The following is a 115343-nucleotide window of genomic DNA, read 5'->3' on the forward strand; positions in this document are numbered from 1 at the left end:
AAGTGCTATATCCGCCATGGGTACCTGTGTAAATAATGGCTAAGAAGAACAGGATGACCTGCGGAAGAAGAAAACCAAATACAGAAAGATTAGACGACCATCGCTCCTGATTATTGATGTAGTTAACAAAGCTTTCAGGCAAATTAACGCCATAGGTAACCGAACCACCTTGCCAAACAGGGAAGGAGGAAGCGGTCATGCTAAATCCTTCTGGAACGGAAATCTTGAGCCAGAGCTGCGATTGTCCAATATCCCCTTTTGTCGAGAGAAAGCTGACTTTTCCATTCTCCTCCGAACGACCATCCCACTTCCACTCCTCTGGATGAATTCCCCAGAAGCTTGCGTAGTTCATCGCATGAGTAGCGAGCTTAGTAGGTGCATTTTCAGCTTTATTTTCGCTGAAAGATCCGACCGCGTTACTGTGTTGCCATGAAACCAACTCACCAGTTTCCATGTTTAAGGAAAGCAACAGGATACCGGCATTCTCTCGTAAATGTAGTTGCACTGCGTAAACATCTGTCGGTGAGGATTTGGACCATTGCTTCTCATAAGCAGCTCCAAGGTCATATTTAGAAAAGTAGCCGGTAGTTTTACTATCCGACAAATGGGTAACTGTTGTTTTGACAACCTGCTCAGACTGGATTCCAAAGCGATCTGTTGCCCATTCAAGTGCCTTATGCTCAGCTTCCGAGCGAGTTAGCACATTCTGTGCGTTTGTTGTAAACAATTGTCCCGTTACGGGGAATACTTGAATGAACAGGAAAATAAATAAACCGATCGTAGCTGTCCAGATCCAGCGTTTATCCAACGAGGGGGTGGCTAATGAATTCAAAATGCAGCTCTCCTTATTCAATGGAAGCTTTTGTAAACGCATCCAGTGGGTTTTTATTTTGAAAGGACCTATTTTTTTCATCCAGTATCGCTCATATTTGATGAAAATGAAAGCAAAAGGAACGATAATGACTGAGCGAGGGCATAACAAGGCATTAGTTATGCAATAACCCGTTCAAATGAGTTGGTTTGACTCCTTTCTGGTGTTGTCCGCATTTGACGGAAGGAATATAATTCGGTGATACGTCTTTTCAACATTAGAAATGATTAGCCGAATTTCTTAACGAAGAAAACGGGGGAACCAACCTATCTCGTGTACAAGTTATATTGTATTCGGAGATACCGGGGTGAATTCCAACTACGCATATCGCGCGTTGGATAGGGCAGCCTGTTCGAGCCCGAACCCGACAGCTAACCCCGTAGGCTATTTGCGAACAGGAATCATGTGCGAATTTCGAGCACTGGGGTTCCAGTGCTTTTTTGTTGCGTGAATGAACGTATGTACGTGAATTTTCATAAGAGGTGAACTTCTTGTTTAAGCAAGTCATTCGGTGGTTCAGTGCATCACCACCAAGAACGCTACTGTTGGGATTTTCGCTCATTATCTTTATCGGGGCACAACTGCTGAGATTGCCCATCGCTTCCGTGAGCGGTGAGTCTATGTCCTTCGTCGATGCTTTGTTCACCTCGACCTCTGCTACATGTGTAACAGGGCTCGTATTATTCGATACCGGTACGTATTTTTCGACTTTCGGACATTGGGTAATTCTTCTGCTTATTCAAATCGGTGGGATCGGCTTCATGACGATGGCAACGCTATTTGCGTTAATTCTGAGAAGAAGAATTTCGCTCAAGGAAAGGCTTATTCTACAAGAAGCCCTTAATCAAGGTAGCATTGAAGGACTAGTCAGACTCGTCAAAAAGGTCATTTATTATGCTTTGGCGCTGGAAACGGTAGGAGCGATATTGTACGCTATTCGTTTTGCAGTCGATATGCCAGTAGGTCGAGCAATCTACAATGGAGTGTTCCACTCCATCTCTATTTTTAATAATGCCGGATTTGATTTAACTGGGGATTTCCGCAGCTTCTCAAGCTACTCCTCGGATTTGTACATGAACGTCGTCTCTATGGTGTTAATTATTCTGGGTGGCTTTGGTTTTATCGTACTTGCGGATCTGTTCGATATGCGCAAGAAAAAGCACAAGTTTTCCCTACATTCTAAGGTTGTGCTCTCAGTAAGTGCTATTCTGATTGTCGTTGGAGCGATAATCATTCTTATATTTGAATATACGAATTCTCGTTCGATTGGCGGTAGCGGATTTGGGGAGAAGATGCTTACCTCCTTGTTTCAATCGGTTACGACGCGTTCAGGTGGGGTTTCAACGGTCGATGTCTCTGAGTTCAGACAGGCGACACAGTTTTTCATCATCATCTTGATGTTTATCGGTGCATCTCCCGGTTCTACTGGGGGAGGGATCAAGACGACGACCTTTGCAGTACTGGTCGGTGCGGTTCTGGCGATGATTCGCGGGAAAGAGGATGTTGTGTTGTTCCGTCTTCGGTTGGCGCAAGAGCGTGTGTATAAGGCGGTTACGGTTACTCTTTTCTGTATAGGGATCGTCATGCTTGGCACGATGGTTCTGGCGACGACTGAGAGTGCCCCATTTCTGAAGATTCTATTTGAAGCGACTTCAGCTTTTGGTACGGTTGGTTTGTCTATGGGCCTTACGGGATCTTTAACCGTTGCAGGGAAGCTGACGATCATTTTCCTAATGTTCGTTGGCCGGTTAGGACCTCTGACACTTACCTATGCGCTCGGTCCTAAGGCGGGACGGATACTCTACCGCCATGCGGAAGGTAAGATCATTATCGGATGATGGAGTGGTCTCAGATGTTCCGAAATTGGTTTCGATCGATTGCAGCATCACCACCTAGAATTCTTGTGTTAGGGTTCGCTGCTATTGTTTTCCTAGGTGCGGGGTTGCTCATGCTGCCTTTTGCCCATACACAGGAAGTCACACCGCGTTTCATTGATACTTTATTTACAGCAACTTCAGCCACTTGCGTGACAGGGCTTGTTGTTGTCGATACAGGAACCTATTGGACGACTGCTGGTCAATGGATCATATTAGCGATGATTCAAATTGGCGGACTCGGCTTTATGACAATGGCAACCTTGTTCGCGATTATGCTTAAACGTCGAGTTACACTTAAGGAACGACTCGTTCTACAAGAGGCGTTTAACCAAACGAGTATCGAAGGCATTATCCGATTGGTGCGAAAAGTGATTGCCTATGCGTTAACGATTGAGCTGGCAGGAGCGGTTTTATTTACGAGCCGTTTTATGTTCGATATGCCTGTCGGAGAAGCGATTTACAAAGGCATCTTTCACGCAGTTTCATTTTTCAACAATGCGGGTTTTGATATTATGGGAGACTATCGTAGCCTGGTTGATTATGTGGGAGATCCGCTCATCAATATCGTGACGATGCTTCTTATCATACTCGGTGGTCTTGGCTTTGTCGTATTAGCTGACTTAGTTGAAATTCGGAATCCCAAACGTAAATTATCGCTTCATTCAAAAGTTGTACTGAGTATGTCTGGTTTGTTAATTGTAATTGGGGCGGCAATCATTTTATTATTCGAATACACGAATGCTCGAACAATGGGTTCACTGGGCTTCGGAGAGAAGATTCTCGCAGCATTCATGCAATCAGTGTCCCCTCGGACGGCAGGGGTCAACACTGTTGATCTGGCGGGTCTGAGAGAGGCAACTCAATTTTTGATCATCATCCTTATGTTTATCGGAGCATCTCCAGGCTCAACGGGCGGTGGGATCAAGACAACGACGTTTACGGCACTAGTTGGAGCTGTAATAGCCATGGTCAGGGGCAAAGAGGATGTTGTGCTATTTAAGTTCAGACTTGCTCAGGAGCGGGTTTATAAGGCGTTGACCGTTACATTGTTTGCTTTCGGTTTGGTCGTTGTCGCCACGATGATCTTATCAACGACGGAGGATCATCACTTTCTAATGATCTTGTTTGAAGTAACATCTGCATTCGGTACTGTTGGTTTAACGATGGGTTTAACGACGCAATTAACCGTTGCAGGGAAAATCATTATTATTCTGATGATGTTCATCGGTCGTCTAGGGCCATTAACCTTGACCTATGCACTTGGTCCGAAGCAAGGTCGTGCATTGTATCGTAACGCAGAAGGTAAAATCATAATCGGGTAGAGGACGGAACCACCATGAAATTGAATCAATTTGTCATTATTGGGTTGGGCAGATTCGGGTCTAACTTAGGTCGCGAACTTATTAAATTAGGATACGAGGTACTTGGTGTCGATCGTGATGAAGAGAAAGTTCAGGAGCTTTCCAATGTGCTAACGCACACTGTTGTCGCAGATGCTACTGAAGAAGAGGTGTTGCGCTCTATCGGGGCACGAAACTTTGATTGTGGTGTTGTGGCTATTGGTGATGATATTCAAGCTAGCATTTTAGCTACAATTTTGCTGAAGGATCTTGGTGTTAAGAAAGTCGTGGCTAAAGCGGTGTCAGATTTACATGGTCGTGTTCTCGAAAGAGTTGGTGTAGATCGAATTATTTACCCTGAGCGAGACATGGGAATTCGTGTAGCACATCAGCTAGTATCCCCGAACCTACTTGATTTTATTGAATTATCCAAACAATATACGATCGCAGAGCTATCGGTACCCCAGTGCCTTTCCGGTAAATCACTGGACGATGTTAATCCGAGAGGTCGATTTGGATGCAGCATTGTTGCTATTAATAAACCAGATGGAATCATTATTGCCCCTGTAGCGAAAGATGTTTTACTTGTTAACGACGTTATGGTCGTTATTGGAACCAATCAGCAAATTGAACAGTTTCAGGAATCTATAGAGCATTAGTTTTATTTCAATGTCAGGATTGAATGTTTGAATGAAAACCTCCCGATTCGCTCAGGATATAGGTTAGATGAGTGGCTGTGGGGAGGATGATTATGATGACGAAATCACGCTTCCGTAGAGTGGTGATGGTGCTGCTTAGCGCCATCACCCTTTTGTCTATGTGGGGAAGTTGTTTACCCGTTAGGGCCGTCATAGCCAAACCTTCAAAAAAAATAAGCTGGACCGAGCTGGAACGCAGATTTGAAGGTGCTTTCGTTTTATCTGCTTCCTCTCAGGGTACCCGTAAAGTTGCTTTGACCTTCGATGACGTTCCAGATCCACGATTTACACCCCAAGTCCTCAATGTCCTAAAGAAGAAGGGAGTTGCAGCTACCTTCTTCGTCGTAGGGACTCGTAGTATGAAGCATCCTGATTTAGTGAGACGTATTAAGAAGGAAGGTCATAATTTAGGTAACCATTCTTATAGTCATCCCGATTTTTCTAAGATGTCCCTTTCACAGGTACAGGATCAGATCGGACGAGCGGAGAAAATAATTGAAGGAATTGTAGGATTTAAGCCACGACTTGTCCGCCCGCCTTATGGAGAGATCATGCCTAAGCAGCTGGAGTGGGCTAAGAAGCAAGGCTATACGGTTGTTAACTGGAATGTGGATTCTTCGGATTGGCGACAGCTGAGTGCGGACCAGGTTTTTCGCAACGTGACTCGCTCAGTACGCCCAGGATCGGTCGTCCTTATGCATGCAGGTGGAGGAGTAGGGCAAAGTCTTTCAGGCACCGTAAAGGCGCTTCCGCGAATCATTGATTGGTTGCGCGCGCATGATTATGAGCCGGTTACTTTAACGGAATTGCTTGATATACCTGAGAAACGGAAGGTACGATGAAAGGCTGAGTGAGTGCTGCTAAGGGGTTGTCAGGAATGTCGGAATTGGTATTTTAGAAAGCCACTTAACATGGAAAAAAACCATTGGTTCGCTTTCGAACCAATGGTTTTTGAAAATCTAATAGGTGCGTAATACCATTAACGCTATTTTAAGAAATACACTTTGATGTTTTGATAGCCGAAATCGGAAACGAAATCACGCGAGCCTGGAACGAAAATATCAATGCGATTCCCTTTGATTGCGCCACCAGCATCTGTTGCGGTTGCAACCATGCCGCCGGTCGGTAAACCTGTGAAATCGTAGCCGGTAATGTAGACCTTTGTTCCGAATGGAATAACTGCGGGATCTACAGCAATAGTTCCTAGCTTAAGTGGATTACCGAAATAGTCAACGGCGCCCCATTGGCCATTTTCCTCTGTAGAGGCAGAATATGCAGTCGCTTTAATGTTCAAAACCTTGGAGAAAGCAAGGGATTGGCCATTTGCCGTCGTGAGTGCTTGGACAGGCTTAGCGGCCTGGACATTTTCTTTGGCAGGCGCTTTTGCGGGTTCCTTAGCGCTTGATTTTTTGACGGGCTTTTTAGTGACAGATTCCTTGACGGGTTCTTTAGTGCTCGAAGTGTCGTCGGGGATGGCTAGCTTTAGTCCTGCATAAATGTTTAGTGGATCGACGTTGGGGTTCGCATTCATAAGCAGCTGCATGGGTATTCCTAATTGACTAGACAGCTTCCAGAATGTGTCGGAATCTTTAGCGGTGTAAGTGGTTGCCGCGTGTGCGGTTAATCCAGGGAGCATTAAGCTCGCTCCTAATACAAGGGCTGCTGATCGCGTGCTCAACATTTTCCAACTGTGCTTCATTAAGTAAGTCCTCCTAGAATGTTGGCCGGCGAGGTTAGCTGTCGGGTTCGGGTTGGGAGATCAACCTTATGCTTGAAAACGCAATTCACCCCAAGTACGTTACGGAAATCCGATATGTACTGTATTTCGTTCCCCCGCACCTAGTGGTTTAGGCCAGAATTTGTTGCGATAAAAGAACAATCGCGATGCTTCAAACGATTCCAAATTATAGGTGATATTACCGTTTGAATACATGTAAAACGTTACCACAGTAAGGGGGCGGTTTACACTGGTAAGTGGAGGGAATAAGCAACAAACCCTTGGTACGACTAGCCTTTTTGTTGGTTTTCGCGACGGGCAAAATAGGCTGTTGTTTCTTCAATGAGATAACGAGTAGAGGGTGCTAACCAAGCTGGATCACCGTGTATAAGAGAGGTTGTTCGATTGGTTTCTTCGAGTTCACGAATGCGCACGAGCTGAAGATCATTGTCTTCCAGGACCTGCTGGCGCAAATAGGATTTAGGCAATAAGGTGCCCGCTCTACATGCAGATAGAAGACGGATGATGGCTTCGAAGGAATCAATCTCCATTCTGACATCTGGCTTCAAGTTATAAAATCGGAACAGCTCGTCTGTAAGGTTACGATACCACGTGCCAGGAGCGAACAAAATCATAGGTAAACCGTGTAAATCGGCCATCTCTAATTGAGTTCTTTCTAATATAATATGTGTTTTCGGGAGGACGAGGATAAGATGATCATCAAATAAGGGTAAACTAGTAATAGCAGGATCATCTATAACGGAAGAAGCAACGATTCCGAAATCGACCTTGCGTTCTTTAACGAGAGTCGCTATTTCATGGGATTTACCTGTGATCGCTTTAATTTCCAAGTTAGGGTGCTTCTCTGTAATCGCAGTAATGAGATCGGGCAATGTTGTCTGAAGAGTCGTTAGACTTGCTCCAATGGTGGCAAGAGGAGCCTCTGAAGATTTGAATGTGTTTAGCTTTTGCAAAAAACTGCCGTGAAATTTGCGGAGCTCAAGCGCGAATTCGTAGGTGACTTGTCCAGCTGCGGTTAATTCAAGCCTCTTGCCGATTCGTCGGAACAGATCGACTTCAAGCTCCGATTCAAGACGAGCAAGACGACGAGATAAGGCAGGTTGCGATAGATTTAATCTTTCAGCAGCTTTGTTCAAACTTGTTTGTTCAACAATAGTTGCGAATAACCTCATATCCTCAAGCATATGGGCAGCCTCCTCTTATGCACAATTGTTATAAGTATTAATATTAAATAAGCAGTTCCATTATAAGCGGAAATAGAGTAATCTTAAAAGCGGTGACAAAGTGGTGACGAATAGAAAGATGCCGTCATCTATGTCGAAGCCCGGACACGAAAGGAGAGCAACCACACACATGAAAGGTAATTCTTATTTGCCGCGAAAGATCCACTCGCTGCTAGGCGTAATTCCGCTCGGATTGTTCATTGTCGAGCATGCGCTAACAAACTACTCCGCTTATGAGGGAGGAAAGGAAGGCTTTTCAGATAGTATCGACCTTCTGAATAGTTTGCCCCTCGTCTTATGGATGGAAATTTTCTTAATTTGGTTGCCTATTTTGTTTCACGGAGTATACGGTCTGTATATTGCCTATCAATCGAATATCAACACGGGTAGATTCAGTTACGGTCGTAACTGGGCATTTACTGCGCAACGGATAACAGGGGTAATAACCTTCATCTTCATTGCATGGCATTTCTACGAAACTAGGCTCCAAGTGGCACTGGGTAATGTATCGCACGAGGAACTGGGACAGCACATGAATAGTATTGTCAGCGATCCGCTCGCCTTTACAGCCTACATTATCGGGGTTCTAGCAGCAACGTTCCACTTCGCGAATGGTCTATGGGCATTCCTCGTAAGCTGGGGAATCACAGTTGGACCACGTGCACAGAAGGTTTCCTCTAATATTTGCATGGTTATCTTCGTAATCATCGCGGCTCTGTTCTTGTTGTCCCTGTTTGCGTTCCGCGGTGATGAGTTCGCTTCGGCTGCAGCAACGGCGCTAAGTTCAGTATCGGTAGGTTAGAGGGAGGAGAAACATACACATGGCTACAAAAAAAGTAATCGTCGTCGGTGGCGGTCTTGCCGGCTTGATGGCGACAATTAAAGCAGCAGAAGCAGGAGTACGCGTTGATCTATTCTCGGTCGTTCCTGTTAAAAGGTCTCACTCCGTATGTGCCCAAGGTGGCATCAACGGAGCTGTAAATACAAAAGGTGAAGGCGACTCCCCATGGGAGCACTTTGACGATACGGTATATGGCGGAGATTTCTTAGCCAACCAACCGCAAGTTAAGGCGATGTGCGAAGCAGCGCCTGGTATTATCCATTTGATGGACCGGATGGGCGTTATGTTCAGCCGTACGTCGGAAGGATTGCTTGATTTCCGTCGTTTCGGCGGAACCCAATATCACCGTACCGCTTTTGCCGGTGCAACGACTGGACAACAGTTGTTGTATGCATTGGACGAGCAAGTTCGTCGCTGGGAAGCTGCTGGTCTCGTACAGAAGTATGAGCACTGGGAGTTTACTTCGGTTGTGCTGGACGATGACGGCGTATGTCGTGGGATTGCTGCACAAGATCTTCGTTCGATGGAATCCGTTACTTTCCGTGGAGATGCAGTTATTATGGCATCTGGTGGTCCTGGGATCATTTTCGGTAAAACAACGAACTCCGTTATTAATACGGGAACTGCCGCAAGTGCTGTTTATCAGCAAGGCGTTTATTATGCGAACGGTGAGTTCATCCAAATTCACCCGACTGCGATTCCAGGCGACGATAAACTACGCCTCATGAGCGAATCCGCACGGGGCGAAGGCGGCCGGATCTGGACTTACAAGGACGGCAAGCCATGGTATTTCCTTGAAGAGAAATATCCTGCTTACGGAAACCTTGTTCCTCGGGATATCGCTACTCGCGAAATTTTCGACGTGTGCGTAGAGCAGAAGCTCGGAATTAATGGCGAGAACATGGTTTACCTTGATCTATCTCATAAGGATCCTAAAGAGCTGGACGTTAAGCTTGGGGGAATTATTGAGATTTACGAGAAGTTCATGGGCGATGATCCACGCAAAATTCCGATGAAGATTTTCCCGGCGGTTCACTATTCCATGGGCGGAATTTGGGTAGATCACAATCAAATGACGAATATTCCTGGCTTGTTTGCTTGCGGGGAATGTGAATATCAATATCATGGTGCGAACCGTCTGGGAGCGAACTCGCTCTTGTCCGCTATTTATGGCGGGATGGTTACTGGACCGAAGGCGATCGAATACATTAACGGCTTGAAGAAATCGGCTGAGGATGTTGCAGCGAGCGTGTTTGAGCAAGAACGGAACAAACAAGCGAATAAATTCGAGTCGATCTTGAAAATGGACGGCACGGAAAACGCTTATGTTCTGCACAAGGAGCTTGGCGAGTGGATGACGAACAACATGACCGTTGTTCGCCACAACAAGAAGCTGCAAGAGACAATCAACAAGATCAAAGAGCTGAAGCAGCGCTATAAGAACATCAACATCAACGATGCAGCTCGGTGGAGCAACTCTGGAGTTGCGTTTACTAGACAGCTGTGGAACATGATGGAGTTGGCTGAGGCGATGACTCTTGGGGCTCTTCTCCGTGATGAAAGCCGCGGTGCTCACTATAAGCCGGATTTCAAAGAGCGCGATGATGAGAACTTCCTGAAAACAACCAAAGCTAAGTGGACTGCTGAAGGTCCGCAAATTTCATATGAAGAAGTCGATGTATCCCTAATTACGCCTCGGAAACGCGACTACTCCACTGACAAGAAGAAGGAGGGCTAAGCCATGGCAGAAACAGCAACAGCAACTGGTCGTAAGGTAAAGTTTATTATTACGCGTCGGGAGCGTCCGGAAGCCGCCCCATTCACGGAGGAGTTTGAAGTTCCTTACCGGCCGAATATGAATGTCATTAGCGCGTTGATGGAAATTCAACGTAATCCTGTTAAAGCTGATGGCGCGAAAACATCCCCAGTATGTTGGGAATCCAACTGCCTAGAGGAAGTTTGCGGTGCATGTTCGATGGTAATTAACGGTAAACCACGTCAAGCTTGTAGTACTTTGATTGACAAGCTAGAGCAGCCGGTTCGGTTAGAGCCAATGTCCACGTTCCCAGTCGTGCGTGACTTGGTCATCAACCGTGAACGGATGTTCAACGCGCTTAAGAAGGTTAAAGCGTGGATTCCAATCGATGGAACTTATGATCTTGGTCCTGGTCCTCGGATGGCGGAGTCGAAGCGTCAGTGGGCATACGAGCTATCCAAGTGTATGACCTGTGGTGTCTGCCTTGAAGCATGTCCGAACGTTAACGATCGGAACAGCTTTATCGGTCCTGCTTCTATCTCGCAAGTGCGTCTCTTCAATGCGCATCCAACGGGTGAAATGAACGCTGCTGAGCGTCTGGAAGCACTGATGGAGGAAGGCGGTATCGAAGGTTGCGGTAACTCGCAAAACTGCGTCCGCTCATGTCCGAAGGGCATTCCACTCACCACTTCAATCGCAGCAATGAATAAAGACACAACTAAGCACATGTTCAAACAATGGCTTGGTCTGTAATAGAACTATCGCCGCCAGTGGGGAATGATCCCGCTTGGCGGCTTTTTTTATTTTAATGTTAACATCGTCGCTGAATGTGAGCAGGCACCCTCGCCATAGCGGAAAAAACCAACAATGAGCGCCACTTAGATAAAAAAGACGTCCTCATCCGTGATAACGGAATAAGGACGGTCTCGATTCAGCCAACCTTACCCTAACTCACCCGAACAAGGTAGGTCATAAACCGGTTGCGGCTTTGCTGTTCGTCTGGCTGAGTGGCAGATACCATTAGACGGTTGCCCGTAGGACTCCAATTAAGAGGGTCAGCGATGAATTTAATGTCAACGGATAATGCGGAAGGTATCCCTGTCGATGCATCGGCAACATAAATTCCACGGACGGTGCCATTTGGAGTTATTGCAGCGTAGGCGAGTTTGTTTCCATCAGGTGACCAAGAGGTACCATAGATTTGCGAATCTTGAGCAATGGCTTGAAGGATTGTCCCTTGGAGATCCGTAATAAGAAGCTCCATTGCGCCACTCTTAACTTTACGAACAATCGCTAAACGTTGCTCATCCGGAGAAGGTACCATCCAAACAACATTGCTGATGGGCAATATGTCGGGCTCCCCTTCAAGGGTGCTTGTCATCAATGCGCCTTTAAGCGATGTGAAGAACAAGTGGTCATTCATATAAGCAATGTTACTCGTAAAAGGATTTGCAGAGTCCAGTAGCTTACGAGGAGAGGAGTTTCCCGCATCGGCCGTATAAATCGTACCGTCGATGGTAGCATAGACAATAGAATCGTTATCAACCCAACGTCCATTCTGAATATCCATGGCGTCAGTGTCTGTGAAAGCTGTTGCCTTACCCGTAGTAATATCGTAAGTTAAGCCTTTGCCCGTATTACTTTGTAAAGAGTAGGTTTTATAAAAAACCTTCGTTCGGTCAGGGCTGACTTGAGCATACCCTTGATTTTCATTGGCGGGATGAAGAGGGGTTTGCACGTTCGTCAGAAGAGAGTACGTGTAAAGATTGTGGGGGTACCACTCCGATCCTTCCGCTTTTTCAGGCAAATAATTGTGATTTTCCCTGTCGATAATGATCTTCTCTTCACTTAACCAATCCATTCCCCGAACGTCGTCTAATCGGACAATGGAATCGACCACCGATTTTTCATAAGTTGTTTTTTCTGGATTATCCATAACGGTTATATATTTGTCTGAAGCTCGATTCTCTTCTCTATTCGTAACCTCTTGCTGCTGACAACCGACAAGGAAGAGCAGGAATACAAGCCCAATCCAACTAGTGAATTTATTCAAACTCATAAGAGATCCTCCTTGTTAGAAGAGTGATGGTGTAATGGGAAGGACAATCGAAAGGTTGCTCCCTGACGAACTCTGTTGCCAAGGTCATCATCTATTAACTCAATTGTTCCGTTATGCTTCTCAATCAGTTGCTTGACAAGAGCAAGCCCTAGACCGGTTCCACCGCTCTGTCTTGATCGGTCCTTGTTCACCGTGTAGAAGGGTTCGAAGATTTTGTCGCGTGCTTCTAAGGGGATACCAATACCGGTATCTGAGATTTCGATGATCGCTCTGTTAGGGGCAACCCTGTTGGATATCGTAATGCTTCCACCCGGTACATTGTATTTGATAGCATTATCGAGCAGATTCATGAGGATATGTACAACACTTTCCCGATCGGCCCATAGGGTTACGTCTTCTAGTCGGTGAGTGATGTTGACTCCAAATCTTTCTGCATTTGCCCTCATCCTGCCTATTACATCGAGTAACAATTCTTGAATGTTCACGCTCTCCGCTTGAAATTCAAAATCATACTTTTCCAAAATCGCAAGTCGCAGGATCATCTCAACCATATCCGTAAGTCGATCCGTTTCAAGCTGGATATGGTGTATGGCATCATCATGCATATCCCTATCATCGCTATACAACTCCATTAGCTCGGAATAAGCCTTGATAGAAGTTAGTGGAGTTTTAAATTCGTGACTAATATTGCCGATGAATTGCTTCTGCTGCTGTTCGAGCTTCTGAAGCTTGTCTACGGCTTTACGCAGCTTTGTTTCCTCCGATTTCATGGCGGTAATATTATTCTGAATTTCCGAACTCATGTAGTAAATTCCTTGGCTGAGCTGGCCCAATTCATCTTTGCGTTTAAGTGGGGGTGATTCAATAAACTGCCCCCTTCGGATTCTTTCAGCGGCATGGTTAAGGACAATGATTGCAGAGGTCGCACGCTGGAAATAGAGGTAACCAAGAATAAAGTTAGCAGCGAGAACGACCGTGCCAGTGAAGAGGAAGAGGCCCGCAATCGTATCGTAAAACCGGATGTCGTTCGTCAAGGAGTATTGAAACTGAATGACCCCCATCTGACTCTCAGGTCCTTGTAAGGGGGTCAAGTAAAGCAACGATTGTCCTTCCTGCTGATAGGCGATCTTCCCCTGTAGCGCATACGATAAGGCATTTTCCACTTCGTATGGTGAGCTTAGGGGGACGGAATCGCCAACTTTTTTTCCGATGTTATCGTATAGAACGACATGTAACCCAGAATACACCGCTAAGTCCATGGAAAATTGCTGTCCCCGTGTTCGTAGAAAAGGCTGAGCTGCGATAGGAGGAGAGGTAAGGTAAGCTTGCTTAATGGATAGATTAGCTATTCTTGTTTGCTGTAATAGCTCCTTCTCCATTCTTAGCTGCTGCTCGTCCTTGATTCCTCTGAGAACGACAATGCTTAAGACAAGAATCGTGACTAATAGTAATGCAGCGAGGAATAGACTGAACTTGATTTTGATACTTACGGCGGTCATTGTTCGATCCCAACGGCTTTGTAACCGACTCCGAAAACCGTTTGTAATAATAGCTGTCCCGTTTCCCCTAGCTTTTTACGTAAACGTTGCATATGAATATCGACAGTTCTCGTGCCTGCCGCATATTCGACCCCCCATACGAGATCGAGAAGTTCATCACGGGTATATACTCGTTCGGGATGTGATAATAGTAATACAAGCAGATCGAATTCTTTGGGTGTTAACTCAATCGGATTATCGCTGATTAGCGCTGTACGAAGCTGTAAATGCACGGCTAACGGACCTGCCATTAAGACTTGGGCATCTGGTTCCTTTTTCTCCAGACGGCGGATGAGCGCCTTTACACGAGCGATGAGCTCACGCATATCAAAGGGCTTGGTCATGTAATCGTCCGCACCCATTTCTAAACCAACGATTTTGTCTACGATATCGTTTTTGACGGTAAGCAGAATAATGCCCATACCGGAACGGTCATCAAGCTTGCGGCACACCTCATAACCTGTCAGCTTAGGCATCATGACATCGAGAATCATGACATGTGGTTGAAAGCTGTTAGCTTTGTCTAACGCAGCTTGGCCATCGTACACCGTTTCGACTTCATAGCCTTCCCTGCGGAAGGCATAGGAGATCGGATTCGCGATTCCGGGTTCATCGTCAGCAATGAGTATTCGTTTATTCATTCATTCACCTAGGTTATGATTTATTGTCGATATTAGCGGCAACTTCGATCGCTTCGTAATACTCCTCGAAGGTCACTCCTTTATTAGTAATGTCCTTCGCAAGCTCTTTTCCAACATAACGAACATGCCAAGGTTCATAAGAGTATCCTGTTATCGATTCTTTGCCCTTCAGGAAGCGAATAATAAACCCATGATCAACCGCATGCTTAGCCAACCATTTCCCTTCTTTTGTTTCACCAAAGCTTTCCTCTAGTCCGTATCCAACGCTTGCGCTTGAGATATCCATCGCTAGTCCGGTTTGGTGTTCACTCTGTCCTGGGCGGGCACTTGTACGGTTAGCAACTTCTTCGCCCTTACGTTTAACATTGCTCGCGAAGATGGACTTCTGAGTGGCGTAGGAACGATAACCGGATACGGCTTTTAGTTCAATGCCATCCTCGTCTGCTGCTTCAAACAACGATTCCAAGGCTTTGGCTGCTTCCTTACGCATCTGCTTCTTAGGGTTATCACCCGAGAAAGAGAAAGGAATGTCAGGGATGACGAGATCTTTAGGTACATAGCTAGAAGATAGGTTCCGTTTTTTATTAACTAAAATGAACAGACTTGAAGTATTGGTGACGGTGGGAAGCCCATCTTTATTATTTTTGATCGTTAGAATAGGCAAATCACGCGCTAATAATGTGCTGAGTGACGGATCCCCTTTTTCGACTGGCGCGGTTGAAGGATGAGGTTGAGATGGCTTTTCTCCATTTGATGGAGATTCAACAGGTTCTTCTGAATGACCTTTTGAAGGCTCTTCGGATTGACCTTTTGAAGGTTCAGTTGTAGGTTCAGTTGTAGGATTATTTGAAGGTTGTAAGATTGCTGGAGTGTTATTATCTTTCGTTTGATTGTTGGCTTTGACTTGTGACCATAAACCACCGACCACTATAACTCCGATTATGGCTGTGTAAACGACTTTCTTATTCATTTATCTCTCTCCTTCAGGAATGCGGACTGAAGGTAAGATTAATAGAGCGATGTATCCACGATATATCGAGATGTTTCAAACTTGTAAACTTTCAATAAAGCTGTGCGCAAACTAGACTTTAGTCTAGTGTCGGACGGTTCGTAAGCCGAGGGTATATTTTCCACTAAAGCCTTATGCTTAATAAATATAGAAACCATTTGAAGGAGAACGGGTGGGAGTATGAAGACAAAGAAGATTTTAAAAACATGGATCATAATGCTTGGAGCTCTTCCACGTGGAATAGCAGCATTTGTGATCACGATTACCGGACTTTGTGTGGGACTTCCACTTGCCATATTTATTGTTGGGTTACCCATACTGGCAGGAACGCTCATTGCATGTGAAGGAATACTGAAGGCAGACCGCCGTCTGATTGCAGATTGGGAGAGTCAGGATAGTGAGAGTAACATTCCATATCTGGAATCTATGAAAAAGGACCTACTCGACATAAAAAACGATAAGAGGCTTAAAGATTGGCGTGGATGGAAGGAAGTACTCGGGGATATTCAAAGCTATCGGAGCTTGATTTACGGGATCATCCAATTTCCAATTTCTATTTATGTATTTGTTCAAGCACTCATAATCCCCATTGTAACTGGAGCATTGATCTTATCACCACTAGCAGAATTTATAAGCCTGAAAGTATTTTCCTTTGATCTCTTTGCAGATGATTGGTTCATGAACTGGTTGTTTTCTGAATGGTCAACAATGCAGCGAGCATGGTTCAATACGGGCTTAGGCATTCTTCTATTATTTGCAATACCGTTCCTTGTTCGTAAGCTGGGCGGTTATTATGCCACATGGATCCATTGGGCGTCTGGCACAACAAAATAAATAAGCATCCAAGTGAACAACAACAAAAAGCGGGCCTGCTGGCCCGCTTTTTGTTGTTTGGTGTGGTTACATCCAAGTTTCGCCCCAGTTTTGGATGGAATGAATGACTTCCTCCATACCATGGCCTTTCTCAGTTAATTCATATTCGATACGCACCGGCATTTCCGGATACACGGTTCTAGTAAGGATTCCAGAAGCCTCAAGCTCTTTCATGCGATCTGTCAGCATTTTATCGCTCATGTCAGGAATTTGCTCTTTAATGTCCTTAAACCGTTTGGGACCGCCCAGCAGTACTCGGATGATGAGACCCGTCCATTTTTTGCCGAGTATCTCAGCAGCCGATTCGTATTTGGGGCACATTTTGGAATAGTCCATATCGATTCCCCCTTTTGTATCTATTTTAACATACTCACTTCAGAAAAGTAAGTTATATCTAAAAATAAATTAGTTACTTGACAAAAGTAAGTAAAGGCATTTAGGATGTGTGGAGCAGAATTAACATCTTGCTAAACAAAAATGAAGGGTGTCGGTTATGATGGAATGGGGATTACTGGTACTGAGAGTTGTGATTGGGTTATTATTCGCAGGACATGCGATGCAAAAATTAGCGGGCTGGTTTGGAGGCCACGGCCTTAAAGGAACGGGTGGATTTTTCGAATCCATCGGAATAAAGCCAGGTCGCACGATGGCATTGCTTGCTGGTCTTGCGGAGTTGGGGGGAGGATTATTGTTCGCATTCGGATTATTTACTCCGTTAGCTGCTGTGTTAATCGTAGCTACCATGCTTATGGCAATTATTAAAGTGCACGGAAAAAATGGCCTGTGGGTTACACAAAATGGGTATGAATATAATCTCGTGCTCATTGTGATTGCTGTTGCTGTTGCACTGATTGGTCCTGGCGACTATTCTCTTGATGCTTTATGGTTAAACTAAGAGTGTTGGAGTAAATCGTTACAACGTGTTAGCGAAGGATTTGCGCAGGGGGATATAAGAAATTTTGTTACACAATTGAAACATTTCTGTTATGTGCCTGTCGCACTGGTCGGATAATATAATAAACAAGACCCCCTTTTTCATATTATTGAAGCCTGCCACCGTTGGCAGGCTTCCTTTTTTTTGTGAAAGTCTTTTTAGCATGCAATAGCTGAAGAAGAAAATGAATAAAGGCGACTTTTCATTCAGAATTGAATGCGAAGTCGCCTTTATTCATTTAACCCGCACTCTCATGGTTACCTGGTGCCACACCTGCCTATGAAGCCAAATGATCAGCAGTAGGGAAATCGAGGTAAGAGCCAAGTCGCCTCGTAGCTGACAGGCAACTTGGCTGGAGTATAAAGAGTAGATTTATTGCGATTAGGTTGGCCGCTAACTCGGAACAATCGCTCAATGTTACAGTTCTACGACAACCTTCTGCTTTTGCCGGAAAAATACCCAACGCTTAAAGCCGATCTCACGAAGTCGTTTCTGGACAAGCTCCCAATCGTCGCCTACACGTCCAGGTATATGTGCGTCTGATCCAAAGGTGACATCAACGCCGAAGTGTAGAGCGCGCTCTAGGATCGTATCGGAAGGATACCAGCCACCGCAATACTTCGTTGAACCACTCGTGTTAATCTCGATGGAAATATCGTTAGCAGCAACTGCCTTAAGCGTTTCATCAATCTCGGCTTCGGCACCAGTAATATTTGCGAATTCAGGATAATATCCTTTCATCGCATCAATATGACCAAGTACCTGAAATAGACCGCTATTGGCGGAGTGGCGGATGAGCTCGTAATAGTGTTTCTTCTCATCGAGCTGATCTGCAGCTTCTATGCCTTTCCAGCGATTACGATTAAATATGCTAACTCCTCTAGTCTGATGAACGGAGCCAATGATGTAATCGAACGGATAAGGCTCATATGATGTCCGATACAAATCGATCTGGTCGATATAAAAATCGGATTCTACACCGAGCAATACTTCGATTTTATCTTTATATTGCTCCTTCAGACGCAATACCTCAGCGATATAGTTCGGAAAGTCACTTCGCGCCATTGCAATCCCGGGCTGGGGTTGATCGTGTTCATGTGCGAAATAAGGGGAATGATCGGAAATGCCAATGACCTGGAAGTTAGCGTTAATTGCTGCTTCAATATAGTCCGATATTTTGTCCGATGCGTGGCCGCATCTATCGTGATGAGTATGTAAGTCGAATTTCATGGTATCTCTCCTCATTCTCGTTTATTCGCTGCCGATAAACTGATCCTCTGGCATGCCTTTCAAATCATTCAAAAATTGCCGCATAGCGCTATTCACATATCGACCGGATTTGGTCATGACCCCAACGGGGTGACTCACTTCAAGCTCCGTTACACGAATCATCTTAAGTGTTCCCCTACGTAGTTCTTCTGCAATGGATAACTTGGATACGACAGCTGCGCCCATGTTGAGTTCGACCATTCGCTTAACCTCTTCACTGCTTCCGAGCTCCATGACGATATTCGGTTCAAGCCCATGTTCTCGGAATATGCGGTCTGTGAAACGCCGACCCAGTGTATCAGGTGAAAGTAGAATAAGAGGGACATCTTTGAGCATATTGATTGTAATCCGACTGGCGGAGGCTAGAGGATGTGCAGGGGCAACAACAAACTCAAAAGTATCGTAATAGAGCACCGACGTCTCAACCTGAGGACTTCTGTCTGTTAAGTAGCCTATACCGACGTCGACCGTTCCATTTTCAACGCTGGAAAGCACTTGGGTGGATGACATAGAAGATATGCTTGTCTTAATAAGTGGAAATTGGTTCTGAAAATAGGATAACACCCTCGGCAATATTTGAATGGCAATAGATGTTGTCGTTCCTAAAATAATATGACCTTGAGGGATCTGATTTAAGTCCGATAGCTTCTGCTTTAACTGCTCTACGATCGCTAATATTTGCTCAGCATTTTTAAGAAATACTTGTCCGCGATCTGTTAAGGTCACGGGATGATTGCGATCGACGAGTATGGTCTTGAATTCGTCTTCAAGGCTCTTGATCTGCGCTGAAACAGCGGGCTGCGTCAAGTTAAGCACTTCACCTGCTTTACGGAAGCTAAGCGTCTTGGATATCGTGACTAACGTCTCCAATTGGTTGATGTTCAATTGATCGCCTCCTTAGATTGAATAAATTTATCACATTAATTAAATGGATAAAAAGCTTTTGTCATTTTCCTATTATAGAAGATTTTATTGATCGTCGCAAAGGTTGAATATTAATCAAATTTAAGTATAATATGGAAGTGGTTTTAATCAAATTTGAGTACTTGTCTAATCGAGTAATAGGAAGGAGTTTGTTGATTATGGATGCGAAGAAGAGTCATTCAAAACTTGTCGTTGCAGGCTTGCTGCTGGGTTTGTTTATGGCTGCACTTGACCAAACGATAGTATCAACAGCGATGACTACAATTATTAAGAAGCTCGGGGGCTTTGAAAGCTTTATATGGGTCTACTCCGCTTACATGATCGCTATGGTCGTATCGACACCCATATTCGGTAAACTATCTGATATGTACGGCCGAAAAAGGTTTTTCCTAATGGGTCTTACTTTGTTTTTGGGAGGATCCATACTTTGCGGAACAGCACAGAACATGGACCAGCTGATCATCTATCGCGCGATACAAGGAATCGGTGGCGGTGCATTGATGCCGATCGTGTTCACGATCATATTCGATCTGTTCCCTGTAGACAAACGCGGTAAAATGATGGGGCTATTTGGAGCTGTATTCGGGGTTTCGAGCGTATTTGGACCCATTTTAGGTGGAACGATTACCGATTATCTGAGCTGGCGTTGGATTTTCTACATCAATGTGCCGATTGGGATATTAGCGATCATTTTTATTTCCAAGGCGTATCACGAATCAAGGGTCGTCCGAAAGCAAGTCATCGATTGGGCTGGCGCTATTCTATTGACGGGAACGATCCTCTGCCTCATGTTTGGTCTGGAGCTTGGAGGATCGGATGGTTGGGCATGGGATTCTGCGAAAATAATTTCGTTGTTCGTAGGCTCGGCTGTGTTACTTATCCTGTTCCTTCTAGCTGAGAAGGCTGCGAAAGATCCAATTATTAAGCTTAGCTTATTCCAAAAGCGATTATTCACGAGTAGTATGGTCATCAGTCTTTTATATGGTGGTGTAATGATCGCAGGAGCGTCGTACATTCCGATTTTCATCCAAGGGGTATTTCACAAGACCGCAACCGAGACGAGTTCAGTTCTCACTCCCATGATGCTTGGTGTTGTGGTAAGCAGTCAGCTTGGGGGTAGGATTGTATCCAAATTTAGATATCGAGATATCATGCTCGTATCAGTACTTACCTTATTGGCCGGTTCATTGTTGCTCGGATTCGCAATGGATACGTCGACAAGCCGATGGGTTATCACTTTGTATATGGTCATTATCGGTCTTGGAATGGGAGTTTCCTTTTCCCTACTTAACATCTCGACCCTTAATTCGGTTCCGCCGCAGTACAAAGGATCAGCCTCCTCTTTGATCACCTTTTTCCGGACGATCGGTTCTGCATTAGGCGTGACGGTATTTGGCACATTGCAGAAGCATAACTTTCAGCAAAGTGTTCAGGAAATTCCTAATATGAGTCCAGAGATGGCGTCACAAATCAAAGGGGGACAGGCGCTACTTGATCCGACCATTCAGGTTAAGATGGGGTTATCTGCAGATGCCGTAAATGGACTATTGGCAAAGCTTGCAGATTCCATCATCTACATTTTCCAATGGTCTGTTTTGTTGCCAGTGCTTGCGGTTGTGTTCGTGCTACTTATGGGCCGCGCTCGGATGGAAATGAAGAAGCCTGGGGCGCATGAATCATCGGGTCAGCAAAGCAACCAGAGCTCGAAAACGGACGGAGCAGGAAAGCCAGAGCCGAATTTCCACGGGGGTTAATTTTACATGTCGATGAAGCTGATCATCTTAGGGCTGCTAATGGAAAAAAACCGACATCCTTACGAGATTCGGCAAACAATAAAAGGGCGAAACTGGCATCTTGCATTCAAGCTTCAGGATGGATCACTCTATTACGCTGTTGATCAGCTTAGGGATGAGGGCCTCATTGAAGTTTCTGAAGTGATTGCCATTGCAGGAGATAAGCGTCCCGACAAAACCATATATCGCATTACTGATCAAGGGAAAGCTGCCCTCTTGGAGCAGTTATATAAACAGATGGAAAAGCAATATTTTCCACAGCATCCTCTGTTCAAGGCATTACCGTTTGCTTGGCACGCGGACAATGCTCAGATGGAGGAGCTAATCGAGAGACAGCTTGCCAATTGTGAGCTAAGACAACATCAAATGAAGCTCGTTCTGGACAACAAGGGAGATAGACTACCTCGCGGTGCGGTTCGATTAATTCAAGGGATATTGAAGTTTATTGAGACTGAACGCGAGTGGCTATTGGACTTGTTGAAGGATGCACGATCAGGACTGCTCTCTGATCCTGGCAATAAGTCGTTACCCGAGTCGAGATAGTGTAAGTGATTATGTACTGATGAAGTAAAGCCAACATTAAATAATGTTAAATCCCTAAATGCAACAAGGAAACGGCACACCGCTCGTCGAATGATTCCCTCAACAGCGTGAATAGCGAGAGGGGCATTAGCCGGATGGACGATAAGAAGAAGATTAACTCTTGGGTGATGTATGATTGGGCGAATTCAGCCTTTGCTACAACGATTATGGCAGCGGTTATGCCGATCTACTTCATCAGCGTGGCGGGTGGGACGGATGGTAGCTGGAGCTTTACTCAGACAGTTGCAGCGCTCATCGTAGCCTTATTGTCACCATTACTCGGAGCCATAGCAGATCATACAGGCAGGAAGATTGCTTTTCTAAGGGTATTTAGCATTATCGGAGCGGTTGCAAGTGGATTTCTTGCATTTGTTGGACCAGGAGATATGTGGCTTGCTTCCATCCTCGTTGTGATCGGTATGGTCGGGTTTGGGGCAGGGAATACGTTCTATGATGCTATGCTGAACGATCTAGTATCTCCTGCTCAACGTGAAAAAGTGAGCGCGCGTGGTTATGCTATGGGCTATTTGGGCGGTGGGGTGCTACTCGCCATAAACCTAGGTTTAATTCTAGGTTGGGAATCCATAGGTTTGCCGAATGAAACAGTCGCTTCGCAAATCTCATTCGTTACTGTGGGGATATGGTGGTTAGTATTCTCGTGGCCACTATTCCGCAATGTTAAAGATACCCCATCCATTAAAGAGAGTGGAGTGTGGATCAATTTGAAGGCCGGGGCTCACCGGCTTGGGGATACGTTCACACGAATTAAGCGGTATCCTGAGTTGATGAAATTCATGGTCGCTTATTGGTTTTTCTTCGATGGGATCAATACGATTATCATCATGGCAGCAAGCTACGGTACAACGATTAATATTGAAAGTAAGGATCTCATCACCGCGCTATTAATCACTCAATTTATCGGATTTCCGGCGACGCTGTTGTTTGGAAAACTAGCGGACCGACTAGGTAGTAAAAAGATGCTATACGGCTCGTTAGTTACTTATTTAATCATCGTTGTCTTAGGGTATTTCATGACTAATGCGTTACACTTCTATCTTCTAGCTTGTTTGGTTGGTCTTGTTCAAGGCGGTTCTCAGGCGACATCAAGAACCATTTTCAGCAAAATGATTCCGCAAGGGCGGGCAACTGAGTTTTTCGGATTCCTTAGCTTCACTAGTAGGTTTTTCGCCTTCGGAGGGCCGCTCGTATTCGGAATCGTTAAGCTGATTAGCGATTCAAGCCGAACGGCTCTGCTAGCGGTCGCCTTTTTCTTCCTCGTTGGAATAATCATGCTAACCTTTGTGAATTTGGCTAAAGGGGAAAAGGAAGCATTGCAAGAATAAAGGGGGATTAAACAGGTACAACCGAGTCCGCGAAAATAATACTGCCACGATCACAAGGAAGACCCGTTTCATATGAAATATCCTGAAGCAGCTCACTGAAGCGTTCCATCAGTGGGGCTGCTTCTTCGTTTGTCTGAGCTTCAAGCCAGGCCATTGCTGCCGATACTGTTGCATATGCATCTTGTAAAGCAATTTCCCATAAATCCATAGCACTTTCATGATGAAGGACAGTGCGATCAACCGGATCTATCCAAGCTTGACGGGTTTCGTTAAGTACATCCCAGTCAGGTATTGTACGGGGAGGAGAGAACGGTGCTAGCTGACCAAAGGTAAATTTCCCTTTCCAACCCTTCGGATCGAAGAATAGTCGCTGTGCTTGTATAAACTGAGCAACGGCTTGATCGAGTTGCTCCACTGAAATTTGATTTGCAAGAATAGGATAGTGAATAGACACAATCTGTAGGAATTCTGGAGCGAAACCATCGGGTAACTGACCTGCTGTATCTATCTCTGGTGCAACTGGCGTCTTCCCGGTATGAATGTTTGCACGCTGCATAAGGACAACGGAGTCCATTGCGGTTTCAAATCGCTGATGGTGCCACTTTTTAAATCCGGAACGGCTGAAGATGAAGGGGTGAAGATTTCGGTCTAACACATGATGAAGTAGAAAACCGAGCGCATACGCGGCTTTAGGCTCTTTCAGAGAACGATTCTGTACTGCACTGAATAAGGAAAGTAGAAAGGGACCACAATGAACATTGTGCATCTGAGAGCCGAGCTTATTAAGCAATGTAGAAGCTTGCCAAGGTAAAAAATGATCATAAAAAAGAAAATCGGGTCCCTGACAGCCGAGTTGAAAAGCGGTTTTCCATTGTTCATTGTTCATATGTTTATCCAGACGGATTGTGGATAGGACTTCTTTACCAAACTGAATATGGGTCCATATATTCGGCATTGTTCTACTCCCTTTGACAAAAAGCTGTGTACTTGTACCTATGATTTCAGTATAATGATAGAAAGCGGTTACGGCTAGCGGTTTCAATTCGAGATGACGAAGGGGCGCGTTCAGACATGAAGGCTGAGTACATCAACCCATTTTTGGAATCCGCGCGTATGGTTATCGAACAGATGGTACAGATTCGTCCCAGCACTGGACAGTTAGCGATTAGGGACATCAAATTCGCCGAAAACCATGTGTGGATTCAAATTGGACTAACAGGTCATATGACCGGTGATATCGTCTTTGGATTAAGCGAATCTGTTGCTTTACGGATCATATCAGCGATGATGGGCGGTTATGCCATTACTGAAATCGATGATATGGGCAAGAGCGCCATTTCCGAGCTAGGAAATATGATTAGTGGAAACGCAAGTACGATGCTCTATAACCAAGGTGTTCACGTGGATATTACTCCGCCTAAGATTATGGGATCTCATTTTGCTTCAGCTACGGGTGCAAGTCGCGCGTTAGCAGTTCCACTTATTATGGAAGGTATCGGTGAAATGGAAATTCAAGTTTTGATTGCCTAAATAATGATCAGATGCGATAAGTTTGCTTAACCGCCCCGGTAGGGGCTTTTTTCATGGTAAAAGTTGTATAGCTAACACGCTTATATTCGCTTAGGAGGGTAATGATGAGAGTAGAGCTAAAGAACAAGGTCGTGCTCATTACCGGTGCATCCAGCGGGATCGGGGCGTTGGTTGCTAAGCTTCTATCTGAAAAGGGAGCCATACCGGTCTTAACGGCGCGATCTCGTGACAAAATGTTAGAACTGTCCGCGTCCATACGAGGTGAGCATGCTGTTTACGAGATGGATGTCACTTCGGAACAGCAGGTTCAAGAGGTTATCTCGCAAGTGCAGGCGCGATACGGTAAAATAGATGTATTACTGAATAACGCTGGGTACGGTGAATTTATTTCATTCAAGGAAGCTTCACTTGACCATTTTCAAGGGATGATGGACGTTAACTATATGGGTACGGTACGCTGTACACATGCGGTGCTTCCTTTTATGCTTCAGTTGGGGCAAGGGCATATCGTCAATGTCGCCTCCATTGCGGGGAAGATGGCAACAGCCAAATCGACGGGGTACTCTGCATCAAAGCATGCCGTGCTTGGCCTGACGAATGCATTGCGACAAGAATTACGTGGTTCTGGAGTGAGGGTATCCGCTGTGAATCCGGGACCTATCGACACTCCGTTCTTCGATCGAGCTGACCCAAATGGTAACTACATTCGTAATATTCGTTGGTTTATGATGTCTCCAGATAAAGTTGCTCGTGCAATCGTATCTGTTATTGAACGGCGTAAGCCGGAGCTTGATTTACCTTGGACGGCTTCGTTCGGAGTCAAAGTTATGCAGCTGTTTCCTCGTTTAAGCGAGGCTATTTTCGGACGGTTTATGAATAAGAAATGAAGTAAGGGGTTGAAGTGATGGGTTTTATCGAATTAGGATTAAACGAGCTACTCGTGGAGAAGCTTACGGCTTCTGGAATTGCGGAGCCTACGGATGTACAGAAGCAAGCCTTACCTGAGCTGCTTAATGGCAAGGATGGAGTCATTGTATCCCCGACGGGAACAGGGAAAACACTTGCTTATTTGTTACCTTTGCTACAGAAAATTGATGGCTCACGTCGTGAGGTGCAAGCTCTTGTACTTGCGCCGACTCAAGAGCTAGCGATGCAAATTATGCGGGAGGCGGAAGCTTACGGGCAGCCGCTAGGAATTAAAGCGACGGCACTGATCGGCGGTGCTTCACTGGCTCGCCAGCTTGAGCGGATGAAGAGCAAGCCTGCACTTATTGTTGGTACTCCTGGACGTGTACGCGAGGTATCGAATTCGCGCAAGCTGTCTCTTCATGCCGTATCGTTCGTTGTTGTCGATGAGACGGACCGGGTGTTCTCACTGGGTGGTAAGAGCGACGTGGAAGTATTGATGAAGCAATGTAATCGTGAGCGGCAAACTGTATTCGTCTCAGCGACTCGATCGGCAGCGATGAGGGAAGCGGAGGCGCAATGGCAAAATGATGCATGGGTATCCGATGTTACAGAGAAGGAAAATGAGAATGGACTTTCTTCGACGTTGGAGCATTGGTATTTCCTAAGTGACCGCCGCGAGAAAATTGATCTGATTCGTAAGATCGTCAGACATATGAAGCCGACATCAGCGCTCTTGTTCGTCAACGATACGGAGAAAATTGGTGAGCTTCAGGCGAAGCTACGTTATGAAGGTGTATCCGTGGATGCTCTCTACGGGGATACACGAGGACAAGAGCGTGGCGAAGTGATGCAGCGCTTCCGTAGTGGACGCACAAGGCTGTTGATTGCAACGGATGTAGCGGCTAGAGGCTTGGATCTCCCAGGGCTTCCTCTCGTTATCCACTTTGAGCCAGCGCTAGATAAAGATCATTATGTTCATCGTTCTGGAAGAACAGCAAGAATGGGACGCGCGGGGACGTCGATCTCTTTGATTACCCATGAGGAGCGCTTCATCCTTGATAAGCTGGAGAAGCAGCTGAACATCGAAATATTGCCTAAGATGCTGTATGAAGGCAAAGTTGTTTCGCTGGAAGAAGGCATTGAGCGGAAAAGCTTAGTATCGGACTGGAAAGCACCAGCCAATGCTGGAGGAGCGAAGGATGGACGCCTAGTATGGAAGTCAAAGGCGGAATACATGGCGACACTTAAGCCGCAAGGTGAAAAGCAACCTATTAAAGGTGATAAAATACAGCCACAATCTAAGCCGTATCCAGATAAAGCAAGTTCAACATCTGCTAGTAAGCAGCCTTCTGCTAGTAAGTCATCGGACATGAGGACAAGTTCGGTTAGTGATGCTGCTAATACAGCTAAGCGAGCCTATCCGTCTGCATCGGGCAGTGCAAGAACAGATAAAGGTACTAAATCGTCATATGAGGGTGCTTCAAAGACCGATAAGGCAGGCAGATCATCGTATGCTGGTACTGCAAAAACGGACAAGACAGCCAACTCGACGTATGCGAGTACAGCAAAAGCGGATAAGGTAGCTAATTCGCCAGTTGCGGGTGCTGTGAATTCAGCCAAATCAGCTAAAACGCCGATTAAACCAGTGAAGGCCAAAGCGAATAGAGCACGTGATCAGAAAAACAAAGGTGCACCGAAGTGGCTGAAGGAAAAGCGTGAATCTCCAAATGATAATAAATAGGATCAAGTTAAGGACTCATTTTCTGCTTCTTGGGAAATGAGTCTTTTTTTCTAGCAAAGAGGGATTCCTCACGTTAATAAGGACAGAAATTCCACACATAGGAAATTTCGTGTGATTATTGAAAACTGAGATCTTCCATCTTCTTCGTCGAAGTTTCCTTCTTACAGCAAGTGTCATCCATGATGAAGAAGATTAGTTGCCGAGAGTCATTGCTCTTTGCTCATTTAATGCGAATCTTCTCTATTATGAATTGCATGTTGCGACGTTGCATACGGTTGGCGCATCAAGGTGAATGGTTAAGAAAGATAACATACTGTTCAGGTGACAATCTTGCCTAGCAGCATTACGAATCTGTGTTATATGTTTAAGTCCGGCACAAAGAATAATGCCACAAGTGTAAACAAGTGATTCAGTTGGGGTTTAGAAAACTCCAACTTGAGAAGTAAAGTCGATGTCCTCTTTCTGTTTAATCGCTACGGGTTCAATTCCCCGCAGCTTGCTGCGTCAGTAACTTAGATTTTGAATTATAATGAGCACAAAAGAAAATCGTAGAAGGAGACGCTGTGGTTTGAGCGAGTATATTCATAAATCACACAAATCAATGTTGACGATTGAAAAAGCTAGTGCAGGTGGATTTTGTGGATATGATAAAAATGGGAATCCACTTTACAGTAGCGAGGTTTGAAGTGACCCCATAAAGTTAGACAGGTTATAGTATTAAGTAACTTGTTGGGCATGAGTCCGGTACTGTACCGGACTCATGCCTTTTAGTTTTACTTTAATTCGCTAATATGAAACTTTTTACATTGTTGGATTGTCATAGTAAATAGAAGGCTGGCCAGTTTTCTGTTAATAACTTAGTAAATTAAGGAAGTGCTATTTCTAGTCTGGTAGATTAAGGATACAATATAAAAGGAGCGATATTATGGGAATTAGATTTTTAGGAAAAGGTTATTCAAGAATTGGTAAAAACTTAATGGTAGCTGCAATTTTTACATCACTCCTCTTGTCTTTCTCTTTTAACGCAGTTGCAGCAACTAAAGCAAGCCATGAAGCCGAAGAGCAATTTGATATCTCAAAGTTCATCCCACAAAAACTAGCGAAATCTACAATTGAAGACGAAAAATTGAAAACAGCCGTTGCCTATGGGGTTCTCGAAACAGTATTACGAGTAATGGCAGATAAGGATAGTGAATGGGCTGACTTATTTAAAAATGGAAAGCTTGATATTAAAAAGATTGTTCCAATATTAGATACTGATGATAATTTGTCTCAAGTAATGTTAGGTTATGAAACAGGATATCTCATTGTAGATGCCGATAACGGAAATTTAATTCAATTTTCTTATGGTTTGCTTGATGATGAGTATTTTGCGGAAAGTGATGCGGTATATGTAGATGGAATTGAACATTTCTCTTCAAATAATGGAGTAGTTAAAGACGGAAGTAAAGAAGGTAAGAAAATTGAAGAAGTAAAAACTGAGGCTAAGAAATTAGGGGAAATAAAGAGGGAGAGCATACCGAACAAGAAATGGGAACTAGATATGGAGTTGCGAGATTCAGTACTTCAAGGTTATGGATCTAATGAAGGGACTTCAAGAAATAATTATATAACAGATCCAGTTGTATGGCTCACTAATTATTATGGATCAGGTAAAGGTGTTGTATTAAATCAGCAATATTCCTTAAACGTGCCGGAGATTGACCAGAATTCATATTCGGGTGCAAATAATTGTGCTCTGGTTGCAACGTTGGAAATTATGGGCTATTATCAGTACCCAGCAATTACTCAGACTCAACGGAATACTGCATATACTGCAATGAAGAATTCATCGTTATATTCTAGTGGTAGTGGTGTATTGCCTTGGGATAACAACAACTTATTTAAAGTTGCAGTTGATGCAGTTGGAAGTCCGTGGAATGTACAAAATAGTTCCGATGATGATGAAGCAACGGTAGTGCAAGATCCATATAATTTACTCTATAATAAGCTACAAACTTATGGACCTGGGTATATAAGTCTAAATCAAGTTCCGTATACTAACCATACTGTAACCATTAAAGGTGTTCAAGATTATTCTGTTTATTGGTGGACTGCTCAGGGAGCATATTATTCTTATCTTGAGTCTTTTGCAATGATTAATGATCATTGGACAGCAAATACACCAACAACGGCATATCTGAGCCTCGCAGGGTGGGGACAATCAACTTGGTACTATACGTTTATTAATGTTAATTAGAGATTAACTTAATATCTTTGAATGAGGATGGGATGCAGAGCTTAATGTTCTGTATTCCATCTATATTAAAAATAACGATTATCCGTATTTGGCTTCATTTGCTGAACTAACCTAGTAAAAGCGCTATATAGAGAGGAAGATTTTTTTGCCTGTGAATTTATTCTATATACCTTATACTTTTTTTATGATTATTGGTCTGATTATTCTCGTTGTAGCTATCAAGTTAATAAAAGGGAATAAAGCCACTAAAAAAATTTTGATTATTTCGATTCCCATCCTTATTTTATTTCAATTTTACTTTTGGAATATAGAATTTAATCATTATGTAAAAAGTTATTTATTCCCAAATAAGACGTTTGAATGTGAATACCTAGAGGAATTTGGTGATATATCTATTCCCCTTCCTGAAAGAACTGTTTTTACAGGAAAAAAAGATAGTTGTTCTCCAAATTATTTAACCTATGTGAATGTTAATGGCTTTAAATCTTTTTATCAGAAAGAGTTAAACACGATGAAAGATAAAGGAAAAATTCAAAAATATAGATACGTTGAAAGAAAAGATGATTTTTGGACTGAAAATAAGGGGTATGTAGTAGAACTACCATCGGGTTCGAAGATTGATGTTTTTTTTCAGAGAAGAGAAGGTGAATCTGGGTTGATTTCAATCGATTATAAAACAAATAAATAACGTTTCCATTAGCCCAACGGACTTAGTTTACAGATGCGACGTTACCTTACGTTGTTGTTGAATCATCGTAATCTGCTATCGCGTTGATCCTCTAATTATACAGAGAAAAGGTGTATTCTCCTCAGCTATCTAGAGGGAATACATCTTTTTCTGTTATACGGAGATTATCAGATGTAGGCTCTAATTAGTGCCGATTAGTGCTCCTTTTTGTGCGAAACTCGTTCACTCTGTATAATAGGAAGAAAGCAATAGGCGCGATGGAGGAGGAATAATGGTGTCTTTACGTCATGACAAAGCGGTTGTACCTGCGCTAAAGATGAAGGAGCTGACTGGCGGTTATAGTCAGAGGAGACCGGTGCTACATGGGGTATCTATTACGGTTAACCCTGGCGAGATGGTCGGTCTAATTGGATTGAATGGTGCCGGAAAAAGTACGGCTATTAAACATATATTAGGGCTTATGGTTCCACAGAGCGGAGAAGTTCGGGTTGCTGGCGTAACTTTAGAGGAGAACCGCGATAAATATCGCTCCTCCACAGCTTATGTACCAGAGCAACCATCCTTGTTCCCTAATCTGACGGTTAAAGAGCACTTGCAATGGACAGCTATGGCTTATAACTTGGAGCAAAGCCTTGCTGTGGCACGGATGGAAGAGCTAGCAGTGACATTCCGGATGACGGAAGCAATGAACTCATTACCTGATACACTCTCCAAAGGAATGAAGCAGAAGGTCATGCTGATGAATGCCCTACTCGTCACTCCTCCTTTACTTATTATTGATGAGCCATTCCTTGGGCTGGATCCCCTCGCAATCCGTGGACTTCTTGCAGCTCTGGAGGAAATACGTGAGAGTGGAAGCGCGATTCTGTTAAGCTCGCATATTCTACCTGCGCTGGAACGCCATGCGAATCGACTAGTTGTCCTACACCGAGGACATACGATAGCAGAAGGCTCGCCACGTGAAGTGAAGGCTCAAGCAGGCTGTATCGGTCCCGAATCTACGCTGGATGATGCTTTCGAGGCGTTGGTTATGGCTGCGGAAGGAGGACATACGCGTGCGTGACCAAGGGCCAGCGGAGCAGCTCGGCTTTATTCGCACTCTTCGCCAAAGTCGCATAGCCGCCTTCCGGAAGGAAATTGTTCCGCATTTCCGATATGTTTTTCAAAGTGGATTTGGGCTATTTGCATCTGCGATATTTTTCACGGTATTGCTATGGTACGTGGATTTTATTAAGGCTGTCCCAGAAAAATGGCCGGCAGATTTAGTAGGAGTAGCATTAATTTCTTTGGCTGTGCTGCGAGCACCGCTTCGTACTTATTTCCGTCCAGCTGATCCTGTATTCCTAATGGCTATGGAAACACGGCTGTTGCAAGCTTACATAAAACCTGCTTTGCAAAATGCGATGTGGACAGCTGTATTTCGTACCTTGGCGATATTTTCGTTGTTTGCGCCAATCTATTTGCGGTCACCTGTAACAGCTAATATTGCGGAAACCCATCCTGTGGCTATCTTAGGAGTGTTATTCGCGATTGTTGCAGCATGTAATGTGTATGCAGGATGGAGAGAACGGAAGTCAGCGGCGCGATCGTGGCGTGTAGGGTTAAAGCTTGCTCGTTGGCTGCTCACAATTGTAATAATTGCAGCTCTATTATTGAAGCCCTTAGTACTCGCGGTTCCACTCATGCTGCTATACATGGTTGTTGTCGTGCTCTTGTGGCGTATCCCTAAACAGCATTCACTTCCTTGGGAGAAGTTAATTGATGAGGAAGCTGCAGTTCGTCGTCGGTGGATGGCATTTCTCGGTTGGTTCGTTGATATCCCAACGGAAGCCTCCAAACCGGCACGTCGTCGATGGATTGCTTGGACTGGAAATTACTTTTTGTGGCAGCATCGTTATTCATGGCATTTTCTATATACAAAAGTGTTTCTTCGTGGGGAAACGTTTGGCTCCCTATGGCGTTGGATCGTCGTATCAGGCGTCATTATAGTTGTTTCGGGGAATGTCCTAGCAAGTGCCGTAATCTATGGAATATCGATTATGATCTGTGGATTACAGCTGAGTGAATTGAGAAGGATTCGGTTTGTTGAAACTGCTGATACGCTCCCAATCGCACCCGAAGGACGTCTCAAAGCAGCAGCAGCTCTTGCACGATTCGCTGGTGTTGGAGCTGCATTACTGCTTGGTATTATCGGAGTATTAACAGCCGGTATAGGAGCGGAGGGGACAAGCTTCATTGAAGCGTTACATCTGGAAATATGGCTGCCATTAATCGCATTTGGTTTGTTATGGAGTGGCTGGTGGATGCCAAGAAAAATAGCTAAATATACCGATGAGGATGAACTGTAGCCCCGGAAAGTAGTTGAGTGTGCGCAGCAGTTCGACGAAACCTAACTGTAGCACCGGAAACCACTCAAAGTGCGCTGCAGTTCGACGAAACCGAACTGCAGCACCGAAAAGTAGCACAATGTGCGCTGCAGTTCGACGAAACCTAACTGCAGCACCGAAAAGTAACTCAAAGTGCGCTGTAGTTCGACGAAACCGAACTGCAGCACCGAAAAGTAGCACAATGTGCGCTGCAGTTCTGCGAAACCTAACTGCAGCACTGAAAAGTAGCTCAAGTGCGCTGTAGTTCGACGAAACCTAACTGCAGCACCGTAAAGTAGCACAAAGTACGCTGCAGTTTGACGAAACCTAACTGCAGCACCGAAAAGTAACTCAAAGTGTGCTGCAGTTCGACGAAACCTAACTGCAGCACCGAAAAGTAACTCAAAGTGCGCTGTAGTTCGACGAAACCGAACTGCAGCAGCCGAAAGTAGCTGAATGTGCGCTGAAGTTCTGCGAAACCTAACTGCAGCACCGGAAAGTAGCAGAGTGTGCGCTGCAGTTCGACGAAACCTAACTGTAGCCCCGTAGCACAATGTGCAACGCAGTGCAGTTAAACCAACCTAACGGAAGATAGAAAAAGGGCAAGCAGAGAAACTTCTCTGCTTGCCCTTTTTACTCAATCCTGTCAACTCGTCTTAAACTTTGCCTTCTTTAACATCAAGCACAGCCTGATGGATTCTGTCGAAGAGATCCTCAAGGTTTACTTCCTCGATACAAGAGAAGGCAACCCGTAGATCTGATGTGCCAAGTGCTATGGTTCCAACCTCGTACGTATTCAGCAAACGCTGACGAACGGCTTCTGCTTCCACATAAAGCAGCTTCAGGCACATGAAGTAGCCGGAATTGAACGGATAGTACGTCCATTCTTCGCCGTATTTACCGCTGTCCAGTAATTGCTTCACTTTGTTAGCGCGACCCTTCATGATATGGAACTTTTCTTCCTTCTGAGCTTCAAATTTATCTGATTTCAAAGCGTGAAGGATAAAAGTTTGAGAAGGGTGAGGTCCGCTAGAAATCGTGGCGCGGATAATCCCGACTGTCTTCTGTTCCAGGGCGGATAGACTTGCTTCGGTAAGACCACCGTAAGTAATAAAGCCAACGCGGAAGCCCCATACGTATTCTTCCTTCGTAGCGCCGTCAACTTTAACAGCTAGCACTCGTTCATGCATTCCACTCAGATGACCGAACAGCGATTCCTGCAAGGAATCCTCAAAAAATAGTCCGAAGTATGCATCGTCTGTCACCACGACAACATTAATGCCTGCTTCAGCCGCATCGCGGATGGCAGCAACAATTTCAAGGCCTTCTTCTAGGCTAGGGGTGTAGCCGGTTGGATTAATTGGGAAGTTAAGCAGCACTATGGCTTTACCGCGTTCCTTCTGAGCTAAAAGGGAATCACGTAGGCCAGCTGAGTTAAAACGATTATCGGAATTGTATAGAGGGTAGTAAACCATCTCCGCACCACGACGAATGCCAAAGGTGAGCTCATAGTTTTCCCAATTCTTATCAGGTACAATAACCGCATCACCAACATCAGCAAATAAATCGGATACGATGCTGAGGCCATGAGTGAGTGCGTTCGTGACAACGGGTAAGCTTATATTTTTACCAGCAATAGATGGATTTTCAACGAGCATTTTGTCGCGCCAAACGGTGCGGAGCTCTGCTTTTCCTGCTGGAGGTGCATATTCGTAAATGTCCTTAGGATCGTAAGCGGATAAAGTCTCTTGAATAACATCCAAATGCATCGGCTTGCCATTCTCGGTCGCAATGCCGATTGTGGCGTTATAGAGCTTTGCCTTTTGTTTAGCCTCAGCGGATTGGCTCAAAATACCAAGCTTAGGCATATAAATGGCTTTTCCTAGACCGGAGAGCATCTGTGCAACATGCGGATTGTCTTTAGTAAGCGTTTCGTTCAATTGCTGTGCAAGTGGGTTCATGACTTTCATCCTTCCAATTTTCATTAGCTGTTATTATACACCATTGAAACTTAAGCGTCATTGATATCGATGCGATTCATTAGAAAACACTGAAAATTCCAGTAAATCCTAGTTAGAACTTCATCGGGGACGAGTATTGAGCTGACGTTGACAAGTAAAAAGATCCAATTTAGACTTAAATGACTAGTCCATTTCGAGAGCGGTGAGAACAATGAGTTCGCCTTTTGCTTATACCGCTAAGCTGAATGAATGCGGCAGTATCCATATGGCACTATACTTGGCTATTCGAGAAGCAATAACGGAGGGGAAGCTTTCTCCGGGGGAGAGATTACCTTCAACTCGAAAGCTTGCTGATTTGTACCAAATATCCCGTGGGAGCGTTAGCGTTGCCTATGAGATGCTGACTGCTGAAGGCTTCGTTCAGGCTGGTGTGGGTCAAGGTACTTTTGTCGCGGGATGTGGAGATGATGAGGTTGGAAACCGAGCGGAACAACTAAACACATCTCAGGTGGCTCCGGTATTAACGAACTGGGGAAGTCGCTTAATGGCGCAACAGCTGGCCAAGCCCTTAGTCCATAACCCCGAGAGGGGTAATCAAGCAGAAATGCTTTCTTTTGTCCCAGAAGGGGTAGGTAGGGGATGGTTCCCTTGGATGGAATGGAAGGCAGAGGTTGCCCAGCAGTGGAAAAGCTTCGGGAGATCGCGGAACAATAGCAATCAATCTACGGAAGGTAGCTTGTTGCTTCGTCAGGCGATCGCTAATCGCTTACGCAGGGAAAGAGGGATTACTTGCGATGCTGAGGAAGTCATCATTACAGCAGGCTCTATGCAAGCCATCACGCTTCTGACCCAGTTGCTTATAGAGGAAGGGAAGAAGGTTGTGATTGAGAACCCTTGTTATCCTGGAATTCAGCATGCAGTTAACGTATCAGGAGCAAGTGTGATCGCTCAGTCTATCGATGGTAACGGTATCGTACCACAGGATTGGGATGCGCAGCTTCTGTTCGTCACACCAGCCCGGCAATTCCCGACCGGTGTCGTGCTTAGTTACGAGCGACGTCGTGCGTTATTGTCTTGGGCTTCGAGGCGCAATGCATGGATAATTGAAGATGATTACGATAGTGATTTTCGCTGGGGCGGGCGTCCGATTGAGCCGTTGAAAGCATTGGATCGAGAAGGCAGAGTCATCTATATCGGATCGTTCTCTCGTTCGATGAGTGTTGGCGTTCGAATTGGGTATGCGGTCGTTCCGAAGCCGCTTATTGAACCGTTCCAATTCGCGAAGAAGCTGTATGATCCCTATCCGACTGGAATTGCGGAGCAGCAAGCCTTAGCCAGCTGGATGTCGGGAGGCGGGTATGACCGATATATGCGTCGAATGCGCAGAATTTATGGGAAGCTGGAAAACAAACTAAGACTAGGCCTGCAACAGGAGCTAGGTGGATTATTCGAAGTCATTCCAGCGGATGCAGGATTGCATGTATACGCCAAATGGATGAAAACAACAGAGGAATATGGACACTTAGCTCAGGAATGTGCTAGAAGAGGCGTGACATGGAGAGACGGAGCAATGTATGATACTCGTCATAGGAATACGACTAGTCCGGTCCAACCTTCAGCCGTATTCGGCTTTGCACATTTAGATGTAGAACAGATCGAGTATGGAATATATCTGATATCCCAGTGTGCACAATCATTAGGATGGATTAAATTTAACGAAGGGCAAGGAGGAACAGTTCATGCTTAATCTAGCACCGTCATCGCTCGTACTGCTATCATTTTTTGCCAAAATTTCTTGCGAGCCGGGATGGAAGTGGCAGAAACGAGAGAAACCGTTAGCTAACTACGATATTTTCTATGTATGGAGCGGGGAAGGAGAGCTGTTCCTCAACGGGAAACCATATACTCTGGGCAAAGGGAGCTGTTTTCTTTTCCGGCCCGGTGATCATACAAGCGCTACTCATAATCCTCAAAAACCACTTGTCCTCACCTACATTCATTTCGATACGTCAGAGCGAGTATCCCTGGTTCCTGAACCATATAGACAATTAGAGGATACATTCGATTTTGAGCAATTGCTCGCTAGATATGTACGTTTGTTTCTCGTTCGTACCTATGCCGCAGAGGAAGAAGCCCAACTGATTCTGAAGCAACTGCTTATCCATCTTCTTCGTCAAGATCGAGATGAGCCTGTTGAACGTAAAGTGAGCAATCAGCTTACGGAAAGCATTCACGAGGTGGCCAACTACATCCAGCAGCATCCCGGTATTGTTCATCGTGTGGATGATTTGGGCAAACGGGCAGGACTGTCTTCCAGATATTTTTCCATCAAGTTTAAAGAGCTTATCGGTATATCCGTACAAACTTATATGATCCGCACACGAATCGAGCGTGCTCAACATTTGCTCATGCATGCGGGGATGAATGTGACGGAGGTCGCAGATGCGCTAGGATATCGGGATATTTTCTTCTTCAGCCGACAGTTCAAGCAGTATACAGGAAAAAGCCCCTCAGAAATTCGTTGAGGGATAAACAAAAAAACTCGTCCTAAGGCACAGGTTTGCTGCCAGCAGGACGAGTTTTTTTTATGCTTGATTCCGTACAATAAGTGTTCCGAGCTTCTCACCCATGAGAACCTTATCACCTGTCTTCAGGTCAGAGCGAGGCTGAAATGTGCCATCTTCTGTGAGAAGGACAATGGTTGAGCCGAATTCGAAGTACGCAAGCTCGTCCCCACGTGCTAATTTCTTGGGCATAGGCTCCACGTATTTAATGCTGCTTACGTTTAGTGCACCAACCTTAACGACGGCTGCTTCTCCAATATCGTTACGAATATAAGTGACTAACCTTTCGTTGCGAGAAAGCACACGTCGCATAGAGGTAAGACCAAATTCATTAACAGGATACACACGCCCGGGAATATGTTCTGATTCTACGATATCGCCTTCACATGGAGAGTGAATACGATGATAATCCGTCGGACTCAAGTAGAGCACCCAGAAATATCCGTTTAAATATTGGGTTAGCCGAGGTGAGCTATTGAGTAGCTCCTCGATCGTGTAATCCTGGCCTTTGACCTCGAGCATCAATCCATCTTTGATGACACCGCAGCCAGTAATTCTTGCATCTACAGGACTGACTAAGGAGCCTGCAGAAGTATCAATAGGTCGTTTACCTGGTTTAAGTCTGCGTGTGAAAAAATCATTGAGAGAACGATAGTCCTCCAGCCTTTTCTCCGCGTCTTCTACTGGAATCTTGTACATCGCAGCGAAGCGGGGAATCCACCGGCGGCTGAGGGAGGATTTAGCGAATCGTCCCGTAATTCGGGACACGAATTTGCGTGAGGACAGCTCCGTCATCATGCGCAGCAGCGAGCGTTTCATGCAGCCGAGCACTCCTTTTGTCATAAAATACATTCCCGTGAATTGTGACACATCGGTGGACAAAGTGCAATAGTAGTAAATTATAGAGTAGATGTTCATGCTGAAATTCATGATGATGCCGTGTCGGTTTATGCTCAATCCGTATATGATGTGAGGATAGATTTGCAAGGAGGATAGGACGATGCTAACAGCGGCTTTCGTTACTCCAGGAGCATACCCGATTCCATCCTCGATGGGGGGATCGGTTGAACGTGTTGTGGAGAAGGTTGTGCCCGAACTTCAACCGCATGTCAATGCGAGAATATACGGAAGAGTTGGAAAACGGTTAGCCGCAAGAGGAAGCTTAAACGGAATACCGATAGAGAGATTTTCGGGAACAAATAAAGCAAGGTACTTCAAGCTTGTATGTGGCAGGCTGGCGAAATTTCGACCAGATGTTATTCAAGTTGAGAACCGTCCCCTGTGGGTTCCTCGATTGAAGCGATCTTTCCCTCATAGCCGTATAGGGCTGAATTTACATTCCACTACATTCATTAACGCTCCTTATATGAGTAGACTACACAGGAAAAGGTGCTTACTGGCTGCTGATTATATTCAAGTGAACAGCGAATATCTCCGTGCTTATGTTCAGAAGCAGGTTCCAGAAGTAGCTGGAAAAATCAAGGTCAACCATTTAGGGGTAGATGTTGTCAGATTTGCGGGAAGATCTACACCCGATGGAGCCAGAATGCGCGAAGAACTGCGGGTCAAGCGAGGTTGGGGGACTCGACCTATTGTGCTATATGTAGGTCGACTAGTCCCACAGAAAGGTGTGCATCACCTTCTGGCTACACTACCTGCTCTTATTGCCAAAGCTCCTGATGTATTAGTTGTTATCGTCGGAAGTGCATTGTACGGCTCACATCGTAAGACGGGATACGTTAGGCGACTTCACAAACAAGCTAAGCGTTGGCGGGAGCATGTTCATTTCGAACCCTATGTTCCCCACTTTGAAATTCCAAATTGGTTTGCAATGGCGGATATGGCTGTCGTACCTTCTGTTGGGCGAGAGGCATTCGGGTTGGTTAATCTTGAAGCAATGGCAGCAGAGCTTCCCGTTATCGCAACGAAAGCTGGAGGATTGAGGGAGATCGTTGTGGATGGTTCAACCGGCTTCCTAATTTCCTCAGAATCCCCAATTATTGTTTCAGAGCTTGCAGCTCGTATTGGTTTTCTGCTAGACAATGAGGTTGTGCGTATGGAGATGGGACGTAACGGGAGAGCTAGGGTTTTGAATCACTTTCTATGGCAGCATACAGCGGAGAGATGGGTCAGGTTTCATCAGGAGTAACCTATATTTGCAATAGAAAAGCTTGTTCCCGAAGCCGATTTGGCCAAGGAACAAGCTTTGATTTTTCTGGCAATCGATGGAGGATACAATTAACCCGAGAAAGTGCGGTACAGCAAGTATATATTTAAGCCCATGATGATGACGGCAATGAACCATGCCAAGATGTTTAGCCACATCGGATTGACGAATTGTCCCATCTTCTTCTTACTGCTTGTAAATTGCACAAGAGGCACGACGGCGAAGGACAGCTGGAAGGAGAGGATGACCTGACTAAGAATGAGCAGATCCATCGTTCCTTTGTCGCCATAGAGGGCTGTTACGATAACTGCTGGAATAATGGCAATCATTCTCGTAATCAATCTACGAAGCCAAGGGGCTAGCCGAATGTTTAGAAATCCTTCCATGACGATCTGTCCAGCTAATGTTCCCGTTAAAGTAGAATTTTGACCAGAGGCTAGCAAGGCAACTCCAAACAGAATTGCTGCCAAGGAAGTCCCAAGCATTGGTGCAAGCAGGTGATAAGCTTCCCCAATCTCAGCTACATCTGTCCGTCCGGCGGTATGGAATACAGCTGCAGCAATAATGAGTATAGCTGCATTGATGAACAAAGCGAAGAATAAGGCGATCGTCGAATCCCAAGTAGAAAATCGGATTGCTTGCTTTTTCCCGAGTGCGGTTTGCTCAAATTGGCGTGTCTGCACGATTGAAGAATGTAAGTACAGATTGTGTGGCATCACGGTCGCGCCAATGATTCCAATCGCAATATATAGCATTTCCGGATTTTTAATAATTTCTGTTGTAGGAACAAACCCTTGGAATACGTCTCCCATGTTCGGAGTAGACCAGATAAGCTCAAAGGCGAAGCATAAGCCAATTGTAGCGATTAAAGCGATAATCATTGCTTCGAGATATCGGAATCCTTTGTTCTGTAATAAGAGGATGATTAGAACGTCTAAAGCGGTCAAAATAACGCCGTAAAGTATCGGAATGCCAAATAACAGGTTTAAAGCGATGGCAGCACCGATTACTTCTGCTAGATCACAGGCTGCAATAGCAAGCTCGCATAAGATCCATAATCCGAAATTAACCGGCTTGCTATAATGATCACTGCAGGCTTGTGCTAAATCCCTTCCGGTTACAATTCCTAACTTACCTGATAAAGCTTGCAGGACAATGGCCATCAGGTTCGATATCATGATGACGGATAGTAAAGTATATCCGAATTGCGAGCCTCCAGCCAGATCAGTCGCCCAGTTACCCGGATCCATATAACCAACGGCAACCATATATCCTGGGCCAGCAAAAGCTAGAAACTTACGGAAGGTTGATCCATTTTTAGGGATTTTGACAGAGCGGAAAGCTTCAGGTAACGTGGTTTGAGTTCGTTCGCGCCTCCAGCCGCTAGTAGGAATGGTTTCAGCTGTTTGGGTCGTGGTTTCTGAGTCGGCTATCGCAAGATCTTTGTTCATGGTTGATCACCTCAATTTGCTTGTGTTGAGTATGGCAATAATTTTGGCGTTAACGACATTAATTTTCCCTATGGCAACATTTTATTTGTAATTAATATACGCCCGAAGTTGGGAAAAGTAAACGGGTATTTTCATGATACGATGTGAAAGGGTTCACATTATAAAAGACGAAGGCACCGTGTAAATGGCACCATCGTCTATATATGATTATGTTAATATTTTATCGGATTTCAGCTTGAAATCACTCATGATCTCATCCCATGCGCGGTCGGATCCTTTCCAATCTGCCCCCCGTGACACAGAGACTGAGCAAATATTAGGAAGCCCCCAATCCTCGTGCCTCACTTCTTGATTGAGAATCATGTTGTTAACAATGAGGAGACGGAATTTACCGGGTATGATCTTATTTAATGCGGTATACAGCTGGTGCGCCTCCATCTTGGTTGTGTCGATTCTGACCAAGCAAATGGGACCTCTTTTCGCGGCTGAAAATAAGGCTTTGACACGACGATCTATGGTTTGTTTGAAATCGGGGTAAGCATCGCTCCAGCGGTATATCAATGGGAAATCGTGATAAGAAATGATGTCATAGCCATTATCTCTAACTATGTAGTGTTCGGGCTCCCTTCCAATAACCTGGAGTTGATTAAATTCCATAAGTCCATTAAATTGATTACGGATTAGACGGGTCACATTCGGAACGGAACGTGAGATAAACCAATCCAATGGTCCGGCAAATTTCCTCAAATTGAGCCTTCTTAACTGATAAGCGGTTTGACAGGTTGCCCCCAAGCTAACAAATGCCTCGTACGCACCCGCACAGTCATTCCATTTCATCCCATTCACTCCTCGACTTTTTCTGGATCAGGTGGCGACAATTTTTATCAGTATATATAGGTGATGATAGGCGCGTCACGGCTACATGCACCCATTTATGATGAGAAGCCCAAATCAGGGGGAAATGACAGACGAGGTGTTCATTCTTGAAAAACTAAAAAAACGTAACGCCCGGAATTGGATTTTCGGGCGTTACGTTTTTTCGTATGAGTTGTCTTGGATGGGTGTCAGCTATGTTCTAAATGCTGCAAGGTTTGCAAGAAGATTTGTTCGATATGGGAATCATCCAGGGAGTAAAAGACGGTTTTACCACTTTTTCTGCGCTTAACCATTCTCATATTCCTTAAATACCGAAGCTGATGCGAGACCGCCGATTGCCCCATTTCTAACAATACGGATAAATCATGAACGCAGAGCTCCTGATGTAGGAGGGCACCGATCAGCTTAATTCTTGTAGGATCACCCAACGCTTTGAACAACTCGGCAAGCCGTTCTGCTGATGGATCATTAATCATACGTGACTTGATTTCCGGCAATGGGATATTAGAATGGGTACAACCTATATCAGAATGCTCGAGCATTTGCTTATCCATGATTAAGCTCCCTTATCACATGTTACAACTGTCCCACTATTATAACGCAACTGGTTAACTACGGAAATATAGCCAGAGATGTAATTGTGATAGGGAAAGTCGCCCAACCTCGTGACGTGCCTATGGGTGAATGCATATGATACTTAAGATTTCGATGATCAGGAAGGAGAGGGACATGAAAAAGAAACGGGCAAGTAAGACACCCAAATCGCGCCGGCCGCTTTATTACGTCGACAATCCAAATAATCTCGAGCTGAAATGGCTAGATGATATGCAAAAGTCGAAGGCCAATCAGATTTCCGTTCACGGATCGGCTGCTCTAGCACAGCAACCTGCAAAACAAACTGCAGACCAAGCTGAAAGCAAACAAGGGCGCGTAAACGGAAACGCCAAATCGGGTGGTGGAAGTCTCTCGCAATCGGTACCGAATACTGTGACTAAAGAAAGCGTGGCTCCGGTAACCACAATATCGTTGTCCTCAGAATTTGTCTCAACGACAGATGAAGCGGAGGAAATTATAGCGATCGCAACAGCCCTTCCTCAAGCTATTGAATTACCTGTGGTGGATGCAATTCCGGATATTGTGGCCGTTGTTGAATCGATGCAATCTGAAAACCTGCAATTAACGGATACTTTGGTTGCGATGTTGAATGATGAAGTATCTGAATCTGAGTCTCTTGTGGTGAATGTTGTGGAAGAGCCATCGGATAAAGAAGCTCGCCACTCCAGGCTGGAAGAGAAACGGATGCCTTCGCGTCCTGCTCCAATCGTATATACGGATGATATCGCGGATGAAGCGATCACTGGAGAGAAGCTGGCTCCGTTTGCGATTAATGCTATGCATTTGGCGGCAGATTCCGTAGCAACGAATTCACTTGCGGATTTTTCCGTTACGGCTATCAAACTGGCTGACGGCTCTGTAACCTCATCGAAGATTGCTCCAGAATCCATAGTTGGGGATCATTTAACCAAAAATTCGATTTCTGGACAGAAGATTCGCGATCGATCGATCACAGGCGAGAAGTTACGGGATGGTAGTGTCTCTTCGGCAAAACTCGCCGACAGAACGATCAGTTCAGACAAAATTGCTGAAGGATCCATACAGTCCAAGCATTTAAACCTATCGATCATAACTTCGGAATTGCTGCAAGACCAGATCATCACCTCAGAAAAAATCCGCAGCGGCTCTATCCGCAGTGAGAATTTGGCAAATGAAAGCATCGATACATCCAAATTGGCGGATGGCTCCGTAACTACTTCCAAGCTGCGTGATGGCGCAGTATCTAAGGACAAAGTAGCACGGGGTGCGATCGAAACACAGCATCTAACAGAGGGCCTTGTTCTTGCAGATCATGTAGCCTTGGGCGTGTTGCAGGGAAAGCATTTGGCTCCGCGCGCCGTGGCGGCGGAGCATCTCGTGGACGGAACCGTCGGTACACGCGAATTAGCCGATCGATCCGTATCGGGAAGCAAGCTAATGGTCGGCACGGTACAATCCGAGCATCTGCAAGCAGCAGCGGTAAAAGAAGATCATCTCGAAAACGAGGCCGTAAAGACTAGGCATCTGACGGATGAGGCGATAACGGCGTCTAAGTTAGCTGATCAATCCGTTACTACGCTTAAGCTTGTGGATCAAGCAGTCACCTCTACAAAAATTGCGGATCAAAGTATCGTCTCAGGCAAAATAGCTGATGAGGCAGTACAGACAAGACATGTGGCCAAAGGTAGTGTTGTTTCCGATAAGTTAGCAGACAGAATCGTTGAATCGCGACATTTAGCGGATAATTCTATAGAAACCAAGCATGTGTCTGCACAAGCGATCAGAAGAGAGCATTTGAAGGAAGGATTGATCGGCGCTGGGCAGCTCGCGAAAGATGCGGTGCAATCTCAGCATTTATCTGATGGAGCGATCGGGAGCTCTAAGCTATCGGATGGAGCGGTTAACTCCTCCAAGCTCGGAGAATTGTCGGTTGGAAGCCGACATTTGGAACTGGCATCTGTAAAAACCGAACATTTGTCTGCGGAAAGCATAACATCTGAGCAGCTAGCTGCAGGTCTGCTGAAACCGCACCACTTCGGACCAGAATCAGTCATGGGTGGCTCATTGTCAATGGACTCCGTTGATAGTCGCCATATTAGGCAAGGGGCAGTAGAGTCGATTCATCTAGGGAACGGATCGGTCAGTACGGCTGCACTGCAAATCGAAGCCGTAACCGAAAAAAATATCTCTCCAGGAGCTGTTGGGGAACGCCAGCTTGGCATACGGGCGGTTTTTTCGCATCATCTTACCGATCATTTAATTACATCCTTAAAACTATCCCCTGAGTCTGTCTCGACGGATAAATTAGCGGATTTGGCGATTACTTCCGCGAAGCTTGCGGATGACAGTGTTACTTCTGCGAAGCTGTCTGATAACGCGGTTTACGAAAAGGCCATACAGGACGGAGCAGTAACCACTAGGTCGTTAGCGGAGGGCGTCGTTGCTTCTAAGCATCTGAAGCCTAAAATCATTAAGCAAACCCATCTTACAGATGGGGCAGTAACTACTTCGATATTGGAGAATGGCTCTGTTACTACAGATAAGATCGGTGAGGGTTCGGTCCAAGCGAATCATTTGGCCTCTAACACGGTTGCAAGCCGACACTTAGCGGAACAAGCGGTCCTAGGAGTACATTTAGCGGAGAAAAGTATCCATGAGAATCATCTTAATGATGACATCGTAACGTTTAGAAAACTATCGGCTAATAGTGTCGATAGCAGCAAGCTGCAAGGAGGTTCCGTAAAGGAGTCTCATATTAGTGACAAAGCCATTTCGTCCGTTCATCTGCAATCCGATTTAATTGATGCGATCCATATCCGAGAAGGCGTCGTTGGGGCTGCACATTTGGCAAAAGGAAGCGTCCAAGAAGCTTCTATTGCGAAGGGGGCAATTACTTCGGCTAAGTTGGCTGAGGAAAGCGTGACATCCAAGAAATTGGCTTCTCTTAGCGTAGGCACCGAGCATCTGCAAATCGAAAGCATCAGCGGCAAACACTTGAAATCAGAAGCCGTACATGGCTTTCATTTACGTAAAGGCACGGTGTCCGTTTCCCACCTTGCACCCGATTTACTTGATTTAGCGAAGAACGGGGAACGTCGTATCGATTCCGAAAGATTAGAGCCGAATGCGGTCAGCGCGGTTCACCTGAAGGATAAATCGATCACTGAGGATAAGCTCGTTGACGGATTAATCACTAATTCAAAGCTATCGGATGGGAGTGTAACCTCGGAAAAGCTGTTAGATAATAGTATATCGACGGTTAAACTCAAAGATGGCTCAGTAACGACGAATAAGGTAAATGACCTCGCGATTACTTCAGAGAAGCTCGCATTTGGCAGTGTAGGAACAAGCCAATTGGGGTTAAGCTCGGTAACGGAAGATAGACTCGCGGACCAATGTATAACGGATGCTAAGCTGCATGAAGGTGCTGTAACGACCGAGAAGCTGGCTAAGCGAAGTGTGGGTACGGAACAATTGGCAGAAGGCTCAGTGACCGTGAGTATTCTCGCGGATGATAGTGTTACTGCACAAAAGCTGCTTAACGGTGCGGTAACATCGGAGAAGCTCGCGGATGGAAACGTAGGAACGAAGCAGATGGCACTTGGCTCAGTGACTACGGATATTCTGGGAGACGGAAGTGTAATAGCAGCCAAAGTACTTGACGGTGCGATTACCAACGAGAAGCTGGCGAACGGGAGTATTACAACCGATAAGCTCCTTAACGGAGTCATAACGACGGATAAGCTAGCCGCAAGTAGTGTTGGAACGAGTCAACTGGTATTGGACTCGGTGACGACAGAAATATTGGCTGATCGCAGTGTAACGAGTGAGAAACTGAAGGATGGCGTTGTGACCGCGGATAAGATAGCTGCGGGAAGCGTCGGACTAGTGCAGTTAGTCCTCAGTTCCGTGACGTCGGATATACTTGGGGACGGAAGTGTGACGACTTCGAAGCTGCAAGATGGATCAGTTACCTCAGAGAAGCTGGCACAAAGCAGCATCGGAACGATTCAACTCATCGATGGATCCGTGACAGCGGATATATTAGCCGAGGGAAGCGTAAGTGGAGCGAAGCTAGCGGATGGAGCCATAACAACCGATAAGCTCATTGATGGAGTGATAACGACCGACAAGCTTGCGGGTAGTAGCGTCGGAACAAGCCAATTGGTGTTGGAATCCGTGACATCGGACATTTTGGCTGATGGAAGTGTAACGGGTGAGAAACTAAGGGATGGCGTTGTAACCGCGGATAAGATTGCTGCTGGAAGTGTCGGGCCGTTGCAATTAGCACTAAGCTCTGTGACATCGGTAATACTGGAGGACGGAAGTGTAACTGCCTCGAAGCTGCAAGATGGATCGGTCACGTCGGAAAAGCTGGCACAAAGCAGTATTGGAACGATCCATCTCATCGACAGTTCGGTGACCTCGAATATACTAGCCGAGGGTAGCGTAGTCGGAGCGAAGCTGGCGGATAGAGCAATAACATCTGATAAGTTAGCTATTCGTAGCATCGGAACGGATCAATTATCCGTGGGTTCTGTAACCGAGGAAATTCTTGGAGACGGAAGCGTGACATCGGCGAAGCTCATGGATGGTGTCATTACGACCGATAAGCTAGCAGGTGGCAGTGTTGGGACCAGTCAAATCTCGATAAGTTCGGTAACAACAGACCTAATGGCTGACGGAAGCGTGACGACAGTAAAGCTGCTTGATGGAGCTGTAACTTCGGATAAGGTTGCGGTCGGCACCATAGGCACGACTCAACTCGCCGAGGGGTCGGTGACCGAGTCGATACTGGCTGATGCAAGCATTACAGGTGCAAAATTGTTAGATGGCGTAGTGTCGTCAGAGAAGCTTGCGGAAAGCAGTGTCATAACGAAGCATCTTGCTGATGGTTCAGTGACGAATACGAAGTTAGCATTTGGTGCCGTGACGGTAGAAAATCTCTCTGACCCCTTAGCCCAGTATATATCTTTCGTTGGAGAGCAAATTTCCGAGGAACGAATCATGAATGGTGCTGTCAGCGCAGAGAAATTGGCTTTGGGATCGGTTGGAACGGAACAACTAGCTGACGGGTCAATCACGAGCGACAAGCTGAGTGATGGAAGTGTCGGAGCGAGCCAACTAGCGGTAGGAGCGATTAACGCGGAGAAAATTTCCGCAAGAAGCATTAGTTCCACTCATATCATTCCGCGCTCGATTCTTGGCTATCATCTTGGGGAACAAACGATAACTACCAGCCATCTTAAGCCACAATCCGTTACGGAATTATTGCTCGTGGATGGTAGCGTAAGTAGCTCCAAACTTTCCGTTGAACTGCAACAAAAGCTTGAGCGATTGCAACAGCCACAAATGGTTGTTACTGATCCAACTGAATCACATAAGGGACTTGAAGCTGGCAGCGTAACAAGCGAACATCTGGTGGATGGAAGCGTGGGTGGAGCTAAGCTAGAAGCGGGCAGCATAACAGGCGAACATCTGGTGGATGGAAGCGTGGGCGGAGCTAAGCTAGAAGCTAGCAGCATAACAGGCGAACATCTGGTGGATGGAAGTGTGGGTGGAGCTAAGCTAGAAGCTAGCAGCATAACAGGCGAACATCTAGTGGATGGAAGTGTGGGTGGAGCTAAGCTAGAAGCTAGCAGCATAACAGGCGAACATCTAGTGGATGGAAGTGTGGGTGGAGCTAAGCTAGAAGCTGGGAGCGTAACAGGCAAGCATCTTGTAGATGGAAGTGTGGGTGGAGCTAAGCTAGAAGCTAGCAGCATAACAGGCGAACATCTAGTGGATGGAAGTGTGGGTGGAGCTAAGCTTTCATTTCTTCCCGTAGTGGCACAGCTACCAGGTGTTGGATTGTTATTCGGAAATCAGGAGTACGCTTTCCACGGTGGGATGGAGTCCATGCATTTAAGCGTACAATTCTCTTCGCCATTCGTGGATGATTCTTATACGTTGATCGCAATGTCGGATCACCCTTCCTGTAGTTGTATCCTCGGAAGTAAGAGTCCGCAAGGAGCCGAGCTCATCATCTTACGAACTCGCGTAGGGCCAGAGCCCAGAGGGCAAATACAATGGATTGCTCTTGGTAATGTTGCGCCAGGGTGAGGAATAGTACGAGAAATCGTTAGTAGAGAAGGTTCGATTGAAGTTCATTTAAGTCACCATTTCTCGTCATGAACGATTGCAGCCCACATCCGTAAGGATGTAGGCTGTTTTTTGTTATGTGATTAGAGAATGCTAGTTTATTCTTTCCAGAATCTCGTCTTGCGAAGACTCTCGATCATGACTGTACGTAAGCCGTTGCGAAAGGACACGTTACACATACAATGTCATGTATACCGTTGCCGAGCCTGAGGGGGTGAATAGATTGGCGAACAAAATCGGTAGAAGCGGGTTTCGCTCCCATAAGTCGTTGTTTGCGAGAAGCGGGCGTAAAATACCGTATAGGAGACCAGTTTCCATAAACGAACAAGATTTTTTTCGGTCCTCCGTCGAATCAAGCTCTATTCCATACGTATCCGTTATTATCCCAGTCATGAATGAGCGAAGAACGCTAGGAAGGGTTATTCGGGAAGCCTTCAGGGTTCATCCTCAAGTTGAGGTTATCGTGGTTGTGAATGGATCGACAGATGGCTCGCTGAACATTGCAAGGAAAAGCGGTGCCAAAGTGCTTGTCTATGATCGCCCACTGGGTCACGATGTTGGCAGGTCAATCGGTGCAAGGGAAGCAAAGGGTAATGTAATGCTGTTCATTGATGCCGACATGGTCATTTCCGCCACTAAGCTTAAAGCTTTCGTCCATGCTATCGCTCAGGGGACTGATATAGCGCTCAACGATTATTCAGGTCCAGTTAACAAAAGGATTGTCCACGGTGTTGTCCTTGCCAAGCATACATTAAATACGCTGCTCGGGCGCCCCGATCTGAAAGGCTCTTCGATGACGGCCATCCCCCATGCTATTAGCCGGAAAGCACTCTCAGTCGTAGGTTCCCAAGCACTGGCTGTGCCTCCAATGGCGCATACAATGGCTATTCGAGAAGGGCTAAAGGTCGAGCGGGTAATTCCGATTAACGTTGGCTTGTTAAATCCAGTACGCACGAAGAGAGAGCGTAAAAATTCTTTGGAGCCGCTTATCGTGGGTGACCATCTGGAAGCGATTCAATGGTGGCTAAGTAAAACGGATTTCAGGGGCGGTTATGATGACGGAGTACGTCAAAGATGGGTTGTGAGATACCTAGGCTCCTAACTACAAGGAGGAATTGCAGTGAAGGCTGTCATACTGGCAGGTGGAACGGGAACGCGCCTTAAACCGCTAACCTACTGGACGAATAAGCATTTGTTACCGGTCGGATCGTATCCCATGATCTGTTATGGAGTAACGAAATTACGAGATGCCGGTATTCGAGATATCATTATCGTAACCAACCGGGCGGCGCTGGGGAGCTTTGCGGAAGTTCTCGGTAGCGGCCGGGATTGGGGTGTGTCTATCATGTACCGAGTACAAGAGGAAGCTGGAGGTATTGCTCAGGCTTTGGAGTTGGCACGTCCCATCCTATCTCCGAAGGAAAAGTTTGTTGTGCTCCTTGGCGATAATTTGTTCGAGGAAAGCCTACGACCAAGCTACGAACAATTTATGAATCAGCCTGAAGGTGCGATGGTACTACTTAAAAAAGTCGAAGACCCTCGCCGTTATGGCGTTCCTAAGTTGGATGCAACAAGCGGGCGGATTATACTCATCGAGGAGAAGCCTGAGCGACCGTTATCCGACTATTGCGTAACAGGCATTTATTTTTACGATACCGAAGTATTCGATTTGATCGGTGGAATCAAACCTTCTCGGAGAGGGGAGCTAGAGATTACGGATGTTAACAATGCATATGCACAGAGTGGACGCCTTGCCTATCTGGAGATGACAGGATGGTGGACGGATGCGGGCACATTCGAATCTTTGGAAGCTGCTGGCAGGAAATTGAACGGGACAATCGCTTGATCTATTATGTTGCGCAGCAACACGCTCGTAATCATTAGTACCCTAAGGAGGTGGGTGGATGGCAGCGACAAGGATAAAAGTAGTACGTATGAAACGTCGAAAGTCTTCTCGGTCTGATCCGAAGAGATCTAGGATCAAGCTCCGACGCAGACAGCCTGTTCCTCCTCAGAGAGCAGATATTCGTCAAATCCGTTATCGTGAAGGGTACGAAGAAGGGTATTGTGAAGGGGTACATTCTGGGATTCAGAAGTTCCCGACAATATTCGAGGGAACGAGCATCGTCATCCCAACCTATAATCAGTTAAATATGCTTAAGCAATGTATCGATAGCATTATTGCAAATACGGATATCCCCTACGAGATCATCATTGTGGATAATGCGTCAATGGATGGTACTGCTGCCTATTTGAAGGAGTTGCGAGGGCAAGTACGGTTTCATATCCTGGAAAAAAACCACGGATTTGCTGGCGCGATCAATAAGGGAATGATGATGGCCAAAGGTCGCACCATTTTGTTACTTAATAATGACACGTTGGTTACCGAAAACTGGCTAAATAATCTGCTCATTTGCTTGAATAGCGATGAAGGAATTGGAATGGTCGGACCCATTACCAATTATATAAGCGGAGAACAGCAGATTAACGTTCCCTATGAGGATATAGCAGATATGCCGAAATTTGCTCGCGAGAACAACCAGTCAGACCCTTCGCGTTGGCGTCGGATTGATCGGCTAACCGGATTTTGTTTATTGTTCCGCAGGGAACTGTTCGAGGGAATTGGGTATTTCGACGAAGGCTTTGAGATCGGAAATTTCGAGGATGATGATTATAATATCCGCGTACGTTTTCTCGGCAAAAGTCTAGTGATGGCACAGGATACTTTTATTCATCACTTCGGTAGTGTAAGTATGAAGGCATTAGGAGATCGTTTCCAAGAAGTAAACTCTCGGAACGAGTTTTATTTTTTGGAGAAGTGGCGTAATCCTTATGACTGGATTCATCACGTACGTAAGCATGTTGATCTACAACAGGGTCCGCTAGCCCATTCGGCACATTTCTATCCAGAGCATGTGATCGTTCATGCAATTGGAGCGAATTATTATTGGATAGAACAAGGAAAGCGGAGGTTGGTGGAAGGAGTATTAACAGTGCCCAGTGTTCGGGTGTCACAGATTGACCTTCGTCGCTGGCCACTAGCAGAGCCTATCAACGCCGAGGAGGTTGAACGACGTTGGAGAGGTGTAGCGGATGAAAACGGTAGGGAGTCTGGGATTTTTATACTTTCAGATGGGAGAATCTATCACATGGAAGACGGTAAAGCAAGATGCGTAATCGGTTCGGCAGTTATGCAGGCATGGAATCTTCATCTAAAGCCGATTAAGGCGCTAGCATCGGAAATGCTAGACCAATGGGTTCAAGGACTTCCAGTGATTTCACCACCAATACTACATCAGGTTCTATGATTAAATAATGCTGTCTTAACTGGAGCTCTCTTCGAGAGCTGCAGATGAGGCAGCATTTATTATGACCTCCAAACTCTGTGTTGATTTGCTGTAATCGGGAATTGGATCAGATTAAGAAGCGACTACTACGAGGGGGATGTTGATTCAGTGGCAAGCGCAGAATGGCGGCATATGCTGTATGTGAATAGATGTTTGCATACATGAATGATGTGAATCATATTTCGTTGAGGGATGGAGGATGCGTCAATCATGCAGGAGTTGTTAACTGAGATCGTTGTTCATTTGTCCAAATCACATCAGCATATGGCCAGGATTTTGGATGCAAAGAGGCATGTGGCCGTGCGCATGGCACATTTGGTTCAGATGTTGCCGGATGAAAATCCTCAATTTACCGATCTTGACGGGATATTGAATAGTTCATCTAACGTAACGAAAAATGTGGTTTCATATTTAAACAGTCTTGCAGATTTTCAGGAAGCCGTCGCGGACAGCTTGACTAATGTCGTGAAAGCGATGGGAACTCCCGAAGACGAAGAATAAAGGTTTTTATGGAAAGGGGGGAAGAGGGTTGAGCCGAGAGGAAGCCTATCAAGTTACACTAGAAGCCATTGCAAAGATGCAATGGAATGTAGCTTTGATTTTGGAAGCAAAAGCGATTGAGGCCGAGAAGGTTCGTAATTGGCTTTGTACCCATATTGCGAATGGTACCTACCCAGACCATAGTGATCAATTGTCTACTAGTTTGCAGTTTAATGAACAGAATATCGAGGTCATAGAAGGGTTAACCAAGCTTTGCAACGGCCTAAGCCGCAATATGAAAGTCATAATTAATCCGGACAATAATGATTCGGATAGTATGGCTTCCATGTTCGGAGGAATGGGCTCTGGAGATCAAGACTGATGAACCGGCTGCAGCGGGAATGGGAGATAAAGCTTCAGCTTATGGGTGCTATATCTAGAAGCCAAGAAGCTTTGGCGAAAATATTGGAAAATGTAGCTGATGTAACGGATGCTGCTGGTGTATCTCCGGCAACTCTTCATGAGCATGTTCGTGTGTTGACTGGTATGCAGGGAGCTTTGCTACGAACGGTATCTGGAACAAGCTGGCGTCCACCGATTCAAGGGAGGCCAGCTTCTCCTTGGCTATCTGATAGGATAAAGCCAAGTCATCGGAACACTGGAGGTGTCTCGGATTGAAGAGTAAATTGCGAACATCACGTGCGGTTAAACGGGGAAGAAAAAAGACGGGTTCAAGCCGAAGCACCAAGAAAACAGGGAAGAATATCAGCCGTGGGAAATCGCGATCTTATAAAGGGAAGCTTCGCTCCCGGAAGGTTCTGACCCGCCGTCAACAAAGAGGGAAAAGAAGAAGGCAGGCTGGAGGAAGCGGTTCAGCTTACAATGAGGGCTTTAATCAGACATATAACGTAGGGTACGACGCAGGCTTCTCGCAAGGGTTTGAGGATGGTCATCAAATCGCGTATGAGCAACAGATTTGATCGTTCAATATGCAAACAGAACGAGGCTGCCGACATGGATCGGCAGCCTCGTTAACAATACACTTAAGCTCTGGTGACGGTTAGGTTAAAAAATCCATCCTTCACTATCATGTTATATACGAAACCATTAATGATGAACTTTTGCGAAAGGGCTTTACTTGATTTATTATTAGGGAGGTCCCGAATCCAGTCCTGTATTTTACTAGTATCGGCGTCAATACCTTTAGGATCAAGTGTGTATAGGATACCGGTACTTATAAGAATGTGTCCCATTCTTGCATCTAAGGTTGCACTCATACCGGCTTCATCTGCCTCTTTAATTTCCTGTTGTGTAGGGAACGCCATCTTTTGTCGCACCGTAATACTCCTAAGGCTTTTATCGGCATTGATTGCCCCGGTGAGCGTACCGTTATAGAGATTCGCGACTAGCGTATCGGACCCATCGACTTTTTTGATTGTATATTGATCTATCGTCATTTGATCAAACACTTCTTTGGGCTTGTTGTACTCTTTTATGAATGCCGATGCACTACTGTATATTTTTTTCTTGTCTGTGCTGTCGATTTGCAGATACTTATTAACGGCTAGATCATAATAAGCTTGTGTAGCATCTAGCATATCAGGGTTACCCGATAGCTTAGTTGTTTTCATTTGCATATTCGTCAATTGCGCGTAATAATTCTTTTGCTTGGCATCGTATTGTGCTTTAGTTATCTTTTTGCCCAAAAAGGTATAGCTGTCTCCGCTCTCATCACTCTGTGTATGTGTGCTAATCTCTGTTGTTGTAAGGGTCGCGCCCGCTAATTGGACGATATACTCACCGCAAGTCCCGTTTGATGCACCACTTATACAGTCACGGGCAATGACTCTGTACTTACCTGTTTTCTTTTCTTTAAATAATTGAAAATCGGCAAATCCAAGCTTTCCTGCTTCGCTCTGACCTGGTCCCTTTAAAGTTAGCGTCTGGATCTTTTCTTTTTTGAAGGAGTAAGCTGTCGCGATGTGATTACTCAACCGGTACGATGATCCAGTGAATAACTCTGGCACACCGTCCCGGTCGATATCAAACAAGGCTATTTCGCTATCTTGGCCCCAATTGTCTGAATGGATATAGTTAAGTATTTTGGTTTTATAAGCCTGTTTCCAACCTGCCGTTTGCTGTGCTGCATGTACTGTCACGTTTGAATTAAGCAATAAACATAAAAAAACAACTAGACCCATTACTCTTTTCATTTGTTGAATCCTCCACGTTGATTGTTTGGTTTGTTTGTTACAAGAAAATTCTACCACTCCATCTACGAATAGGTCTATGTAATCAGGTGTAAATTCACATTGAATATGAAGTGTTAAAAGATTGCTTGGAAACAAAATCTATTGAAAAGTGAGAGATTAATCAAATGGAATATGTGAAGCTTGGTCATACCGGTTTGGATGTTTCCCGCATTTGCCTTGGTTGTATGGGCTTTGGTGTTGCAGAGCGTTGGATTCATCCATGGGTGCTTGATGAAGAGAAAAGTCGTCCGATTATTAAAAAAGCCTTGGAGCTTGGTATCAATTTTTTCGATACGGCGAATGTATATTCAGACGGAACGAGCGAGGAAATTGTTGGACGGGCTCTTAAGGATTATGCCAATCGTGATGAAGTTGTCCTCGCGACAAAGGTACATTTCCGCATGCATGAAGGTCCAAATGGGGCTGGACTTTCCCGAAAAGCAATCATGAGTGAAGTGGATAAGAGCCTTAAGAGATTGGGAACCGATTATGTGGATCTGTACCAAATTCACCGTTGGGATTACAATACTCCCATCGAAGAGACAATGGAGGCCTTACATGATGTTGTAAAGGCTGGGAAAGCCAGATATATTGGTGCGTCTGCCATGTACGCATGGCAGTTTCAGAAGGCGCTACATATCGCTGAGAAACATGGATGGACCCGGTTTGTATCGATGCAAAATCATTTGAACCTCATATACCGTGAAGAGGAGAGAGAAATGCTGCCTCTCTGTAAGGAAGAGAAGATCGGTGTGATTCCCTATAGCCCACTTGCATCAGGAAGATTGACGCGTGATTGGTCGGAAACAACTCATCGTTCCGAAACCGATCAGGTTCAGAAATCTAAATACGATGCGACTGCAAATACGGATCAATTGATTGTGGAGCGCGTTGCAGCATTAGCTGAAAAACGTAACGTTTCCCGTGTTCAAATCGCGCTTGCCTGGTTGTTGCAGAAGCAACCGGTAGCAGCTCCCATTATTGGTGCTACGAAAATATCTAATCTCGAAGATGCGGTAGCTGCTCTTCAGATTACGTTAACACCTGAAGAAATTGCATCTCTGGAAGAGCCGTATGTTCCACATGTGGTAACAGGTGCAGTTTGATATATTCGCTAAAAAGCCCCCCCGAAATTACTTTCGGGGGGGCTTTGCTCTATGTTAGGCAGTCGGTCCGAGACACAGATTTATGGCGTTCCCGCGAATGATCGGTTCAAATACGGAATCAAAATCGACAGATTTCAAAAAAGTTCTTTTAGTCGCATTTTTTGGACATACTCAACATTGTTTGTTAACAGTTATTTTTATAGATATTAGCAAAACTGTTTCTCTAGACCCAAACATATCTGGTCGAGTATGATTGTCATCGACATGGATAGAGAGTGGGGTTGGGGTACAGATGGAAAATACGTATGATGACATAAAGCAAGGTGAAAAAGGTGCATGGTTAAGTATTATTGCATATATCTGCTTATCAGCATTAAAGTTAGCAATCGGGTATTCCACAAACTCCGAAGCTTTATCGGCTGATGGTTTAAATAACGCCACAGACATTATCGCTTCAATAGCTGTATTAGTCGGGCTCAAAATATCAAGAAAGCCACCGGATAGAAACCATCGGTACGGTCATTATCGAGCTGAAACGGTAGCTGCGTTAATCGCATCTTTTATAATGTTCGCAGTAGGACTTCAAGTTCTGTATCAAGCAGTTATGAAGTTTCGGGTTCCGAGTATGGAGTCTCCCGACATGATTGCCGCGTGGACAGCTGTTCTTTGTGCCATTGTTATGTACTTTGTCTATCTATACAATGTTCGCTTGGCAAGGAAAATAAATAGTAACGCTTTGATGGCAGCGGCACAGGATAACCGTTCGGATGCATTTGTAAGCATCGGTGCCTTTATCGGTATTGTGGGTTCTCAATTTGGCCTACCCTGGCTTGACCCTTTAACGGCTCTACTTGTGGGTGTTATAATTTGTAAAACAGCTTGGGATATTTTTCGGGATTCATCTCATGCTCTTACGGATGGCTTTGACGATGAAGAGCTTCAAATCATACGGCAAACCATCCGCGATATACCAGGAGTGGAAAAGATTATTGATATCAAAGCTCGTATCCATGGAAACAAAAAGTTGGTCGATGTGACCATTGGCGTAGACCGTGAGCTAAACGTAAGCGAAAGCCATGACATTACCGAACATATTGAAAATAGAATTTATGAGCTTTATAACATATCGCATGTGCACATTCACATAGAACCGGTGGAATCTAATAAATTAGGAGGCGGTATTGCTTGAAAACAATCCAAAACATGTTTGAACATTTGAATTGGGCTAATCAACGCATTCTAGAAACCTTGCAAAATGTTGAAGTTGAGGACCAACCGGTACGATTATTTCTTCATATTCTTAATGCTGAACAAGTATGGGTAACTAGATTAAAGGGGATGGATAGTTCACAAATGCCCATTTGGTCGGAGGGTGATATTGCGGTCTGTGCAAAACTTATTAAACAAAATGCAGAAAGCTTCAAAACACTTCTCACTGAGTTAGCAAATAGTGACCTAGATAACTTGATAACATACAGAAATAGTAAAGGGGAAGAGTTTAAGACATCTATAAGAGATATTTTAACTCATGTAGCACTTCATGGTCAGTATCATCGAGGACAGATCAATTCGCGACTTCGAGCAGACGGTATTGAACCCGTTAGCACGGATTATATTCTATTTGTTAGATAGTCATTTAGATGTAAGTCTTCTTCATCCACTCCGTTATAGCAAGTCCTTCTGATTCGTGGAATTCCTCGACATCCGTCATTTCCAATATTCTATTGCCATTATCCAGATAAAGTAGGAAAAACGAAAGCGAAAGTCGTGATCGTGGGAGGCAGACTGCTCATTGATCATAGTACATTAAGATAATCGCACAAGAATGAGAAATGACGGACAGACCACGATTATGGGATTAACCGCTTCTATTTTGATAATAAGGAGTGACATGGATGAACACAGCTGATATTAATGTAAGGGACCCGTATATTTTGGTCCATGAGGAGAAGTACTACCTCTATGGAACAAGAAGTGCGACAGCATGGGGGCTTGCAGACGGATTTGATTGCTATGTGAGTGAAGACCTCGAAAACTGGGAGGGTCCTATAGAAGTTTTCCGGAACAATGGAGATTTTTGGGCAGATCGAAATTATTGGGCTCCTGAATGTTATTCCTACGAGGGAGCTTTTTATCTGGTAGCTACTTTTAATTCAGAGCATCGAAACATGGGGACTCAAATACTTGTATCCGACTCACCAACAGGACCGTTTATGCCTCATAGCGATGGACCGGTTACTCCGAATGAATGGGCTTGTTTGGATGGAAGTCTATATTTTCATAAGGACGGAACCCCCTATATGATCTTCGGACATTCTTTCCAGGATACACCGAAGGGAGAGATGTGTGTCATAGAGCTTTCGAAGGATTTGCGTACAAGCGTTGGTGAACCAAAGTTACTTTTCAAAGCAGCAGAAGCTCCCTGGTCTGTTCCGATCCCGTTTGCAAAAAAGGAGTTTGGATTGGATGGCGATGTTTATTTTGTTGATGGGCCATGTTTATATCGAACCGAATCTGGAAAGTTGATCATGCTCTGGTCTAGTTGGGGAGCCAAAGGTTACGCGGTTGGGGTGGCGTATTCCGATAATGGCGAGCTTGACGGAGCATGGCATCATGAGAAAGCGCCCTTGTTTGGTGAAAATGGCGGTCACGGGATGCTCTTTCAAACCAAGGAAAAGGAATGGATGTATACCTTACATTATCCTAACGATCGATACAAGGAGAAACCGCGGTTCATAAAAGTGAAAGAACACAACAATGGACTTCTGTTGGTCGATGAGGGATCGTCCGGGTTTCAACAATAAAAATACCTTATACTAACGGCGAACTATAGCGTAACGAAGGACTGCCATTTGGCAGTCCTTCGTTACGCTATAGGCAGTTTGCTTTAATTAAGGAGCATAGTGAAACTTAGTCAAATATTAGACGTCTATTTTAAGATAAGGGGAGGATTGGATGAAGATTAAGCATTTGCTTTTCTTGATTTTAATATCATCTTTAATATTTCCGAGTAAGCTATCAGCAACTTCATGGGCTAATCAATTTGTCGTTTGGCATGGTTATGCTTATGTAGTAAGTGATGAGTATGTAACAGAAATAGGTAGTAAGATTGGGCATGTGACTAAGTATTCTGATATGGCAACCTATACTGGTAATTTCTCGAACGCTTATAAGAAAGGGACTAATTATTATTCTATTAAAGGGATTAGTACAGACGCAGCGATAGCAGTCCAACATAAAGAGGGTACTTATAAAAAAGCAATCCGAAATGGGAAATTCGAAGGAGAGAATAAAGATAACTCCGGTGCAGTGAAAAATTGGATTGTTATTTCTCTATTCGCTATTTTGGGTCTTTTTCTCGTTAGAAAAAGATATAAAAAGTAATTTCCACAATAATTGAAGAAGTATCAGGATGGGGCACCATTCGAAATGATTTCCATGAGGGGTGTGAAAGAAGTGAAACTCAAGCTCTCAAACAGGAATTTCATCTTAAAAATGATAGTGCTACTTGTAGTGGTAACTGTCACATCAATGTGGGCTTACAATTATTTTAGTACAAAGGTGTTTTACCTAGATGACAAGAAGTATTCGGAAAAATCTGCTCAATCTACCCTGATTACTAAATATACAGCCTGGTTCGGCAAGCCAATTCGGATCAACAATAGTCGGGATGTTAAGGAATTACAAATAGACGAGGATACATACTTGCTGAAAGAGCTTGGCTCAACGGGGGATAAGGAAACGTACCTTGTTACCTATCCTAGCGGTAACGTTTATACAGTAGAGGATGTTAACCATTCCGGATTTCTTCTGGCGTACGATAAGAATGGCGAAGTTGTGCTTGGTTTTCAAGCTTATTCAAACAATGAAAGGATACTTTCTCCCGGCGAAGAGTATTATCATCCGAGCAGTCTGGTAACAGCTGCTTATGACAAATATCATGAGCGACAAGGAAATGTATTTTTATTTATATTGTCAATTTTATTTTTTGCTTACTGTTGGTGCGTGTTCCGAAAAGAAGCATTTCAAAGATTTCTATTTAAATTATCGTATCGACTTTGGGTTGTTGATCCCGAACCTTCCGATTTCTATTTTTTCATGACTAAAGCAGGTGCAGTCGGGGGCATGGTTGTTTGTGGGCTGGGCCTTTTGCTATCTTTAAAATAAATCGTTGTATGATAAAGGAGGGGATGAACATACATAAAAAGAAATATTTCATTCTAATGCCACCTATGTTACTAATTGGGCTATTTATGTTTTATTTTCTTCCAACAAATCAGAGACCTTATGTGTTAGTGGTTCCAATTGTTTTTTGGTTAATTTATTCCACTTGGCTATTTATTGAAAGAAAACAAAAGAGAATGAATTGAGGGGGAACTAGCGATGCTTGGAAATCGTATAGCGATGGGCTCAAGTTGCGAAGTTTATGAATGGGAGGGTAACGACAAGGTGGTCAAGCTGTTTCATACGAACACGACCTCAGAAGCAGTTCAGCTAGAGTATCGAAACAGTTCTGTAGCTTGGAAGAGCGGATTACAAGTACCTCAACCGTTCGAACAAGTGATATGGGAAGGCCGTCACGGAATTATTTTCGAAAAAGTAGTCGGAGAAACGATCATAAATCGAATTTTTGAAGGGTTGAATACGTTTCAAAGTATTGATTTTGACGAAGCGGACAGTGACCTGCGAATATATGCGAGAGCACTGAATGATATTCATAAAACAACCACCTTCGATATCGTTACCGATCAAAAAGAGAACTTAAAAGCGATTATTGGCCATCCTGCAATGTTTACCATAGATGAGATATCAGCAATTCATCATTATATTGACCTTTTACCTGGTAAAAGTATGCTTTGCCATGGTGACACGAATCCCGGTAATCTGATACTGAGAGATGGCAAACCAGTTATGATCGATTGGATGCATGCTGCAATTGGCAACCCGGCAGCGGATGTGGCAGAGGTTTGCGTGATGATCGAGTATGCCGTTTTGCCCCCAGAAACTCCTGCTGCCGTAGATCAGTTCTTTCAAGCTTCACGTAAAGTGGCATACGACATTATTATTGATGAGTATTGTCGGTTGTCTGGAGTAACAGAGGATGAGATAAGGTCATGGTACGTTCCGGCCGCCGCACGTTCAATCGCATCTGGCGCCCTACTGGATGAACAAGTAGCCAAACTTGCTACTATGATCCGGCAAAGGCTATGCCTGGTCTAGAAATTTTAGAGCTTTTACTGAGACAATCGTGCTTCAATATAATGTGTTACTATTCACCGTAATATATCTAAACACAAAGTACAGTTCGACTTTTCTTACTCTAGCCCTAACCCTTCTTCAAATCCGAGCATAATGTTCATATTTTGAATAGCTGCCCCTGATGCACCCTTCCCCAGGTTATCAAATCTAGAAATAAGTAATATTTCATCTTTATGACCAAAAACAAATATATCTAAATAATTTGTATTATTACATTGCATGAGATTAAAGAAACCGTCTTCGAGATATGCCTCAGATTCATAAGGCATAACTCGAATAAATCGTTCATCCTGATAATACGAGGCAAGCACTTCTTGAATATCTCTTGCCGTTACGTTCTTTGTAAACATTCTTGGAAAGAGAGGGATAGTAACTGCATCACCCTGATAATAGTTTCCGACTATTGGGGTGAATATTGGTGCAGCGTTTAACCCGGAATATAGCTGCATTTCTGGAAGATGCTTGTGGTTAAGATTAAGTGCATAATGTCTTGGGGCGAAAAGCTGTTCTCTATTTGAACTCTGATATTCAGATATAAGTTTCTTACCTCCACCACTGTATCCTGTAAGCGAATAACAGGACGCAGGGTAATCCCTCGGTATAATTCCTTCAGCTACCAAAGGGTGCGTAGTTAAAATAAAGCCTGTAGCGTGGCATCCTGGGACAGATACCCTAGATGAATTTTGGATTCTATTTCTTTGATTTTTATGTAATTCTGGTAAGCCGTATGTCCACGCCGAGTTCGTCCTAAAAGCAGTACTTGCATCGATTATTTTTGTCTTTTTATTACTTACCATCGTTACCGATTCTCTTGAAGCTGAATCTGGGAGACAAAGGAAGACTAGGTCTACTTCATTTAGTACTGCTCTACGAGCATCGTTATCCTTGCGCAACTCTGACTCAATTTTGACTACTTCAACGCTAGAAATCTTAGACAGGTACTCATGTATCTTTAGTCCTGTTGTACCTTCTTGACCATCCACAAATATTTTATATTCCATTTTTTCGCCCCTCATCAATCAATTTATGTATAATTATAAATATAAATGCATATATATTCAACGCTAATCAGAATAAATTAATATGAAGGGAGATTTGACTAGTATGAATGAACAAAGTGCTAAAAATAAGATAGCTTGGGAACATCGAGCATATGAATTTTGGAACAAACGAGATGGTTCACCTAAGGATAAGGCAAAACAAATATTGGATAATCCCAAAGCACAGCTAAAAAAACATAAGCAATATTTTGAACAGATTGCAGGAAAAAAGATTGCTAATCTTTGTGGTTCAAATGGAAGAAAAGCAGTCCCATTAGCACTGTTAGGCGCAGATGTAACCGTATTTGATATATCGGAAGAAAATAAAAAGTATGCCCTAGAACTGGCGGATACGGCGAATGTACCTATACAATATGTTGTTACTGATATTTATGATATAAACTTAGAAATGTATAGTGGTCATTTTGACATGTTATATTTAGAGGGTGAATCCAATATCAAATCCAACAAAGTTACTTTGACGAAGAATTACATAGTGGGGATGTAGCATATAAACATTATTTCGAGGAACAGGAGCAACAAGACTTTCCAGATGTTTCGATTAGGCTTTATACTCTTAGCGAAATAATAAATTCCGTTATTACATCTGGTTTTAAGTTAATGAAATTTGATGAGCATCGTGGTTGGAAAAATGAAAACATTCCATGGGAATTTACAATTTTGGCTAATAAATAGATAGAAGTTCTATCCAAGAGAAAACCACTCCATTGTCGGAGTGGCTTCTTCTTTATATGCTTGTGGAACGTAGACGAAACTATATCGCCGGTTTTTTTAGTGCTCGCACGAGCCATCAAGAACCGGTAAGTTGGTCATTGCACATTTGGAATCCATGAGCAATCAGATCATGTTTGGATACGATGGTATAAACTACACAAAGAAAGATTTGAAGGGCATTGCCGGATGATGAATGGGTTGAACATAAGCGTGTAGCAGTAATCACCTTTTAAGGGGGGGGGGAGTGCAAATGGACATTGAATGGATTAACGTTAGATACAAAGAGGCTAATAGAAAGATGGACTCTGATTGGGAAGTATCCCAATGGGTTGATTCGCTTTATCCTGACTTCTATGGATGTTTAATTGTTAATCTCGGATATGCGACACCAGATTATAAAGTTCACTCCAGCTTAGTTGAGCACCTTCCGAAATGGGCAAGCAACAACAAGTCGAAAATTAGGGTTAATACTTCAAACGAGGTAGTGGACGGAGAGATTATATACAAAGTGTGGATCACACCGTTAGACGAGTTCGAACCATTAAGTTAAGTAAAAGGGACACGATAGCACAATGACAACAAGCTGCCGACAATATCGGCAGCTTGTTCAGTTATACCAGCTAATAGCTAGCTAGAAGATAAGCATCGGAAGCATCCGTCTTTACTTTACGAAAGTTGGACTTCCTAAGCCTATTCGAGATGAGCGGATGAATGACATGTACAAAAAGTATATCCTATGAACCCTCGAATATCACTTACAGATAAAACGGCAGTATTCGAAAGCCGATTTCACAAAAACGTCAAAATTTCGCAAGGCTTGATACTGCGCGATTTTGGCTGATTCTTTCATTATTCTTTTATTGGCCGTCTTTATAATGAAATGTAGTAGTCGTCCAGTTGTAGAAACCGCAGAAACCTATCTGTATCCCGTTCATTCGACAAGCTTCTGCTCTCATCTTCATCTCGTTTCAACCATTATAGTAAAGGAGAAAAATCATGAAAAATTCATTCTTATGTCTATTAATTGCATTATTTGCGTTCGGGACTTCATTCTCGCAGATTCGACCTGTATATGCAGCCGAGAACGACTTTACTTATACAGTCGGTTCCAACGGCGCAACTGTTACGGACTACGGGGGCACGGATCTGAACGTGGTTATACCCGGTACGTACGAGGGGATGGCGGTAACCGAGATTGGGAGATCAGCATTTGATACGTACGGTACGGGTAAACCTAAAATTACGAGCGTCGTGATTCCGAACAGCGTGAAAGTCATTCAAACGTATGGATTCCGTTATACTAGCCTCACTTCCATAGACCTTCCTGATAGCTTGTTAACGATCGGCGCCAGCGCATTCGAAAACAATCCGCTTACAACCGTCGTTTTTCCGGACAGTGTGACGACTATCGGCAACTATTCTTTTTATATGAATAGTTTGACATCGATTAGATTATCGGAAAATTTAAAGACGATTAATGGCGGGGCTTTCGACACCAATCACATTACGAAACTGGTCATCCCGGCCGGTGTAACGAATGTCGGCAGTAGCTCATTCTATAATAACAGCCTGACAAGCGTAACGGTGTTAGGCAAAGCAACAACTTTTGGGACAGGCGTATTTGCGGGTAATCCGAGCAATCTGAAAATATTTGGAAATGCGAATTCACCTGCAGCCGCTTATGCGCCGAACAACGGACATACGTTTGTGGACGGAACGGAGTTGTTTCAAGCGGTCGCTAGCGCCAAGTCGTTGTTGAAAAGTCATCTGCCGGGCACCGGCGTAGGACAAGTGCCGGCCAATGCTTACAACGACTTGTCTGCAGCTTATGACGCAGCCATGCTTTTTATCGAAGGAATCGGGAATGCAACCGTCGCCTCCGACCTGGCTGACGCCGCAACCCCACTGACCTCTTCAATCGCGGCATTCAATTCGCAAATTGTCCAGGCCGGCAATCCCGCGGCATTGGGGGCGGCGATCGTGGCGGCGCAGCAAGCGTTGACGGATCATCCGCAAGGCGTAAACGCGGGGCAGACGTCGGCGGGAGACCGCAGCGCTTTGCAGAACGCGATAGCTGCAGCCCAGCAAATTTTCAATCAGGCCGACAAATATCTGCAGGGCGAATTGGAAGAGGCTGTCGCAAATTTGGAAACGGCGATAGATACATTCGAAGACGTGATTATCACAGCCGGCGATCCGACGGCGCTGGGCGCAGCGATTACGGCGGCGCAACAAGCGCTGACGGATCATCCGCAAGGTGTAAACGTGGGGCAGGCGTCAGCGGGTACGCGCACCGCACTGCAGACCGCATCCAATGCTTCGCAGCATATTCTCGATAACGCAAGCAATTACACGCAGGATCAATTGGATATTGCCGTCGGTCAGTTAAATTCAGCGGTGCAAGTCTTTAATGCCGCTGTTCTTCAACCGGGCATTCCGACGGCGCTGGGCGCAGCGATTGCAGCGGCGCAGCAGGCGCTGACGGATCATCCGGAAGGCGTAAACGTGGGGCAGGCGTCGGCTGGAACTCGAATCGCGCTGGAAACTGCAATTGATACAGCGCAGCAGATTGTCGATGACGCAAGCAATTACACGCAGGATCAATTGGATACTGCCGTCAGCCAGTTAAATTCAGCGGTGCAAGTCTTTAATGCCGCTGTTCTTCAACCGGGCATTCCGACAGCGATGGGCGCAGCGATTACGGCGGCGAAGCAAGCACTGATGGATCATCCGGAAGGTGTGAACGTGGGGCAGACTTCGGCCGGAACTCGCACCGTGCTGGAAACTGCCATCGGTACTGCGCAGCTGATTGTCGATAATGCAAGCAATTACACGCAGGATCAACTGGATACTGCCGTTGTCCAGTTAAATTTAGCGGTTCAAGTTTTTAATGCTGCTGTTCTTCAACCGGGCATTCCTACAGCGCTGGGCGGGGCGATCACGGCGGCGCAGCAGGCACTGACGGATCACCCGGAAGGCGTAAACGTGGGGCAGACGTCGGCCGGAACTCGAACCGCACTGGAAACTGCCATCGGTACTGCGCAGCTGATTGTCGATAATGCAAGCAATTACACGCAGGATCAATTGGATACTGCCATCGGCCAGTTAAATTCAGCGGTGCAAGTCTTTAATACCGCTGTTCTTCAACCGGGCATTCCGACAGCGATGGGCGGGGCGATTACGGCGGCGCAGCAGGCGCTGACGGATCATCCGGAAGGCGTAAACGTGGGGCAGACGTCGGCGGGAACGCGCACCGCGCTGGAAACTGCCATCGGTACTGCGCAGCTGATTGTCGATAATGCAAGCAATTACACGCAGGATCAATTGGATACTGCCGTTGTCCAGTTAAATTCAGCGGTTCAAGTCTTTAATGCGGCTGTTCTTCAACCGGGCATTCAGACAGCGCTGAGCGCAGCGATTACGGCGGCGCAGCAGGCGCTGATGGATCATCCGGAAGGCGTAAACGTGGGGCAGACGTCGGCCGGAACTCGAACCGCGCTGGAAACTGCCATCGGTACTGCGCAGCTGATTGTCGATAACGCAAACAATTACACGCAGGATCAATTGGATACTGCCGTCGGCCAGTTAAATTCAGCGGTTCAAGTCTTTAATACCGCTGTTATTCAACCGGGCATTCAGACAGCGCTGAGCGCAGCGATTACGGCGGCGCAGCAGGCACTGACGGATCATCCGGAAGGTACGGATGTAGGGCAGGCATCGGCAGACGACCGAGCTGCCCTGCAGACCGCGATAGATGCGGCGCAGGCTATTGCCGACGATGCGGAAAACCAATCTCAGATTCGATTGGATGAGGCCTCTGTCAGTTTGAGCGAGGCTCTGGCGGAATTTGAAGCCGCTTGGGTGGGGTTGGTGCTAACCACCTCGGCCAATGATTTGTACGGTACGAGCGACACGCTTCGCTTTAAGGTGTTTTACGGATACGAAGTAACCGTGACCGGGACACCGACCGTTCCGATCATGATCGGAGACGATTCTGTCACTCAGACGGTATATGCGCCGTATACGGGAGCACGCGGCACGGCATTGACGGAGCTTACTTTCGAATACGAAGTACCGGCCGGGCTCGCAGATGTGGACGGTATTGAAGTTGCCGCCGCGTTGGAGCTCCCGAATGGCGCAAACATCGTTCGCGCCTCCGGCGGAGCCGCCGCTTCGCTGACGTACGAAGCACCGGACACGAGCGGAATACGTATCGTGGCGATACCGCCCGATGTTACCCTGACGGTTGCACCGAACGGATTGGCACGTAAAGCGATCAGCGTGACGGCAAACGTGTATGGAGTCGCTGCGGGTAATGCGCTGACGGAGCTCCGTTGGCTGGCTGGAAGCCTTAGCGAGGCTGATTTTGCCGGCGGAACGAAAGGAACCGATATTTTGGCCGCGCAGCAATTCACCATTACTGCCAACGGCGATTATACCGTATATGCCCGAGACGAAGCAGGCAATGAAGCAATGAAAGCCATTATCGTCACCGGCATCTCAACATCGTCTTCGTCTGGTAACGTCGTTCGACCGGTCACTTCGGAGACGACCGTAAAGTTAAATCCGGATGGAGGGATTACGGCTCTTGTCGATCCATCCGACATCAAACAGGTTAAGCGTTCGGACGGCACGGTGATCGAACAGGTCAACCTCTCCGAACGGACGAGGGAGCGAGTGCTGGAACTCCTGAAAGATGCGAAGGAACCGTTTGTCAGCATTGAAATCGGCGATCAGGAACAAGCGGTACAGACACATTTTCCGGCTGACTGGATCTCGAATATGGCCAAAGCTTATCCGAATGCGATTATCGAGGTGAGGCTGAACGACTCCAGCTTCCAATTGCGGATAAGCGTGATCGATCTGACCGGCTTGGCGGAGCGTCTCGACGCGGAAGTATCGGATTTGACCGTGAGCATCATTCAGGAGCAGGCCGGCGAGGATGTTCGACAGGAGATCGAACGGATTGGCGTTTCCCAAGGTTTTACTGTATTCGCCAACGTCATCGACTACAAGGTGACGGCGGAAGCAAACGGGCAATCGTTGGAGGTGCGCGACTTCGGCGGATCGTACTTGATCCGGACCATTAAATTGGACGGAAAGAAAACGAACCGTAACCTGGTTGCCGTTCAGTATATCCCGGCAAACAGAACCGTCGTTTTTGTTCCGGCACAGCTGGAAACCGGTCCAGAAGGCACAAAGGAAGCGATTCTGAACGTGCCGCATAACAGCTTGTACACAGTCGTAGATGTGCAGGCCCGACCGTTCGCCGACTTAAACGGATACTGGGCGAAGGTGGATGTGGAGCATCTGGCGTCCAAGCTACTGGTGAACGGTGTGGCGGCCGACCGTTTCGGGCCAGAGGGAACCATTACTCGAGCGGAATTCTCGGCCTTGCTCGTTCGCGGGTTGGGGCTATCCGTGAAGGAGAGCGAGGGCGGTGCCCGGTTTGCGGATGTTCCTGCATCCGCATGGTATGCGTCTGCGGTCGATGCGGCGGTGGCGAGCGGGCTGGTGAGAGGCATCGGTGCCGGACGTTTTGCGCCCAACGACCCGATTACCCGCGAGCAAATGGCCGTGGTGATCGGCGGCGCCTTAACCTTCACCGGCCATAGAACCGGTGGCGATGGGCAAGAGGGCGGCCGTCTGGCCGCTCTCACGGATAGTGACTCCATTTCTTCATGGGCGCAAGCAGCGGTAGTCCGAGCATCGGAAGCCGGTATTATTAAAGGGATGGAAGACGGACGCTTCGCGCCGACGGAGTATGCGACAAGGGCGCAGGCTGCGGTTATGCTGAAGAGGTTCCTGCAATACGTGCATTTTATCGATTAAGACAAGAAATTAAGCAAAGAAATCAGTCCAAAACTCATCGAGATACTCATTCATTAATAAAAAACGAAACGACCGTTTAAGATGATTCCTGTTTGTTCGGGGTCATCTTTTTTATTTCCAACGATAGCGGAAAGTCCGCGTCCGGCGCGGTGGCGTCCCTGAAGATGAACGTTATAGGGAAATTTGCAAGTATTGGCCGGACGCTGATATCTATAAAGTACTGGAAGGAAATTGATGCGCTGTATTCGTATATTACTGCTGTATGCAGGTTGGAATGCTACTGCCAATTCGGTTATTCAACTAATGGAGAACTATAGTTGAATCGAGTACACAAACTAGCAGGCACAGCGGCAGCTTGCTCGTTTTAATTAAGTAAGTGTAGTTATGCGAAACAATAAGCTTCCTTTTTAGTTAATATAGTAAGGGGTGAGAAAGTGGACCACGCAAGAAAATCTTGAGTAAGGTTATTGATGAACCAGAGAAAATATCTGAGCAGGGCAATTGAAAATGGATTTTTGGGTCGATTTGTTTATTATATCAACGGAAACCTTGATCAGTTAGGTAAGTATAAATTAGATGAATCCTACTTAATAGACCTAGTTAATCAGGTGCAATGGGGAGACGATAAAGGGATATGAGTAGTTCGAATCAATGGGATGCAGAATGGGAAGTATCAGAAGAATTGGCTTATAAATTAATAAGCAGTCAGTTTCCACAGTTAGCTTCAAAAAGCGTGCAAAAACTAGGATATGGTTGGGATAACACTGTCTTTCTTGTCGGGGCCGAATATGTATTTCGCTTTCCAAGAAGAGAAGTTGCAATTAATTCTATAAGGATGGAAGGAAAAATACTACCAAAGCTTAAAGATTATTTTTCCATTGCATATTCTTTACCGATGTTTTTTGGGGAAGGGGATTATGATTATCCTGCACCCTTCCTAGGCTACCCCTATTTATCCGGAGGGTTTCCAATCGGATTAACTGACAAGCAACGTTCGTTATCAGTAACAACGCTCGCACAATTTTTAAAAAGTCTACATGCATTCCCTGTGGAAATCGCCCAAGAAAATGGAGTTCAACAAGACCATAGAAATTTGACTGATATTGCGATGCGTAAGGAAAAGATGCATAAATTCATTTCCGACCTTGCCCTTCATTTTAGTGAAGACGAATATCGTGCAATATCGAATTATTTGGAACAGCTCAGAACTGAAAGAGTGAAACAAAAGTACGTATTCCTTCATGGTGACCTTCATTTTAAAAATATTCTGGTAGATGAGGATGGAAGAGTTACAGGGATTATTGACTGGGGAGATATCAATATAGGACATCCTGCTTGTGACTTGAATGTTGTATATAGCTTTTTACCTCCGGATGCGCGTTCTGACTTTTTCAAAGAATATGGGGAGGTAGATGAAGAAACGAAGATATTAGCTCGATTGATTGCCATATATATTCCCATTTTGATAATGATGCAGGCAATTGATGATAAAGATGAAAGGTTGGTTGATGAAGCAAGAACGAACATAAAACGTGCTCTCGCTGATTAAGGGGTGAAGCCAACATTTTGACGGTTTTTTGCGCTTAGCATTAGCGGATGTACCAAGCCGATTTCCGACTGATTGTTGACTGCTAATGATGTTTAGTGGTCATTGGTCCAGCTACTGTTATATAACAATAGGAGGCTGAATTTATGCGCTACTTTGAAAGAGTAAAGAAATTATCAGTTTGGCTCATTTTGATAAGTGTATTATTTTTTCTCTTAATGATTATTTTCTATAACACAAGCAACTTTAAAGAGCTTATCTACTATGATATTAACGACAAACCGCTAGAAAAGCTTTTAACGCTCGTTTCATTACTGATTGCTATATTCAGTTTATTATTAGGCATTACGTTGAGAGTCATAGCCAAAGATGCTGAGGAAGACATAGGCGTTGTAGAAAAGCTTATAAGAACAGAAGATTAAGCGAACAGAACACTTTAGCTTCACCAGAACAGGCTACCGAAATAATCGGTAGCCTGTTTAACTAATATAGTAGTGTTTTGCCAGAGTAACACATCCGCTTCACCTACAATATGATGAGTCTAGAAATCTAAAGAGGTGAGCCAATGGCAGTCGTAAAAGCCAGAAAACAGGATATTGATATGTTGGCAAGGTTGCTTCGTGCTGAAGCTGAGACCGAAGGCGAAATGGGCATGCTCCTTGTTGGAAATGTTGGCATTAACCGAATAAGGGCGAATTGCTCCGATTTTAAAGGACTCCGCACAATTCCCCAAATGATCAACCAGCCTCATGCATTCGAAGCGTTGCAGCATGGTATGTACTATCAAAACGCAAGAGAGAGGGAACGCCGTCTGGCGCAACGGGCTGTGAATGGGGAGCGGAATTGGCCAGCCAAATTCTCCCTATGGTATTTCCGTCCAGGAACGTTCGAAAATCCCGGACCATGTCCGCCAACTTGGTATAATCAGCCGCAAGCAGGACGATGGAAGAAGCACTGTTTTTATGAACCGACCGCGGAAGAATGTGAAAGTGTATATAATACGTTATAATTTTATAAACGAATAGAGCTCAGTATCTCTTGACCTGACTGGTCACTGCCATTTGTCGGCTGACAAGAACATTGACCGAATGAAGTCTGCTTAAATTGCGGGCTTTATTTATTATCGGATCAAGTTCTTGTCATTTGTCATTGTCAAGAACATTGTCTGGTTCCCGATCGATGGAGGAAAGTTACGAGTGCGAAGGGATTTCATCTTAGTACATAGAATTTTGTGATAGAGGGGTGATGCATTTTGAAAAATCTATTAGAAACTGAACGGCTGCTTTTGAGGAACCGAGGAGAGCGAAGACGAGAGTTGTATCGCCGTTTCTTCTAATCACCTCGGTAAAGGTAGTTGCAAATGAGCTATACTACCTTTACTCAACTAAAGGGCAGTAAGTGTAGATTATAATTTTCTAACAATAAGTGCGATAATTATCTAAGGGAGTACGAATAATTAATTCATTGACAAAGGGCGCGATTTTAGATGGATTGTTGTGCACCATCAAATAATACAGAAGCTATAAAAACGGAGTGTCCATCATGCGGTGAAAAAGGCAAGAATGTGCAACTCATAACGCTCAAGTCTTTGCTTAAATCATCAGCAATAGAAATCATTGAACCCGAGAACTCTTACGTTTTTTGTTCTAACCCTGCTTGCTCTATCGTTTACTTCAGCGGGAACTATTCGCAAACGTTTGTTGAGAACGACATAAAGGTGCAAGTATACCAAAAAAATCAGAGTACAGATGTGCCTGTGTGTTACTGTTTTGATTGGACGAGAGAGCGGCTTCTTCAAAGCGTTGGAAGCGACCCAAAACCTGCTGAACAAATCAAATCTCATGTTCAGGCGGGGCGATGTGGGTGTGAAGTAAATAATCCCCAAGGGGCTTGTTGCTTAGGTAATGTGAACGTTTTTTTACGGGGTCTCAAAGAGGTGTAAATTAGCAAAAAAATTTGGATTTACTCAACTAACGGGGAACTTTAGAGTAACGACAACAGGCTGCCAGCAGATAGACAGCCTATTAAGCTATTGGGCAGGAGAATTGAATAAAAGCAGCGAATTCATTGTTGGTGAAATACCATATTATGGATGTGTCCAAAATGAATGAATAAAGTGGTAAATTTTATTCGGGTGATTTGACCAACTCGACGATTGAAAATGCTAACTTAAATGAGACAACAATTAGATATGCAAACATGAAAAATGCCCAAATCATTCATGTCGACTTAACGGGTACTACGGTTCGAGCCAGTAATTTATCTGAAATGAATATGGAAGGTAATGCATGGTGGGACATGCGCATGAATCGGTGTGATGTGTATGGATTGAATTTTGATGCTGGAACTTTGGAGGGGGCTACGGTCGCCAACTCGCATCTTGTAAATCTAACGATAGATAATTGTGTAATTGATGGTTTAAAAATAAATAGCGTTTTGATAAAAGAGTTGATTGAGAATCATCCCGATTACCGTTTTAATGGGGAATCGATTCCTAAAAATATTCATTATAACGAGGCAGGGGAACGTATTTAATTATTAAGCTAATAGAGAACTATAGTTTGTTGATATCAAAATGATTAAGCAGAATAACAGGATTGTTTTATTCATAGGAATGCTCCTTCGTCCGTCGTGTGGAGTGGGATAGTTATGGTAATTATAGGATATCAAAAAATGCTGGATTGTTCATAGTGAATATTGGGTTAAGCAATTTCTGTCAGAATGTGAGAAAAATTGTTGACGAATGGAAGATGTTATTAATATAATGAGTTAACTAAAAATAGGATATTAAACGCGAGGAAGCACCCGCAGACATCTTTTTTATCGTTGTCCGCTGATCTTTCTCTTTTTTTATGTCTTTTATAAGGAGTTGGAGTAAGACAAGCCCGAGCTTCTATCAAATTGAGGGGGAATTATGATGAAAAAAGTGATGGCATTAATGTTGATAATGGCTATGGGAGTGGGATTGTTTTTAGTGGGGGGCGTGGGAGCGACTTCCTCTAAACCAGACGTTACCTTTGTTATTGATGGACAAACATTTAAGACTCCAGCAGGTGAGCCAGATCCGTATGTGAATAATGATCAAAGGACAATGGTTTCTATTCGGTTCTTCGCTAATGCAATTGGTATGGCTGGTAAGGATGTGAAATGGAGCAATAAGACTCAGACAGCGACGCTTCTACGGGATGGCAATGAAGCTACGATTACTGTTGGTAACCCGATCATGAAGGTTAATGGGACAAGCATCACGATGGATACAAAAGCGGAGATGAAGAACGGCCGCTTGTTCATTCCCGTTCGGTTTGCTGCTATCGCGCTTGGTGTTTACTTTGAGTGGGATGGAGATCGGAAGGTTATCACGATAAATAGCAAAGAAGAAGTAGAGCCAATTCCTGCGTTTAAGTACGTGCTTCCTGGGGATGAGGTTTTTGACAATCCTAAGATTGATAGAATGATTAGCTTCTTCTGGGCTAAGCCAGTTGGTGGTAAATTCTTATTCCGCGCAGACGAGTTTTCTCAAGCTGAGGATGCTGTTAACTATTCGTTGAAAACGGAGATTAATCCTAAGATTAACGAGCAAATTTATAATGCGACTAAAGTTCTATTGGACGAGAATCATTTTGTTCATACCGCTTTCTACGAAGGCGATCCGGAAGGATCGACAGGTAGTATCGCGGTAGTATCGTTTTATAGGAATGAACTATTTGCTCGTAATGGTCAAAGCTATTTCAGTTATAGTTTCTCGGAAGATAAAGTCTTTAATCTTGCAGATTCTTGGAACTATTCGGGGTTTTCAAAGGAAGTATCGATTGTGTTGGAAGTAAACAGATTATGGCAAGATGCTAAAGATGGTTGGGTTGTACCATTTTACGAACAAAAATTAAGAGCATCGCTTATGGCCATATTCGGCGAGAAAAATGGTGAAGGAATTACGGACTATGTAGTATCTGAATATTTAAAGGATCATACAGACATTGGCTATGATGCTAAGATTATTCGTGATACAAAAAAATTCGGGGATATTAAGTTAGATTATAGAGGAACGCCCGATAATGATTCTCCTAATTTCTATTTCACTATAGGTAGGTGATGAGGAGTTTGAAGAAACTATTAAATTCGTTGTTGCTAGTTTCAATATTAATAGGGTTGATTCCACTACCCTCCACATTTGCGTATCCAAATAACGATGTTGAATTCAAGCAGTGGCTAATTGATAGAGGAATTGAAACTGAGGATAAAGATAATCATCTCGCTGAATATAGTACGTACAAAAGATTTAACCTCATCGTTTATGGTAAACCCTATGGTGAAAAACTTAAAGAGAGTATTTGTTCTACTATTCCGGGCATGATGGATCGTTACTTGGGATTTGACGTAAAGGGAAAACCTTTTACAAATGAATGCTACGCGAAGGATGCAGATGTAAATAAACCAGATGATTGGCCAAAGTATGTAAAAGTTGAAGGGGCACCTGAGTCTTGGAGAACAGGTGCTAGACTAACTCCTTCACAAGTTAGCTTTATGAGAACAGCTCAATTGATCGGAAACGGTGCAAGCTCCTTTTACAATGTAAACTACATTGCTGGAAAAATGGGGGGAGCCTATGATCAGTATACTAAAATCCAAAGTCCTGCAACTTGGAGGGCAAAAGGTAGCGTATACGTTGAACACGTAGGTGCATCCGGTAAGATTTGGTATGCATCTTTTACAACTCCTTCTCTCAGTGGTAATGATGGTGGTGCAATGGTAGATGGCGAGATCAATACACCCAATGGATTAACCTATACCATTCCGAGGGGGGCTGATCAAGTAGATATACCCCACTCAATTACAGCTTCAGCTAAACTTTCGGGTTACGTAACTGCTAACGATGTACTCGCCTTAACAGCTAAACAGGACAAAAAAGAAGCAACAAAGTCGCGTGTAACAACTGTTACTCTGAATAATCTAAAACTAACTAAAACAAGATCTGAGTTTCCAGTTAGTAACGAAACTAAGAGCTACCCAGTTTTGTTAGAAGGCGAAGTATCCTTAGAGAATGTATTTACGGAAAAAGATAAAAAGCCAGTAAAAAAACAAGTTACTGTAATCGTAGAACCCGAAGGAGAAGAACCAGGCATCCGAGCAACAGCAGCGACAACCCCCAACGCTGTTAAGTTCAACAAAGCAGATATAAAGGTGAAGCTAGACGCAACTGGCGAACTTCTGAAATACACGGATGCGAGTAACGTTAAGGAATGGGTGTTTTATGCCAGAGAAAAAAGCGACACAACGAACGCAACGCTACAGACTAAAACAGTCGCGGGAAATGCACTTAATCAAAAGACGAATTTCACGTTTACCATTCCCAAATCCAAAGTAACTGGCCAGTCTTACACAGAAATATATGCGGTAACTGCAACGGCTGTATTTAAGAAGGCTGTAGCCGGTAAGACAAGCTTATCCGCTCCAGCTGAAGCCTCGACCTACGTGTACAAGGACGATACACCGCCACCAGTGACGAGGCCAGATGATCCTAACAAACCCCCGATTGCTGTCATAGGAGCACCTTATTCGGTTGATGTAGGAAGTCCATTCACGGTAAATGGATCAAACTCTTATGATACCGATGGACAGGTTGTTTTATTTTCGTGGGATGGACCTTGCTTTAACTTGTCTGAATATTCTGACAACAACAGCCAAATCTATCAATGTAATAGCATTGGAACTTATACGTTTGGCTTAAAGGTAGTGGATGACGATGGGGCTGTATCCCAACCTGTCTATAGATCAGTCATCGTCAGACCTCCTTTGCCAGCAGCTATCATTATCGTTGATGGAACCTTGAAGGAAAATCGCAAGGTAGTGTTGGATGGTAGCGAAAGTGTAAGCTCCCCAAGCTTTCCGATTAATAAATATGAATGGGAGATCACACCGTCGACAGGGGGAAGTTCGGCTACTGTTAAGTATGTTGGATCACTTAGCCAGGCCAAGTTAGATTCCCTTTTCAAAAAAGAAGGTACATACAACGTAAAACTGACGGTATGTAATAGCTATGGTTGTGACACTAGAGAGCGGTTCATCACGGTCAAGCCCGATAAGCCCCCGATCATGGAAACCAGTAGCATCACGCCAGTCTACCGTCAAAGCTATAATGAAAATAAAGCTCTTATCGAACTGGAAGATTATTCTTACTCTTCGGATGGAGATATCATCGTTTCGAGAACAGTCGCAGTCGCTTTTGACACCAAAAACGATGGCTGCGCTAACGATGGGTATACAACATTAACAAGCGTTGCAGGAAAGCGATATTCCTATTTTGCGCCAGAAGTAGGTAACTATTGCTTCAAAGTAATGGCTACGGAGACGTTTGGAGAGCCGACGATTCCTCAATTCATTACTGCAGCGGATTATCGCTCAGGAGTATCCGAAGTAAAAGTAAATGTGGACAATTACGCACCTAGTACATCCTTTGGAATTCTCAAGAAAAAGTTTGTGGATATCAACTTTAACTTAGGCGAGAGTACGTATGCCTCAATGGATGTACTCAAGACAAAAGTTAATACGCTTGTCCTACCTGAACTTGCAGCGAATGGAATAGACGCGAAAGTAACATATAGCGATTCAAGACCTGCTGCTTCCAAATTGCTCTATTTTGAAACGCGACGAAACCGTTGGGATAACGAAGATAAAGAGGACGTATTTGAGGGTGTTCGAAGATATGCCTTCGATCCAGACAAACAACAATTAAGAGAAATCACTGTACTGACCTCGTACTATTCAGAGGTGCAATCTCCAATCGTAATGCCTGACGATACAATATATTACGTGAAGTATGCTTACAATTATCCAGAATCAAACTACTCGGTTATGAAATATGATCCTGTCGATAAGAAGTCAACGGTAGTTTTCAGTCCTCCGTACTTTGATGGAGGGATATACGGATATCGTGGCTTCAAAAATTTAGGTGGATTAGCGATCAACCGACAGGGAAATATTTTCGTTAGCACACACTGGAAGCCTACTGGTGGAAGCAATTATTCGGGTGTAATGATGTATGACCCAGTCACGAGAACTCTAAGCAATATTGCTGAAAACTCACAAAATGGCAATGGTTACGGACAATTCACGACTGACTTTATGGGTAATGTTTACGCAGCAATTGCACCAGGTGCCGGATCTTCGAGATGGAACATATTTTCTCCTCAAGGTAATTCTGCGGGTTACACGGATATTAGAAGTAATATGGGATATGTCCACACACCAGATGGTGCTAGTTGGGATCTGGATTGGAGGGACAATAGTCTCAGCGGAATTAGAGGCGCTGTAAGTAATCCGGTTAGCAGTAGATCGCAAACCTACTTATATTATACGGCAAAAAGAACTTTGGCATCTGAATCCGGTTTGATGAAATTCAATACCATTACTAGATTAGAAGAACAGATAGATCCTAATCTTGTAATTATCGTGGGTATGACTTACGACGAAAAGTTATACTATTATAACCCTGCTGATTATTCTAATCCGCTTAACATTTATGTCTATGACCCTGCTAAAAACAGCAAAGAACTCGCCTTTACTTTTGCTCAGTATCCTGGCAATGGAGCCACGGAAAAGATATCTGCTGGTGTTAATTTATTAGTACCCACAACAGATGTTGCATTCGCTCCGGCGTCAGACATAGCGCTTAAAGGTGCTACGTGGAGAGATCCAACAAATAAATACTATGTGGATATCTCAAACAAATACCGCGCGGATCTGAGTACAGGCCAAATACAAAGCAGTATGCTAAAAGAATTACTGGAAGATAACATTTCATACAATGTGCTCGGAGCTGCAGTCAATGAGGCGCAATCGAATGCCCTTATTGCTTTAAATGATGGCAACGGCAAGTATTACGACAACAGCGATCCGGACACTGCATTAACGACATTCAGAGATGATCTGATTACGAGAGTGAATCAGGATGTGGTTTTAGATCACTACCTACTATTGGGTGAGTCACTTGATTACATGACGAGTTATCTGGATCCGGAGTATGACGAGGAAATCTCCTCAAGGTGGCGTTTTGATCATGATCCGAGCGTCTTTGAGAACAACCAAGGGTCGATCGATAATAACGGAGGGTTTATACCAGGCGCGATTATTACGCCTCCGAAAGTCGGGAAGTACGAAGTCCAGTATCAGGCACAGGATGATCCGACGACGAACTCCAATTACTTCTCCTATAGAAAGTGGAGCGAGGGACCGGGTGACACACTGACGTTCTATGTCCATCGTGCACCGTTTGCTTTGTACACGGCGAGTGCAAATCTGGTCAGTAATCAATACCATGTAAATATTAATGAGTATTCCTACGATCTAGATCATCAAACAGCTACAGGTAAAGGGATTGTGCAGAAGGTTTGGCGTTGGAAAAATGCAAAGGATACAGGCTGGACTCCAGGCTTACCGCCAAGCGTTCTTGCAGACAACGAGCAATATGTCGTTTCGCTTAAGGTTAAGGATATTGAAGGCGCATGGTCAGATGAGAATGTACAGATCATCGGATCAACAGGGAATCTCCCCCCTGTCGCGTTATTTACGGCAGAACCAGCACGGCTCTCAGCTGCAGACAACTTAATAATTACAGATCTCTCCTACGACCCGAACAACGATCCGATTGTGGAGCGTAAATGGGAAGCGATGAAGGATGGTGTGCAAGTTTACGCAGGAGCTACAGCGCCAACTGCCGCTCAACTAAAGAGTGGAGCAACGTCACAAGGTAAGCCTGTAATCGGTACGTATACGATCTCTCTTCAAGTTCGCGACGCACCACCTGTCGGTATCTCCATGTGGAGTAACATCTATAAGCAGGTTATTCAAATCCTTAACGTGCCTCCAGAGGCTGAGATGGTGGTTCCCAATGGGACAAAGGATAGTCCTACGATATTTAACTCGAAGCGACCCAATCTTTCTTGGAAACAAACCGACGTTGATCCAGGCACGGTGTTTAAGAAATATCAGCTTCAGATTATTAATGAAACGAACAACAATTTCATTCTGGATACGGGAGAGCTGAATCAAAATACGAGCTCAACGACCGCGAGCTGGATAGTCAATAAAGACCTCCCTTCCGGGAAAAAGATGCAGGTAAGGGTGCGAGTGAACGATGGGACAGAATGGTCCAAATGGTCCACGTCAACTTGGTTTATGATCAATTCACCGCCAAAGGCGGATTTTGATTGGACTCCCAAGCCGGCTTGGGAAGGAGATCAGATTACATTAATCAATCAATCCACGGATCCAGACGAAGACTCTTTAACCTACCATTGGGAAATGACGGGTCCCAAAGGTTATTCAAGAAGTAGTAATGAGATGAACCCAAAAATCTCAGATACGGCGGATCGACCAGGCATTTACAATGTGACGTTAACGGTTAAGGATCCAAACGATGGAAGGGATACGATTACGAAACAGATCGTTGTTGGGGAGCTCACTTTAGCAGCTTGGGTTAAGCACACACCAGAGTGGGAGCAGAACAGATTACACTGGAACTCTAAATACCCTAAAAAGCTTCGTGCGGACAACGTATTTTGGGCGGGTGAAGCATTCGTACTGGAAGCGAACGTAACAGATACCGGAGTATCCGAAACACATGCGATCTCTGTGAACGCCGTTGCGGCTACCGAGCTACAAAAAAGCTTAACAGAAGCTTCTCCGGGTTCTGTCACTTGGACAGGGATTCTGCGCGAAGGGGATACACACATTACCTTCGAAGATTTGCCAGACGGTATATATTCCTTCGTCTTTACGGTTAATTATAGTAACGGGGTAACGAAAACATCCACCGTGATTATTGAAATCAGAAATACGGTAGATGAGTTTGTCCAGGTTCATAGAATCCAATAAACTTCATTTCTAACTAGTCAAGCGCCCTTACTCCCGTGTTCATACGAGAGAAAGGGCGCTTTTTGCCTGCTTAAATTGGTCTTGTGGAAGGGTAAGTATCCAAGTCCAACCTTGCGTAATCGCATATATTGATTGCGAGAGTGGGGATTCGGAATTTTTTTGACATCTACAAGTACTGGAGGGATACAAGTTGGGGAGAACGCAAAAGCATAACGCGGGTAGTCGGTATGAAGCCGATCATCGTAAAGGCCGTGTGGATGGTTATTCTTTCGGTTGGATGGACGGACATTGGCTAGGGCGTTGTGAGGCTGTTGTTCGCAAGGCAACACCAATCCCGGCTAAACGCCCCATTCATGTGTTATATGTCACTTCTGGCAAAGAATATCCTTACTCGCCACTCGATAACGGAATTATCGAATCCCTGAAGATGATCACTGAAAAGGTAACCATCGTCGTTCCGGAAGATCCTATCGCCTCGGTTGCAGCCCAAGTCAGACCCGATATGATGCTTGCGTTAGATGGAATGCATTTGGGGGTTGAGAAGGTTCAAGCTGTAAATGTTCTTGGCATTAGAACGGCTATCTGGTTTACGGATGACCCTTATTATTCGGATATTACGGCGTCCATTGCACTCAACTATCAACACGTATTCACGCTTGAGCGGAATTGCGTACCCTTCTATATAGAGAAAGGCTGCGGCCAAGTTTCCTATTTACCGCTCGGGGTATATCCGGGCTCCTACTATCCAAGGAATACACCACGATCGTTGCGGAGCGATATTTGTTTTATAGGCTCAGCCTATTGGAACCGAGTGAACTTATTTAACCAACTGATCCCTATGTTAGCGCATAGACGATTGCATATTTCCGGAATTTGGTGGGATCGATTAGCTGAATATGAGCGCTGGAAAGGATTAATTGACTTGGACATGTGGATGGGACCTGATAAAACTTCTGAGAGATACATGGCCAACAAAATCGTGATTAATTCACATCGTGCGAGTGACGACGATACTTTTAATCAGAATGAAGCTCTGATAACCGCTGTTTCTCCTAACCCCAGAACATTTGAAATCTCAGCCTCGGCTACTTTGCAATTGTCAGATTGGCGCGAAGATATTTCTCAATTTTATATTCCGGGTCAAGAGATTGTGACATACGACTCGCCAGAGGATTTAGTGGCTAAAGTGGATTATTACTTGGAGCATGAAGAAGAACGGCAAGAGATTGCGCTAAGAGGATTATATCGAACGCTCAGGGATCACACTTACGTTTCTAGACTTAATCAGCTATTGGATTTGACGATGAATGGTTAATAGCCGCGAAGAGGATGAGAACTTATGAGCCGAGCTAAAGAAATAGACAGAAGATTGATTAGAAGGAAATGGAAAGAAATGAATTTTGCGCACGAATTCGAGCCTTTTTATGACGATGAAGTAACGTTAAATCATCGGAAAATGAGATGTTTAAAGGACTCATACAAAAGCAGTGTTTGGAAGCTTGAAATCAAAGTGAACCAAAAAAGTTACCCCATTATTCTTAAAATTTCTAAGCATTTAAGAAAAGCACGACCAGAAAGCACGGTTGAAAAAAATATATATCGAAAAGCGAAAAAAGTGCTTCAACCGTTCATGCCGCAAATTTACATGACGAAGAGAAACGTTAATGGTCATGACTTATGGGTACTTATGGAATATATCGAACCGATCAAAGGACGGGTGAAATATAACCCTGACCACTTTTCCAAAATAATTCCGACTTTGGCGAAGCTTCATGCCTCTACTATGGGTAATCGAATAGAGCAACATGAACGTGTTTTCGCCGGGTGGTTACCTCGATACGATTCACAAGAGTTGATCGATGAAAGAGTTCAAATCAATCAACAAACGATTTATTATCTCGAAAAGGCGATGGATATCCCTAAGCTCAAAGCCAAATTGAACCCACACTACACGCCTCTGCGGAAATTGTTGAAAAGAGGGCCAGGATACTTCCCAGAGGTTACGAAAGCAGGGATGAGTATCGTTCATGGGGATTTGCATACGGCAAATATAGCTAGCAACAATATTAAGGATAAAGACTGGAAGCTCAAATTTATCGATTGGGAAGGCGCGAAGTTTGCCCCTTGTTGGTTTGATCTCGTCAATCTGATCGGAGTATTTCTAGCGTATCGGAGAGAGTGGAAGGATGAGGAAGAAGCGATAACCCGTCGTTCCGTTCATCAGTATGCAGAGGAAATGAGAAAGAATGGCGTTGATTTTGAAATAGACCCTATGAAGCTATATGAAATGGCCTATCTGAAACGAATATTGGAAAGAAGCTTGTACTTACAATTGAGCTGGGCTGTGACAGGAAAAAAAGAAGCGAAGCTTCTATCCGTTCACTTGGAGAAATTGAGTATGTGGGGAAAAAAATATGGTTTGTATGAATGAGCTGCTTTCCCGTATTCGTGATATGAGTTACTTGTTATTAATGTCACGAATACGGGTTTCCACATAAGATGGAGAGGGAATTTGAAGTGGAGGATTAATAAATATGCATAATACTAATGATTCAGCCGGGTTTGAAAATGGGAGACTAGAGGGATTCCAAAAAGGTAAACAGGATGGTTTCATAAAAGGACGTGAGGATGCACTTCACATTAAGCGTAATCCTCCACTTAACGAGATTAGCTTGAAATGGCGTGAAGCTCAATGTGCGGACAAATTAGCCGGACATTTCGGTCATGCCGTTACGTTAAATGATCATAACATGGAGTGCTTGAAGGAAACCGTCAAAAGCACAATCTGGAAACTTGAAATAACAGCGAATGGGGTCATCTATCCAGTCATTCTTAAAATATTTAAAGCCCCTGTAGCGAATCAGGATTTGATTGAGTTAAATATGTACCGCAAAGCAAGTGGGATTCTAACGGACGTGATGCCTACTATCTATGCGATAGAAGAGGAGGCAGACGGTCAAAATATCTGGGTTTTTATGGAGTTTGTTCCTCAATTAAAGGGTCAGGTCATTTTTACACCGGATCATTTTGACAAGATTATTCCTGCCCTAGCGAAGTTGCATGCCCAAACCTATAATGAAAGGTTTTATGATCGTTGGGAAACATTTGTCGATTGGCTACCTCTTTATCAATCGGAATCTAAGATACTTGAGCGACAGAAGGCGAACAAGGAAACTCTCGAATATTTGGATAAAGCGATGAGTCGACCTGATTTGAAACAGATATTGGATCCTAGTTACAGCAGACTGAAGGTCATCTTGAGCAAAGGGCCAGAATATTTCCAGGAGCTAGTGCAGGCTGGGAAAAGTATTATCCATAACGATCTTCAGACTCCGAATATCGGCTGTAACAATGTGGGAGAAGCGGACTGGAACATAAAATTTATTGATTGGGAAGGCGCTCGGTTCGCACCTTGTTGGTTCGATATGTTTAATTTGATCGGTGTGTTTTTTGCTTACCGCAAAGACTGGAGAAGTAGTGAGGATGCGGTGATTCACCGTTGTACCCATCTATATACCGAGGAGATGCGGAAATACGGAATCGAGTTTAAGGTAGACCCCGTCCGATTGTACAAAATGGCCTACTTACAACGAGTACTGGAAAGGAGCTTGTATTTGCAGCTTCAATGGGCAACCGATGGGCAAAAACAGGCATTTTTATTAGAAGGCTATCTGGAGAAAATCAAAGTCTGGGGTAAGGAACTCCGTTTATATTAATCGCTTTTGAAAGGAAGGAAGCCTAATGAGTAACGTTCTGACCCATCTTGAATTGGCTGATCAGCTGCTCGGTGTCCTTCCTACCCGAGAGCGAATAGCAAGAAGCCAGAAGCTACCTGTCCACCGAACCTATTTGGTCAGAGTAGATAGAACGATGCCCTTTGAATTCATCAGAAATCTGATGCTACCATTTTGCGGATTATGGGGGGCGGATGTCCAGTTTGATTTTTCCGACTATGATGCGGCTTTATCCCAGCTTGGCGGCGATCTTCAGGCAGACGCTTATTTGCTATGGTTAGATTGGCGAATTTATCGTGAGTCCATGACGCCGCTAGCGGCAGTACAGTGGCTGATGGAGCGTATTGAGCAACTCCGTATAGGGACAGACAAAACGGTATTGGTGAATAACTGGCCGGAGTCGATGGATCACGGAGATAAAATGTTTGGCTTTCGAATAACATCAACCGATCGCGGGTGGATACGAAGGCTAAATGCATGTCTAGCCGATTACATCGAAAATACACCAGGATGTGAATTGGTCGATCTATCCAATCTCGCTTATGGGCAGCATGAAGCAGAATCCTTTTTCGATTACAGGAATGAAGTAGCTAGTAACTATCCTTTCTCCAATAAGGCGACCATTATGATGGCCCAACATCTTGGGGTTCATTTGTTTCCCGCTGTTTTTACACCTCGACTAAAGGCCATTGCCCTCGATCTTGACGATACTCTTTACAGCGGGGTTTTGGGAGAAGACGGTAGCGAAGGTGTCAAAGTAACAGACGGTCATAAGGACTTGCAAAAATTACTATTAAAGCTTAAGAACTCCGGAATCCTGTTAACAATTTGCAGTCGCAATGAAGAGAACGACGTCAAGGCGTTGTTCGAAAGCAGAGAAGATTTTCCGTTAAAGTGGTCCGATTTCGCGGCTGTTTGCGCGAACTGGGAGCCGAAAGCAGATAATTTGAATACGTTGGCACAGTTGATTAATATCGATTCCTCGGCTTTTTTGTTTGTTGATGATAACACAGCTGAGTTGCTTAAAGTGGCTTCCACGCTGCCGGAAGTTCACTTGCTTCGCGCGAATCTTGATGGAAGGCAGACGATGAATAAAATCTGTGACTTCCCTGGACTGTATCAGATTCATCCGGACGGTGAAGCAGCTTCAAGGACGCACGATATACAAGCTAATCAACAACGGGAAAAGATTAGAAAGGATATCTCTGACTACAGTACGTATTTGGAGAGTTTGAGGATGGTCGTGAGTATTTATGAAAATGAGTCTTCACACTCTGGACGCCTCTACGATTTAAGCCATAAAACAAATCAATTTAATTTAGCTTTGCGACGTATGACAGAAATGGAAGCACAAGAGGTTATGGATCCCGACCATTATGTAACACTTACAGTTCGACTCACGGATCTATTATCCGATAGTGGGATTATCGGAGCTTTTGTCTGCCAAGTGGAGGGACCAAATGCCCGGTTGATCGAAATGCTCTTCAGTTGCAGAGCGCTAGGACGTGAAGTCGAGACCGTGTCGTTTGCTAGCTTACTGGAAAAATTAACTGTTCTAGGCGTGGAACGTCTAAGTGTGGATTGTACAGAGGGACCCCGGAATAATCCCGCGATTGACTGGTTGAGGCGCTTTGTAACAGGTATACCTGAAAATCTACCTCTCCCCGAGTTATTAATCGATGTCAGGTCGGCCTGTATGAAGCATCCGGCAATTGTGGAGGTGATCTAATGAATGACGAACTGAAGAATGAAACAGCCTTGATCTTATCCGAGGTACTGAACATCACAATTTCACCAGGTGAAAATCCCAGACGAATTGAAATAGCGAATTGGGATTCCTTGAATCATATGGAGCTTATTTTACGGCTGGAGGAAAAGTTTCAAGTCCGTTTTACAATGGGGGAAGTTGCAGCAATCCAAAGCTTAGATGATCTAGTCCATATCATAGGAGTGAAATCATGAACCACAATATCGTCGTGGAGCGCTTCGGGATTCGATTAAGGCCAATTACGATGAATGACGCCGAATTCATCTACCAAATCAGAAGACACCCGGAGCTTTCTCAGTATATTGGGGAAATTGATTCTCAATTTCCGGTTCACCTGTCATGGCTAGAGGAGTACTTCCAGCGTGACGGTGATTATTACTTTTGTATCGAGGAGCTCTCTGGTAAACCGGTTGGGACAATTGCAATTTATGATATTGAGAACAATGCTGGAAATTGGGGGAGATGGATTATTTCCCCCTCGGTTCCTGCCGCTCCTGCCAGTGTGTGGCTTATTTTTCATGTCGCATTTGATCTATTGGGCTTGTCCAAGGTTTATTCCAATACGGTCATTGATAATGCTAGTGTTGTCTCTTTTCATGATAACTGTGGATTTGAACGTACCGGAGTGGAGCAAGCTGGTCTCAACATTAAGGGAGTAGCTTACGATCTGATCATTCATACAGCAACGAAGTTGAACTGGCCTGTTATCCAACAAAAACTGGAAAGGCCAGCTGAATTAGCCGCACGTCTGCTACAGGATGAAGGGCGATAACATGATGAATACTCTCATCAGTTATCGCAATACTTGAAGCTGCCGTAATCTATGACGACAATTCGATTGTTGTCGTCAGATATTGCTAAATTTTTGCTTCGGAGACTACGAGCTTCAATTCCTTCTTTCCTAAACCTTCTTCTCAACCTTGGAAGCTTCTTCTCGTACTCTTCCGTCAGTGAAACCATTCGCTGAATTTTTTTCATAATTATCCATCCATCACCATGATCAATGACTGGACAGAGATATTTTCGTAATCTGGTGGAACAACGATTATAAAGATTGAATTCGGTCTGATTGCTTGTTAGTCCCTGTCTGGAAATCGCTACTTTAACAACGTATCCATTCTCAAGGTCGTATACAATTCTGGTATTTCCATAACCCAGAATTTTATAATTTAAACGTAAAGCGTTTATAGCCTTACTTACATCATGATGCTTTTCCATTTTAGATGTAGAGCGTTTCATTTGTGAAATCCAATGTTGGATGGATTCTAAATCACGTTCAGACAACATGGCTATCACCTCCTCATACGATAAGACAGTATATGAAGAGGAACGGTGATCAGCCTCGGCGTTCTCACTGATAACGAAATGTGGAAATTACTAACGGCCGAGGTCATTATGACTTTCGGTTTTTTCACGTTCCGCCGCCATCCCAAGGACGGCGACAGCCGTTTCTGCTTGATCACAGAAATGATGTACAAGTATACCTTACAAATAACAGAACAATTACATACTCTATATCGATCTTAATATAGAAGGAGGAAAAGGCTGTGAAAGTACTCATTACAACAATATTTGCCTACCCCCCAAAAGGCGGGTTGGGGAAGTATATCAAAGAATTGAAGTCGGGGCTGGAACAGGAAGGTCATACAGTACACATTCTAGCTAGAAATGGCGATGAATACCACATCATTCGAGGGAATCGCCAGTACCCATTAAAAATGAAAAAATTAGACAGAAGAAATGCTTCTTTCTTATCGTCAAGGTGGGGGATGGGCAATCAGGTACAACTTTATTTTAAGAAAATAAGGGACGAGTCCACGAAATTTTTACAAGCGGTTCAAGCAATCGATTTGAGCCAATATCAAATCATCCATGCACAGGATATTGTATCCGCTAGCGTGCTCCGAGTGTACAAGCCAAGTGTAATTCCACTAGTTCTGACCGTGCACGGTTGTGTAACTGCTGAGTATTATTACTATGGGTATATTCGGCCCCACTCTCCTGAAATGAAAATTTTATCTTCCTTTGAATCAGGGGTTATTCAACAATGTGAACAGACGATCGTTCCTTCGAAATGGCTTTTGGGAGTGTATGAAAAGTGCGAAATCTCCACTCAAAACATGAAGATCATATCCAATGGAATCAATATTCCGAGATTTGATGCTCAAATGAATGCACAGACAGGGCTGAAAAGTCCATCAAACAAAACCATCATCATATGCACGGGACGTCTGGAGAAAGTCAAAGGACAGCATACTTTACTAGACGCATTGGCTCGGTTGAAAAAAATTCGAAAGGATTGGGTTTGCTGGATTGTTGGAAGAGGGGAAGCAAAAAGAGAGTTGCAGAAGAAATCCAAACGTCTTGGGATCGACGACTCTGTTAAATTTCTAGGAAGACGTTATGATGTTCCTGCTCTCTTGAAACAAGCCCATATATTCGTCATCCCAAGTCTTGAGGAAAATTACCCTTACTCATTGGTAGAAGCTCAGATTGCTGGTAAAGCGATTGTTGCTTCTCAGACAGGTGGTATCACGGAAATGGTGAAACACGATGTGAACGGACTTCTGTTTCCAGCGGGCAACAGCAAGAAGCTATATGAAGAGGTAAAAAGACTGTTCAAAGATCCGGACTTGCAAAAAAGGCTAGGGAATGAAGCGAAGGCTTGGGGAAGTCAACAGTTCTCGCTAGATACGATGACAAAGCAAGTGATAGATATCTATAACAACGCTTTGGAGTCAAACACAAACACAGTGAATAAGGGTACGGATTGACATGCTAGATATGGCGTTACCCATTATCAAATTGGACAAAGACAATATGCAACGCTATATATCAGACTTACTAGAAGTGGAACAGCTCGTGTATCAAAAGAGAGGTCATCGCTATTCCACTGAAGTATGGGGGGAAAGTCAGTTTCTAGTCGATTTGCCGGGGAAATTCGATTTAAGCTTCGGAGTTGTTAAAGGAGATAAGCTTATTGCTTTTCTGATCTGTTCTGAATCTATACCGGGTGTGAGCCACGTGCATAGAGTTGCTTTACATCCGAAACATTCCGGTGATGATATAGGTACAAAGCTCATGCTTAGGGCTTTTCTGGAATGGAAGAACATGCCTCAGTATCACATGATAACAGCTATTATTCGCGCGGATCATAGACTATCGTTGCCCTTAGCGAAACGAATAGGCGCTCAAATAGCTGACAAGCCATTCATGACCCAGGCATTCCAAGAGATGGGGAGGACGGGTGTCCAAATTTACGATAACTGTTTTGTGGACGAGTATGGTATTCGTTATGTGTTAATTTATATTGTTAAGGAAACGGAATAAAATGTTTAAGAAATTATGTATCTATCAACCGAATGTGTTCCCACCTCTTCATTACTTTAACCGCATTATGAACAGTGATGTATGGGTTATGCTTGATGACGTTCAACTCAATAAGAAAGTGGGACAAACTCGCTTTTCTTTGAAAGTTAATGGGCAAGAGCACAAGATTGCCATACCGATATTGGGTGGAAACCGGGTGAAGATCAATGAAGCTGTCATTCCGTATCATCACTGGATTGATAAGCTCCATAAGACGCTCGATTATGCTTACGGAAATTGTCCATTCTTCGAAACAGCCCGATCCTCCGCCATCGATTATGTTGAGCATCATCAACGTCTAAACACAAATTTCAAGCTGTTTTGCGAACATTTCACGATAGATATGTTACGAAAGTTAGGATGGCAAGGTGAAGTGGTTAGCTCTAAGGGTTTAGCTGAAGATCTGAAGGCTTCTGAACGGATGGCAGAGATCGCGTATCAATTGGAAGGAACCCATTATGTGTGTGGAAATGAAGGGTTCCAGCAATATGTAGACCTAACGCATTTCCAAAATAGAAAGCTTGCTATTATCGTTCAATTATGGAAATGTCCTGAGTATCCGCAGAGCAAAGGTAGTTTCCTGCACAATTTGTCTATATTAGACCTGATTGCGAATGTAGGACTGGACAGAGCTAGAGAAATACTTGTTTCCGGGGATACGATGGGATGGAAAGTGTACGAATGAATGCAGAGAGCATCTCTGTACTCGAAGACCTCCTGATAGAAGACTCAGGAGGTCTTCGAGTATCATTGAGCCTAATCATAACGTTAACCGTAAGTCCACGCATCAATAATGAGTGATTCATATTGTAGATAAAGTACTGGAAAAATCGATTGGAAGTAGGTGAAATAATGCTTGAATCGGGAAAAGAAAGAGTCCTGGTTTTTGTACCGCACGCTGATGATGAAGTATTAGGATGTGGCGGATTAATTGAAAAAGCATGCCGGTTTAATAACACAGTCAAGGTCGTACTCGCATCGGTGGGCAATTCGTTTTTCTGGCATAGGGAGCAACCCGTAACCGCAAATTCGCGTAAGCAGGAATTTTTCGATGCGTTAAGTTACCTTGGATGTACAGACCAGGAAATCATGTATGACGATAAAGAGAATATGTTGGATACGATTCCTCGGAAGGATATCGTAACGAAAATAGATATCATTTTGGAAGCATTTAAACCCACAATGGTGTTCATTCCATACCCTAGCTTTAATCATGATCATCAGACCTTATTCGAAGCTTGTATAGCAGGGTTGAGGCCAGTTCCAAATCGATACTATTCATTAATCGCAATGTATGAATACCCTCTTATTGTATGGCAGTATCCAAGTATGAAAGACGTAGGTGAAATGTATCTGGATATTAGTGAAACGATAGATAAGAAAATTGAAGCTTTACGATTGCATACATCGCAGTTGCGAGAAGCTCAGCATTTGATTTCACCGGAATCAGTAAGAAAATGGGCGGAAAAACGGGGAATGGAAGTCGGTTTAGAATATGCGGAGAAATATCATCTGCTCAGGGCGATGTTAGCATAGAAGAGGAGGATTGCCTTGGTTTCAATCATTTGCTGCACGATGAGATCTTCCTTTATGGATAACATTTTTCAGAATTACGATCAGCAGAGGGGTAGAAACAAAGAAATGATTATCGTCCTTAATCGGGATGATATGGATATTGAAAAATGGAAAGCTAGGGCAAAGGAATATAGAGACGTAACGGTTTATCAAGTTTCCGAGAAATATAAACTGGGTAAATGCTTAAACTTCGGAATTAAGAAAGCGAAATATGACATTATCGCTAAATTTGACGATGATGATTATTACGCCCCTTATTACCTAAGAGAATCACTTCATGCTCTGAAAAATAAAAAGGCTTCTATTGTTGGGAAACATACTTCATACCTTTATTTTGAGAAACACAAAGCCCTTATGCTATATAGGGAGGGCGTCGAGAACCAGTATTGTAGAAAGGTCAAAGGAGGAACCTTAGTTTTTAAGAGGTCAGTATGGAAAAGAATCAGATTTAATGAGGAAGTGGCAAGCGGAAGTGATGTGAATTTCCTGAGGGAATGTAAGAACAGAGGCTACAGAGTGTTTTCAGTTTCAAAGTTTAATTATGTGTGCGTCAGAAGAGAGGATACTAGCACACATACGCAAAAAATAGAAACAAAAGAATACATGGATAAATGTAAATGGATCACTCATACAAAAAATTACATTCCGATCATTAAGAAAACAATAAGATAATTTGCACTTTGACAGGGAGTTTTGAATGGTTCATTGAAAAAAGGAATGGTGAGAAAATTGAAGATTGCCGTGATAGGCATCGGATACGTAGGAATTACTACGGCAGTCTCTTTAGGAGAGCTTGGTCATCAGGTTGTTGGTGCTGATATGGATGATACCAAGATAAAGCAATTAAAAAGTGGAATATTGCCCATCTATGAGCCTCATGTGGAGACCGTTATCCGCAAATTGTTAAGAGAGGAATCCCTTCATTTTACAACGAGTATTAAGGAAGCTGTTGAAAGAGCAGAGATCGTATTTATTACTGTCGGAACTCCACCGCTTGCTGATGGCCGCCCAAATATGAAACATATCGGAGATGTCGCTACAGAAATTGGCAGACATATTAGGGAGTATAGCATTATCGTCAACAAAAGCACTGTTCCTGTGGGGACTACGGATGATGTGCAGTCTATTATTGCAGATCAATTAAAGCTTAGGGAAGTAAACGTACCTTTTGATGTTGTATCCAATCCTGAGTTTTTGCAGGAAGGGAGAGCACTTCAAAATGCCCGGAAACCAGATCGAATAATAATAGGATGCTCGTCCCCTGCAGCAGCGGAAATCATGCTTCAACTGTATGAAAAAGTCGATGCCCCCAAACAGATAACTAGTCCCCGAAATGCGGAAATGATTAAGTATGCCTCTAATGCCTTTCTGGCCACAAAAATCACACTCATGAATGAAATAGCAAGATTATGCGATCGATTAGCGGTAGATGTTTCAGAAGTAGCTAAAGGGTTGGGAATGGACAAAAGAATTGGCCCTCATTTCTTACAAGCCGGTATTGGTTATGGGGGATCTTGTTTCCCGAAAGATATTTCCGCGCTTGTCATGATGGGGCGCGAGGCTCAAATTGAAATGTCCATTTTAGAAGGCGTACAAGAGGTAAATCAACTGCAGACGGATTGGTTTCTTGATAAAGTAAAACAACAAATGGGTGATCTTTATGGAAAACGCATTACCTTGTTCGGTTTTGCTTTTAAGCCGGATACGGATGATATAAGGGAGGCTCCTTCCTTAAAAATAATCGTTGGATTGCTCAATGAAGGCGCCATTATTAGTGGATTTGATCCGGCTGTGAATAAAAAAATTACGGAAATGTTCCCAAGTGTAACTGTTATTGAAGATGCCTATCAAGCGGCAAAGGAAGCAGATGCAGTCGTAATTTGTACGGAATGGGATGAAATTATAAATCTGGATTGGCGTAAAATTAAAGGTTTAATGAAAGGGAATTTCATATTTGACGGTCGTAATGTCCTAGACTGGAGGATGCTCCAACAGGAAGGATTACGGTATTGGGGTGTAGGAAGAAACATGAACACTTGAAAAATGAACTGCATAGTATGACAAGTGTAGCTTATCCAAGGAGGGGGGCAACGTAATGGATTCTAAGGTATTAAGCAGCGGACGATTAATGGATAAAATTATTACGTCACTAGATAAAAAAAAGCCACTATCCGTTATATCCGTTGGAGCCACTCATAGCTATGTTTTAGCACAATATAGAATTCTTACTGAAGAGCAATTTATGAATCATAATGAGGCAATACGAACCAACAGCGGAACCGTAGTAAGAGGCTTTACGTTCCCCAATATTCAGCTGCGCGACGAAATGGTCGATGCGATAAAAAAGTCAGATATTGTAGGCTTTAATTTGGCCCTCCGAGATAAAATAAAATCTGGAAAGATGACCTTGATCGTCTTCAAAGAATATGGTATTTGTCCTCCTTATACATTCGATTCTTTGATCAGAAGAGTGATCATGTTCTCGCAAGAGCGTAAATTTAAGACCATGTTGCAAAATCGAAGAATCGTCTTGATCGGAAAAAATGCGAAAGAAGCACGCGATGCTTTGCGGGAAAAATGGGGACGGAAGCTTGGATTTGATATCGTGGAAAGTTTAGTGATGACTTCCTATGAGCAAATGAGTGAAATCAAAAAAAAGCTGGATACAACGCATTACGATCTATGCTTGCTTTCCGCCGGAGTAAATTCGGTCATTCTAGCTCCATATATTGCAACCGAGCACGGTAAAGTGGCTTTTGATATCGGGCAAGGAATGACTTCGCTCATTACCGGAGAAGTGGTCGTTACTGGAATGGTGGAGTATGTAGGATTAAAAAATTTACTTAAACTATGAGGGTGATTTCTCTGAGTATTCTCCTTACAGGCTGTGCTGGATTTATAGGCTCACATGTAACTAGAAGACTGCTAGATCAAGGTCAGTTTGTCGTCGGCTTAGACAATTTGAACGATTACTATGATGTCTCTCTAAAGGAGAGTCGATTGAAATTACTTGATCATCCTCATTTTCAATTCGTGAAGGGGGATTTAGAAGACCGAAAGTGTATAGATCATATTTTCGAACAATGGCAGCCGACGGTTGTTATTCATCTGGCTGCGCAAGCAGGCGTTCGTTACAGTATAGAAAATCCTCATGCTTACATCGATTCGAATATTGTTGGCTTTACGCACATTTTGGAAGCGTGTCGCCACAATCAAATTAAACATTTGATTTATGCCTCTTCAAGCTCAGTTTATGGAATGAATAAAAAATTACCCTATTCGACGAGTGATACCGTTGATCATCCTATTAGTCTGTATGCTGCAACGAAGAAAGCGAATGAGCTAATGGCTCATACTTATAGCCACTTATTTGGTTTGCCTACTACGGGGCTTAGATTTTTCACCGTATATGGTCCTTGGGGAAGGCCGGATATGGCTTTATTCTTGTTTACGAAAGCGATAATTGAGGGAACGCCTATTCGAATTTACAATGACGGCAGGATGAAGCGGGACTTTACGTATATCGATGACATTGTCGAGGGAATCATCAGGTTGATCCCGCTCAAACCTAACCGGAACTCGACACCTTATAAAATATATAACATCGGCAACCATTCCCCTGTAGATTTGATGACATTCGTAGAAACGATCGAGAAGAAGATCGGAAAGGCTGGGAATAAACAGTTCTGGCCTCTTCAACCCGGTGATGTTCCGGAAACTTACGCGGATGTGAGGGATCTGATGAACGATACGGGATTTAAACCGGATACGCCGATCGATACAGGAATAGGCAAGTTTATTGAATGGTATAAAGATTACTACGATATATCATGATAGAACTCGAACTGAAGGTAGGGTTGTATCCAGTCGAACCAATGGATATGAGCATAAAATAAATGGTGAAGACAGAAGGTGGATTTATTGAGCGAGAAAGAGCTGAAAATACTCTATTTTACGACTGATCAAACCAATTGGGTCAAAGAAAACTGGGAATATTTCAAATACGAATTAAGGAGAACACCCCATGTACGAGTTAAGTTTGTCCGAGAAGGAGGAGCGATAGAGGATATTTTTGATCGAATTGGGTTTATTCCGGATTTCATCTATTTTAACGATATTAAAAAGACGAAGACGATTGAAGTAACCGGGTTGGATCAAGTTTCAATTCCCAAAGGTGTCTTAACTGTTGATCTGCAAAACGGTGTGGATTTTTTCAGGACATTCGTGAATGAAAATAAAATCGATTTGATTTTCAGCGTATATCGAGATGCATTTTTTCGCTTTTTTCCTGAGTTCGTACAAAAATTCGTTTGGCTTCCGCATCACATCTATACTCCTGTATTTAAAGATTACAAGTTACCTAAAAAAAACGACTACTTGTTGATGGGCGCGATCAATAGCAGATTATATCCATTGCGATACAAAATATTGCGCACTATGAAACGAACCAAGGGGTTTGTCTATCATGAGCATCCTGGTTATAAGTATTTTAGCGAGGAAGAAAGGAAAAAAGCATTCATCGGCAAAAATTTTGCCAGAGAGATCAACCAGTCGAAAATTTTTTTCACGGACGATTGTATATTCCACTATCCGGTAGCGAAGTATTACGAAGCGGCCGCATGTAACACGCTTGTTGTAGGCTCCGGATCGCGTGAATTGAATGATTTGGGGTTCATACATCGAAAGACATATGTAGAGGTTGATAATAGTAATTTCAAAGAAAGAGCGATGTATTATTTGAATCGCGAGAGAAGAAGGAAACAAATTGGAAGTTGCGGTTATCAGATGGTACGGGACAATCACACGACGCCAATTCGAGTTCAACAATTCGTAGATTGCATTAGAAGGTACTTAGGATGGAAAAGCAAGCTTGATCAGCATTCAGATCAGCCGAAATGGATGAGACTATATAATGAATGATTCCCTCTGTTATAAAGAGAATGAAATGAGATGAAAAAACACCTTTTGGTATATGACTATGAAAGCTGGGTTCTCGGTTATCGGGCTCGAATCATCCAGAGATACCACTCGGATTTACAAATCATTTCGATAAAAGATATGAAACAGCTCATTGAGAAAGACGGGGCTTCCAGGATCAATCGGACATACAGGATCATCTCATCTATGGGCCTGGAAATGGCATCCGAACTGCTAAAGAGGGATATCAGGGTCGATTCCTCCCAAGTTGGAGGTTACAATTTTTTCTCGGACAATAAAGATACCTATCGAGAATGGTGCGATCAACCGGCTATTAATAAAGACTATGTAAAAAATGTAATCGGGCGCATTGGTAGATTGGGGGCTTTTAATCTCAAGTTGGTCGAAGTTTTAAGAAAAATAAGTCCCAACCAAGACATTCGATATATACGCCCCTTCGTAGAAACAGAAATCTTCAAGCCTACTAAGAAGCAACACCTTGAACGGAATGAGCCATTTACAATTGGCTGGGTCGGTAATCAGGAAAGAAGGGTGAAAAACTACAATACGCTATATGTCCCGATTGTTGAAGCGTATAAGAATAACCCAAATCTCTTATTTATCGAATCGACTAAAGGGCAAAGAGATTTAAAGGAAATGCCTGATTTTTATAATAAGCTAGATCTGCTCCTAGTTACTTCAGCCAACGAGGGAGCACCGAATCCTGCATTAGAGGCGTACTCCTGTGGAGTGCCCGTGCTATCCACAAATGTCGGATATGTGAAGACAATTGTTCATGAGCAGGCAAGATCTCTCATTCTGGACACGGATAAGCCTAAGAAATTTATTAAAAAGATCGATGATCTGGTAAACAATAGAGATGCTTACTTAGAGATCAAAAAGGGTTGTAGGGGCAACGCTTGCGACAATTGGTCGGTAGACAAGGCGATGAGTGAATGGTTAAATATTTTATTTAACATCAAGGGAGGATAGAGATGGAAGTCAAAAAACTAACTAGTGGAGAGTTAATGGACCGCATCATTCAGGCACTGGATGAGAAAACTCCCTTATCTGTTATTTCCATAGGATCTACGGAGAGTTATGTCATGTCTCAGTACACCGTGATGTCGGAGAAACAATTCATGCAGCATAAGGAAGCGATCGTAACGAATAGCGGGGTAATGAAAAGGGGATTTAAGTTTCCGAACGTAAAGCTTCGAGATGAGATGGTAGAGGCCACAAAGAAGGCGGATATTATCGGATATAATATAAGTCTTCTTGATATATATGCTGGAAAAATGGTGCCTAAAGTGTTTCGGACGTACGATATACAGCCCCAATTTATTTTCGAATCCTTAGTACGTAGAGTGATTCCTTTTAATCAAAAAGTGAAATTCAAACAAATGCTAAGAAATCGGAGAACCGTCCTGATCGGGAGTAATGCACCTGATGTTAAGCAGGCTTTAGAACGTAGATGGGGAAAGAGGTTTCCATTTAAGATTGTTGCGAGCATTCCTATGCGCTCCTATGACGAAATGGAAGAGGTCAAGAAGAGTCTTGATGCCATTCCATTTGATTTGGCCTTAATCTCAGCAGGCGTTAATGCGGTCATTCTTGCCCCATACATTGCGAAGCATTACGGGAAAGTTGCATTTGACCTCGGACAAGGTATGAATTCATTAATAACAAAACAAGTTCAGCAAACAGGTTTCGTCCAGAAAATAGGCTTACAGAACTTAATGGAAATGTAAGGATAATATACACATTTAGTTAAAATAACACTCTTGTCCATATCGCCTTATTATGTAACGGCATACTTTACATGTAAGTATGAAACGATGAGGTGAAAGTGGATTATGGGGCATAAGGTAGGCATTATAGGCTTAGGCTATGTAGGTTTACCGTTAGCATTTACATTTCTTCAAAGAGGCTACAGCGTTATCGGGGTAGATCTTGACGAGAGTAAAATACGAGCACTAAGCAACGGGCAAAGCTATCTTCCGGATATTTCTGATGAAACCCTATTTAGCTACGTAGTTCAGAAACAGCTTATCGTCACAGCAGATTACGCGAGTTTATCCGAAGTGGAAGCCGTTATTATATGTGTTCCTACTCCGTTAACCCCCTTGCATACCCCTGATTTATCCTATTTGGTGCAAGTGGGCTCTGCCTTAAGTAAACACCTTAAGCAAGATCAGCTTATTGTGTTGGAGAGCTCGACCTATCCGGGTACAACAAGAGAAGTATTGCAGCCGCTACTAGAGAAAAGTGGGTTGAAAATCGGCATAGACTATTATTTGGCTTATTCACCTGAGCGTATTGATCCTGGTAGGTCGGATTACACCCTCGAGACAATACCCAAAATCATTAGCGGAATAACGAATCGTTGCGCGGATAAAGTATTCGGATTGTATTCTACGGTATTTGCAGAAGTGGTTCTCGTTTCTTCTCCAGAAGCTGCCGAAATGGCGAAATTACTCGAGAACTCCTATCGTTTCGTAAACATTTCCTTTATCAACGAGTTTGCCATGCTCTGCGATAAGATGAAGATTGATGTCTGGGAAGTGATCGATGCTGCCAAAACAAAGCCTTATGGGTTCAAAGCATTTTATCCTGGGCCAGGGATCGGAGGGCACTGCATTCCCGTCGATCCGTTGTATTTGCAATGGAGCGCGAATCTTCTTGGATCAAATAGTAAGTTTATAGACTACGCCCATTCCATAAATATATCGATGCCTAACTATATCGTTGGTCGTATTAAAGCTAGCATGGGGGTCAGTGCTCTTGTAGGAATGACAATTCTCGTGATAGGAGTATCCTATAAGAGAAATATAAACGACACACGCGAATCAAGTGCTTTGAGTCTTATGAAGATAGTTATACAGGAAGGCGCCCATCTGTCCTATTCTGACCCGCTTGTACCCGAAGTTACAGTTAACGGAGAAACATTGATGAGCTTAGAGTTAAATGAGCAGAACTTATCGGAAGCTGACTGTGTCGTCATCGTTACGGACCACTCTGAACTGCCGATTCAGCTTATCCTGGACCATTCAAAGCTGGTGTATGACACGCGGAATATAACCCATGGATTAAGTGGGAAAGCTCGAATTATACGTTTAGGTACAGGGATATGAGGTTGGAGTAACTTTTTCAAAGACTGATCCGATTTGGAATAGCTGAATAGCTTAAGAAAAACACCTTTCTTATGAGATAGGTGTTTGTTTTTACTATCAGAAATGAGTAGTTTCCCGTTTATTTCCACCCTCAGGTACGAATGCCGTTACAGTTAATCAACCCATACATAGTATGAGCGTAGTAGTCTTCTTAATACTTACTAGGCAGGTGAGGAACATACTGAAACGAAGTCATGTAGCCTCCAGAAATAGGGGAAAAAGTAGAAAATCGTTGCCAGTAAGAAAAAAGCCGATGTATAAAAATCGAATGCTTAGAAAGTTACGGCTTAGAAGGTCGATTACGCCCTTAGCAGGTAACTCAAGCAATTGGAGTAATAAGGCTTTTGCTGCGGGTTGTCTTGCTGCATCTGAGGGTGCTGCACCATTCGGAGAAGAGAGGGCAAGATCAGATGAAGTGGTGCCGCATCACAAGGTAAATGCGCACTGGAGTCATTGGTACCATTCCGTTAAAGGTTTGCCTTGGCATGCTTATCACCAGACCGCTTCCAAGTTTATGGAAGGATATTTCCTGAAAAGCGGAGAGTATTACGGGAAATGGTTGCTCGTTCCAACAGTCCGAAGGGTTGCGGCAATCGTAACGGTGATGAATGAAAGAGACACCATTTCAAGCGTGCTTGAACAGCTTCATCGGTTGCCTCTCCATGAAATCATCTTTATTGTGAACGGTTCTACGGATGAAAGCTTTGAAGTGATCAGGAATCAATCCCAAGCAACGATTGTCCATTATCACCATGCTCTTGGCCACGATGTCGGCAGAGCGGTTGGGGCTAAGCTGGCAGAATCTGAAATTTTGCTTTTTCTTGACGGTGATTTTGTCGTGTTTGCCGAGCAGCTCGTGCCTTTCATTAATGCCATACAGCAAGGAATGGATATTGCCTTAAATAACATCACTCCTTACGTCGGCCCTTTCTCTAGTAGAGATTACGTGACAACCATCAAGGAGTTCGTAAACCGCTCCATGGCCAGAGCTGAGCTCGGCGCTAATTCGCTCACAGCGATTCCACATGCGATGAGCAAGCAGGCCGCAGAACTCATCGGGTATCCCAATTTGGCAGTTCCCCCAAAAGCACAAGTTATCGCACTAGAGAAGGGGTTGAAGGTAGGATCGCCGAGCAGTGTGGATGTTATTACTAGAAACCGGGTCCGGGCACGCAATGTCGGTCAGAACAATGCCGTATCTAATATGATCCTCGGCGATCATATCGAAGCTTTAAGAACGGCATTGGACTTGAAAGGACCTCGGTTGTCGTTCCCAGACCACAATAGACGCAGGCAACTCACTTAGCTTGCGGAAGGTGGACGAGATGAAGAAAACAAGTATTATTATCCCAACTTATAATGGGAGAGAGCTACTTAAGGATTGCATTTATTCGATAAGAATGCATACCGAAGAGCCCTATGAAATCATTGTGGTCGATAATGGCTCGAATGATGGCACCCTCGATATTTGTAGGCAGGAACGGATCACCTTTATTTCTCTGGCAGGCAATATCGGATTTCCGGCTGCTTGCAATCAGGGACTGAAAATTGCTTCCGGTGATACGCTTTTATTGTTAAATAACGATGTTATAGTGACTAAAAACTGGCTGAAAAATATGCTGTCATGCCTTTACAGTGCAGAGAACATTGGCATTGTAGGACCACTTACTAATTATGCAAGCGGAAGACAGCTGATCGATATCCCCTATACGAATTTAGAAGATATGTCCCAAAAATTAAACGATCCTGATTCTGGAAAATGGATGGCGATTGATCGGATTGTTGGACTGTGTTTTCTATTTAAACGCGAGCTCATGGATAGAATCGGATTGCTCGACGAACGGTTCTCTCCCGGTCATTTTGAAGATGATGATTACTGTTTTCGGGCTAGAATCGCAGGTTATCAATTAAGAATTGCGGGAGACGTTTTTGTTTTTCATCATGGCAATGCTAGCTTCAATCAACAAGACGGTAATACGGTTAAACAACTGATCGAGAACAATCGGAATAAGTTTATAGACAAATGGGGTTTTGATCCGACCATCTATGTTTAGGGGCAAACCAATGATAATAACAGAAGGACAGATCGCGGGTTATCAACAAGGACATAGTGATGGATATCGGATTGGTTTTTGTGATTCTTTTCAACGTGGGTTGCCTCATACGGAGAGACCCATTAAGGATATCCACATTCTGTATGTGACTGCGGGCATCGGTGTTCCGTATCCAGCGCTGGATCAGGCTGTGATCGATGCATTAGGAGATCTAGTTCGAGAGATATCGGTAGCAATGCCTTCAGAAGATGTGGTTGCCATTGCTAGAAGGGTTCAACCGGATCTCATACTCGCTCTTAATGGAGTGGTGCTTCCAGCTGAGATAGTTGAACAATTGAGACATAACGGATTTATAACGGCAATCTGGTTTACCGACGACCCTTATTATACGGATTGGACCACTTCGATTGCGCCCCGATATGATTACGTATTTACTCTTGAACTGAATTGTCTGCCTTTCTATCGGGAGTTAGGCTGTCGGCAAGTTTATTATCTTCCATTCGGTGTCAATCCCAAAGCATTCCACCCCAAACATGTACCTACCTCCTATCAATCGGACATCTGTTTTATTGGCACAGCATTCTGGAATCGAGTCGAGTTGATTGACCGCCTAACTCCTATTCTGAAGGATAAGAGAGTGGTTATCGCAGGATGGTGGTGGGATCGGCTACAAAACTATTCTCAGCTATCAGACAAAATCAAGCTTGGAGACTGGATGACCCCAGAGGATACAGCCTGCTACTATAATGGCGCAAAAATTGTTATTAATCTCCACCGTTCTTTCGATGATGAAACCATAAATGTAAATAGTAAAAAAATTGCAGCCCATTCCGTCAATCCGCGAACGTTCGAAATTTCCGGCTGCGCGACGCTTCAGTTGTCTGATGTCCGACAGGATATGGGAAATTATTATTCACCTGAAAAGGAAATCGGCACATATGGATCACATGAGGAACTGAAGGATAAGATCGATTACTATTTGCGAAATGAGGAAGAGAGACGAAAGGTTGCATTGAGCGGATTTATGAGAACGAGAAAGGAACATACCTATCATAATAGGCTTAGCCAAATGTTGAGTATCATTTTTCCTTAGCAATTCAGTCTAAAATGGACGACTGTTCCGTTTCCGTAAAAGTTGTTAGGAATATTATATTTGTGAGCAAGATGGGGTGATAACCATTCGACAGCGTTTAGGGAAAATAAAAAAGAGATCAGCAACAAATCGTACTCGAAGGCGAGAATCCAAAAGAGGAAGGATTACACTCAAAAAGTTTCAAGGCCAAACCACATGCACGCAAAAATTGTTAGAGCAAGCAGCAATTTCATTCAATCAAGGCTTTGATGCTGGCTATGATGATGCATGGCTGAAGTCGATGCAATCCGCAACGGGTGAAGTACCTAAAAAAAGTAACGATAAAGGTTATTTGAATGGGGTCTATGACGGAGGTGACGGGATCGTAGACACGATCCTGCCCGAGCTAGATATTCTTCCTGATATTTCTGTACAGCAGATTATTCTCGCTGGATTGGAGCAAATGCGCCCTCAGATGCATAAGCTCCTGAGCGCTACGGAAATAAGCGAACAATTAATACATGCTATGAATACGAGAACTCCGCTGTCGATAGTTCGCTTGGGTGATGGAGAATTACTGACGTTGGCACAGGAAGTCGTCATGAATGGGGACACTTTACGTAAAGAAGGGCACTTCTTGGATTATGCTGGAGTTCATTTGCCCGATCTATTTGCCAGAGATCAGCTCGTTCAAGCGATAAGAAAAGCGGATATTGTGGGCATACCCAAATTAAGATTGCCAAACTTTCAACCACTGGCCTTTACCACATTTAGGGCTCATGGCATTGATTTTAGACAACTGCGATTGACCTTATCAACGATCAACTACGCCATATACTCAGAAGGTCTTTTTCGAAGTATTCTGGCAAACCGCCGTGTCTTATTAGTCGGTAACTCGTCACCCGAACTTGCACCGGTGCTGTCCAACAGTGGTATTCATGTGGCGGGCACGGTTTCCCCTGTGAATGGTATACCTGATATCCAGAGAGTGATGGGTGAAATATCGGCGCACGATTTCGATATTGCTCTTGTGGGAGCGGGTGTCCCTGCAGTGATCATCGTACAGCGTATTGCTTCCGAGCTTGGCAAGGTTGCGATCGACTTCGGGCATTTGGCAGATTCATTTGTGAACGGGGAAGCCACCTTATCCGGCTAATCCAAAATCAGCTTATCGGAGGTGTGATTTATGATCATACGTAAAAAAAGAAAATCCGTGTTGACTAGAGGCAAGGCGATAAAAGGGAGAAAACCGTTAAGAAAAAGAGGGTTGAAAAGAACAATAAAAACATGGCCTAGAAGAGGCAGGAAACGGTCGAGAAGTGTTGTTGGAATAACGGATCCAGTTCAACATTCCGCCTCTTACAACAAAGCATACGATGAGGGTTTCGATTCAGCTTACAACGAAGGGTTTGACGTCGGTTATCACGAGGGTATGGAGGCTGGCCATCAAGAAGCATCCAAGGGAGAATGATACAAGATGGCTCTGAAGAAAAAACAAAGATCAAGGAAAGGCAGGAAAGTGCGTCCTGTTCTCGTGAGTACGGAAGCTTACAAACAGGGGCATATCGAAGGCTTTCAGCGGGGAAAAGAAGACGGCTTTGTACATGGCCGATCCATCGCTATAAAAATGCTGGAAGGCGTCTCAGCCAATAGAGTTGCTAAATCCGAACATTCTACGATGGATGTTCTTGTCATTACTGCAGGCATCATTCCCTCGCTTGAGATTGGAGTTATTCAACCTTTAAGTGCTCTTAATCATCACGAGAATATCCAGTACGATGTGAAATTGGAACATGAGGTTAACAAAGAAATGATTGCAGCGGCTAAGACGATCGTGTTTGTACGTAATGTCGAGCCTGCAGCTTATACCCTACTGGAGTGGGCGCAGGAGCTAGGAAAGCGCACCGTTTATGTGATCGATGACAATTTCTTGGAGATTCAGCCTACAACGCCGGTTGGTCTATACTACGCTGATCCTGTACTCAGAGAAACGTTTATAAAGTTTTTGAAAAATGCCCACATCGTGAAAGTGGACGCTCAGGATCTCGGCGCCTATATTCATGAAAAATTCAACAGCAACGTTGTTTATTTCCCGGCCAGCGTCGATTTTCAATGGCTTGACGAACAAGAGAGGCGTGACAGGGAAGCGGAGCAAATCGTAATCGGCTATGAAGGCGGCGCTAAAGAGGAGGATTTTGCTCCTGTTATTCCGGCACTGAAGAAGATTCTCGATTACTATGGTGGGTTTGTAAGGTTAGAGTTCTATGGTTATATTCCCGACTCTCTGATTAGCCACCCTAGCGTTAGTTATGAAGAGGGAGGCATGGAATACAAAAGCTTCATCCAAAAACTTAATGTTTGTAACTGGGATATCGGGCTAGCACCGCTAGGCGATAATCTATTCAATAAGGGCAAGACGAATAACAAAATGCGTGAATACGGAGCTTGCCGGATTCCTGGGATCTATTCCAACTCGCCTGTATATACTCCATGGGTGACTCATGGTGAAACCGGATATCTCGTTCCCCATACGGAGGAAGGCTGGTTTGAAGGAATCAAGGAAATGATTGAGAATCCGTCGATGCGGCTTGGTATTAGGGGAAATGCGGAAATAGCGGCAAGACACCACTTCTCGTTGAACACCTGCATGGAAAACTGGAAGAAATATATATTGGAAGCATAGGCTGGGGGTGAGAGCGGGCAATGGGTAAAAGAGGGGATATAAACGTACTCATCATCGGTTCAGAAAAAATCGCATCGTATAAAATCGGTATAGAGCAGCCTCTTCGTCATCTGGAAGAAGCCGGAGTGTGTCGGTTTAGCATCAGATCTGAAGAAGAAGTGGAAATAGCGAGGCTTGCTGCTGCGGATGTCGTTATCTTTTTTCGCACAGTTAATCCCGAAGCTTATAGATGGTTTGAACTAGCACGTGAGATGGGCAAGAGGACGGTATATGTGATCGATGATCATTTTATGGCCATGTCACCTGCTACGGATATGGGCAGGTACTACCATGAATCGGTCAAAAGAAAAACGTATGTCAAATTTCTAAGAAATGTTCATATCGTAAAGGTCGCTTCTAGTCATTTTGCTAATCATCTAGAGACACATTTTAATCCGAACAAAGTGGTATATTTCCCTGGGAGCGTCGACTTTTCCATGTTTTCCAAGTTGGAAAAAGATAAAAGGAATGAAGATAAAATCGTCATCGGCTATGAAGGCGGGAAGAAGCAAGCTGCCTTTGAGCCGGTGATTAAGGCACTTAGGGGAATTATTCGAACCTATGGAGACAAAATCAGAATCGAGTTTTACGGTTATATCCCGGAAGGGCTCGAGGGGAAACCGCAAGTGTCGTTTAATCAACATGATGCAGATTATAGAAGCTTTATGAAACGACTTTATCGGTCAAAGTGGGATATCGGCTTGGCCCCTCTGGAGCACACACTATTGCATGATTGCAAAACGAATAATAAGTTTCGTGAGTATGCCGCCTGCCGGATTCCGGGTATCTATTCTACATCACCGGCATACAAGGAGTGGATCAAGAGTCATGAAAACGGGATACTTGCCTCTGAGTCGAGGGAGGATTGGTATGAGGCCATGGTGGAACTGATTGAACAACCAGAACTACGGAACAAAATCATGGATAATGCAGAAAGAACAGCAAAGGAAAACTTCTCGGTAGAGACTTGTGCTGATCGTTGGCGTACACAGATTCTAATGTCTGAATAGGATGATAGATTGGGCTTGAGGAAGGAGATATTCTTTTGGAGTATAAACTGATTCCTGTATTGCAGCCGAGTATTGGTCAAGAGGAAATCGATGCGGTGACGGAAGTATTACGTTCTGGATGGCTTGGTCTTGGACCGAAGACAGAGCAGTTCGAGCAAGAGTTTGCTAGTTTTGTAGGCAGCCGTTTCGCAGTTGCTCTCAACTCAGGGACAGCCGCGCTGCATTTGGCGATGGACATTCTGGGGGTTGGACCTGGTGATGAGGTGATCGTACCTTCAATCACCTTCATCTCTACTGTACATGCGGTTAGTTATGTGGGAGCAACGCCAGTATTTGCTGATATTGATGCGGATACGATGAATATATCCGTTGCGGATATCGCACGTAAAATTACGGATAAAACGAAGGCGATCATTGTCGTTCATATGGGCGGTCATCCCTGTGATATGGACGCTATTCATGAGTTGGCACTATCGAAAGGAATCAAGGTTGTGGAAGACGCCGCACACGCCTGCGGTGCAGAATATAAGGGCAAGCGTATCGGATCGATCAGCGATATCACCTGCTTCAGTTTTCACGCGGTCAAAAACCTGACCAGCGGGGAGGGCGGCGCGATTACCTGCAACGCGGAGTGGATGAATCGAAGGCTTCGCGAGAAAAGATGGGTAGGTATTTCTCGAGATACATGGTTACGGTCGTCTCATGAAAAAGTATATGCTTGGCAGTATTTTGTCGATCAAGTCGGATACAAGTATCATATGAACGATTTGCAGGCGGCGATCGGCCTCGTTCAGCTAAAAAAACTGGATCAATTAAATGGGCGACGCAGAGAGATCGCCAACCGCTACACCGCGGAACTAAGCGACTTGGAATGGTTGCGGCTTCCACAGGAAGCATCGCTGACCAGTAGCTCATGGCACTTATATCAGGTTAAGTTTAATGAGGATAGCCTACGGGATCGTATGATTAACCACTTGCAAGAACATAATATCGCTTCGGGAGTCCACTATTATCCTTGTCATCTTCACCCTAGTTACATTCATTTAAAAGCTGTTGTTCCAGTTTCTTCGGAAATTTGGAAAAGAATTCTTACCCTACCTATACACCCGAATGTCACGGATGAAGATCTTGATCGGATCATTAGTCGGATTAGAGAGTTTCAGCCATGAGAAAGCTAATGATTCTGGGTGCGGGAATCTCTCAAGTGCCGTTAATCAAAGTGGCCAAAGAGATGGGATTGTTCGTCATTGTTGTAAGTCGCAATGGAAACTATCCGGGTTTCGCTTTGGCTGATAAGGTTTATTATGAGGATACGACTAATACGGATAAAATTGTGGAGATCGCAGAGTGGGAACAGATTGATGGAATATGTACAACAGGTACAGATGTAGCAGTCAAGTCGATCGGTAAAGTGGTAGATACTCTTGGGCTTAGTGGTGTGAGTTACGATTCCGCTAAGCTGTCTTCGAATAAGTGGGAAATGAAACAGGCCTTTATGGAGCATGGTGTAAGAACGGCGAATTTTATTAAAGTAAACAAGAAAGAGGAGGCCTATCATGCTTTCAAAGCATTGACGCCACCTCTTATCTTTAAAGCGGTAGATAATGGGGCTAGCAAGGGAATTGTGAAGGTGTCAGATGCTTCTCAAGTGGATTATGCCTTTGAAGTGGTGATGAAAGCTACAAAATTGGACTTTTTTATTATCGAGGAATTTATCGAAGGAACCGAGTTTGGTGCACAGGCATTCGTCTATGACAATCAAATTCAATTTATTATGCCGCATGGCGATCTCATGTTTTATGGAGATACGGGGGTACCCATCGGTCATTATGTGCCGTACGATTTGCCGGATGAAGTGGTTAAAGATATTCATTTGCAAGTAGAAGAGAGCATTCGATCGTTAGGAGTAAATAACTGCGCAATTAATGCGGATTTTATAATGAGAGATCATAAAGTATATGTTCTTGAAATCGGCGGAAGGGCGGGGGCGACTTGTTTGCCTGAGCTTGTTTCCACTTATTATGGATTTGATTATTATGAACAGATTGTTAGGGCTGCTCTTAGAACAAACCCTGAATTCCATAGCCATTCTTCACAGCCTTGCGCTTGTGAACTGCTCATTTCCAATGAGGCTGGCGAGATCCTGAAACTAGAGAATGGGAACGGAAATCATGAAGATATTATTCAGATTTCGTTTGATTATAATCAAGGGGACATCATCAATAAATTCAGGGTCGGTACAGACCGGATTGGGCAGGTCATTGTGAAAGGCAGAAGCATGGAAGAAACAATGAATCGGTTAGAAGAGATTAAGGCAAACATAGGCATTGAGATAAGGGCAGTGGATTAAATTTCTAAAAAGAAGCCTAAACCCACTGATTAATCGTGGTGTTTAAGGCTTCTTTAGTTTTATAGGAGACTTGCGACTTGTTATACATCTGACTCAATCCCTTGAGAAAGCGTATTTAGCTTGGGGTATCTAAAGTCCAACGAAGTAGCATTCCCGATTGTGTTAGTCCTGAGCCGAAACCGTATAAAGCCAACAATTGTCCAGAGAGCAAACGACCTTCCTTATAGGCCGAATCTAAGGCCAAAGGAATCGAAGCGGCGGAAGTATTTCCATTAAGAACTACGCTCTGTAAAGCTTTCTCAATTGGAAACTCTAACCGTTCGCAAATGGCTTCAATCATCCGCAAGTTAGCGCTGTGAGGAATAAACCAATCTAGATCATTGAGCGTTAGATCGGCTTTTAGAAGGAGATCACGAACCCCATCTGGTACGGTCGATAAAGCCCATTTGTATACTTCTCTGCCGTTCTGAACGATTTTGTTGTCTGTGCTGCAGTATACATGCATACCACCAGAGCCGTCAGTATCGGCATTAGAGGAAAGAAATGCGCCTTGTTCATTTGCTTCTACAAGGACTGCAGCAGCTCCATCACCGAATAGGATGCACGTTGAGCGGTCGGTATAGTCGGTTATTCGTGTTAGGGCTTCCGCCCCGATCACGATAATGTTGTGATAGGAGCCGGTCAATATTAACCCATTGGCTAATTGAAGGGCTGAGACGAAACCAGCACAAGCTGCGCTGATATCTACGGCGAAGCATCTCGTTGCACCGATTGCTTGCTGGACTTGTGATGAAACGGAAGGGAATGGGGAATCTGGTGTGCTCGTAGCGACGATAATCGCATCGATCCCATTTGCGTTAATGGAAGGAAATCTATTTAGTAAGTCCTGAACGGCAGCGATAGCCAAATGGCTTGTGAACTGTGTGCCTGAGACCTGATGACGTTGCTCGATACCCGTACGTCGAATGATCCATTCGTGATCGGTATCCACCATTTGTTCCAAATCTGAGTTTGAAATGAGCTGTTCGGGTACATAACTTCCAATAGCTGTTATACGCGCTTTGGATATCAATGTGGGATGAGTAGTCAACTGAGATCCCTCCTCAAATAAATTTAATTTTATATTTAGAACTAAGTATTAGTACCAGGTGTTAATAATGAAATCGTACAGCTAATCAGCAGTCATGTCAAGGGGGGAACGTCATAGCCTCAATCGAATAAAATTTAATCACGCCGCGCACCCTATACCTTGGCGGACAACGCTGAGCTTCGACAAAAGGGGGTTATTTTTTTCATGCGAAAAGGAAGCAGAAGGGGAATCATTCTCACAACTGTATTGTTATCCTCAGCAGTTGCTTTATCCGGATGTATGCAAAAAACTGGGGACTTAGGAAATAAGAATATTCGTCCGAATTCCGTTACTCGTTATAATTCCAACGATAACGGAATCAATAATATGCGCTCCACTGCCGATCATGGGAATGCGCATAATCGAATGTATGGTGTAGTAAAGGACAATGATATTGTCAGGATGCATAGTAATTCGCGGTTAGAGTTGAACAATAAGGTCGCTGATAAAATAGCCGAAATGCCAGGCATTAAATCCGCATATGTCATGATGACCAACAATAATGCCTACGTCGCAATTAACGAAGATGATAAGGCAAATACGGGACATTCAGCGATTACGAGTGAAATGAAGGATAAGATAGCGGATCAGGTCAAGTCATTATCGCCATCGTGTGAAAATGTGTATGTGTCTCAAAATCCTGACTTCATGGGTCGAATGGAAGGGTATGCCAATGATGTGAAAGCAGGGCATCCAATTCAAGGATTCTTAGCTGAATTTAACGCTATGGCCGAGAGGGTATTCCCAGCTTCATCAGGCACTTCGCACGGTACCTCACATATCATTAATCGGTAATTCCTCAGAAATCCTCTTAAAGAGGTCATTGAAAAGTGGTGAGGCAGCGGCTTCCCGGTCCCTGCATCATCACTTTTTTTCTTTTAAATCCACGATTCTCGCGCCATTCAGCTTCCTTAGAACGACTGTGTTGAAATTCCTTCGCCCATTTTTGTGTACCTCCGCACCACAGTAAAACCCCTTTCATATGATAAAGTTGACTGTATCCCTATACCTTGTAATCACACATTCCCGGGCAAGGAGGGGTGACAAACGTTGAATGGCAGCGACCATAAAAGTAAATTCCTACTCACCAATCGGGAACGCGAAGTCTTCGAACTGCTAGTGCAGGATAAGACGACCCGCGACATTGCGCAGCAGTTGTTTATCAGCGAGAAGACGGTCCGCAACCATATCTCGAATGTAATGCAAAAGCTGAATGTCAAGGGTCGTTCGCAAGCGGTTGTCGAGCTTATTAAGCTCGGGGAGCTAAAGATTTAACAAAGCAATTAGCACCTTCTTTGTCGCTGTATCCTATGGCGCAAGCCTTCTTTTTCGCTTCCTAAACAGGTGCGAGGGAGAAGGTTTTTTGATGTACATTCATATTGAATGGATGGTCCTATTGGTGTGCTCCTATGACAAAAATTCTCTTTACCCCCTTCATGGTAAGCGTGTACAATAATCACGATACTTAGCATCTGGGGAGGAAGATAAGAGATGGCAACAATATTGTTTCAAGGGGATTCAATTACGGATGGAAACCGAGGACGCGATGGCGACCCGAACCATATTTTGGGTCACGGTTATCCATATCTCATTGCGGCGAAGATTGGCTCTGAGAGCCCAGAAAAAGAGCATGTCTTTATCAACCGGGGCATAAGCGGCAACCGAGTTTCGGATTTGTACGCCAGATGGAATGAAGACGCCATTAGCTTGTCTCCTGATCTGTTGAGCATCCTGATCGGCGTGAACGACGCTTGGCGTATCATGGCCGGCGAACCGAGCGGCGTCACGGATCGGTTCGAGAAGGCTTATGTGCACTTGCTGGACGAGACCCGCGAAATATTCCCAGACATTGGCTTGGTGCTGATGGAACCATTTATTCTGAACGTCGGCGCTATGGCTGATAAGTGGGTCGATTGGCAAGAGAAATTAAGGGATTATCGGCGTATCGCGATAGGATTAGCCAATCGCTATGGTGCCTTATATGTACCGCTCCAAGATGCTTTCGATGAAGCCGCGAAAGAGACCGGTCCAGCATATTGGCTATGGGACGGTGTCCATCCAACAACTGCTGGGCACGGATTGATCGCCAGAGAATGGCTGAAAGTCGTGCAGGAAAGCCGATTGGCGCTGTGAAAGATTGCTCACTTGTGAAACAGCTCACTTAACCAAAAAACTAAGATAATAGTGAGAAGAGGGTGGTACAGGGTGTTATTCCTGTGCCACCCTTTTTGTGATTTGAGCAATTCCTACCTTCATCAGCATGATGGAGAGCTATTTCTGCGAGCCCAAAAATTTAAGTGTCCATTTTGTTACGATGTGAAACTTGTCACATTCTGGGAACTTATTTTGGGATTATGATAGGCATGCAGATAACGATGAAGGGAGCAAGACAAGATGAAAAAATGGACGATTTTAGGTGCGGTACTATTGGCAGCTATGGTAATCTCAACGGGTTGTGGGGGCAATAAAAAAGAGGAAGCTAGCGCATCACCAGAAGCATCATCAGCTGCGGCTGGTGGAGCGAAAGCAATTACGATTGAAGCAACTAACTTTAAATTCGACCAACAGGAAATTAAGGTGAAGAAGGGCGAAGAAGTTAGTATCACTCTGAAGAACACTCAAGGTAACCACGCAATCAATATCGAAGGTTACGATAAAGAGATTAAAGCTAACAAAACAGTTACCTTCGTTGCGGATAAAACAGGTGAATTTAAATTCATATGCTCGATCTTCTGTGGTAAAGGTCATGAAGAAATGATTGGTAAGCTAATCGTTGAATAATCTTACCTGCTTATAGGGGCGAAAAAAGGAACGAGCAGTCATCAAGAACTGCACCGTTCTTTTTTTTATGCGATAACTCACGATTCATATCGAAGCTAGTTATCAGCAGGTACTAATTTATCGTGTGATAGATGACACAGATGTAACAAATCGTCCACAACATTTTTCGACTATGCGTGACAATAATCACAGTGCCTAAAGCTGGAATTAATTACAATGAGATCAAATTGATAACAGGAGGAATCCGAAAATGCGTGATGATCGCACGGCAGAGAATTCACATGACTCAAGCAGTGTCTCTGCACCGAAAGAAGAATCACTCAAGGGAACTTTCGTATCTGTTCTGTTGCTGGGAGCCTTTCTGTTGCTTACTTGGCTAGGTATATTCATTCTATTTATCTCACGGGATTAGAAGGAGGAACAAAGTTCATGCACATGCATCGTCTGGAAAAAGTATGGCTCAGTATCGGTGTGAGCATGCTGGCCGTATTTTTACTTATTTTAGGTGTTATGACATTCGGACAAGGAATGGCACCACCTAATAAACACGTCAACCACATTGATCCCACGAAAGTAAGTGAAACAGCGCCTTTCGATCAACCTCAGATCAAGCAGATCGGTGACAACGAGTACGAGGCGGTTATGGTCGCTTACGCTTTTGGCTACGATCCAACTCCGATGGAGGTTCCAGTGGGCTCCAAAGTGAATTTCAAGGTGACTTCGTCTGACGTAGTACACGGATTTCAAATCCCTAAAACGAACGTCAATGTTATGGTAACGCCTGGTGAAATTAGTGAAGTTTCCCATACATTCGATAAGCCTGGAGAATATCTAATTATTTGTAATGAATATTGTGGAATTTCCCATGAAATGATGAAAACTACCCTGGTGGTCAAATAGGAGGCCGTATTTCATGAATACAACATTCGACCGTAAAGACGGCCGATTAGTTCTCGCACATATCTTTTTCGCCTTTGGAGCGCTTCTTATTGGAGGCATTGCAGGTATGCTCCAGGGGATGGTTAAAGGCGGCACAATCACTTTGCCGGCTAATATCGGTTACTATGAACTGCTTACAGCTCATGGTGTACTTATGGCACTCATTTTCACAACCTATTTCATAATCGGATTTCTTTATTCTGGCGTCTCTCAATCGATGGGAGGTAGCTTACTTCCCTTAACGAAAAGGCTAGGCTGGATCGGTTACATCCTGATGTCGATCGGTACGCTCATCGGGGTTGTTGTTATTCTTCTAGGTAAAGCGAGTGTGCTCTACACGTTCTATGCACCGATGAAGGCATCGCCTTACTTCTACATCGCGTTGGCGCTTGTTGTTATCGGAAGCTGGTTGAGCGGGTTTGGTATTTTCTATCACTATGCCAAATGGAGAAAAAGTAATAAGGGCAAATTGTCGCCATTGTTCGGCTTTATGTCCGTAATTACAATGCTATTGTGGCAGATTGCTACGATAGGGGTAGCGTTGGAGGTAGTCGTACAACTCATTCCATGGTCCTTCGGATGGGTAGATACGATTAATGTTGTACTGAGCCGTACTTTATTCTGGTTTTTCGGTCATCCACTTGTTTACTTCTGGCTTCTCCCAGCCTATATGTGCTGGTATGTTATTATTCCTAAAATTATCGGTGGCAAAATTTTCAGTGACTCATTAGCAAGGATGTCCTTCATCTTATTCCTGTTCTTTTCCATTCCAGTTGGGTTACATCATCAATTGATGGAGCCGGGAGTAAACCACTTCTGGAAATATTTACAGGTTACTCTGACATTCATGGTTGTTATTCCGTCACTCATGACCGCATTTTCCCTATTCGCTACCTTTGAGCTTAACGGGAGGTCCAAAGGAGCAAAAGGATTATTCGGATGGGTTAAGGTTTTGCCATGGGGCGATGTACGCTTCTTCGCACCGTTCATGGGGATGCTAATCTTCATTCCAGCCGGTGCAGGCGGATTAATTAATGCAAGTAATCAGATGAATGCTGTTGTCCATAATACATTATGGGTTACCGGACACTTCCATTTGACGGTAGCAACAAGCGTCGCACTTACGTTCTTTGGGATCATCTACTGGCTCATTCCAGTGATTACAGGACGTGTGCTTACTCCACGTATGAACCGTCTCGGTATTATTCAGACTCTAATCTGGTGTATCGGAATGTTCATCATGTCGGGCTCGATGCATACCGTAGGTTTGCTAGGTTCTCCTAGACGCACAGCGTATAACACATATGACGATCATCCAGATGCAATCCTATGGATGCCGTATCATGTCGCTATGGCTGTTGGAGGAATCATCTTATTCATCGGAGTGTTGCTCATTATCTATAACCTGATCTCGATGATGCGTGCACCAAAAGGAAATACGGAATATCCGATTGGTGAGGTCGCAGAAGAAGCGGCACCTACACCACGTTATATGGAAAATTGGAAGCTGTGGATTACAATAACAGTCATTCTAATCTTGGTCGCATATACTATTCCGATTCTTGACATGCTTAACAATTCAACACCTGGATCACCAGGGTATGTGACCTGGTAATTGCTGTGTCGTTGGTTTAGACGTACCGGTCCTCTCTAACGAGAGGGCCGTTTTTTTGTATTTATCTCGTAAAATTCCACGGATACTCGCGTCCTTTTCGTACAAGCAGTGAACACCACCCCTCCATATATTGTGGATGGAAGGAGGTGTTAATGATGACAAACAAAATCAATGCATTAGTCACATTTCCGAGGCTTACGGTTTTTACGGATGAGAACTTTCAGGGTCGCAGTGCGATTGTTAGAGGTAATCTAGGAATTGCTAACTTGGATACGAGGATAGGGGAGATTGAAAGCCTGAGATTTTTCTCAACAAGCAGTAATGCAACCTTAATATTGTTTACTCGTCCTAACTTTAGAGGGAACTTCCGGGTTTTTCGTGGCAATACTAATCTCCGCGATTTGGATGATATTATCGGAGGCAATGATGCAGAATCGCTGATCTCCACAAATGTACGTCTTACCCTGGCGCAAATACGCAGTATTCGCAATAGTGGACAGCTGCCGAACGGTTATAGACTCATCTAAGCACATCTTAACGAAAGCCTGTATTTGACCTGACCGGAAAAGGTTATGTCAAATGCAGGCTTTTCTCAAATGATAGGGCCATTGTAGCCAAAAACATAAATAAAGGGGTTTACAACAAATCGGAAATGAACGAAAATGAAGTTCATAAACGCGCGTTCAGAGGGAGAGAGCAACTTGCAATCTGCAACAGTGAACCGAAGCGAGCCCCATTCTTACGGATTTGAGCATTTATTAAATGATGACTCTTTGACCGAGCGGAAGCCCCTTCGCTTATTATTTTTACTTTATAAGCAGCATTGGACGAAGCTATTCCTTTCCATGTTATTTTTCTTAATCAAGCACTCGCCAACTTATATTCTTCCGATTGTTACTGCGAACTTGATTAACATGGCATCAAGTCCCAGCAAGTATGGGATGGAAACGCTATGGTGGAACCTTATCCTTCTAGTGATCGTAATTGTTCAGAACATTCCAACTCAAGTGCTACATATTAGTTATATGAGCAAAGCTGTCCGTTTCGTAGAAGCTGGGCTGCGAAGTACTCTTGTGCGCAAGCTACAGCGATTGTCTATGTCTGCACACGGTGAGCTTGCCGCTGGCAAGCT

Annotated in this window: 103 protein-coding genes and 2 riboswitches (2 of these 105 cut by a window edge); of the genes, 83 read left to right on the forward strand and 20 right to left on the reverse strand. The window is 44.2% G+C overall.

Annotation, left to right across the window (positions count from 1 at the left end):
• Nucleotides 1-832: the 5' end (the start) of a CPBP family intramembrane glutamic endopeptidase gene (locus tag M1K58_RS15855; protein ID WP_256759827.1), read on the reverse strand. The gene continues 866 nt to the left of window position 1, outside the view; the window shows 832 of its 1698 coding nt (coding positions 1-832); the start codon lies at nt 830-832; the stop codon falls past the left edge of the window.
• 258 nt (nt 833-1090) lie between these two features.
• Nucleotides 1091-1273, forward strand: a riboswitch (cyclic di-AMP (ydaO/yuaA leader).
• Nucleotides 1274-1362: 89 nt separating this feature from the next.
• On the opposite strand from M1K58_RS15855, the gene M1K58_RS15860 reads away from it, so the two are divergent.
• From M1K58_RS15860 to M1K58_RS15875, 4 genes are all read left to right on the forward strand, one after another.
• Nucleotides 1363-2709, forward strand: coding sequence for a TrkH family potassium uptake protein (locus M1K58_RS15860; RefSeq protein WP_256759828.1), 1347 nt, complete (start codon nt 1363-1365; stop codon nt 2707-2709).
• 14 nt (nt 2710-2723) lie between these two features.
• Nucleotides 2724-4070, forward strand: a complete 1347-nt coding sequence (locus M1K58_RS15865; RefSeq protein ID WP_256759829.1) for a TrkH family potassium uptake protein — start codon at nt 2724-2726, stop codon at nt 4068-4070.
• A 14-nt stretch (nt 4071-4084) separates the two neighbouring features.
• A complete protein-coding gene (locus M1K58_RS15870; protein ID WP_256759830.1) occupies nt 4085-4747 on the forward strand; it encodes a potassium channel family protein in 663 nt (220 codons plus the stop codon).
• 92 nt (nt 4748-4839) lie between these two features.
• Nucleotides 4840-5628, forward strand: a complete 789-nt coding sequence (locus tag M1K58_RS15875) for a polysaccharide deacetylase family protein (protein ID WP_256759831.1) — start codon at nt 4840-4842, stop codon at nt 5626-5628.
• A 143-nt stretch (nt 5629-5771) separates the two neighbouring features.
• Here M1K58_RS15875 and M1K58_RS15880 read toward each other — a convergent pair whose 3' ends face one another.
• Together M1K58_RS15880 and M1K58_RS15885 are read right to left on the reverse strand one after the other, a co-directional pair.
• Nucleotides 5772-6485 carry a 3D domain-containing protein gene (locus tag M1K58_RS15880; protein ID WP_256759832.1) on the reverse strand — a complete coding sequence of 238 codons (714 nt, stop codon included), beginning with the start codon at nt 6483-6485 and terminating at the stop codon, nt 5772-5774.
• 8 nt (nt 6486-6493) lie between these two features.
• Nucleotides 6494-6650: riboswitch (cyclic di-AMP (ydaO/yuaA leader) on the reverse strand.
• Between the two features lie 143 nt (nt 6651-6793).
• Complete coding sequence (locus M1K58_RS15885; protein ID WP_256759833.1) at nt 6794-7708, reverse strand: LysR family transcriptional regulator; 915 nt, start codon at nt 7706-7708, stop codon at nt 6794-6796.
• Nucleotides 7709-7877: 169 nt separating this feature from the next.
• Here M1K58_RS15885 and M1K58_RS15890 point away from each other — a divergent pair, with 169 nt between their 5' ends.
• From M1K58_RS15890 to sdhB, 3 genes are read left to right on the forward strand one after another with little or no spacing between them, the layout of a single operon-like run.
• On the forward strand, nt 7878-8549 hold the full coding sequence (locus M1K58_RS15890) for a succinate dehydrogenase cytochrome b558 subunit (protein WP_256759834.1): 672 nt from the start codon (nt 7878-7880) through the stop codon (nt 8547-8549).
• A 19-nt stretch (nt 8550-8568) separates the two neighbouring features.
• The gene (gene sdhA / locus M1K58_RS15895; protein ID WP_256759835.1) at nt 8569-10326 is read left to right on the forward strand and encodes a succinate dehydrogenase flavoprotein subunit; all 1758 of its coding nucleotides are present in this window, start codon (nt 8569-8571) and stop codon (nt 10324-10326) included.
• Between the two features lie 3 nt (nt 10327-10329).
• Complete coding sequence (sdhB, locus tag M1K58_RS15900) at nt 10330-11097, forward strand: succinate dehydrogenase iron-sulfur subunit (RefSeq protein ID WP_256759836.1); 768 nt, start codon at nt 10330-10332, stop codon at nt 11095-11097.
• Nucleotides 11098-11290: 193 nt separating this feature from the next.
• Here sdhB and M1K58_RS15905 read toward each other — a convergent pair whose 3' ends face one another.
• Genes M1K58_RS15905 through M1K58_RS15920 form a run of 4 tightly spaced genes read right to left on the reverse strand, consistent with a single transcriptional unit; the run spans nt 11291 to nt 15552 of the window.
• The gene (locus tag M1K58_RS15905; RefSeq protein ID WP_256759837.1) at nt 11291-12403 is read right to left on the reverse strand and encodes a hypothetical protein; all 1113 of its coding nucleotides are present in this window, start codon (nt 12401-12403) and stop codon (nt 11291-11293) included.
• Entirely contained in the window at nt 12400-13902 is a 1503-nt protein-coding gene (locus M1K58_RS15910) for a sensor histidine kinase (RefSeq protein ID WP_256759838.1), read from the reverse strand. The genes M1K58_RS15905 and M1K58_RS15910 overlap by 4 nt, the downstream gene beginning before the upstream one ends.
• A complete protein-coding gene (locus M1K58_RS15915) occupies nt 13899-14582 on the reverse strand; it encodes a response regulator transcription factor (RefSeq protein ID WP_256759839.1) in 684 nt (227 codons plus the stop codon). Before M1K58_RS15915 ends, M1K58_RS15910 begins: the two co-directional genes overlap by 4 nt.
• A gap of 13 nt (nt 14583-14595) precedes the next feature.
• The gene (locus M1K58_RS15920; protein WP_256759840.1) at nt 14596-15552 is read right to left on the reverse strand and encodes a D-alanyl-D-alanine carboxypeptidase family protein; all 957 of its coding nucleotides are present in this window, start codon (nt 15550-15552) and stop codon (nt 14596-14598) included.
• A gap of 219 nt (nt 15553-15771) precedes the next feature.
• Here M1K58_RS15920 and M1K58_RS15925 point away from each other — a divergent pair, with 219 nt between their 5' ends.
• A complete protein-coding gene (locus M1K58_RS15925; protein ID WP_256759841.1) occupies nt 15772-16425 on the forward strand; it encodes a sensor domain-containing protein in 654 nt (217 codons plus the stop codon).
• 66 nt (nt 16426-16491) lie between these two features.
• On the opposite strand, the gene M1K58_RS15930 is transcribed toward M1K58_RS15925, so the two are convergent.
• A complete protein-coding gene (locus tag M1K58_RS15930; protein ID WP_256759842.1) occupies nt 16492-16800 on the reverse strand; it encodes a winged helix-turn-helix transcriptional regulator in 309 nt (102 codons plus the stop codon).
• A 157-nt stretch (nt 16801-16957) separates the two neighbouring features.
• On the opposite strand from M1K58_RS15930, the gene M1K58_RS15935 reads away from it, so the two are divergent.
• Nucleotides 16958-17359: a DoxX family protein gene (locus tag M1K58_RS15935; protein WP_256759843.1), complete on the forward strand. Its 402-nt coding sequence runs from the start codon at nt 16958-16960 to the stop codon at nt 17357-17359.
• A gap of 456 nt (nt 17360-17815) precedes the next feature.
• On the opposite strand, the gene M1K58_RS15940 is transcribed toward M1K58_RS15935, so the two are convergent.
• Nucleotides 17816-18628 (reverse strand): histidinol-phosphatase, encoded by an 813-nt coding sequence (locus tag M1K58_RS15940; protein ID WP_256759844.1) that lies wholly within the window; start codon nt 18626-18628, stop codon nt 17816-17818.
• A 21-nt stretch (nt 18629-18649) separates the two neighbouring features.
• Nucleotides 18650-19552: a LysR family transcriptional regulator gene (locus M1K58_RS15945; RefSeq protein WP_256759845.1), complete on the reverse strand. Its 903-nt coding sequence runs from the start codon at nt 19550-19552 to the stop codon at nt 18650-18652.
• 197 nt (nt 19553-19749) lie between these two features.
• Between M1K58_RS15945 and M1K58_RS15950 the strand changes: the two genes are divergently transcribed.
• The 3 genes from M1K58_RS15950 (at nt 19750) to M1K58_RS15960 (ending at nt 23309) form a co-directional block, all read left to right on the forward strand.
• Nucleotides 19750-21345 (forward strand): MDR family MFS transporter, encoded by a 1596-nt coding sequence (locus M1K58_RS15950; protein WP_256759846.1) that lies wholly within the window; start codon nt 19750-19752, stop codon nt 21343-21345.
• Nucleotides 21346-21351: 6 nt separating this feature from the next.
• Nucleotides 21352-21927 (forward strand): PadR family transcriptional regulator, encoded by a 576-nt coding sequence (locus M1K58_RS15955; protein WP_256759847.1) that lies wholly within the window; start codon nt 21352-21354, stop codon nt 21925-21927.
• A 107-nt stretch (nt 21928-22034) separates the two neighbouring features.
• A complete protein-coding gene (locus M1K58_RS15960) occupies nt 22035-23309 on the forward strand; it encodes an MFS transporter (RefSeq protein ID WP_372339172.1) in 1275 nt (424 codons plus the stop codon).
• A 7-nt stretch (nt 23310-23316) separates the two neighbouring features.
• Here M1K58_RS15960 and M1K58_RS15965 read toward each other — a convergent pair whose 3' ends face one another.
• Entirely contained in the window at nt 23317-24264 is a 948-nt protein-coding gene (locus tag M1K58_RS15965) for a zinc dependent phospholipase C family protein (RefSeq protein ID WP_256759849.1), read from the reverse strand.
• 116 nt (nt 24265-24380) lie between these two features.
• Here M1K58_RS15965 and M1K58_RS15970 point away from each other — a divergent pair, with 116 nt between their 5' ends.
• The 7 genes from M1K58_RS15970 (at nt 24381) to M1K58_RS16000 (ending at nt 32764) form a co-directional block, all read left to right on the forward strand.
• Nucleotides 24381-24839, forward strand: a complete 459-nt coding sequence (locus M1K58_RS15970) for a chemotaxis protein CheX (RefSeq protein ID WP_256759850.1) — start codon at nt 24381-24383, stop codon at nt 24837-24839.
• 104 nt (nt 24840-24943) lie between these two features.
• A complete protein-coding gene (locus M1K58_RS15975) occupies nt 24944-25726 on the forward strand; it encodes an SDR family NAD(P)-dependent oxidoreductase (protein ID WP_256760315.1) in 783 nt (260 codons plus the stop codon).
• 17 nt (nt 25727-25743) lie between these two features.
• Entirely contained in the window at nt 25744-27489 is a 1746-nt protein-coding gene (locus M1K58_RS15980) for a DEAD/DEAH box helicase (protein ID WP_256759851.1), read from the forward strand.
• Nucleotides 27490-28414: 925 nt separating this feature from the next.
• Nucleotides 28415-29728, forward strand: coding sequence for a hypothetical protein (locus M1K58_RS15985; protein WP_256759852.1), 1314 nt, complete (start codon nt 28415-28417; stop codon nt 29726-29728).
• A gap of 145 nt (nt 29729-29873) precedes the next feature.
• Nucleotides 29874-30416: a hypothetical protein gene (locus tag M1K58_RS15990; RefSeq protein WP_256759853.1), complete on the forward strand. Its 543-nt coding sequence runs from the start codon at nt 29874-29876 to the stop codon at nt 30414-30416.
• 271 nt (nt 30417-30687) lie between these two features.
• Nucleotides 30688-31479 carry an ABC transporter ATP-binding protein gene (locus M1K58_RS15995; protein WP_256759854.1) on the forward strand — a complete coding sequence of 264 codons (792 nt, stop codon included), beginning with the start codon at nt 30688-30690 and terminating at the stop codon, nt 31477-31479.
• Nucleotides 31472-32764 carry an ABC transporter permease gene (locus tag M1K58_RS16000; protein WP_256759855.1) on the forward strand — a complete coding sequence of 431 codons (1293 nt, stop codon included), beginning with the start codon at nt 31472-31474 and terminating at the stop codon, nt 32762-32764. Before M1K58_RS15995 ends, M1K58_RS16000 begins: the two co-directional genes overlap by 8 nt.
• 674 nt (nt 32765-33438) lie before the next feature.
• Here M1K58_RS16000 and M1K58_RS16005 read toward each other — a convergent pair.
• On the reverse strand, nt 33439-34743 hold the full coding sequence (locus M1K58_RS16005) for an aminotransferase class I/II-fold pyridoxal phosphate-dependent enzyme (RefSeq protein ID WP_256759856.1): 1305 nt from the start codon (nt 34741-34743) through the stop codon (nt 33439-33441).
• A gap of 211 nt (nt 34744-34954) precedes the next feature.
• Here M1K58_RS16005 and pdxR point away from each other — a divergent pair, with 211 nt between their 5' ends.
• Together pdxR and M1K58_RS16015 are read left to right on the forward strand one after the other, a co-directional pair.
• Entirely contained in the window at nt 34955-36490 is a 1536-nt protein-coding gene (gene pdxR, locus M1K58_RS16010) for a MocR-like pyridoxine biosynthesis transcription factor PdxR (protein ID WP_256759857.1), read from the forward strand.
• Nucleotides 36483-37268, forward strand: coding sequence for a helix-turn-helix domain-containing protein (locus tag M1K58_RS16015; protein WP_256759858.1), 786 nt, complete (start codon nt 36483-36485; stop codon nt 37266-37268). Before pdxR ends, M1K58_RS16015 begins: the two co-directional genes overlap by 8 nt.
• 60 nt (nt 37269-37328) lie before the next feature.
• Here the strand turns inward: M1K58_RS16015 and asd are convergent, their stop codons facing one another.
• Nucleotides 37329-38126: an archaetidylserine decarboxylase gene (asd, locus tag M1K58_RS16020; RefSeq protein ID WP_256759859.1), complete on the reverse strand. Its 798-nt coding sequence runs from the start codon at nt 38124-38126 to the stop codon at nt 37329-37331.
• Nucleotides 38127-38307: 181 nt separating this feature from the next.
• Between asd and M1K58_RS16025 the strand changes: the two genes are divergently transcribed.
• The gene (locus M1K58_RS16025) at nt 38308-39456 is read left to right on the forward strand and encodes a glycosyltransferase family 4 protein (RefSeq protein WP_256759860.1); all 1149 of its coding nucleotides are present in this window, start codon (nt 38308-38310) and stop codon (nt 39454-39456) included.
• Between the two features lie 89 nt (nt 39457-39545).
• Here M1K58_RS16025 and M1K58_RS16030 read toward each other — a convergent pair whose 3' ends face one another.
• From M1K58_RS16030 to M1K58_RS16040, 3 genes are all read right to left on the reverse strand, one after another.
• On the reverse strand, nt 39546-40925 hold the full coding sequence (locus M1K58_RS16030; protein ID WP_256759861.1) for an Nramp family divalent metal transporter: 1380 nt from the start codon (nt 40923-40925) through the stop codon (nt 39546-39548).
• Nucleotides 40926-41132: 207 nt separating this feature from the next.
• Nucleotides 41133-41762 (reverse strand): DUF1796 family putative cysteine peptidase, encoded by a 630-nt coding sequence (locus M1K58_RS16035; protein WP_256759862.1) that lies wholly within the window; start codon nt 41760-41762, stop codon nt 41133-41135.
• Between the two features lie 227 nt (nt 41763-41989).
• The gene (locus M1K58_RS16040; RefSeq protein WP_372339173.1) at nt 41990-42355 is read right to left on the reverse strand and encodes an ArsR/SmtB family transcription factor; all 366 of its coding nucleotides are present in this window, start codon (nt 42353-42355) and stop codon (nt 41990-41992) included.
• A 175-nt stretch (nt 42356-42530) separates the two neighbouring features.
• On the opposite strand from M1K58_RS16040, the gene M1K58_RS16045 reads away from it, so the two are divergent.
• The 8 genes from M1K58_RS16045 (at nt 42531) to M1K58_RS16080 (ending at nt 53343) form a co-directional block, all read left to right on the forward strand.
• Nucleotides 42531-48497, forward strand: a complete 5967-nt coding sequence (locus M1K58_RS16045; RefSeq protein WP_256759863.1) for a WIAG-tail domain — start codon at nt 42531-42533, stop codon at nt 48495-48497.
• Nucleotides 48498-48759: 262 nt separating this feature from the next.
• On the forward strand, nt 48760-49638 hold the full coding sequence (locus tag M1K58_RS16050; RefSeq protein WP_256759864.1) for a glycosyltransferase family 2 protein: 879 nt from the start codon (nt 48760-48762) through the stop codon (nt 49636-49638).
• A gap of 18 nt (nt 49639-49656) precedes the next feature.
• Nucleotides 49657-50382 carry a sugar phosphate nucleotidyltransferase gene (locus M1K58_RS16055; protein WP_256759865.1) on the forward strand — a complete coding sequence of 242 codons (726 nt, stop codon included), beginning with the start codon at nt 49657-49659 and terminating at the stop codon, nt 50380-50382.
• A 58-nt stretch (nt 50383-50440) separates the two neighbouring features.
• Nucleotides 50441-51844: a glycosyltransferase family 2 protein gene (locus M1K58_RS16060; protein WP_256759866.1), complete on the forward strand. Its 1404-nt coding sequence runs from the start codon at nt 50441-50443 to the stop codon at nt 51842-51844.
• A gap of 249 nt (nt 51845-52093) precedes the next feature.
• Nucleotides 52094-52384, forward strand: coding sequence for a nucleoside-diphosphate sugar epimerase (locus M1K58_RS16065; RefSeq protein WP_256759867.1), 291 nt, complete (start codon nt 52094-52096; stop codon nt 52382-52384).
• A 28-nt stretch (nt 52385-52412) separates the two neighbouring features.
• On the forward strand, nt 52413-52745 hold the full coding sequence (locus M1K58_RS16070) for an alpha-helical endospore appendage domain-containing protein (protein WP_256759868.1): 333 nt from the start codon (nt 52413-52415) through the stop codon (nt 52743-52745).
• Entirely contained in the window at nt 52745-53041 is a 297-nt protein-coding gene (locus M1K58_RS16075) for a hypothetical protein (RefSeq protein ID WP_256759869.1), read from the forward strand. Before M1K58_RS16070 ends, M1K58_RS16075 begins: the two co-directional genes overlap by 1 nt.
• Nucleotides 53038-53343 (forward strand): hypothetical protein, encoded by a 306-nt coding sequence (locus tag M1K58_RS16080; protein WP_256759870.1) that lies wholly within the window; start codon nt 53038-53040, stop codon nt 53341-53343. The genes M1K58_RS16075 and M1K58_RS16080 overlap by 4 nt, the downstream gene beginning before the upstream one ends.
• A gap of 63 nt (nt 53344-53406) precedes the next feature.
• Here M1K58_RS16080 and M1K58_RS16085 read toward each other — a convergent pair whose 3' ends face one another.
• Entirely contained in the window at nt 53407-54576 is a 1170-nt protein-coding gene (locus tag M1K58_RS16085; RefSeq protein WP_256759871.1) for a hypothetical protein, read from the reverse strand.
• A gap of 164 nt (nt 54577-54740) precedes the next feature.
• Between M1K58_RS16085 and M1K58_RS16090 the strand changes: the two genes are divergently transcribed.
• From M1K58_RS16090 to M1K58_RS16120, 7 genes are all read left to right on the forward strand, one after another.
• Nucleotides 54741-55721: an aldo/keto reductase gene (locus tag M1K58_RS16090; protein ID WP_256759872.1), complete on the forward strand. Its 981-nt coding sequence runs from the start codon at nt 54741-54743 to the stop codon at nt 55719-55721.
• 292 nt (nt 55722-56013) lie between these two features.
• Nucleotides 56014-56910: a cation diffusion facilitator family transporter gene (locus M1K58_RS16095; RefSeq protein ID WP_256759873.1), complete on the forward strand. Its 897-nt coding sequence runs from the start codon at nt 56014-56016 to the stop codon at nt 56908-56910.
• The gene (locus M1K58_RS16100) at nt 56907-57353 is read left to right on the forward strand and encodes a DinB family protein (RefSeq protein WP_256759874.1); all 447 of its coding nucleotides are present in this window, start codon (nt 56907-56909) and stop codon (nt 57351-57353) included. Before M1K58_RS16095 ends, M1K58_RS16100 begins: the two co-directional genes overlap by 4 nt.
• Nucleotides 57354-57616: 263 nt before the next feature.
• Nucleotides 57617-58525: a glycoside hydrolase family 43 protein gene (locus M1K58_RS16105; protein WP_256759875.1), complete on the forward strand. Its 909-nt coding sequence runs from the start codon at nt 57617-57619 to the stop codon at nt 58523-58525.
• Nucleotides 58526-58676: 151 nt separating this feature from the next.
• Nucleotides 58677-59105, forward strand: coding sequence for a hypothetical protein (locus M1K58_RS16110; RefSeq protein ID WP_256759876.1), 429 nt, complete (start codon nt 58677-58679; stop codon nt 59103-59105).
• Between the two features lie 63 nt (nt 59106-59168).
• Nucleotides 59169-59888 (forward strand): DUF6199 family natural product biosynthesis protein, encoded by a 720-nt coding sequence (locus M1K58_RS16115; RefSeq protein ID WP_256759877.1) that lies wholly within the window; start codon nt 59169-59171, stop codon nt 59886-59888.
• A 216-nt stretch (nt 59889-60104) separates the two neighbouring features.
• The gene (locus M1K58_RS16120; RefSeq protein ID WP_256759878.1) at nt 60105-60941 is read left to right on the forward strand and encodes a phosphotransferase family protein; all 837 of its coding nucleotides are present in this window, start codon (nt 60105-60107) and stop codon (nt 60939-60941) included.
• A 95-nt stretch (nt 60942-61036) separates the two neighbouring features.
• Here M1K58_RS16120 and argC read toward each other — a convergent pair whose 3' ends face one another.
• Nucleotides 61037-61981, reverse strand: a complete 945-nt coding sequence (gene argC, locus M1K58_RS16125) for an N-acetyl-gamma-glutamyl-phosphate reductase (RefSeq protein WP_256759879.1) — start codon at nt 61979-61981, stop codon at nt 61037-61039.
• A gap of 103 nt (nt 61982-62084) precedes the next feature.
• Between argC and M1K58_RS16130 the strand changes: the two genes are divergently transcribed.
• From M1K58_RS16130 to M1K58_RS16205, 16 genes are all read left to right on the forward strand, one after another.
• Entirely contained in the window at nt 62085-62528 is a 444-nt protein-coding gene (locus M1K58_RS16130) for a class I SAM-dependent methyltransferase (protein ID WP_256759880.1), read from the forward strand.
• 477 nt (nt 62529-63005) lie between these two features.
• Nucleotides 63006-63305, forward strand: a complete 300-nt coding sequence (locus tag M1K58_RS16135; protein ID WP_256759881.1) for a hypothetical protein — start codon at nt 63006-63008, stop codon at nt 63303-63305.
• 446 nt (nt 63306-63751) lie between these two features.
• On the forward strand, nt 63752-68587 hold the full coding sequence (locus M1K58_RS16140) for an S-layer homology domain-containing protein (protein ID WP_256759882.1): 4836 nt from the start codon (nt 63752-63754) through the stop codon (nt 68585-68587).
• Between the two features lie 634 nt (nt 68588-69221).
• Nucleotides 69222-70136 carry a phosphotransferase gene (locus M1K58_RS16145; protein ID WP_256759883.1) on the forward strand — a complete coding sequence of 305 codons (915 nt, stop codon included), beginning with the start codon at nt 69222-69224 and terminating at the stop codon, nt 70134-70136.
• Between the two features lie 143 nt (nt 70137-70279).
• Complete coding sequence (locus M1K58_RS16150) at nt 70280-70555, forward strand: hypothetical protein (protein ID WP_256759884.1); 276 nt, start codon at nt 70280-70282, stop codon at nt 70553-70555.
• A gap of 143 nt (nt 70556-70698) precedes the next feature.
• Nucleotides 70699-71142 (forward strand): cell wall hydrolase, encoded by a 444-nt coding sequence (locus tag M1K58_RS16155; protein WP_256759885.1) that lies wholly within the window; start codon nt 70699-70701, stop codon nt 71140-71142.
• A gap of 477 nt (nt 71143-71619) precedes the next feature.
• Nucleotides 71620-72075 (forward strand): putative iron-sulfur cluster-binding metallochaperone, encoded by a 456-nt coding sequence (locus tag M1K58_RS16160; protein WP_256759886.1) that lies wholly within the window; start codon nt 71620-71622, stop codon nt 72073-72075.
• A 197-nt stretch (nt 72076-72272) separates the two neighbouring features.
• Nucleotides 72273-72668: a pentapeptide repeat-containing protein gene (locus M1K58_RS16165; protein ID WP_256759887.1), complete on the forward strand. Its 396-nt coding sequence runs from the start codon at nt 72273-72275 to the stop codon at nt 72666-72668.
• A gap of 379 nt (nt 72669-73047) precedes the next feature.
• The gene (locus tag M1K58_RS16170; RefSeq protein ID WP_256759888.1) at nt 73048-74223 is read left to right on the forward strand and encodes a copper amine oxidase N-terminal domain-containing protein; all 1176 of its coding nucleotides are present in this window, start codon (nt 73048-73050) and stop codon (nt 74221-74223) included.
• Nucleotides 74224-74231: 8 nt separating this feature from the next.
• Nucleotides 74232-80003, forward strand: a complete 5772-nt coding sequence (locus M1K58_RS16175; RefSeq protein WP_256759889.1) for a PKD domain-containing protein — start codon at nt 74232-74234, stop codon at nt 80001-80003.
• A gap of 190 nt (nt 80004-80193) precedes the next feature.
• A complete protein-coding gene (locus M1K58_RS16180) occupies nt 80194-81318 on the forward strand; it encodes a CgeB family protein (RefSeq protein WP_256759890.1) in 1125 nt (374 codons plus the stop codon).
• A 24-nt stretch (nt 81319-81342) separates the two neighbouring features.
• Nucleotides 81343-82434, forward strand: a complete 1092-nt coding sequence (locus tag M1K58_RS16185; RefSeq protein WP_256759891.1) for an aminoglycoside phosphotransferase family protein — start codon at nt 81343-81345, stop codon at nt 82432-82434.
• Nucleotides 82435-82537: 103 nt separating this feature from the next.
• Entirely contained in the window at nt 82538-83719 is a 1182-nt protein-coding gene (locus M1K58_RS16190) for a phosphotransferase (RefSeq protein ID WP_256759892.1), read from the forward strand.
• 25 nt (nt 83720-83744) lie between these two features.
• Nucleotides 83745-85466: an HAD-IIIC family phosphatase gene (locus M1K58_RS16195; RefSeq protein ID WP_256759893.1), complete on the forward strand. Its 1722-nt coding sequence runs from the start codon at nt 83745-83747 to the stop codon at nt 85464-85466.
• A complete protein-coding gene (locus M1K58_RS16200) occupies nt 85466-85699 on the forward strand; it encodes an acyl carrier protein (protein WP_256759894.1) in 234 nt (77 codons plus the stop codon). Before M1K58_RS16195 ends, M1K58_RS16200 begins: the two co-directional genes overlap by 1 nt.
• Entirely contained in the window at nt 85696-86277 is a 582-nt protein-coding gene (locus M1K58_RS16205; RefSeq protein ID WP_256759895.1) for a GNAT family N-acetyltransferase, read from the forward strand. Before M1K58_RS16200 ends, M1K58_RS16205 begins: the two co-directional genes overlap by 4 nt.
• A gap of 17 nt (nt 86278-86294) precedes the next feature.
• Here the strand turns inward: M1K58_RS16205 and M1K58_RS16210 are convergent, their stop codons facing one another.
• On the reverse strand, nt 86295-86792 hold the full coding sequence (locus tag M1K58_RS16210; RefSeq protein WP_256759896.1) for a hypothetical protein: 498 nt from the start codon (nt 86790-86792) through the stop codon (nt 86295-86297).
• 260 nt (nt 86793-87052) lie between these two features.
• Here M1K58_RS16210 and M1K58_RS16215 point away from each other — a divergent pair, with 260 nt between their 5' ends.
• From M1K58_RS16215 to M1K58_RS16315, 21 genes are all read left to right on the forward strand, one after another.
• Nucleotides 87053-88279 carry a glycosyltransferase family 4 protein gene (locus M1K58_RS16215; protein ID WP_256759897.1) on the forward strand — a complete coding sequence of 409 codons (1227 nt, stop codon included), beginning with the start codon at nt 87053-87055 and terminating at the stop codon, nt 88277-88279.
• Between the two features lies 1 nt (nt 88280).
• Complete coding sequence (locus M1K58_RS16220; RefSeq protein WP_256759898.1) at nt 88281-88835, forward strand: GNAT family N-acetyltransferase; 555 nt, start codon at nt 88281-88283, stop codon at nt 88833-88835.
• 1 nt (nt 88836) lies between these two features.
• Nucleotides 88837-89559 (forward strand): WbqC family protein, encoded by a 723-nt coding sequence (locus M1K58_RS16225; RefSeq protein WP_256759899.1) that lies wholly within the window; start codon nt 88837-88839, stop codon nt 89557-89559.
• 167 nt (nt 89560-89726) lie between these two features.
• On the forward strand, nt 89727-90410 hold the full coding sequence (locus M1K58_RS16230) for a PIG-L deacetylase family protein (RefSeq protein ID WP_256759900.1): 684 nt from the start codon (nt 89727-89729) through the stop codon (nt 90408-90410).
• Between the two features lie 15 nt (nt 90411-90425).
• The gene (locus M1K58_RS16235; RefSeq protein WP_372339175.1) at nt 90426-91121 is read left to right on the forward strand and encodes a glycosyltransferase; all 696 of its coding nucleotides are present in this window, start codon (nt 90426-90428) and stop codon (nt 91119-91121) included.
• Nucleotides 91122-91154: 33 nt separating this feature from the next.
• The gene (locus tag M1K58_RS16240; RefSeq protein WP_256759901.1) at nt 91155-92489 is read left to right on the forward strand and encodes a UDP-glucose dehydrogenase family protein; all 1335 of its coding nucleotides are present in this window, start codon (nt 91155-91157) and stop codon (nt 92487-92489) included.
• 55 nt (nt 92490-92544) lie between these two features.
• A complete protein-coding gene (locus M1K58_RS16245; protein WP_256759902.1) occupies nt 92545-93303 on the forward strand; it encodes a GT-D fold domain-containing glycosyltransferase in 759 nt (252 codons plus the stop codon).
• 11 nt (nt 93304-93314) lie between these two features.
• The gene (locus M1K58_RS16250) at nt 93315-94283 is read left to right on the forward strand and encodes an NAD-dependent epimerase (protein ID WP_306220540.1); all 969 of its coding nucleotides are present in this window, start codon (nt 93315-93317) and stop codon (nt 94281-94283) included.
• An 87-nt stretch (nt 94284-94370) separates the two neighbouring features.
• Nucleotides 94371-95369 carry a glycosyltransferase gene (locus M1K58_RS16255; RefSeq protein ID WP_256759904.1) on the forward strand — a complete coding sequence of 333 codons (999 nt, stop codon included), beginning with the start codon at nt 94371-94373 and terminating at the stop codon, nt 95367-95369.
• A 30-nt stretch (nt 95370-95399) separates the two neighbouring features.
• A complete protein-coding gene (locus tag M1K58_RS16260; protein ID WP_256759905.1) occupies nt 95400-96359 on the forward strand; it encodes a glycosyltransferase family 4 protein in 960 nt (319 codons plus the stop codon).
• Nucleotides 96360-96361: 2 nt separating this feature from the next.
• Entirely contained in the window at nt 96362-97117 is a 756-nt protein-coding gene (locus M1K58_RS16265) for a GT-D fold domain-containing glycosyltransferase (RefSeq protein WP_256759906.1), read from the forward strand.
• Nucleotides 97118-97222: 105 nt separating this feature from the next.
• The gene (locus M1K58_RS16270) at nt 97223-98500 is read left to right on the forward strand and encodes a nucleotide sugar dehydrogenase (protein WP_256759907.1); all 1278 of its coding nucleotides are present in this window, start codon (nt 97223-97225) and stop codon (nt 98498-98500) included.
• A 292-nt stretch (nt 98501-98792) separates the two neighbouring features.
• On the forward strand, nt 98793-99845 hold the full coding sequence (locus tag M1K58_RS16275) for a glycosyltransferase family 2 protein (RefSeq protein ID WP_256759908.1): 1053 nt from the start codon (nt 98793-98795) through the stop codon (nt 99843-99845).
• A gap of 19 nt (nt 99846-99864) precedes the next feature.
• On the forward strand, nt 99865-100593 hold the full coding sequence (locus M1K58_RS16280; RefSeq protein ID WP_256759909.1) for a glycosyltransferase family 2 protein: 729 nt from the start codon (nt 99865-99867) through the stop codon (nt 100591-100593).
• A 10-nt stretch (nt 100594-100603) separates the two neighbouring features.
• Nucleotides 100604-101686: a CgeB family protein gene (locus M1K58_RS16285; RefSeq protein WP_256759910.1), complete on the forward strand. Its 1083-nt coding sequence runs from the start codon at nt 100604-100606 to the stop codon at nt 101684-101686.
• Nucleotides 101687-101762: 76 nt separating this feature from the next.
• Nucleotides 101763-102821 carry a GT-D fold domain-containing protein gene (locus M1K58_RS16290; protein WP_256759911.1) on the forward strand — a complete coding sequence of 353 codons (1059 nt, stop codon included), beginning with the start codon at nt 101763-101765 and terminating at the stop codon, nt 102819-102821.
• Nucleotides 102822-102851: 30 nt separating this feature from the next.
• Nucleotides 102852-103136, forward strand: a complete 285-nt coding sequence (locus M1K58_RS16295) for a FliH/SctL family protein (RefSeq protein WP_256759912.1) — start codon at nt 102852-102854, stop codon at nt 103134-103136.
• Between the two features lie 6 nt (nt 103137-103142).
• Nucleotides 103143-104348: a glycosyltransferase family protein gene (locus tag M1K58_RS16300; protein ID WP_256759913.1), complete on the forward strand. Its 1206-nt coding sequence runs from the start codon at nt 103143-103145 to the stop codon at nt 104346-104348.
• Nucleotides 104349-104368: 20 nt separating this feature from the next.
• Nucleotides 104369-105397 carry a glycosyltransferase family protein gene (locus tag M1K58_RS16305; protein ID WP_256759914.1) on the forward strand — a complete coding sequence of 343 codons (1029 nt, stop codon included), beginning with the start codon at nt 104369-104371 and terminating at the stop codon, nt 105395-105397.
• Nucleotides 105398-105432: 35 nt separating this feature from the next.
• A complete protein-coding gene (locus M1K58_RS16310; RefSeq protein ID WP_256759915.1) occupies nt 105433-106566 on the forward strand; it encodes a DegT/DnrJ/EryC1/StrS family aminotransferase in 1134 nt (377 codons plus the stop codon).
• Nucleotides 106563-107747 (forward strand): ATP-grasp domain-containing protein, encoded by a 1185-nt coding sequence (locus M1K58_RS16315; protein WP_256759916.1) that lies wholly within the window; start codon nt 106563-106565, stop codon nt 107745-107747. The genes M1K58_RS16310 and M1K58_RS16315 overlap by 4 nt, the downstream gene beginning before the upstream one ends.
• Nucleotides 107748-107862: 115 nt before the next feature.
• On the opposite strand, the gene M1K58_RS16320 is transcribed toward M1K58_RS16315, so the two are convergent.
• Nucleotides 107863-108837: a ketoacyl-ACP synthase III gene (locus M1K58_RS16320; protein WP_306220482.1), complete on the reverse strand. Its 975-nt coding sequence runs from the start codon at nt 108835-108837 to the stop codon at nt 107863-107865.
• Nucleotides 108838-109041: 204 nt separating this feature from the next.
• Here M1K58_RS16320 and M1K58_RS16325 point away from each other — a divergent pair, with 204 nt between their 5' ends.
• From M1K58_RS16325 to M1K58_RS16365, 9 genes are all read left to right on the forward strand, one after another.
• On the forward strand, nt 109042-109671 hold the full coding sequence (locus M1K58_RS16325) for a YhcN/YlaJ family sporulation lipoprotein (protein ID WP_256759917.1): 630 nt from the start codon (nt 109042-109044) through the stop codon (nt 109669-109671).
• Between the two features lie 255 nt (nt 109672-109926).
• Entirely contained in the window at nt 109927-110151 is a 225-nt protein-coding gene (locus tag M1K58_RS16330) for a helix-turn-helix domain-containing protein (protein WP_256759918.1), read from the forward strand.
• A gap of 216 nt (nt 110152-110367) precedes the next feature.
• A complete protein-coding gene (locus tag M1K58_RS16335; protein WP_256759919.1) occupies nt 110368-111009 on the forward strand; it encodes an SGNH/GDSL hydrolase family protein in 642 nt (213 codons plus the stop codon).
• A gap of 261 nt (nt 111010-111270) precedes the next feature.
• The gene (locus tag M1K58_RS16340) at nt 111271-111657 is read left to right on the forward strand and encodes a cupredoxin domain-containing protein (protein WP_256759920.1); all 387 of its coding nucleotides are present in this window, start codon (nt 111271-111273) and stop codon (nt 111655-111657) included.
• Nucleotides 111658-111907: 250 nt separating this feature from the next.
• On the forward strand, nt 111908-112069 hold the full coding sequence (locus M1K58_RS16345) for a cytochrome c oxidase subunit 2A (protein ID WP_256759921.1): 162 nt from the start codon (nt 111908-111910) through the stop codon (nt 112067-112069).
• Between the two features lie 17 nt (nt 112070-112086).
• A complete protein-coding gene (locus tag M1K58_RS16350) occupies nt 112087-112557 on the forward strand; it encodes a cytochrome c oxidase subunit II (protein ID WP_256759922.1) in 471 nt (156 codons plus the stop codon).
• Nucleotides 112558-112570: 13 nt separating this feature from the next.
• Nucleotides 112571-114211 (forward strand): b(o/a)3-type cytochrome-c oxidase subunit 1, encoded by a 1641-nt coding sequence (locus tag M1K58_RS16355; RefSeq protein ID WP_256759923.1) that lies wholly within the window; start codon nt 112571-112573, stop codon nt 114209-114211.
• Between the two features lie 155 nt (nt 114212-114366).
• On the forward strand, nt 114367-114738 hold the full coding sequence (locus M1K58_RS16360; RefSeq protein ID WP_256760319.1) for a beta/gamma crystallin family protein: 372 nt from the start codon (nt 114367-114369) through the stop codon (nt 114736-114738).
• A gap of 174 nt (nt 114739-114912) precedes the next feature.
• Nucleotides 114913-115343 carry the 5' end (the start) of an ABC transporter ATP-binding protein gene (locus tag M1K58_RS16365; RefSeq protein ID WP_256759924.1) on the forward strand. The gene runs 1372 nt beyond the window's last position, so 431 of the gene's 1803 nt are visible here — the first part of the coding sequence; it begins with the start codon at nt 114913-114915; the stop codon falls past the right edge of the window.

It is taken from the genome of Cohnella sp. WQ 127256, assembly GCF_024519285.1.
Lineage (GTDB): Bacteria > Bacillota > Bacilli > Paenibacillales > Paenibacillaceae > Cohnella.

Coding starts and splice junctions, on each gene's coding strand:
- M1K58_RS15975 (WP_256760315.1), top strand. CDS start 24,944: ATGAGAGTAGAGCTAAAGAACAAGGTCGTGCTCATTACCGGTGCATCC.
- M1K58_RS16155 (WP_256759885.1), top strand. CDS start 70,699: ATGGCAGTCGTAAAAGCCAGAAAACAGGATATTGATATGTTGGCAAGG.
- M1K58_RS15915 (WP_256759839.1), bottom strand. CDS start 14,582: ATGAATAAACGAATACTCATTGCTGACGATGAACCCGGAATCGCGAAT.
- M1K58_RS16075 (WP_256759869.1), top strand. CDS start 52,745: ATGAACCGGCTGCAGCGGGAATGGGAGATAAAGCTTCAGCTTATGGGT.
- M1K58_RS16015 (WP_256759858.1), top strand. CDS start 36,483: ATGCTTAATCTAGCACCGTCATCGCTCGTACTGCTATCATTTTTTGCC.
- M1K58_RS16110 (WP_256759876.1), top strand. CDS start 58,677: ATGAAGATTAAGCATTTGCTTTTCTTGATTTTAATATCATCTTTAATA.
- M1K58_RS16105 (WP_256759875.1), top strand. CDS start 57,617: ATGAACACAGCTGATATTAATGTAAGGGACCCGTATATTTTGGTCCAT.
- M1K58_RS16210 (WP_256759896.1), bottom strand. CDS start 86,792: ATGTTGTCTGAACGTGATTTAGAATCCATCCAACATTGGATTTCACAA.
- M1K58_RS16295 (WP_256759912.1), top strand. CDS start 102,852: ATGATCATACGTAAAAAAAGAAAATCCGTGTTGACTAGAGGCAAGGCG.
- M1K58_RS16225 (WP_256759899.1), top strand. CDS start 88,837: ATGTTTAAGAAATTATGTATCTATCAACCGAATGTGTTCCCACCTCTT.
- M1K58_RS16040 (WP_372339173.1), bottom strand. CDS start 42,355: ATGGATAAGCAAATGCTCGAGCATTCTGATATAGGTTGTACCCATTCT.
- M1K58_RS15905 (WP_256759837.1), bottom strand. CDS start 12,403: ATGAGTTTGAATAAATTCACTAGTTGGATTGGGCTTGTATTCCTGCTC.
- M1K58_RS16340 (WP_256759920.1), top strand. CDS start 111,271: ATGAAAAAATGGACGATTTTAGGTGCGGTACTATTGGCAGCTATGGTA.
- M1K58_RS16275 (WP_256759908.1), top strand. CDS start 98,793: ATGTATAAAAATCGAATGCTTAGAAAGTTACGGCTTAGAAGGTCGATT.
- M1K58_RS15910 (WP_256759838.1), bottom strand. CDS start 13,902: ATGACCGCCGTAAGTATCAAAATCAAGTTCAGTCTATTCCTCGCTGCA.
- M1K58_RS15870 (WP_256759830.1), top strand. CDS start 4,085: ATGAAATTGAATCAATTTGTCATTATTGGGTTGGGCAGATTCGGGTCT.
- M1K58_RS16260 (WP_256759905.1), top strand. CDS start 95,400: ATGAAAAAACACCTTTTGGTATATGACTATGAAAGCTGGGTTCTCGGT.
- M1K58_RS16160 (WP_256759886.1), top strand. CDS start 71,620: ATGGATTGTTGTGCACCATCAAATAATACAGAAGCTATAAAAACGGAG.
- M1K58_RS15920 (WP_256759840.1), bottom strand. CDS start 15,552: ATGAATAAGAAAGTCGTTTACACAGCCATAATCGGAGTTATAGTGGTC.
- M1K58_RS16150 (WP_256759884.1), top strand. CDS start 70,280: ATGCGCTACTTTGAAAGAGTAAAGAAATTATCAGTTTGGCTCATTTTG.
- M1K58_RS16005 (WP_256759856.1), bottom strand. CDS start 34,743: ATGAACCCACTTGCACAGCAATTGAACGAAACGCTTACTAAAGACAAT.
- M1K58_RS16270 (WP_256759907.1), top strand. CDS start 97,223: ATGGGGCATAAGGTAGGCATTATAGGCTTAGGCTATGTAGGTTTACCG.
- M1K58_RS16135 (WP_256759881.1), top strand. CDS start 63,006: ATGGACATTGAATGGATTAACGTTAGATACAAAGAGGCTAATAGAAAG.
- M1K58_RS16355 (WP_256759923.1), top strand. CDS start 112,571: ATGAATACAACATTCGACCGTAAAGACGGCCGATTAGTTCTCGCACAT.
- M1K58_RS16045 (WP_256759863.1), top strand. CDS start 42,531: ATGAAAAAGAAACGGGCAAGTAAGACACCCAAATCGCGCCGGCCGCTT.
- M1K58_RS16145 (WP_256759883.1), top strand. CDS start 69,222: ATGAGTAGTTCGAATCAATGGGATGCAGAATGGGAAGTATCAGAAGAA.
- M1K58_RS16285 (WP_256759910.1), top strand. CDS start 100,604: ATGATAATAACAGAAGGACAGATCGCGGGTTATCAACAAGGACATAGT.
- sdhA (WP_256759835.1), top strand. CDS start 8,569: ATGGCTACAAAAAAAGTAATCGTCGTCGGTGGCGGTCTTGCCGGCTTG.
- M1K58_RS16190 (WP_256759892.1), top strand. CDS start 82,538: ATGCATAATACTAATGATTCAGCCGGGTTTGAAAATGGGAGACTAGAG.
- M1K58_RS15935 (WP_256759843.1), top strand. CDS start 16,958: ATGATGGAATGGGGATTACTGGTACTGAGAGTTGTGATTGGGTTATTA.
- asd (WP_256759859.1), bottom strand. CDS start 38,126: ATGAAACGCTCGCTGCTGCGCATGATGACGGAGCTGTCCTCACGCAAA.
- M1K58_RS16300 (WP_256759913.1), top strand. CDS start 103,143: ATGGCTCTGAAGAAAAAACAAAGATCAAGGAAAGGCAGGAAAGTGCGT.
- M1K58_RS16200 (WP_256759894.1), top strand. CDS start 85,466: ATGAATGACGAACTGAAGAATGAAACAGCCTTGATCTTATCCGAGGTA.
- M1K58_RS16065 (WP_256759867.1), top strand. CDS start 52,094: ATGCAGGAGTTGTTAACTGAGATCGTTGTTCATTTGTCCAAATCACAT.
- M1K58_RS16345 (WP_256759921.1), top strand. CDS start 111,908: ATGCGTGATGATCGCACGGCAGAGAATTCACATGACTCAAGCAGTGTC.
- M1K58_RS15890 (WP_256759834.1), top strand. CDS start 7,878: ATGAAAGGTAATTCTTATTTGCCGCGAAAGATCCACTCGCTGCTAGGC.
- M1K58_RS15985 (WP_256759852.1), top strand. CDS start 28,415: ATGGGAATTAGATTTTTAGGAAAAGGTTATTCAAGAATTGGTAAAAAC.
- M1K58_RS16085 (WP_256759871.1), bottom strand. CDS start 54,576: ATGAAAAGAGTAATGGGTCTAGTTGTTTTTTTATGTTTATTGCTTAAT.
- M1K58_RS16090 (WP_256759872.1), top strand. CDS start 54,741: ATGGAATATGTGAAGCTTGGTCATACCGGTTTGGATGTTTCCCGCATT.
- M1K58_RS16350 (WP_256759922.1), top strand. CDS start 112,087: ATGCACATGCATCGTCTGGAAAAAGTATGGCTCAGTATCGGTGTGAGC.
- M1K58_RS15875 (WP_256759831.1), top strand. CDS start 4,840: ATGATGACGAAATCACGCTTCCGTAGAGTGGTGATGGTGCTGCTTAGC.
- M1K58_RS15940 (WP_256759844.1), bottom strand. CDS start 18,628: ATGAAATTCGACTTACATACTCATCACGATAGATGCGGCCACGCATCG.
- sdhB (WP_256759836.1), top strand. CDS start 10,330: ATGGCAGAAACAGCAACAGCAACTGGTCGTAAGGTAAAGTTTATTATT.
- M1K58_RS15965 (WP_256759849.1), bottom strand. CDS start 24,264: ATGCCGAATATATGGACCCATATTCAGTTTGGTAAAGAAGTCCTATCC.
- M1K58_RS15865 (WP_256759829.1), top strand. CDS start 2,724: ATGTTCCGAAATTGGTTTCGATCGATTGCAGCATCACCACCTAGAATT.
- M1K58_RS16195 (WP_256759893.1), top strand. CDS start 83,745: ATGAGTAACGTTCTGACCCATCTTGAATTGGCTGATCAGCTGCTCGGT.
- M1K58_RS16025 (WP_256759860.1), top strand. CDS start 38,308: ATGCTAACAGCGGCTTTCGTTACTCCAGGAGCATACCCGATTCCATCC.
- M1K58_RS16035 (WP_256759862.1), bottom strand. CDS start 41,762: ATGAAATGGAATGACTGTGCGGGTGCGTACGAGGCATTTGTTAGCTTG.
- M1K58_RS16060 (WP_256759866.1), top strand. CDS start 50,441: ATGGCAGCGACAAGGATAAAAGTAGTACGTATGAAACGTCGAAAGTCT.
- M1K58_RS16245 (WP_256759902.1), top strand. CDS start 92,545: ATGGATTCTAAGGTATTAAGCAGCGGACGATTAATGGATAAAATTATT.
- M1K58_RS16335 (WP_256759919.1), top strand. CDS start 110,368: ATGGCAACAATATTGTTTCAAGGGGATTCAATTACGGATGGAAACCGA.
- M1K58_RS16170 (WP_256759888.1), top strand. CDS start 73,048: ATGATGAAAAAAGTGATGGCATTAATGTTGATAATGGCTATGGGAGTG.
- M1K58_RS15885 (WP_256759833.1), bottom strand. CDS start 7,708: ATGCTTGAGGATATGAGGTTATTCGCAACTATTGTTGAACAAACAAGT.
- M1K58_RS15970 (WP_256759850.1), top strand. CDS start 24,381: ATGAAGGCTGAGTACATCAACCCATTTTTGGAATCCGCGCGTATGGTT.
- M1K58_RS15950 (WP_256759846.1), top strand. CDS start 19,750: ATGGATGCGAAGAAGAGTCATTCAAAACTTGTCGTTGCAGGCTTGCTG.
- M1K58_RS16130 (WP_256759880.1), top strand. CDS start 62,085: ATGAATGAACAAAGTGCTAAAAATAAGATAGCTTGGGAACATCGAGCA.
- M1K58_RS16205 (WP_256759895.1), top strand. CDS start 85,696: ATGAACCACAATATCGTCGTGGAGCGCTTCGGGATTCGATTAAGGCCA.
- M1K58_RS15880 (WP_256759832.1), bottom strand. CDS start 6,485: ATGAAGCACAGTTGGAAAATGTTGAGCACGCGATCAGCAGCCCTTGTA.
- M1K58_RS16360 (WP_256760319.1), top strand. CDS start 114,367: ATGACAAACAAAATCAATGCATTAGTCACATTTCCGAGGCTTACGGTT.
- M1K58_RS16095 (WP_256759873.1), top strand. CDS start 56,014: ATGGAAAATACGTATGATGACATAAAGCAAGGTGAAAAAGGTGCATGG.
- M1K58_RS16185 (WP_256759891.1), top strand. CDS start 81,343: ATGAGCCGAGCTAAAGAAATAGACAGAAGATTGATTAGAAGGAAATGG.
- pdxR (WP_256759857.1), top strand. CDS start 34,955: ATGAGTTCGCCTTTTGCTTATACCGCTAAGCTGAATGAATGCGGCAGT.
- M1K58_RS16230 (WP_256759900.1), top strand. CDS start 89,727: ATGCTTGAATCGGGAAAAGAAAGAGTCCTGGTTTTTGTACCGCACGCT.
- M1K58_RS16315 (WP_256759916.1), top strand. CDS start 106,563: ATGAGAAAGCTAATGATTCTGGGTGCGGGAATCTCTCAAGTGCCGTTA.
- M1K58_RS15930 (WP_256759842.1), bottom strand. CDS start 16,800: ATGGACTATTCCAAAATGTGCCCCAAATACGAATCGGCTGCTGAGATA.
- M1K58_RS15955 (WP_256759847.1), top strand. CDS start 21,352: ATGTCGATGAAGCTGATCATCTTAGGGCTGCTAATGGAAAAAAACCGA.
- M1K58_RS16220 (WP_256759898.1), top strand. CDS start 88,281: ATGCTAGATATGGCGTTACCCATTATCAAATTGGACAAAGACAATATG.
- M1K58_RS16280 (WP_256759909.1), top strand. CDS start 99,865: ATGAAGAAAACAAGTATTATTATCCCAACTTATAATGGGAGAGAGCTA.
- M1K58_RS16140 (WP_256759882.1), top strand. CDS start 63,752: ATGAAAAATTCATTCTTATGTCTATTAATTGCATTATTTGCGTTCGGG.
- M1K58_RS16120 (WP_256759878.1), top strand. CDS start 60,105: ATGCTTGGAAATCGTATAGCGATGGGCTCAAGTTGCGAAGTTTATGAA.
- M1K58_RS15995 (WP_256759854.1), top strand. CDS start 30,688: ATGGTGTCTTTACGTCATGACAAAGCGGTTGTACCTGCGCTAAAGATG.
- M1K58_RS15925 (WP_256759841.1), top strand. CDS start 15,772: ATGAAGACAAAGAAGATTTTAAAAACATGGATCATAATGCTTGGAGCT.
- M1K58_RS16325 (WP_256759917.1), top strand. CDS start 109,042: ATGCGAAAAGGAAGCAGAAGGGGAATCATTCTCACAACTGTATTGTTA.
- M1K58_RS15980 (WP_256759851.1), top strand. CDS start 25,744: ATGGGTTTTATCGAATTAGGATTAAACGAGCTACTCGTGGAGAAGCTT.
- M1K58_RS16265 (WP_256759906.1), top strand. CDS start 96,362: ATGGAAGTCAAAAAACTAACTAGTGGAGAGTTAATGGACCGCATCATT.
- M1K58_RS16305 (WP_256759914.1), top strand. CDS start 104,369: ATGGGTAAAAGAGGGGATATAAACGTACTCATCATCGGTTCAGAAAAA.
- M1K58_RS16030 (WP_256759861.1), bottom strand. CDS start 40,925: ATGAACAAAGATCTTGCGATAGCCGACTCAGAAACCACGACCCAAACA.
- argC (WP_256759879.1), bottom strand. CDS start 61,981: ATGGAATATAAAATATTTGTGGATGGTCAAGAAGGTACAACAGGACTA.